Here is a 115,343-nt window from a genome sequence, read left to right as displayed (position 1 = left end):
TTGTTATAAAAATCAATTTTTCCATCAGGATGAACAAATATAAAGCGATTGTAAAAGCTATTGTTCTCTGAAATAACCAAACTACCACAAACAGCGCAATCTTTTTTTAGAGCTAATGCTTTCATCCAAGAAACAGTTTCTCCACTCATAGTTTCAGCTACATTTTCTGGATGCATAGTAAAACCTGATGAAAACATTTCTGGAAGTACAAATAAATCAAACGATTCCTCCTCACTCATAAAATATTCTTTTATGAATGTTCGATTTGATTGCGGATTTTCCCATGCTAAACTGGTTTGGAATAAAGCGATTTTCATTTTTGATAATTTGATTTAAAAATACAAAAAAACGCATCCAATAACGAATGCGTTTTTATATTTAATAAAATCTAACTTTTAGAAACTAGATTTTAAATATTCTCTGTTCATACGAGCAATGTTTTCTAATGAAATTCCTTTTGGACATTCAATTTCACATGCTCCAGTGTTTGTACAGTTTCCAAAACCTTCTTCATCCATTTGACGAACCATGTTTTGAACTCGTTGTGTTGCTTCCACTTTACCTTGAGGTAATAAAGCATATTGAGAAACTTTTGCTCCAACAAACAACATAGCTGAACCGTTTTTACAACTTGCTACACAAGCACCACATCCAATACATGCAGCTGCTTCAAACGCTTTGTCAGCATCATCCTTAGGAACTGGAATTGAATTAGCATCAATAGTATTTCCTGAAGTGTTTACTGAAACGAATCCACCAGCTTGTTGAATTCTATCAAAAGCTTCTCTATCAACTACTAAATCTTTAATTACTGGAAAAGCTTTACTTCTAAATGGTTCAATGTAAATTGTATCACCATCGTTGAACTTTCTCATGTGTAACTGACAAGTAGTTGTTCCTGTTTCTGGTCCGTGAGCTCTACCATTAATGTAAAGTGAACACATTCCACAAATTCCTTCACGACAATCGTGATCGAATGCTACAGGTTCTTTTCTTTCGTTTACTAATTGTTCATTTAATTGGTCTAACATTTCCAAAAACGAACTAGCTGTTGAAACATTATCTAATTTGTATGTTTCGATGTTACCTTTAGAACTAGCATTTTTTTGACGCCAAATTTTTAAGGTTATATTTATATTTTTAGCTGCACTCATAGTATTTTATTTATAGTTTCTAGCTGCAATTTTAATGAATTCATATTTTAATTCTTCCTTGTGAAGTACAGCTTGCGTTGTATCTTGACCTTTGTATTCCCAAGCACTTACAAAAGAGAAGTTTTCATCGTCACGAAGTGTTTCACCTTCAGCATCTTGATATTCATCTCTAAAGTGACCTCCACAAGATTCTTTTCTTTGTAAAGCATCCATTGCCATTAATTGACCTAATTCTAAGAAATCAGCTACTCTTAATGCTTTTTCTAATTCAGGATTTAATTCGTCTGCACTTCCTGGAACATAAACATCTTTATAAAATTCATCACGGATTTGACCAATTTCTTCAATTGCTTCTTTTAGTCCTTTTTCGTTACGAGCCATTCCAACTTTATTCCACATTACATGACCTAAACGCTTATGGAAATGATCCACAGATTTACTTCCGTTGTTGTTTAAGAATTTGTTGATTGTTTCTTTAACGTTGTTTTCTGCTTGTTCGAATTCAGGTGAATCAGTAGCGATTTTTCCAGTTCTAATTTCGTCTGCTAAATAATTTGAAACTGTATATGGTAATACGAAATATCCATCCGCTAAACCTTGCATTAAAGCAGAAGCTCCTAACCTATTTGCTCCGTGGTCTGAGAAGTTTGCTTCACCAGCTACGAAACACCCAGGAATTGTAGATTGTAAATTATAGTCAACCCAAACTCCACCCATAGTATAGTGAACTGCTGGATAAATTTTCATTGGAGTTTCATATGGGTTTTCGTCTGTAATTTTTTCATACATTTCGAATAAATTACCATATTTCTCTTCAATCCATTGTTTTCCTAATTTGATAATTTCTTCTTCAGAAGGGTTATGATTTCCATGTGCATAAGCTACTTCTTTTCCTTTACTCTTAACTTCTGAAGAAAAGTCTAAATAAACTCCTTCGTTGGTGTCATTAGCCTCAATTCCAAACCCTTCATCGCAACGTTCTTTTGCTGCTCTTGAAGCCACATCACGAGGTACTAAGTTTCCAAAAGCAGGATATCTTCTCTCTAAGTAATAATCTCTATCTTCTTCAGCGATTTGTGTTGGTTTTAATTTTCCTGCACGAATGGCTTCAGCATCTTCTTTCCTTTTAGGAACCCAAATACGACCAGAATTACGTAATGATTCAGACATTAACGTTAATTTAGATTGATTTGTTCCATGAACTGGAATACAAGTTGGGTGAATTTGAACATAACAAGGATTTGAAAAAGCAGCACCTTGTTTGTGTATTTTCCATGAAGCTGTAACGTTACTTCCCATTGCATTAGTTGATAAGAAATAAACATTTCCATAACCACCAGAAGCAATAACAACAGCATGAGCAGAATGTCTTTCTAATTCACCTGTTACTAAGTTACGAGCGATAATTCCTCTTGCTTTTCCATCTATTTTAACTAAATCAAGCATTTCGTGACGGTTAAACATTTTTACACGTCCTAAACCAATTTGTCTTGATAAAGCTGAATAAGCTCCTAATAATAATTGTTGTCCTGTTTGTCCAGCTGCATAAAATGTACGTTGTACTTGTACACCACCAAATGAACGGTTATCTAACATTCCACCATATTCTCTAGCAAAAGGAACGCCTTGAGCTACACATTGGTCAATAATATTTCCTGAAACTTCAGCTAAACGATGTACATTTGCTTCACGAGCACGATAATCACCTCCTTTTATAGTATCATAAAATAAACGGTAAATACTATCACCATCATTTTGATAATTTTTAGCTGCATTAATTCCTCCTTGAGCTGCAATTGAGTGAGCTCTTCTTGGTGAATCTTGAAAGCAGAAAGCTTTTACGTTATAACCCATTTCTCCAAGAGAAGCAGCTGCCGAAGCTCCTGCTAAACCAGTTCCAACAACAATAATATCAATTTTCGGTCTATTATTTGGAGCAACTAATTTTAAATGGTCTTTGTAATTGGTCCATTTGTCTGATAAAGGACCTTGTGGTATTTTAGAATCTAACTTCATAATATAGTGATGTTGATTATTTAGTAAAGTGAATGTATAAAGGAATAATAGCAAATAATAAAGGTACAAGTACCGAGAATGCTCTTCCAAAGAATTTTATTCCTGCATTAAATTTTGGATTATTTAATCCTAAAGATTGAAATGCACTTGCAAAACCATGCCATAAGTGAAAACCTAAAGCCAGCATGGCTAAAACATAAAGTAATGTATACACTAATCCATATTTTGCATCTCTAAAAAAATCTAAAGTAATTTTATACAAATCTTTGTATCCTTGAGCAAATTCAACTTTAATTGGCTTAGTGATAAAAAACTTATTTCCTTCAATAACCATGTTTTCACCATCTACTTGATTTACTGGTAAAAATTTATCTTGACCAGAACTAGAGGTGATATAAAAATCTTGTTTCATTCCAGAAGCTTCATCTGTAACTGATAAAGTTTGCAATGGCATATTTTTATCAAAATGCATTTTTGCCCAAAAAGTAATCATGTGCGTTACAATAAAAACTAAAATAACTGTCCCTAAAACTGCCATGTTTCTTGAAGCAAAACTACTATTAGCAGAAGGATCGTTTTTAGCATAAGCAATTGGTCTTGCTTTTTTGTTTTGAATTGCCAACATTATTCCATCAACAGCATGGAATATAATTGAAATGTAAGTTAGGTAAGATAATACTTTAACTGCTGGATTTGTAGTCATAAACAAAGCGTATTGATTAAACGCTGATGCATTATCAGGAACTAATAATTGTAAATTTCCTGCTAAGTGACCTGCCAAAAACAAGCATAAAAATAAACCCGTAAGAGCCATCCAGTATTTTTTTGCGATAGATGACTTTAAAAGTGCAGATTTTGCCATAATTTTATTTGATTGTATAGTATAATATTAAAAAATCAAACAAAAATAAGGCTAAAATAAATTAACTACAACCTTTTCGAGCTAATTTATAATCAATTTAAAATGAGTTTAACTAACGTTTAATAAATTATTTCGAAAATGAAGGAATGAGTCCTCTTAAACCCATATCCACAATATTTTCTCCGGCTGAAGGTTCATATTTTCCGTCAGCGTTTACTTCAGTCCATTCAATACTGTTATTGATTGATAATGAAAGTGTTACTACAACATCTTTCGTTTCACTACCATTAATAACTAAATTATTAGGAAATTTTCCAGTCACCACACAAGAACCTGCTGGAATTGGAGAAGTCGTTGCTAATGGATTTGGAACTGTTGTTGAACCAGCAGGTGCTTGACCAGAAGTTGCAAAAGGAAAATCATTTAATGCAAAAGCCCAATAACCTTGTGCACGATTTCCATTTACGGGAAATGAGTTGTTTCCAATATTGTGAGTTGATAAGTAAGTATTAAACCCTACGAAGCTTGCAAAAGTTCCAGTGTAATCATTTCCTGCATTTCTAATGGAAACATCAAAGTTTTGGTACGAAAGTGACACTCTAACCCATTCATAACTTCCTTGTGTTACTTGACTTAAAGGAATAGATAAAAAGACTTCATCTTCAGCTACAATTTTTGACTGATCAAAATCAATTGCATTGTCTCCACCAGCCATAGTTTCTGGAGCGTGATACAAAACTGTTCCTTGCCCTAATTGTGTGTAAGCATTTGGTGCTAATTCAAAATAATGAGCAGAAATAGAATTAAAATTTGGAGTTTGAGCTGCATTCCCAGAAGGAATTGTTGATGGTTGTCCTAAATTATTCAATCGAACTTGATTGGGATCAAATTTAAATTTAATGATTAAATTAGGTTCAGATGTAACATCGTCTTTTTGGCATGAGAAGAAACTCAAAGCAATTATTAAACCGAAAAATAAAAATTTTGCTCTCATCATACCAATTTAATATAAGACGATTTTAATACGTTTTTGTTACATCTTCATCTATAACGAGAATAAAGTCTGCTTTATTGTAATGTTCTTTTTCTAATTTTGTAATGTCTCTTTGTTCAATAGTTGCAATAGTAACTATTTTTACTTTAGGATTGTATTTCTTCAAATACCAATTAATTCCTTCAAAATTATCAGAGTGGTAAGTACCATTATAGTGCACAAAAACGCTGCTTTCTTTTAAATTTTTATGAATGAAATAAGCCATAGTTGCATCTTTAATGGCTTGTGCTTTTGGCATTTTATCACCAGCATGACCACCTTGCATTCCCATCATGGCTTGATAACCCGGTAAATTGACATCGAATTCAATGGGTAATGGAGCAATCCAAGACTTTTCTTCAGTTGAGAGCGAATCTAAAGCCACCAAATCTTTTCTAAAAACCATACTTGCATATCGTCTTGGAATATTTGTTGCGATAAAATCAAACTTTTTTTCTTTGGCAAGATCAACTAAAGGTTTATAGTCCGTTTTATAATTGTTCCATAATCTGGCTAATGTGTCTAATGCCTTTTGATTTATTTCTCCTTTTAAATATTGATTTAATTGGATTTGATTATCGGCTTCCAACATTTCAGCACCTAAAACTAAATCGGTTTTTTCGGCTAAATCTTTTGTCAATTCTAATTGCAACCAATGCACAACTGAATTATTGTGGTATTCTCCAAATAAAACAACATCACTATTTAAAGAAGAAGCAACCAACTTTTTATAAGTTGTTTTTTTACCATTTTTATCAAACAATTGATACGATTTTTTGTCTTGAGCGACTCCAAAGGAAGAAACAAATGCAATAAGTAGTACTATTAATTTTTTCATATTATTTTGATTCAAAGATTTCTAAAGTAGTAGATTCATTTTCTATTGAAATAGTATAATTTCCAATAGGTAAATATAATTTTTCGTTTTTTGCAGGTTTAATTTCTGCTTTCTTATCTTTTTTTGTGATTTTTTGAGATGTTTTTGCATCTATTGACAAAACGTATTCTATCTTATTCAACCCTTTTTTAAGCTGAATTTTCTCTGAATAAACATTGACTTTGTCTTTATTTACAACATTTAAAACACTTTCTTTTTCTTGATTTGAATAAATCCAAATTTCTGCTTTTGGCTCATAAGCTTCTGACCAAGAACTCCAAGAATTTCCCCATCGTCTTGATTTTTGCATTTTCTCAACAGGAAATAAATATAGGTTTTTAGCTAAGATTTCATCTGTTAAAGCTTGAACTTTTTCTAAATTAACTTTATAAATCGAACGTCCATGAGTTCCCACAATTAAATCTTTGGCTTTAGCTTGAATTTTCAAATCGTGAACAGCAACATTTGGTAAATCACTTGAAAAATCTTGCCAAGAATCTCCTTTATCCATTGAAATAAACAAACCATTGTCTGTTCCAACATATAAAATGTTTTCTTTCTCTGAATCTTCAATAATCACGTTGACTGCATTGGTTAAGCCTTTTGAAATGTTTGTCCAAGTTGCTCCAAAATCTTCTGAAACATAAACATAACTGGTAAAATCATCATTTCTGTAACCATTTAAAGTTGCATAAACTCGTTCTTTTTTGTGTTGAGAAGCTACAATTCGTGAAACCCATAAATCATCTGTTTTTGAGGCATTTTCTGGAATTTCAATTTTTGTCCAACTTGCTCCACCGTCTTTTGAAACATGCATCAAACCATCATCTGAACCAACATATATTAAACCAAACTGAAAAGGACTTTCTGAAATAGTTGTGATTGTTCCATAAGCTACATTTCCTTCTTTGAAACCTTTAGTAACATCTTCTGAAATTTTTTCCCAATCTTTTCCTTGATTCATCGAACGGTGCAAGAAATTGGAACCAAAATAAATGATATCCTGATTATGAGATGATAGTAAAATAGGTGTTTGCCAATTAAATCTTAATGGTTTTTCGTCTTTTTCTGAACTAGGTGTTATGGATTCTGATTTGTCTGTTTTTTTGTCAATTCTGTAGTAATTTCCAAATTGAAAACCTGTATAAACTATGTTTGAATTGCGATTATCTACCTGAACTTGCATGCCATCGCCACCCATAATGCTTTGGTATGGATATTTCCCTTCTTGTTGCCAAGAAACATCATGTGAATAATTATTAGGTCCAAACCAAACTCCGTTATCTTGTAAACCACCATAAACATTGTAATTCTCTTCGTTATCAACTTGAACCGCATAAAACTGACCAACCGCTTGATTGTTGCATTTTATCCAATGGGCTCCATTATCGTATGAAATATTCACACCACCATCATTTCCATTAATGATATGATTTGGATTTTTTGGATTAACCCAAGTAACATGATGATCTGCATGTACATTTTCTTTGCTTATCACTTCAAAAGTCTTTCCGCCATCTTTTGAAAACAACAAAGGAACTGCTCCAATGTAAATTCGGTTTTCATCATTTGGATCTACACTAATATTTCCAAAATAATATCCATAAGTGTAATAAAAATCATCAATGAATTTTTGATTCATTTTACTCCATGATTTTCCACCATCAATGGATTTGTAAACTTCACAACCAATGACTTCTGTTTCAAAAAGAGCTTTATTGGCATCTTGTATGACTTTGAAAGCTTCTTTAGGTTCTAATTTAGAAGATTCCACAAAATTTTTGATGTTTTCGGCTTTGTATTTTTCTTTTAAACCATACTTTTTTAAAGCATTATTCAATTCTTTATTTGGAATATTTGCAAAATCTTCACCAGGAGAACTCATCATTGTTGGTAAACTTCCTTTACTTTTTTCAGAAGAAGGTCTGTTATTTTGATTGTCTAAAACAGCGTAAATTGTATTTTCATTAAAAATCGCTAGACCAATTCGACCAACACCTTCATTGTTTGGAAAACCACTCATTTCTGTTGAAACTAAACTCCATGAATTTCCTGCATCTGTACTTTTATAAATTCCAGAAGCGGCTCCATTCCCTTTAAAATCCCAAGCTTTTCTGTCTTTTTGCCAAGCTGCTGCATATTGAATATTGAAATTTGTTGGGCTAACCACAACATCGATTATTCCAGTTTCATCATTTATAAAAAGAGTTTTCTTCCATGTTTTTCCACCATCAAGCGTTTTGTAAATTCCTCTATCTTGATTTCTTGTGTATAAATGACCTACTACTCCAACAGTGATTTCGTTTATATTTTTTGGGTTAACCAAAATTCTACTAATGTGATGACTTTCAGGTAAACCAATATTTTCCCAAGTTTTACCTTTGTCTGCCGATTTTAAAATTCCGATTCCTGCATAAGAAGAACGAGAAGCATTGACTTCACCAGTTCCCACCCAAATAGTTCCAGATTTCCAATCAACAGTTACTGAACCACAATTTAATGTTGGAGCTGAATCCATAACCGGAGAAAAACTGGTTCCATTATTATTGGTATACCACAATCCACCAGAAGCATAAGCAGCATAAAATTCGGTTGGATTTTCTGGATTTACTGCTAAATCTACAATTCTTCCACTCATGATGGTTGGACCAATGCTTTGGAATTTAACTTCTTCAAATAAGTTGGTTTGTGAAAAAGAAAAGCTTTGAACAAATAAAAATAAGAGTAGTATTTTTTTCATTTTTTTAAAATTTGACCTAAAAGTAAGTAATATGTTAAAGATAATTGAAATTTTTAATTCCTTTTAACAAGATTTGGATTTTATCTTTTTAAATTTGATGCATATTAAAACTTAAGACATGAAATACCATCAAATAGACCGCGATTTATTCATAAAAAACCGTAAAAAGTTTACTTCACAAATGAAACCTAACGGAATTGCCGTTTTTAATTCTAACGACATTTATCCTGTTTCTGCTGATTCTACTCTACCATTTGCACAACATAGAGATATTTTTTATTTAAGTGGTGTAGATCAAGAAGAAAGTATTTTGGTGCTTTTTCCTGATGCTCCTTATGAAAATCAACGTGAAATTTTATTTTTAAAAGAAACGAATGATCATATTGCTGTTTGGGAAGGTGAAAAACTGACTAAAGAGCGTGCATTTGAAGTTTCTGGAGTTAAAAATGTGATTTGGTTGCAAGATTTTGATAAGACATTAAAAGAATTAATGACTTATGCTGACACAATGTACATCAACACCAATGAACATTACAGAGCCACGATTGAAACGGAAACTCGTGAAGCAAGATTCATTAAAAAATGGAAAGAAAATTATCCAGCTCATAAAGTAGAGAAATCGAATCCTATATTGCAACGTATTCGTTCTGTAAAGGAAAGTGAAGAATTAGATTTGATTCAACAAGCTTGTGATATTACTGAAAAAGGATTCCGAAGAATTTTAAATTTTGTGAAACCTAACGTAATGGAATATGAAATTGAAGCTGAATTTGCCCATGAATTCTTAAGAAATCGTTCTAAAGGTTTTGCTTATACACCAATTATTGCTTCTGGACATAATGCCAATGTGTTACACTATATTGAAAACAACCAACAATGTAAAGCTGGTGATTTGATTTTGTTAGATGTTGGGGCAGAATATGCTAATTATTCTAGTGATATGAGTAGAACAATTCCAGTTTCAGGAAAATTTACAGAGAGACAAGCTGCCGTTTACAATGCTGTTTTAAGAGTAAAAAATGAAGCGACAAAAATGTTGGTTCCAGGAACTTTGTGGAAACAATATCATGTAGAAGTTGGAAAATTAATGACTTCTGAATTATTAGGTTTAGGTTTGTTAGACAAAGCTGATGTGCAAAATGAAAATCCAGATTGGCCAGCTTATAAGAAATATTTCATGCACGGAACAAGTCACCACATGGGATTAGACACACATGATTATGGTTTATTACACGAACCCATGCAAGCGAATATGGTTTTCACGGTTGAACCAGGAATTTACATTCCAAAAGAAGGCTTTGGCATTCGTTTAGAAGATGATGTGGTGATTCAAAATAGTGGTGAACCTTTTAATTTAATGCGAAATATTCCTATTGAGATTGATGAGATTGAATCGATTATGAATTCGTAGTTAGAAAAAAGATAATAGAATATAGATAATAGACGGTTTGCGAAAGTGAGCCGTTTTTTTTGTTTTTAATTTTGTTTAGATGAAATTGATTCAGTGTGTGTTTTTTATAAATAAAGATTTGAGAAATTTATTCTTTTTTAGATAGTTTAATTTGCGGTAAAGGTTGACAAAGCGTTTTATTTACAATTTTTTCTCTCATTAACTTTTTCTTGTTAAAATGTCTTGAAATATTTTGAACTAATTCAGTATAATTATCTCCAATAACTTTATGATTCTCATCTTTACGTTCATAGTAAAAAACTTTTATTGATCGACAATTTTCATGTTCAAATATAGTATTTAACATTGTTCTATCAGATAACCCACAAGAATGTCCAACTATAAGAACTTGATATTTTTCACTATCAATATAGCTTAATAAGTTACTATAATTAGAATTTTGTAAATATTGGAAAGATTTGAAGTTTTGTAAATATTCATTTTCGTTAATATTCTCTATTAATTTATAATCTTCATCCATTTCATCTCCAAAACCAAAATTAATTTTATTCTCTGTTTTGTTTCCAATTTCACCATGAATAAAATTAACAATTGTTTCTATCCTATCACTTTTTATAATTTTAGCATATTTTTTTACTGTAAATGTATAGTTAAAAGTCAAAAAATATAAATTGCTAATTAATTCTTCTTTTTTTTCATTTTCAAAATATTTTTTAATTTCTTCTATGTCTTCTTTTTTAGAAAACTGCTTCAAAATAGTTTCTTCATTTGAAAAAAGTGAGATTGGTAGAAGATTTTTTGACATTAAACTCCAGTCTAAGTTTTCACCTGAATAATGATTGAATTCATACCTATCATTTACTTTCTCTATTAAATATTTTTCTAATAGATTCTTAACATCTTCAAATTCATCATTAAGTTTTTGTACTGCTTTGTTTTGCTCTTTTATCCAATAATCATCACTCTTTCTTGTATCCAAACATTTTGACTTAGTAATTTTCTTTAATTCTGAATAATATAAATTCTCAACATCCACCCAATTTTCTGAATTTCTATTATTAATTAATTTAAAAAACTGATTTTTGTATATTAGAATATGATTTCTTGGATATGAACCCGATAAATTATTTCCATGTTCTGTATAAATTTCCGCATCTGAAAATTTTACTTTTTCATCTAAAGCAATTAAACTATTAGCAATATCTTGTAAATTAGAAGCTATTTCAAAATCAACACTAATTTTTAATCCTTCAAATGAAATAAAAATATCATTATGAGTTAAATCCTTTATGGACGACCAGTAATCATCAATAAAATCTTTATAACTCGTTGGTAAACCATGAGCCAAATCAAAACCGTTTCCAATAATAACTAATCTATTCATAAATCTAAAAATGCTTTTCTCAAAGATAAGTTATTTCTTTATAAAATTGAATGTATGAAAAAGAGATTCTGAAACAAGTTCAGAATGACAAGATTGAGGAAAAACTTTGTGAACCTTGCGTAAAAACTTTGCCTCTTTGCGGTTAAAAAATTATGCTTATGTTATACTGAAGGTATTGTTTCAACAAGCATTTCATTTCCTGATTTATCGTAGTATGAACAAGTCATTTTATCCATAACAACTATCCATTTTTCAACACCAGATTTGGCACAATCGTTTAAGAATGTCATGTAATCCGTTTTGCCTTGTTGATGTGTTTTTAAATCTGATTTGAATTGTTCTATATTGCTTTCATTGGCAATTGCTAGTGTATCAGAAAATCCTTCTGAGGCAATTTGATAATTATCTTTTCCGTAATAATTGGTGTGATTGTCAAAAACAAACGTTTCAAATGAAGTTACACCAAGTGCGATGATATCTTGCATATATTTTGGAAAATCAGCTCCAGTTTTTACTTTGGAATGGGCTTCTTTGATTTGATTAATTGTAAACATGATAAGTATATTATTTTATTAAATCAAATATAATTATTTTATAAAAAGATAGATTATTTCTTTATAAAATTAAATTTTAAAAACCTACTGACAAACTGTTGTCACAATGTGCTTTTACTTTTGTGTCATAATCATTAAAACATTATCATTATGAGTACAACAACATCACCTCAAGTAATTAGTCCAGCCCATCTATTGAAACATTGGCAAGGTCATCGCGCTTTAACTCGTCATGTAATTGAAGCTTTTCCTGAGAAAGATTTTTTTGAATTTTCTATTGGAGGCATGCGACCATTTGCTATGTTAACAGCCGAATTATTGTCAATAGCTGCTCCTGCTTTAAAAGGAATTGTGAATCGCGTTGAGAAACCTTATTCTGAAGAAGGTACAGAAACGCTAACCACTAAAGCGCAATTTTTACAAAAATGGGATGAAGCTACCGAAGAAATTAATACCTATTGGAATCAAATTCCTATTGAAGATTTTGAAAAAAGTTTTAATCTTTTTGGCCAATATGAATTTCCTATTATTGAGAATATTTTCTATTTTATTGATAATGAAATTCATCATCGTGGACAAGGTTATGTATATTTACGTGCTTTAGGAATTGAACCTCCTTTCTTTTGGGCTAGAGCATAAAATAAAAACTCCGAAAACATTAATTTATTTTCGGAGTTTTTATTTTGAAAGATTGACTTTGTAAGATTCTATAAGCTCAAAAACCCTATCTTTTAAACGTTGTGGTTCTATTATTTTGACATAGTCTGCAAACATCAATATCCATCTTGGTAATCCATTTTCAATATCTCTGCTCAAGAAGGTCATTTCAATTTTATCACCAATATTCTTTTGAGATACAAATCCATGATATTTTTTCTCATGTGAAAGATATTTAGAAATTTTTTTATCTATCAATAAAACTACCTTAATCGTTGCACATTCATATCCTTTATTTAAGTAAGTCGATAATTCATCATGCTTCTTTAAAAAAGGAAAATTTGTACTATTAATCCCTTGAATTCTATCAGCTCTAAATTGTCTATAATCATTTCTCAAATGACAAAATCCAAAAATATACCAATTATTATTATCATGAAAAACACCAACAGGTTCTATAATTCTTTCCAAAACTTCTTCAGCATCAAATGCTTTGTAGCATAATTTTACTTGCGTTTTATCGGCTATACTTTTAAAAAGAATACTCATTGCATCGGGCACTTTTTCGTTGAATAAATTTTCTGAAGGTTGTTGAATGATTATTTTAGATTCAATAGATGATAGCCAATCTTTATCTGTATTTTTTAAAACAGATTTAATTTTAAACATTGCAGAAGCATAATGCTTTCCTAATTCTTTATCAATAAATGTTTGCATTAATTTCTCAGAGGCAATAAAACTACTGGCTTCTTCACGAGTAAACATTACAGGTGGCAAACGATACCCATCCACTAAAGAATAACCAATTCCTGCTTCACTATAAATAGGAACTCCAGAAGCTTCGAGTGAACGTATATCACGATAAATTGTTCGTAAACTTACCTCAAAACGATCAGCTAATTCTTGTGCTTTTACAATTCGCTTAGATTGCAATTGAATAAGAATAGCCACAATTCTATCAAAACGTTTTGGTGATTCGTCAAGCATAAAAAATATCTTTTCATCAAAATTAACTATTTAAATGAAATTACTTCTTTGATTAGGCACTAAATTCTATTTTTGCATCTATGAAATTCACTTTATACAAAAACACAAAAATTGCTTATTCTGAAACTGGAAAAGGTACCACTATAGTTTTATTACATGGTTTTTTAGAAAATTCTACGATGTGGGATACTCATATTGAAGTTTTGGCTAAACGCAACCGTGTGGTTTGCATTGATTTGTTGGGTCATGGTCAAACCGATTGTTTGGGTTATGTACATTCGATGGAAGATCAAGCGGATGTTGTTTATCATGTTTTGCATGAATTAAAAATCAGGAAAGCTGTTTTAATTGGACATTCGATGGGTGGTTATGTGGCTTTGGCTTTTGCTGAATTGTACCCAGAAATGGTAAAAGGTTTGCTGTTGATGAATTCTACTTCAAGAGCTGATTCTGAAGAACGAAAAACCAATCGCGATAGAGCTATAAAAGCGGTTAAACAAAATTATACTTCATTTATTAGAATGTCTATTGCCAATTTATTTAGTGAAGAAAACAGAGAACGTTTAACTGAAGAAATTGAATTAGTCAGAAATGAAGCTCTAAAAACTCCTTTACAAGGCATTGTGGCTGCTTTAGAAGGTATGAAAGTACGAAAAGACAGAGAAGTTATTTTGCATTTTGCAACTTATCCAATGATTTTGATTTTGGGCAAAAAAGATCCTGTTTTGAATTACGAGGAAAACAAAACTCAAATTGAAAACACCAAAGTTGAATTAGTGACTTTTGAGGATGGACATATGAGTCATGTTGAGAATCGTGAAGAATTATCTACAGTATTCTTGGGATTTTTAAAAAAGACATAAAAAAACTGAAATCAATTGACTTCAGTTTTTAAATCTAATCATTCAATTCTTAAATCTTTACTCTCGAAATTTCTTGTCCAGTTGGATAAGTAATTGCTACATCATTTTCAGCAGTAATAAAAATCTCTTTAGGTTCATAAGCTGTTATAGCTGTAAAACTTCCTTTGTCAGAAGCATCTGTTTCTAATTGACCTAAATTGATAAGACCATTATCTTCCGTTTGCATCCAAACTAAGTAAAATTCTCTTTTTGGTGACAAACGTTCAGGAGATGACAAATACTTTGATTCTATATTAATTTCTCTATTCCCATTATCGTCCTTTTTGATTTTAACTGAAATTTCTGCAGCTGGAGCAACATTTGAAACTGGGAAAACTAATTTCGAAGCACATGATGACAATATCACCATTGTACATAAAAGTAACATTTTTTTCATATAGTAATTTTTTTGATTATACTCTTAATATACGAAAAAAAATCGATAAATCCTAATTATATCTTCTCCTCAAAAGGAATTTCAGGATTTAAAATCTCTAGAATCAAAGCTAACATCGATTGTTTAAAATCTATAATTGTTTCTTTAGTGATTTCATGAATGGAATTTCTTTTTCCTAATCCAAAAGGCATAAAACCTACTTTCATATTTTTGAACGAAATAATTCCAGCTTCTACTGGATAATCTTTATATTCCAAATTATTTTCAAACATCAAAGCATAACAAAGCAATTGAATAATTTTTTCGTATTTAATATCAGAGGTTAATTGGCTAAAATCATCCACTTTTAAAGTTCTGGCTTCGACTTTTCCTGTTTTGTAATCTATGATTCGGATTTTGTTGTCTCTTAATTCTATTCGGTCAACGTTTCCTGCGATTTTTATTTCATAAGGCAAACTTTTATCTGCAATTTTTCCTTCTAAAGTATGTTCCAGAAATAGAATTTTAATACCTATTCCAGCTTCAACATCTTTCTTTTCCATTTTTAGAAATTGTTCCACATTTTGTTTGGCCACTTCAAATGCTAAAAGATTTTTTCCTTTTTTAATTTCACCTTCTTTGTAAATTTCTTTGAATTGCTTAATTGTTTCTTGTTCAACCAATTGCAACATTGAATCTACATCATTTATTGATAAAAATTTATTAATATAAGGTTGATACAAATATTTTAAGGTTTCATGAATAACTGTTCCTAAAGTATTAACTGCAATATTTTCTTCAACTTCATCAATTTCTCTAATTCGCAATATTCGTTGTGTATAAAACTGAATTGGATTCCGAATATAACTCGTTAAAGAAGATGGAGAAAATCCTTTTTCGGTTGCAATTTCTTTTAATCTTTCTAAAATCGATTGCGTTTTTTTAATTTTAATAGGCTCATAAGCTAAACTTGGCAAATGAGCATTATATATTGTGTTTTTTGTAATATGTTGCGGGAAATCGATTTCTAATTGGGTTAAAAAACGACTTTTTTCTCCAGCGTCAATTCCGTCCGAGTTTTCAGAATTGTAAAGCAAGTAAATATTTTTAGCTCGATATAACAAATGATAAAAGTGATAACTATAAATCGCATCTTTTTCTCTGAAAGTTGGCAAACCTAACTCGCGTTTAATATCATAAGGAATAAATGAATTTGTACTTTTTCCTGAAGGAAATTTTCCTTCATTCACTGAAGTTATAATAACATTTTCAAAATCTAAAACACGACTTTCCAAAACTCCCATAACTTGTAAACCTGACAATGGTTTTCCTTCAAAAGAAACTTCGGCTAAATCAACTACCTGTTTATAAATAGCATACAAACTCGAAAGTGAAGTAATACTTTGGTACTTTTCAATGAAAGTCGAAATTCGATTTAAAACCTGATGAATAGAATGTAAAAAAGCTTTTGCAATGATATCTTCTTGATTCTCGTTAGTTAAATGAGATTTTATTACAAGTAGAATTTGCGATAATTTGGACATAATTTCACTAGCATCATCATTCCATTTTGAAAAAATCAATTGGAATAAAGGATTAGATTCATTAGTTTTATGTTCTTCATACAATTGAAACAATTTATCGTTTGAAAAGAAAGTAAAATTGTTGAATTTAATAACGTTCTCTACTTTTTTTGCATCAATATAAGGTTCAATTAAAGCATGATTTAAAATATCTAAAACTTCTTTATAGTAAAGCGTATATTGTTTCTCATTTCTTTGTTTTGCATTAGTATGCAGTTTAAAAATTTTAGCAATCAATAATTGTGCTGGGTTATTTTTACTTGGATAACCCATTGTGATGTTTAAGCTTTCAACGGTTTCAGGTAAATTGTATAATGTTGGAAGCAACAAATTTTCATCGCCTAAAACAACAGCTGTATTTTGTAAATCTGGATTTTCTTTTTGAATTTCTTCAATTAGATTCCCAACAATTTTAGTTTGACCAACCGTTTTTGGTGTTCCAATAATTTGGATATTTTTTGGTTTATCAAAATGAGTTTCAATCCATTTGAACGATTGATTGGCATATTGTTTCCATTCTTTTTTATATTTTCTGATGAATAATCCTGCATCATGAAATGGGTCTTGCAAAATAGTATAATCAACATCCCAATAAACTAATGCTTTTTGATGATGCATTAAATGTTGAAAAATCTTTTCTTCAGCTTGATTTAAAGCATTGAAACCTGCAAATATAATTTGGTTTAATGGTGAAATGTTTTCAGTAAATGATTCTAAATTATGGATTGATTCGCGATACAATAATCCTTGATAGCCTATTCCTTTATCTAAAAGATATTTGTAAAATAATTCATAATATAAAGGCAATTTGTCCCAAAATTCTAAAGTAGAATCGATTAATTTTGTGGTTTGATTGAGTTCTAAATTCCATCTTTTTAAAGCTTCCACATCTCTTAAGTAAGAAAAAACGTGTTTTTGATCTAGTAAATATCTGTCAATTTCGTTAAAGTCTTGAATAACAGTTTTTGCCCAATAAGAAAATGTTTCAAAGTCTTGAACATCTTTTTTATCTGTAATATCTGAATATACATAATAGAATTCAAAGAGCACTTCCATAGAGTCAATAGTTCTAAGACCAGAAATATCTTGTATGAATTCTTCAATACTTAATATATTTGGTGTAAAAATTGGTTTAGATAATTTTGATTGAATAGTATCAATTAAAAAAACTCTGGCTCTTTTACTAGGAAGAACTATAGTAATGTCAGATAAATTATCAGAATAAATACTGATTAATTCATCGGTTAGTTTACTTAGGAATGTTGGGTTACTCATAGGTATAAAAATAAAAAAACGCCTCGAATAAACGAGGCGTTTTCTTGAAATATTTTGGAATTAAATTATTTGATTAATTTAACTTCAACTCTTCTGTTGTTAGCTTTACCAGCTTTAGTTTTGTTTGTGTCAATTGGCATAGACTCACCAAAACCTTTAGAAGATAATCTTTCGAAGTTGATACCGTTTTCGATTAAATAATCTTTAACAGCAGCAGCTCTATCTTCTGATAATTTTTGGTTTAAAGCATCGCTACCATCACTATCAGTGTGACCTTCAAGACTGAATCTTGATTCTGGGTATTCTTTTAAGATTGCAGTAATAGCTTGTAAAACTGGGTAAGTTTGTTTTTGGAAAGAAGCTTTACCTGAATCAAATAAGATAGTTTTAGCATACTCATTTAATTTTTTCATAGTTTCTTCAGAAACTTCTGGACAACCATTGTTAGCAATAGTTCCTTTAACAGTAGGACATTTGTCATCTTTATCAGCTACACCGTCACCGTCAGTATCTGGCCATGGGCATCCTGCATTTTCTTTAGGACCTTTAACTTCTGGACATTTGTCAACATTGTCTGCAACACCATCTCCGTCTGTATCAGGACAACCTTTCATCATTTTTGAACCTTTAACGTCTGGACAAGCATCTTCTGAATCAATGATTCCATCTCCATCTCTATCTGGACATCCGTTTAATTCTTTTAAACCAGGAACTTCTGGACAAGCATCAGCTGAATCCATAATTCCATCTCCGTCAGTATCAGGGCATCCATTGAACTCTTTTAAACCAGGAACTTCTGGACAAGCGTCATCTTTATCATAGATTCCATCACCGTCAGTATCTTTACCTCCAAATTTGAAAGTAAGACCTGCAAAGTGTTGCATGTGAGAAGCAACATCAACATCTGGAGTTCTTGTGTCATCAAATGAATGTTTGTAAGTAGATTGTAATGATAAACCTACGTTTTCAGTAAACCAAAAGTTTAATCCTAAACCTCCGTTAACTGTACCTGCAGATGCATCACCCATCCAAGTGTAACCTCCACCAACATGTAAAACTGGCTCAATTACTTTAGATTTAATCATTTCCATGAAGCTATATTTAATAGCTAAATCTCCAGCATAATATGATAAGTCTCCAGGATTTGTAACAACATGAGAGTTAATTGTACCTGGAACTTTAGAAACGAATTTATCAATTTTGTTAACAGACCCTGTTAAACCAATAGAGAAATTGTTACCTACACTTCTAGAAACTCCAACATAAGAAACCGATGGAATAATGTTCCAGTGATCTTGTACATTGAAATATTCAGCAATTTGGTGCTCAAAAGACTCTGATGCACTGAATTTTGTGTCAACAGCGTTAGCACCAAAAGACACTGCCCATGGATTGTTGCTGTCTTGAGCTTGAGTTGCAATACCAGCAAACATTAAAGCCACAGCAAATAATTTGTTAAGATGTTTCATACTTTTTTTTAATTTTTATTTAATTACAACTGATATAATTTAGACAAATTTAACACGATTATTTATATCTGCAAATTTTATTCACAAAAAAAACTTAAAAACAAGCCTTTTTATGGGTATTATGTAACATTTTGCCGTTATTCTACAACATTCAATGCTTTACCTACTTCAGTAAATGCATTTATTGCCTTATCTAAGTGTTCTTTTGTATGTGCTGCTGAAAGTTGAACTCTAATTCTTGCTTTATCTCTTGGTACAACTGGAAAGAAAAATCCAATAACATAAATTCCTTTTTTAAGCAATTCATCTGCCATAACTTGTGATAATTTTGCGTCATATAACATAACTGGAACAATTGCAGAATCACCGTCAATGAAGTCGAAACCAGCTTTTCTCATACCTTCTTTAAAATAATTGGTATTCCACTCTAATTTATCTCTTAATGAAGTATCTTTTTCCAACAATTCAAAGACCTTTATTGAAGCTCCTACAATTGCTGGAGCTAAAGAATTTGAAAATAAATAAGGACGTGAACGCTGACGCAAAATTTCAATAATTTCTTTTTTTGCAGTTGTGTAACCACCCATTGCTCCTCCAAGTGCTTTACCAAGAGTTCCTGTAATGATATCTACTCTTCCTAAGACATTTTTTGCTTCTAGAGTTCCTATTCCTTTTGCACCAATAAATCCTGCAGCGTGACATTCATCAACCATAACCATAGCATCATATTTATCAGCTAAATCACAGATTTTATCTAAAGGAGCTACTAATCCGTCCATAGAAAAAACACCATCGGTTACAATTAATTTAAATCTTCTACCTTCTTCAGTTGCTTTTATCAATTGAGCTTCCAAATCTTGCATGTTACTATTTTCATAGCGATAACGAGCTGCTTTACACAATCTTACTCCATCTATAATAGAAGCATGATTTAAACTATCCGAAATAATACAATCTTCTTCTCCTAATAAAGGTTCGAAAACTCCACCATTGGCATCAAAAGCTGCAGCGTATAAAATAGTATCTTCAGTTCCGTAGAAATTAGCAATTTTTTGCTCTAATTCTTTGTGAATATCTTGAGTTCCACAAATAAAACGAACCGAAGACATTCCAAAGCCATGAGTATCTAAAGCATCTTTAGCAGCTTGAACTACTTCTGGATGTGAAGAAAGTCCTAAATAATTGTTAGCACAAAAATTTAAAACTGTTTCTCCAGTTGAAATGGTGATTTCCGCACCTTGTGGAGATGTAATAATTCGTTCTTTTTTAAACAACCCGTTGTCTTGAATTGTTTGTAATTCGTTTTGTAAGTGTTGTTGTATTTTGCCGTACATATTTTTATTTTTTACAAATGTATTATTTTTAAATCTTCTCCTAAATAAACCAAGACTTTTTCTTCTACTTTATAACCCATTTTTTGAAGAATAGTTTCATATTGTTCAATTTGATGTTTGTGACTTTCTTTGGGAACACCTGTTTTATAATCTAAAAGATAAGCTTTATTGTTATAAATAGCAATTCTATCTGGAATGAAAGTATTTTTGTTTTCGTCAATTATACTCGTTTCGTTATAAATTTTTGCTTCTTCTGAATAAAATTTTTCTAATTCTGAATGACATACAATTGAATTTATAACTTCTTCAATTATAATAACTTGAGAATTACTAATTAAACCTTTTTCTAAAGAAATTGAAATTGCTTTATTAACATCATCATTAGTTTTGATGTAAGATAAGATTTCATGCAAGGTGTTTCCAAATTCTATAGCTTCTGCTTGAATAGTTCCCCACATTACTGCTTCTTTTTGAGCAATTTTTATGGCACTTGTTTTTATCTTTTGTTCAACAACTTGAATCTCATCTAAATTTACAACTACTTCATCACTTTTTGACACTTTTATTGGATTTCCAAATTCATATTCCAATTGTTCTTTATTAAAGTTTTTATTTAATTGAAGATATTCAATAATATATGATGACAATGTATTAGGTAAACTTCCATCTTTATTTATTTTAATTTCAGAAATCACATAAAGTTGTTCCACAGCTCTTGTAAAAGCTACATATAAAACATTAATATTATCTAAAATTTCTTCTTGATTTTTTTCTTGATAAATTTCACTTGCATTTTCATTATAACTTAAAACATCTTTTTTATTATCAATCAATACTTTATGGAAATTTATATTTTTATTTTCTAAAGGAATCCAAAGTTTGTTTCTATTGTTTTTTGAATAATTATCATTCGCAAAAGGATAAATCACAACTGGAAATTCTAATCCTTTTGATTTATGAATAGTCATGATTTTTATAGCGTTATTTCCTTCTGGTGATGGAATGCTTTTCTTGTAACCTGTTCGTTCCCAATAGTCAATAAAATCTGCAATACTTGATTGCGCTTTGATGTCTCTTTCTAAAACCAAATCTAAAAAATATTGCACATACGAATTATTGGCTTTTTGTTTAATGAATGCTGAAACGATAATTTCAACCACTTCATAAAGCGACTTTTTTCTACAAGCATTAAAATCAATCATCACATCATATTTTTCTAATGCAATTTTTAAATTTTCTTCTGAAGTATGTAGATTTTGGTTGATTATATCATGAATTTCCTCAGCTGATTGCAAATATTTCCCCACATAATACAACATATTGAATTTAGAGTCAGCATCAAATTTATTGTTAATATACTTTAACACATTGATAATCAACTTAACTTCAGTTGCATTTTGAATTAACAAAGTTTCAGAAGACAGAATTGGAATTTCATTTTCGGTCAAAAAATTCGCTAATAAAACTCCGTTTGATTTAGTTCGAGTCAATAAAACAATGTCTTTGTATTGAAATCCGTTTTTCAGGACTTTTTCAATCGTAACTAAAGTTTGTTTTAGATATTTCGTATTTTTATCATCGTCTTCTTCATCGTCATTTACCTCAACATTTTCAGAAGTATCAATGAAAGAAATATTAACATAACCACCTGCTTTATTGGTTTTGTTTTGATGGCTGTGATTCAAATATAAATCGACATAATCTGGATTTTCTAATTTACTTGAAATATATTTGAAAAAATCGTTGTTAAAATCAATGACTTCGCTATAACTTCTATAATTAGTATCTAAACTAACTGTTTCTTTATCTTTATTTGAAAACGGATTTTCATCTTTACTTAAAGAAATAAACTGCTCAGATTTTCCTCCTCTCCAACGGTAAATAGCTTGTTTTGGATCACCTACTAACAAAAGTGAACCTTTTACACCATTTTCTTCACTAGAAAGTGCATTATCAACTAAAGGAATTAAATTCTTCCATTGTAAAACCGAAGTATCTTGAAACTCATCAATAAAAAAATGACGGTATCGGTCACCCATTTTTTCGTAGATAAAAGGAGCTGGTTGGTTTTGGATTTCGTTATTGATAATTTCATTAAATTCGGAAATTGACAAAATATTTTGATCGTCTTGAATTTTTCTGAATTCTTTATTAATTGAATTTAGTAACGATAAAGGATAAATATTTTTATTAAAGGCTTCTAACAAAAAGACATTTTGATATTCTTTGTATGCAAATTGTAATTTTTGAAGCAATTGAGGTAAAATACTTTTAATTATGTCTTTATCTTTTGCTGTTTTATTGACTTGAACTTGCTCGACTTCTAAAAATTTATGAATGTCTGAAGCAGGAAGATTTCCTTCAATAATTTTATTTAAATGAGTTGGAAATGTTTTTCTTGAAAAAGATTCGATTGCAATTCCGTTATCAATAACCAACGATAAACATTCTTGTGCTAAAACTGAAGCGTTTTTCTTGAATTTTTCAATTTCTTGAACTACAAGTTTTTTTGTTTCAACAAAATCATTGATTGTTTTGTTTTCAAAATCTTTTAATTCGTGTTTGCTGTCTTCGTTGGTTAAAAGCGAACTTGCACTTAATAAATCAAAAGTAATATCCCAGTTTTTATCATCATCCGTTTTGTTTCTGGAGAAATCTAAAAGTAATTTTGTTAATTCTTCATCTTCACCAGCTTTAGAAATAACGGTTTCAATAGCTTCTTGCATCAATAAATCGGTTTCCAAAGAAATATCAAAATCTAACGGAATATTTAATTCGTGCGAAAATGATTTGATTATTTTTAAGGTAAATCTATCAATAGTTGAAATATCAAAAGCGGTGTAATTATGAATAATACTTTTAATAATGACTTTCGATTTATCTTTAATTGTTGCAATACTCAAACCAGTTTCTTTTGCAATATCTTTTAATAAATCAGAAGCTTTTTCTGAAGTTACTTCTTTTGAAAATTCTAGTAAATAGAAAATAATTCTAGATTTCATTTCCTCTACCGCTTTGTTGGTAAAAGTAATGGCTAAAATTTTTCTATAAGCTTCATTTGAAGGAGATTTTAATAAAATTTTAATATATTCTTTTGATAAAGTATAAGTTTTACCAGAACCTGCAGACGCATTATATATTGAAAAAGATGGTGAATTTTGTGTCATATATGGAAATCTTATAAAACTATAAAGAAATTGTATTATGTAGTTAACGGCTTATTTCGTAAATTTGAATAAAAATAATACTAATCTTTTTAAAAAACTATATTATGGCTTTTGAATTACCAAAATTACCTTATGCATATGATGCTTTAGAACCACATATTGATGCTAGAACTATGGAAATACACCATACAAAACATCACAATGGATATACAACAAATTTAAACAACGCAATTTCAGGAACAGATTTAGAAGGAAAATCTATTGAAGATATTCTTAAAAATTTAGATATGAACAATAGTGCTGTTAGAAATAATGGTGGTGGATTTTTCAATCACTCTTTATTTTGGGAAGTAATGTCACCAAATGGTGGTGGAAAACCAACAGGAGATTTAGCTACAGCAATTGTTAACGATTTTGGATCTTTTGAAAAATTTAAAGAAGCTTTTGCTAAAGCTGGAGCAACACAGTTTGGTTCTGGTTGGGCTTGGCTTTGTGTTAAAGACGGAAAACTTTGTGTTTGCGGAACTCCTAACCAAGATAATACATTAATGCCAGGTGTTGGTTGTGGTGGAACTCCAATTTTAGGAATGGATGTTTGGGAACACGCTTACTATTTAAACTACCAAAACAGAAGACCAGATTATATTGAAGCTTTTTTTAATGTAATTAACTGGGATGAAGTTGCTAAAAGATACGCTGCTGCAAAATAATAATAGCATAAAAAGTAAAGGGCTGAAGTTTTAAACTTCAGCCCTTTTTTTATATAGGATTGTTTGATTGTACTAAATAAAAAAGGTGGAAATAAATCCACCCTTTTTGCCCCAAATCTACCATAAACTTAACCTACTAATGCTATGGTGAAACAAATCTATGCAAAAAAAATTTATGAACAAACTTTCTGCGAGTATTTTTTTGTCTTATTAACAATTTAATTTTTAATAAGCTCTTGCGTCATTTCCTTCATAGAAATTCAAAAAGGCTCTATTTACCACTCTATTACCACCAAATGTTGGATAATCACCCGTAAAATACCAATCTCCTAAATTTTTTGGACAAGCTTTATGTAAGTTTTCAACATTTTGAAAAATGATTTTTACTTGTGCATTGACCGATTTTGAAGTCAACATTTCTGAAATTTTATCCGAAATTTCTTCGTCAGTAAATGGAGCGTATAATTCTTTAACGTAATTCACTACTTCTTTATCTGCAAAAAGCTCTTGTTTTTTTGATTTTTCGTAAACCTCATCTACAATGTGATACATATTTCTTTCTTTTAGCAATTCTAAAGTTGCTCTAAATGCAATTAGACCTTCTAATTTTGCCATATCAATTCCGTAGCAATCTGGATAACGTATTTGTGGTGCTGATGAAACTACTACAATCTTTTTAGGATTTAATCGATCCATCATTTTAATGATACTTTTCTTTAAAGTTGTACCTCTAACGATACTATCATCTATAATTACTAAATTATCAGTTGGTTTAATCACACCATAAGTTATATCGTAAACGTGAGCTACCAAACCATCTCTACTACTATCTTCTGTTATAAAAGTTCTCAATTTAGCATCCTTAATGGCAATTTTTTCTGTTCTAATCTTAACTGAAAGAATTTCTTCTAATTTTTCTTCAGTTAACGTTTTTCTATTTTCTAAAATATATTTATTTTTTCTTTGATTTAAGAAATCTTGCGCTGCTTCAACCAACCCATAAAAAGAAGTTTCTGCAGTATTTGGAATAAAAGAGAAAACAGTATTATCTGTGTCGCTATCAATTGATTCTAAAACTGCTGGCAAAATTAATCTTCCTAATTCTTTTCTTTCTTGATAAATCTCAGCGTCACTTCCTCTAGAAAAATAAATTCTTTCAAATGAACAAGCCTTCTTTTCTGTAGCTGGAATAATTTCTTCCAAAGAAACTGATCCATTCTTCTTAACTATTATAGCATTTCCAGGTTCTAGTTCTTTTACTTTTTCGAAAGGAACATTGAAAACCGTTTGAATAACTGGTCTTTCTGAAGCGACAACAGCAATTTCATCATCTGCATAATAATAAGCTGGACGAATTCCTGCTGGATCTCTAAAAACAAATGAATCTCCATGACCTAATAATCCAGCCATTGCATAACCACCATCCCAATTTTTAGAAGCTTTTCTTAAAATTTTAGCAACATCTAATTGTTCCATGATAACTTGAGAAGCATCACGTTTAGAAAGTCCTTTTTCTTTACATTGTTGGTAAATTTCCGTAACATCTTCATCTAAGAAATGTCCGATTTTTTCCATCACAGTAACCGTATCAGCCATTTCTTTTGGATGTTGACCTAATTCTACCAAACTTTGAAACAACTCTTTTACGTTAGTCATATTAAAGTTTCCGGCAACGATAAGATTTCTATGCATCCAATTGTTTTGACGTAGAAAGGGGTGAACACTTTCAATACTATTTTTACCAAAAGTTCCATAACGAACGTGACCTAAAAATAACTCACCTATATAAGGAATATTCTTTTTTTGAAGGGCAGCTGTATTATATTCTGGATGAGCTTCTAACTCTTCGTTGATTCTTCCATTGATTTGAGCAAAAATATCTTGAATAGGTTGAGGATCATTTGAACGAATACGACTAATATAACGTTCACCTGGATCAACATCCAATTTAATACTTGCCAAACCAGCACCATCTTGTCCGCGGTTGTGTTGCTTTTCCATTAAGAGATACATTTTCTCAATTCCGTAAAAAGCTGAACCATATTTTTCTTTATAGAAATCTAATGGTTTTAATAATCTTAGTAAAGCAATTCCACATTCGTGTTTAATAGCATCGCTCATAATAGTAGTGTGTTGTGTTGTTGTATTAATGTAATAAAAAAGCCTCGAAACTTCGAGGCATATAAATTATGATAATTCAATATCAAATTGTGTTAACGCTTTAAATTGTTGCAAGCGCGAATGAACTTCTTCTTTTTCAAGAGTTTCCATTCTTTCTGTCCCAAATTTTTCTACGCAGAATGAAGCTAAATTAGAACCATATATAATTCCGTTCTTCATATTGTCAAAAGAAACATTTTCGCTTTGTGCAATATAACCAGAAAAACCACCTGCAAAAGTATCACCTGCTCCTGTTGGATCAAACACTTCTTCTAAGGGTAAAGCTGGTGCGAAGAATACGTTTTTACCTTCAAAAAGTAAAGCTCCGTGTTCTCCTTTTTTAATTACAACATATTTAGGACCCATTGTATGAATCTTTTCTGCTGCTTTTACTAATGAATATTCACCTGATAATTGACGAGCTTCTTCATCATTGATTGTAATTACATCAACTCTTTTGATAACGTCCATTAATTCAGGCAAAGCACAATCCATCCAAAAGTTCATCGTATCTAAAACAATTAATTTTGGAGTCGTTGTCATTTGATCTAAAACACTTGATTGTACTAAAGGATGTAAATTTCCTAACATTACAACTTCAGCATCTTTATAATCATTAGGTACAACTGGATTAAAATCAGCTAGTACATTTAATTGTGTATCTAAAGTATCTCTTGAATTTAAGTCGTTGTGATATTTTCCACTCCAAAAGAATGTTTTACCACCTTTAACAACTTCAATTCCTGAAATATCTATGTTTTTATTAGTTAATAAATCTAAATATTCTTGTGGAAAATCTTCTCCAACTACAGAAACAATGGCCGATTTTACCTTAAAAAAAGAAGCAGAAAGTCCAATGTAAGTTGCTGCTCCTCCAAGGATTTTGTCGGTTTTTCCGAAAGGTGTTTCAATAGCATCAAAAGCTACGGTTCCAACAATTAATAATTTATTCATCCGATATAATTTGAAATAAGGTGCAAAGATACATTTTTAGTTTAAAAGTATAAAATGCTTTTGGAGTTTAACTTTTTATTACAACAACTTTTTGTTAGATTTGGTAAATTAATTTTAGGCTTATGAATAAACTCTTTTTAATATTAATTATACTTTTTGTAAAAAACTGTAATTGTAACCATGTAGAAAAATATTCATTTGTTAATTGGAATAATGAAATAAAAAGTTTTGAAAACATTTCTGTAAATCTTGGAGAATTTCACTTCAAACCTAATGTTGAAAATTGTTTTTGTAAAGGAGAAAATATTACATTAAAAGGAAAAGTACAAACCGTTCAGATGTTACAAGACCCAAAGAAAACTTTAAATAGTAATGTTGTTATTATTAATTCAGATTTTAATACTAAAATAATTGATACACTTTTTGTAACTAAAAATGATGGGGATTTTTATTTTTCATTTGATAAAAAGAAAGTGAAAAATATAATATATAAACTTGAAGATAAAAATTTTGGTGTAAAATTTAAAATTTCTGATTTTAAATAAACAATCTACAACAACTTCCCTTCCTCCTTTTCATAAAAAACATCAATAGACAAACTCTTTTGTTGAGAAGCCATAACTGCTAATTCATCACAACGCTCGTTTTGAGGATGATTGTTGTGCCCTTTTATCCATTTAAAATCAACTTTGTGTTTTCTATAAGCTTTTAAGAATCGCATCCATAAATCAGGGTTTTTTCTGTCTTTAAACCCTTTCTTTTCCCATCCAAAAACCCATTTTTTTTCCACAGCATCAACCACATATTTAGAGTCTGAAACTACTAGGACGATCATATTATCGTTTTTTAGTTTTTCTAAACCCACAATTACAGCCAAAAGTTCCATTCTATTATTGGTAGAAAGTCTAAAACCTTCATAAAACTCTTTTTTATATGGAGTTCCTACTAATTCCATCACAACACCATAACCAGCTGGTCCAGGATTTCCTTTAGCTGCTCCATCAGTGTATATGTTTACTTGGTGTGACATATAATTAATTTAGTCCCGATTTATCGGGATAGAAGATCTGAAATAACTTCAGGAAAATATTTATGTTCCAATCGATGAACTTTTTCTGCAATCTCTTCTGGTGTTTTACAATCTGAAATTGTAACACTTTTCTGAAAAATGATTGCTCCTTCATCATAATTTGGAGTTACATAATGAATAGTTATTCCTGTTTCAGCCTCTTTATTTTCAAAAATAGCGTTGTGTACATTCATTCCATACATTCCTTTTCCTCCATAACTTGGCAACAACGCTGGGTGAATGTTTATTATTTTATTGGGATATGCTTCAATTATATGTTCTGGAAACTTTAAAAGAAAGCCTGCTAAAACAATTAAATCAGGTTTAATATTATTTAATTCATTTAAAACAAATTCTTCATTTAACTCTGTTCTATTGAATATTAGAGTAGTAACTTTATGTTTTTTTGCCTTTTCAACAACTTTGGCATTAGAATTGTTTGTTAGCACGGCAGCTACAGTTCCAAGACTGCTTTTTTTAAAATACTTAATTATCTCCTCGGCATTAGTGCCGTTCCCGGAAGCAAAGAGCACAATTTTTTTCATTGACTATTGATTTCTTCCACAAAAAAAAGAATAATTATTGGTAAAAAATAAAAAAAAGAAGTCTTTATGAATTATTTTTTTTAAATTCGTAGCACATTATAGTAACAAAAATGTTGTTTTAAAATAAAGTTTTTTATTTTTGCCAACAAATTAAATTAAAAATTAAAAGATTATGTCAGACATTGCATCAAGAGTAAAAGCGATTATCGTAGACAAATTAGGTGTTGACGAAAACGAAGTTGTAACAGAAGCTAGCTTCACAAACGATTTAGGAGCAGATTCATTAGACACTGTTGAGCTAATTATGGAGTTCGAAAAAGAATTTGATATTCAAATTCCAGACGACCAAGCAGAAAACATTGCTACTGTTGGTCAAGCAGTTTCTTACATCGAAGAGGCTAAAAAATAATATCAAAAGGCATCCACAAGGTTTTCTTTGTGGATGTTATTATTTAAGCTTTCGCTGATTTAATAAAATCTTGATTGATTTTATCGGTTTGAAAACATTGATTGTATTACAATCATTACAATAAAAACTATGTAATACCCATTGTTTCTTTTAGTTTAGTATTAAAAGCACTTTGGGTTTTTTTATATAAACCAAAAATTTTATATATGCAATTAAAGCGTGTAGTAGTTACTGGATTAGGAGCATTGACTCCAATTGGAAATAATATTCAAGAATATTGGGATGCATTAGTAAGTGGAAAAAGTGGTGCAGCTCCCATAACTTATTATGATACAGAAAAACACAAAACCAAGTTTGCCTGTGAAGTAAAAAACTTCAATGTTGAAGATTATATTGACAGAAAAGAAGCTCGTAGAATGGACAAATTTGCACAATATGCTATTGCTGCAAGTGAAGAAGCTATTAAAGATGCTGAAATTACTGATGAAAATGTAAACAAACAAAGAGTTGGTGTTATTTGGGGTGCAGGAATTGGAGGTTTAGAAACTTTTCAAGATGAAGTAATGAGTTATGCAGCTGGTGACGGAACACCACGTTTTAATCCATTCTTTATCCCAAAAATGATTGCTGATATTGCTCCTGCTCATATTTCTATGAAAAATGGGTTTATGGGTCCTAATTATACAACAGTTTCTGCATGTGCTTCTTCTGCAAATGCTATGATTGATGCCTTCAACTACATTCGTTTAGGAATGTGCGATGTAATTATCACTGGTGGATCTGAAGCAGCAGTTACAATTGCTGGAATGGGTGGATTTAACTCAATGCAAGCACTATCTACAAGAAATGAAAGTCCAGAAACTGCTTCAAGACCTTTTGATGCAACTCGTGATGGATTTGTACTTGGTGAAGGTGCTGGTGCATTAGTTTTAGAAGAATATGAACACGCAAAAGCTCGTGGAGCAAAAATATATTGTGAAGTTGGTGGTGGTGGAATGTCATCTGATGCTTACCATTTAACAGCACCTCATCCAGAAGGAATTGGAGTAATTGCTGTTATGGAAAACACACTTCGCGATGCTGGAATGAAACCAGAACAAGTAGATCATATCAATACACATGGAACGTCTACACCTTTAGGTGATGTTGCTGAATTAAAAGCGATTAAAGCAGTTTTTGGTGATCATGCTAAAAATATAAATATCAATTCTACTAAATCAATGACAGGTCACTTATTAGGAGCTGCTGGTGGAATTGAAGCGATTGCTTCTATCTTAGCTATGAAACATGGGATTGTTCCTCCTACAATTAATCATACAGTAGTGGATGAAAGAATTGACCCTGAATTAAATCTTACCTTAAATAAAGCACAAAAAAGAGAAATCAACGTTGCTATGAGTAATACGTTTGGTTTTGGAGGACATAATGCTTGTGTCTTATTTAAAAAATTAGAAGACTAATTCTACGTATGAATTTCATTAAAAAAATAGTATCAAAATCCCGTTCTCAAGAAGACGGGATTTTTTTTGAAAAAATAAGTAAAATCTTAGGTTTTAAGCCTGAAAACTTAAAATACTATAAAAAAGCATTTACACATCGTTCTGCAAATATTATTGATGAAAAAGGAAACCCTTTTAATTATGAACGATTAGAATTTTTAGGTGATGCCATTTTAGGGAGTGTAATCTCCGCTTTTTTATACAAAACAGCTCCAACAGGAGATGAGGGTTACTTAACTAAAACACGTTCAAAAATTGTAAGTCGCGAACATTTGAATGAGTTAGGTAAGGATTTTAATTTACTTCAATTTGTTGAAAGTAAAGTTGCACCTACTCACTTTGGTGAAAACATTCATGGTAATTTATTTGAAGCTTTTATTGGAGCCATTTATTTAGACAAAGGTTTTGTTACTTGTGAAAAATTTATTGAAAGAAAAATTATCAAAATATACGTTGATTTAGATCGATTAGACGGAAAAATTACCAGCTATAAAAGTTTGTTAATTGAATGGTGTCAAAAAGAAAAAAAATCTTTTCATTTTGAATTTATTGAAGATAATGGAATTGAAGGGCAAAAATTTTTCAGTGTAAAATTATCAATTGACAATAAAGTAGTTTCAAAAGCAAGGGCTACTTCCAAGAAAAAAGCTGAGGAAAAGGCATCTCAAAGAGCATATTTTGCATTTCAAGAAAAAATTGATGGAAAATAAGTGAAATTAGCAATTAACTACATCGTTTTCGTTAAAAAAATAACAATTTCTTATTTATTTTAACGTCTAATTAACTTTATTATACTGTATATTTACATCTTATTTGTAACTAAATGGCTGTTTTCAAATTACAATTAGAAGATTTCTCAACAAATGAATATGAGTTAATTGCAATTCATACTACTGTTGAAGTTTCAAAACTTGCCTTTTTATTAAACAAAAATTTAAATACTCGGTTTCATTTTTTAGACGTAATTGACAAAAAAGAAAAAAGAGAAAAAGGTTCTTTTGAAAGATATTTTTTTAGTGATGACAAAAACGAAATTTTTTGGAATTTATTAGAAAATAAATCTGTTATTAAAGGAGCAAACGAACAAGAATCTTTGTTTGATCAATTTGGACAAATCATGTATTTGATTCCTGAAGTAAAAAAAGCAGATTATATCTTAAAAATTGATTCAGAAGAAAATCATTTAGATACTCAAAAAATAATACAAAATATTTCCGAAATAAGTATCGTTTCTATGTCTTATAAAATAGACAAGAACAATATAAAAACAAAAAGTAATTTAATTTTTTAAATAATGTCAACAAACAAAAAGACAAAAATTGTCGCTACTTTAGGACCAGCTACAAGTACTAAGGCTGTATTAAAAGACATGATAGAAGCAGGTGTAAATGTGTTTAGAATTAATTTTTCTCATGCAGATTACACAGATGTAAGTGAACGTATTGCAATGATTAGAGAATTGAATAATGAAAACGGATATACTACTTCTATTTTAGCTGATTTACAAGGCCCAAAATTAAGAGTTGGTGTCATGAAAGAAGATGTTGTTGTGGCAAAAGGTGATAAAATTACTTTTACAACTGCAGAAGATATTTTAGGAACTGCTTCTAGAGTTTACATGAACTACAAAGAATTTCCAAAAGATGTAAATGCAGGAGAACGAATCTTATTAGATGATGGAAAACTTATTTTTGAAGTTGTAAAAACAGATAAAAAAACTGAAGTTGAAGCAATCGTTGTTCAAGGTGGTCCATTGAAATCTAAAAAAGGAGTAAATCTTCCTAACACTAGGGTTTCTTTACCAGCTTTGACTAAAAAAGATATTAAAGATGCCATTTTTGCCATCGAAAATAAAGTAGATTGGTTGGCTTTATCATTTGTAAGAACTCCAGAAGATTTGATGTTGTTACAAGATTTAATTTCGAAACATTCAGATCATAAAATTCCAATTATAGCTAAAATTGAAAAACCAGAAGCAGTAGAAAACATTGATAAAATTGTGGCTTATTGTGATGGTTTAATGGTTGCTCGTGGAGATTTAGGTGTTGAAATTCCTGCTCATGAAGTACCTTTAATTCAAAAGAAGTTAATTCATAGAGCAAAAACTGCTCGAATTCCAGTGATTGTGGCAACACAAATGATGGAAACCATGATTACTAGTTTAACTCCAACTCGTGCTGAAGTAAATGACGTTGCCAATTCTGTAATGGATGGAGCTGATGCAGTAATGTTGTCTGGAGAAACCTCAGTGGGAAGTTATCCTGTTCAAGTTATTGAAACAATGACCAATATTATTGAAGCTGTTGAAGATTCTCCGCTTATTCAAGTTCCCTTGAATGCTCCACATATTAGAACAAAACGCTTTATTACAAAATCAATTTGTTATCATGCTGCAACAATGGCTAATGACATTGACGCAAAAGTAATTTCTACCTTAACAAATAGTGGTTATACTGCTTTTCAAATTTCAGCTTGGAGACCAAAATCACAAATTTTAGTATTTACTTCAAACGAGAGAATTTTGACACAATTAAATTTACTTTGGGGTGTTAAAGCTTATTTCTACGACAAATTCCTAAGTACAGATGACACAGTAGAAGACATTAACAAAATTGCTTTGGAAAAAGGATATGTAAAAAAAGGTGATATGTTAATTAATTTAGCTGCGATGCCAATAGCCAATAAAGGAATGGTGAATACATTAAGAGTATCAGAAATTGAATAAATTTTATATATTTGTTTTAATTATTTAAATCAAAAAATGAAACATTTATTATTTTCAATTTTTTTTATTATTTGCATCACAAGTGAAATTAGTGCCCAAAAAGTAAATTTTAAAAAAGGTTATGTTCTTTTGGACAATGTTCAAGTTTTAAAATATGAAAAAGAGCAAGGTGGCTTTGAAACAAATATTTTTAATCTTGAAGGGGCTTTAGTTTTACAAATATTGGATAAAAAAGATTTTGACAGATATTTCTTTAATACAGAAAATAAAGTAATTATTGAATCTACTGAGTTTGATTTTTATACACATCGTCAAATTATGCAGTTGTTTTTTGATAAAAAGATTTTCAATTCAAAAGGAGAAATAAATTCTGAAAAATTAGATGAATTTAAACTTTTGTATGATGAAAAAATAACTGAAAGAACAATAAGAATAGACAATTAATAAAAATATGGAATTTAAATCTAGCAATCCGTTTTTAAAGGAAAAATCTTTTGAGAACACTAGTAGAGCAAATGATGAAGTTATTACAGTTCATCAAGAAACAATGACTGTTAGTGGAACAATAAACAAGAGTTTCACTATGTTATTTATGTTATTATCAACCGCTTTAGTAAGTTGGTGGTTAGTAGGAAATGGCTATAATCCAATTATTTTTGCAATTGGTGGTGGAGTTATCGGTTTTATTTTGGTGTTAGTTGCTTCTTTTAAACCAACTACTTCTCCTTACACAGCTCCAGCGTATGCCTTGTTTGAAGGATTATTTATTGGTGGAATATCTGCTGTTTTTGAGGCAATGTATCCTGGATTAGTCATTCAAGCAGTTAGTGCAACTTTTATTACTTTTATTGTTTGTTTTGGATTGTATAAATACAACATTGTAAAAGTTACCGAAACATTCAAATCAGTTGTGATTGGTGCTACAATGGCTATTTTTGCTTTTTATTTAATTTCTTGGATAGCTGGTTTCTTTATTGATTTTCAACCTATTCACCAAGGAAACTCTTTAATGAGTATTGGAATAAGTGTTTTCGTAATTATTATTGCTGCTTTGAACTTGTTTTTAGACTTTGATATGATCGAAAAAGGAACCCAGGCAAGAGCTCCAAAATACATGGAATGGTTCTCTGCAATGGGATTAATGATTACGCTAGTTTGGTTGTATGTAGAATTTTTAAGATTATTGGCTAAACTATCAAGTAGAGATTAATTTTATTTAAGATATAAATATTAAAAAACCATCAAGTTATCTTGGTGGTTTTTTTATTCCTTAAAATCAAATTGTAGTTGTACAGAAACGCTTTTTGGAATTTCTTTAGTTTTCTTTTGTTCGTTGTTTAAATTATTGACCGAAATACCTAATAAACGAACTGAATCTTTTAATCGTTCTTGATATAATAATTCTTTGGCCACATCAAACAATAAATGTTTATCACTTATGTAATATTGGAGTGTTTTACTTCTGGTTTGGAGTGAAAAATCAGAATATTTTATTTTTAAGGTAATTGTTCTTCCTGAAATTTTACTTTTTTGCAAACGTTTTTCTAATTCTGTAGCAATATTCATTAAGCGTTCTTCCATGTAAACTTCTGAAGAAAGATTTTCGTTGAAAGTACGTTCTGCACCAAAAGATTTTACAGTTCTATTAGGTTTTACTTGACTATTATGAATTCCTCTTGAAATGTTGAAATAATATTGAGCACTGTTTTTAAAATGTTTTTCTAAATATTCAAGTGATTTTTGTTTTAAATCAAAACCTGTAAAAATACCTAATTGATAAAATTTCTCAGCAGTTACTTTTCCAATTCCATAGAATTTTTTGATATCTAAAACTTCTAAAAAAGCTTCTACCTCATCTGGATTTACTGTTTTTTGTCCGTTTGGCTTATTATAATCTGAAGCAATTTTAGCTACAAATTTATTGACTGAAATTCCGGCTGAAGCTGTTAAACCAACCTCCTCAAAAATGCGTTTTCTAATTTCTTGAGCGATTAAAGATGCACTTGGATTGTTTTTTTTATTGATTGTTACATCAAGATAAGCCTCATCCAAAGAAAGTGGTTCTACCAAATCTGTATAATCTAGAAAAATCTTTCTAATTTTTTTGGAAATTTCTTTATACCTATCAAATCTTGGTCTGACAAAAATTAAATCAGGGCAATTTCTTTTGGCTTGGATTCCACTCATTGCACTTCTAACTCCAAATTTTCTTGCTTCATAACTGGCAGCACTTACTACTCCTCTATTTTCACTTCCACCAACAGCTAATGGTTTTCCTTTTAGTTCAGGAAAATCCATTTGTTCTACAGATGCATAAAAAGCATCCATATCTACATGTATTATTTTGCGTTGTGGAAATGACATACTACAAATTTATGCTATTTTTGAAGATATTTTGAATTATCAATTCTAATCTAAACAAATTTCCAATGATTGAAATAGAAAGAAAGTTTTTAGTGACTTCAGATGTATTTTTAAAGCAATTTAAAACCCAAAATAGAATTGTTCAAGGTTATTTATCATCTGTACCTGAAAGAACGGTTCGAGTTCGAATTAAAGGAGAAAAAGGCTATTTAACCATCAAAGGAAAAAGCAATGAAAGTGGTTTGAGTAGAATGGAATGGGAAAAAGAAATTGATGTAAAAGAAGCTGAACAATTATTGCAAATTTGCGAAAGTGGTGTGATTGATAAAACGCGTTATGAAATTGAATTTGGCAATCACATCATAGAAGTTGATGTTTTTGATGGAGAAAATAATGGCTTAGTTTTAGCAGAAATTGAATTGCAATTTGAAAACGAAACTTTTGAAAAACCAGAATGGCTTGGCAAAGAAGTTACAGGTGATGAAAAATATTATAATGCTTATATAAGTAAAAATCCTTTTAAGAATTGGTAAAAATTGAATCAGAATAAATCAAAATTTTCTTTGGTTAGAATTCCTCTTAATTTTAGAATTATAAAATAGTCTAATGCTTCTTGAATTGAATGTTTTTCAAAGACTTTGTATTTCCATAATTTTTCATCAATATCTTCAAAATTAATATAGTAGAATAACTCAATATTAATATCTTCTCGAATTAATTTTTGCTTTTTTGCATCTTCTAATAACGGTTTTACAACTTTTTCAAACATGAATAATTTGTGTTGCTCATATTCACACAAAACTTCATAATGGTATTTTTTTAAACTAATTAAAAAAATTGGATTTATGTTACTAATTCTTTGAATAGCAACTGTGTAAATCTGTATAATTTTAATTAATGGGTTTTCATTACTGCTTTTAATTGTTTCAACCTCATTTAAAAAATTATTCCAAAGTAAATTCACAGCTTCATTTAGTAGTGTTTCTTTATTTTCAAACATGGAATAAAGCGTTTTTTTAGACAATCCAAATTCGTTAGCAATATCATCCATCGTAATGATTTTACTTCCTTTTTTAAGAAAATGATCTAACGCTTTTTCTATTATTTCTACTTTTTTATCCATCTTGAAAAAATTAAAAAAATCCTGCTTTCACAGGATTTTCTTTCATTAATTTCCACCACCTAAAGCTTTGTACAATGAAATTACAGCGTTAAGTTGTTGGTATTTATTGTCTATATAATTTATTTCTGTATTCAAAGCATTATCTTTTGCCGTAAGAACTTCAAGGTAATTAACCATTCCATATTGCAATAACTCATCTGAATAATCCGCAGCATTTTTCAATGCTTCAACTTGTTTTTTTCTAATAACAAGTTTATTGGTTTCATTTTCATAATTTGCTAATGCATCTGAAACCTCTTTACCAGCAACTAACAATGATTTTTCAAATTGCAAATAGGCTTTTTGTTGATTCGCTTGAGCTACTTCTAAACGTGTTTTGTTTTGTCTTTGATTAAAAATAGGTTGTGCTAATCCTGTAATAACATTGGCAAAAATTGATTTAGCACTAAACCATTCTTTTAATTCTAAAGCTTGCAAACCTCCAGTTGCATTTATGGTTAAAGAAGGGTAAAAAGAACTTCTTGCAACATTTGTTAATTCAAATGCATTTCTAAAATTTAATTCAGCTGCTATTACATCTGGTCTTTGACTTAATAAAAAAGTTGGTAAACCTGTTTTAATTTCTGCATCAATTTTTTGATTCTCAAATAAACCTCTTTCAACTGTATTTGGAGCTTTCCCTAAAAGTTGATTAAAAGTGTTTTCTAAAACCTTGATATTGTATTTTAAATCTTCTAAAATAATTTGCGCTGCATATTGTTGTGCTTCTGTTTGTTTAACAGCAACTTCGTTCACATTTCCAGCATCTTTTAGTGCTTTAATTACTTCAACACTAGTGTTTCTATTTTCAATGGTTGAAGTAACTACATTAATTTGAGCATCTAAAGCCAATAATTGATAATAAATAGAAGCAACATTGGCCACTAATTCAGTTTGAATAGCTTGTCGAGCTACTGCAGATTGTAAATATTTTGCTGCTGTTGCTCTTTTATTACTTCTTATTTTCCCCCAAATATCAGCTTCCCAAGATAATTTTGCAGACATTTCATATTGATCTATACTACTAAAAAGTCTACCGAATTGACTGTTTTGAGAAATTTCTTGATGTGTCCAAGTTGTATTTCCGTTTAAAGTTGGAAAATAACCTGCTTTACCTTGTTTCATTGTTGCTTCTGCAGCAGCCATATTTTGCAAAGCAATTTTCATGTCCAAATTATTCTGAATAGCTTCATTAATATAGCTTTGAAGTTTTTCATCCGTAAACATTTTATCCCAAGACATAGAAGCTAAAGATGAGCTATCAGCAACTTGTTCTGTTCGATATAAGTTATCTGTATTTACTTGAGGTTTTTCATAATCCTTCGCGACGAAGCACGATTGCACTATAAACATAGTAACTAGTAGAAGACTTCCTTTGATTATATTTTGTTTTCTCATTCTCATATTCTTATAAATTTTCAGTATCTCCTTTAGTAGTTTCAATAGTTTTAGTACTTACACGTTCTTGTAACCCTTGGAAAATGATAAATAAAACAGGAATAACAAATACTCCTAAAACAGTTCCAATTAACATTCCTCCAATAGCTCCTGTTCCAATAGCGTTATTTCCTACTGCTCCTGCTCCTTTAGCTAACATTAAGGGCATTAATCCTAAAATAAATGCAAAAGATGTCATCAAAATAGGACGTAAACGCGCTGTTGCACCTTGAACAGCTGCTTGTGAAATACTCCAACCCTTTCGTCGAGCATCTGCTGCAAACTCTACAATCAAAATTGCATTTTTGGCTAATAAACCAATAAGCATAATCAATGTAATTTGAAGGTAAATATTGTCACTCACATTAAATAAATAAGCAAAAATATATGCTCCTGCTAATCCAACTGGCAATGATAATAAAACAGCAAAAGGCAACATGTAACTTTCATATTGAGCAGCTAATAAGAAATACACAAATACTAAACAAAGAAGGAAAATAAACAATGTTTGACCACCAGCACTAATTTCTTCACGAGTCATTCCTGAGAATTCATATCCATATCCAATTGGTAAACTTTGACTTGCTACTTCTTCAATTGCTTTAATGGCATCACCTGTACTATAACCTTCGTTTGGAGCACCTGTGATTTTAACTGAAGTAAATAAGTTAAAACGATCAATAGCTTGTGGTCCAAAAACTTTTTCTAAGGTTATAAATTGAGAAATTGGTGCCATTTGACCATCTTTATTTCTGACCATTATACTATTTAACGATTCGGTATCTGCTCTAAATTTTGGATCAGCTTGATAAATTACACGATATTGTTTTCCAAACTTATTAAAGTTAGAAGCATAAACACCACCATAATATCCTTGCATAGTTCCCAAAACATCAGTTACTGTTAAACCTGAGTTTTTAATAGCAGCTACATTAAGGTCAATTCTATATTGAGGATAATTTGGTGAAAATGAAGTGGCTGCATATTTAATTTCAGGACGACTATTTAAAGCTCCTAAAAACTTATTGTTTACATCACTTAATTCTTTAATCGTTCCTCCTTTTTGGTCTTGCAATTGAAATTCAAATCCGTTGGTGAATCCAAAACCTACTAATGTTGGACGTGCAAAGAACAATACTTTAGCATCTTTAACAGCAGCTGCACGTTTAAATAATTCACCAACAACAGCTGAAATTTCTTGATTAGCATCAGGTCGTTCTGCCCATGGTTTCAATTTTACAATTACCATTCCGTAGTTACTTCCTGTTCCACTAATTAAACTTCGACCAGAAATACGAAGTACTTCTTTGATTTCAGGTAAATCTTTAACTTTATTTTCAATTTGTAATAATACTTCTTCCGTTCTTTCTAAAGAAGTTCCAGGAGGAAGCGATACATCTGATAAAATAGCTCCAGTATCTTCACCTGGTACGAATGCTTTTGGTGTAATATTTAATAATAAAACAAATAGTCCAGCAAAAATTGCTATTCCTAAAAAGGCTAACCATTTTCTTTTAATAAAAAACTCTACTGATTTTCTATATTTAATTGTTGTTGCTTCAAAAGCTACATTGAAAGATGAATAAAAACGTTGCAAAAATCCTTTTTTCTTTTCTTCTTCACTATGAGGTTTCAAGAAAATAGCACATAAAGCAGGTGAAAGAGTTAGTGCATTAATTGCAGATAAAACAATCGCAACTGCTAATGTCAATCCGAATTGTTTATAGAAAACTCCAGCAGAACCGCTAATAAAAGATACAGGAATAAAAACTGCAGACATAACAAGAGTTATCGAAATAATAGCACTACTAATATCATTCATGGCACTATGAGCTGCTTTTTTAGGATCATGTTCTCCTGCTTCCATTTTGGCATGAACGGCTTCTACTACCACAATAGCATCATCCACCACGATTCCAACGGCAAGTACCAATGCAAATAGTGTTAGTAAATTAATTGTAAAGCCAAATAAACTTAAGAAAAAGAAAGTTCCAATAATAGCAACAGGTACTGATATAGCAGGAATTAATGTTGATCTCCAATCTTGTAAAAACACAAAAACCACTAAGAATACCAACAAGAAAGCTTCAATTAAGGTATGAATTACTTTTGTTATCGATTCATCTAAGAAATCATTTGCATTAATTAATGTGGCATAGTTTACTCCTTTTGGAAAACTTACTTTAGCTTTATCCAATACTTGTAAAGAGCCTTCAATAACTTCTTGAGCATTTGAACCAGCAGTTTGAGCAATGGCAATAGCAATAGATTTGTTACCGTTAGTTTGTGCACTACCAGCATAACTAATAGCACCAAGTTCAATTCTTGCAACATCTTTTAAACGAAGTACTTCACCATTATCGGTAGAACGAACAACAATTTGTTCAAATTCTTCTGTACTTTTTAATCTTCCTTTATATTTTAAAGCATATTGGAACGATTGATCACCACTTTCTCCCAATTGACCAGGAGCAGCTTCAATATTTTGTTCTGCCAATAAGGCTGTTACATCAGAAGGAACAAGACCATACGAAGCCATTACATCTGGTTTTAACCAAATACGCATCGAGTAATCTCTTTGTCCAAAAATTATAGCATCTCCAACACCTGGTACACGTTTGATTTTTGGTAAAATATTGATGTTGGCATAATTTTGAAGAAAAGTATCATCATATTCAGGGTTTTCACTATATAATGATAAAATTAAGATATTATCACTTTGTCTTTTTGAGGTTGTAACACCTGATCTTGTAACTTCTTGAGGTAATAAAGGTGTTGCACGAGAAACTCTATTTTGAACATTAACGGCAGCTAAATCAGGATTTGTACCCAATTTAAAATAAATACTTATAGATGCAGAACCATCATTATTTGAAGTAGAAGTCATATATGACATATCTTCTACACCATTTATTTGTTCTTCTAATGGAATTACCACTGAATTCATCACAACTTCAGCACTTGCTCCTTGGTAATTTGCAGAAACTGTTACTGTTGGTGGTGCTATTTCTGGGTATTGTGAAACAGGAAGTGAGGTTAATCCTAAAACTCCCAAGATAACGATGATAATAGAAATCACCGTTGACAATACAGGTCTGTCAATAAATTTTGAAAACATAATTTGTTAGTTTTTCAATCGTTAGATTGTAAATTATTTTTTAGGATTATTTAGTTCTTTTAAGTCAATAACTTCTGGTTTAATTGGTGTGCCTTCTGTTATGATTCCGACACCCTCAACTAAAAATTTGTCATTTGCATTTAATCCTTTATCAACAACAAAATATTCTCCACCTGGAACAGCACGAACTTCAATAGGAACAAATTTTACTTTGTTTTCTTGGTCAACTATTAAAGCAATTCTTTTGTCTTGTAATTCAACCGTTGCGTTTTGTGGAATTAAAACAACATCTTTCAAGTTAGTAGGAATTTGAATTGTTCCGCTTCCTCCAGAACGTAATAATCTATTTGGATTTGGGAAACTTGCTCTAACATTGAATGAACCTGTTTGTGTATTAGCTTGACCGCTAAAAGTTTCTATTTTACCTTTTTCTTGATAAACATCACCATTGCTTAAAACTAAATTTACAGGAGGCATATTGGCAATTTTATCTTGAAATGTTTTTCCTTCTGCATTCATCATAATATCTAATTGCTCTTTTTCATTTACTGAAAAATAAGCATAAACTTTACTTATGTCTGAAATTCGAGTTAAAGGTTGGGCTGTTTGACTGCTAACATAACTTCCAATTCTTAGAGGTAATGTTCCAACAATTCCATTTACTGGACTGGTGATTGTAGCGTAATTTATTCTTGCAATTATACTTTGATAAGTACTTTTTGCACTTGCTAAATTTGCTTTAGCAGTTTCTAGCTGTACATCACTAATAATTTTGCGATCTACAAGAGGTTTTAATCTGTTAACCTCAACTTGAGCAACATCTACTTTTGCTTTTGCAGCAGCTGCATCTTGATTAGCGGTTTGCGTTTCTAATTTAAAAAGCAATTGTCCTTTTTTTACTTCTTGACCTTCATCAACGTAAATTTTTTCAATGTAACCATCTACTTTTGGACGAATATCTATATCTGTGATTCCTTCTAATTTTGTTGGATATTCAGCTAATAAAGTTGTGTTGGTTTTAGAAACCTGAACTACTTTATATGGTGCTGGTTCCTTTGCTTTTGGCTCTTCTTTTTTCTGATTACAAGAGAGTATAGTTACAGCTAAAAGTAAACTACTAAAAAAATATATTTTCTTTTTCATGTGTGGATTCTTATTTTATTTGTTGGTTTTGGATTTCTATTTGTTTGAATTTATTTATAGAATGATTTAAAAGTTCTTCTACTTTTAGAATATGTTCTTTGTAAGCATAACTATTTAAGAGATTAATATTTTCTTGAGGACATGAACAATTTTTTTCTCTGAAATCGATTATTTTTTCAACTAATATCTTTTCACTATCTACTAATGATAAATATCTTTTTAGTCTTTCACTTAATGGAGCTGCTTTAAAGTATTTTTTTCTATCTCCAGAGACGGTAAAATAATTTATTAAATCCATCTTCTGCAATAAATTCAAATTTGTAGAAATTGAACTTTTACTAGCTTGCATTTTTAGTACTAAATCTTCAAAAGTTAATCCTGATTTGCAACCATCAATGATTAACGTTCCTAAAATTCTTGCTGCAAGAGGAGCAATATTGTATTGTTGTTCGAAATGAATTCCAAACATTTCTATCATTTCTTGCTTTTCTTCATTCATTATATAAATATTTTGGGCAAAGGTAATTTATGGTTCGATAAATACCGAACCAACCGAACATAAATTTTTGTTAAACTTTTTAGGCAAAAAAAAATCAGCAATTGCTGATTAATTTTCTTTTATGATTTCGATATTGACTCGAATATGTCCTCCATATCTATCAGGAGCAATAAGCATGAAAGCTTTTTTTGATAAATCAATATCTCTCCCTTTTACAAAAGGACCTCTATCTGTTACAGTAACGTCAACAGATTTATTAGTTTTAACAGAAGTTACTCTTAATTTAGTTCCAAAAGGAAGTTTTGGGTGAGCACAAGTTAGCTCTTTATTATTGAAAATTGCCCCACTTGCAGTTCTTCTTCCTGTAAACCTATCATGGTAATAAGAAGCATGAGCCTCTTTTTGATACATTTCTAAATTAAAATTTAAAGTATCAATGATAATTGTATCTTTTACTTTAACAGTGTCCTTTGAGGTAATACTATCTTTAAATTTTCTATGATTTTGGTTTGCATTTGTAATACTTAACAAAGCAATAAAAGACACAAAAACGCTAATTAATACACTATTTTTCATACCGTAATATTTTTGACATCAAAACTGATATCTTTAAGTGTAGGTTATTATTGTCTTTGGGTTTTAAAAAATTATGCCATCCAACTAGACCATGGAATTCTTGATAATATTAATATAAGCCCTAAAGTGTAAAAAACAGCAATTTTTTTGAATTTTCCGTTTTGGCTTTCTTGTTTTTTATGTTTTGACCATCCCATAGTAATTAATACAATAGCAATAATATTAATTAAAGGATGTTCAACAGCTGTTAACCTTAATGCGGAATTACTCATTTGATTAATTGCTTCTAAACCTTTTGGGGAAACGAAATACAAAATCAAACCAATCACTAATTGTATATGGCAAAAGATTAAAGCAAAAAGAGATAATCTTAAATCTTTTGTTGCAAATAATTTTTTATTTGATAAACCATAAATAGCATTTATAACTGCTAATAATAAAACTCCAAGAGCTACATAAGCTAAGGTAGAGTGTAATGATTGAATAGTTTGATACATAATTTGTTTGTTTTTAGGTTAAAACAAATATAGTAAAAAAATAAAACCCTTTAACATTTCTGAAAAAAGGGCTATATGAAGTTATGTAAATTATTAACTATTTTAAAAATTGATTCAATAAAAAAGTAGTTGAACTATCGTGCTGATTTATTGATTTGGCATTTATCTCATCTAAAATTGAATTTGCTAATTGCTTACCTAATTCAACACCCCATTGGTCATAACTAAAGATATTCCAAATAATTCCTTGCACAAATATTTTATGCTCATACAGTGCAATTAATGAACCTAAAGATTCTGGAGTAAGTTTATCTATTAAAAGTGTATTAGTTGGTTTATCACCTCTAAAAACCTTAAATGGTAGTAAAAATTCTGCTTTTACTTTAGAAATTCCTTGTTTATCGAATTCTGCTTTTACTTGACTTTCAGATTTACCCATTAAAAGAGCTTCTGTTTGAGCAAAAAAGTTAGACATCAATTTATCGTGATGGTCTTTATTTCCATACAATGATTCTTTATATCCAATGAAATCTGTTGGAATTAATTTTGTTCCTTGATGTATCAGTTGAAAAAAAGCATGTTGTGAGTTTGTTCCTGGTTCACCCCAAATAATAGTTCCTGTTTGATAATTTACTGGGTTTCCATCTCTACCAACACTTTTACCATTACTTTCCATTATTCCTTGCTGTAAATAAGGAGCTAATTTTTGTAAATATTGAGTATATGGAATTAAAGCTTCTGTTTCAGCACCAAAAAAGTTATTATACCAAACACTTATTAGAGCTAAAACAACTGGAATATTTTTATCAAATGAAGTTTCTTTAAAATGAGTATCCATTTTATTGGCTCCTTTTAATAAAGCATTGAAATTGTCAAAACCAACTGCTAAACTAATTGATAAACCGACTGCTGACCATAGTGAAAATCGTCCACCAACCCAATCCCACATTGGAAAAATGTTTTCTGAATTGATTCCAAAAGAAGTCACTTTTTCAATATTAGTAGAAACAGCCACAAAATGTTTTGCTACATCTTCTTGTTTTGCTGATTTTAAAAACCATTCTCTAATAGTTTCTGCATTAGAAAGTGTTTCTTGTGTTGTAAAAGTTTTAGATACAATTACAAACAATGTTGTTTCAGGATTTAATTTTTTGATGGTTTCCATAACATGATCACCGTCAACATTTGAAACAAAATGAACATTTAAGTGATTACTATAAAACTGTAAAGCTTCTGTAACCATTGCAGGACCAAGATCAGAACCACCAATACCAATATTTACAATATCTGTAAATGCTTTATTTGTGAATCCTCTTTTATTACCTGAAATAACTTGATTTGAAAATTCTTTAATTTTCGCTTTTACTTGAAAAACTTCTGGAATTACATTTTTACCTTCAAATAAAACCTCATCATTTTCATTAGCTCTTAAAGCTGTATGAAGTACTGCTCTATCTTCTGTTTGATTGATATTTTCACCTGAAAAATAAGATTCAATTGCTTTTTTCAACTCCACTTCATTAGCTAATTCAACTAATAAGTCCATTGTTTGCTCAGTAATGTTATTTTTTGAAAAATCTACTAAAAAATCTTCCCATTTAATATTAAATTTTTCTACTCTTTGAGAATCATTGGCAAACATTTCTTTTATAGAATTTGCTTGCATATCATAAAAATGATTTCTAAGCTTTTGCCAAGCTTCGGTTGTTGAAGGGTTGATGTTTTGTAAAGACATGATTCTTATTCTTCTTTAAATTTTAATGCAGTAACACTATCCAATTCTTTTTTTAAAGGTTCAATTTTTTCTAAAAATTTTGCCTTATTTGCTTTATCCATTGGTTCAGCATTTGGTAAATTTTGTCTAAATGGGTCTACTTGAACACCATTTTTCCAAAATCGATAACAAACATGTGGACCAGTTGCTAAACCTGTACTTCCAACTTTACCAATAACTTGACCTTGAGTTACACGTTGTCCTCTTTTTACTAAAATTTTAGACATATGTAAATATTGAGTTGAATAAGTTGGAGTGTGTTTTACTTTAACATAATTTCCATTTCCAGCTGTGTAACCTGTTCTTTCTACTACTCCAGATGCAGTTGTTTTTATTGGAGTTCCTTGTGGTGCTGCATAATCTGTTCCATTATGAGCTTTCCATCTTTGTTGTACTGGGTGAAAACGTCTGCCTGAGAATTTTGAGGAAATCCTAAAGAAGTCTAAAGGTGCTTTTAAAAACATACTTTTTAACCCTTTACCATTTTCATCATAGTAATCGGCAAATTTTTGATTTTCAGACATTTTATATGGAAAAGCATAGATTTTTTTTCCTTTATATTCAAAATATGAACCTTCTATATCCACAACTCCATCATAAATAGAATCTTGAATATATCTTTCTTTTAATATAACTGCAAACTTATCTCCTTTTTGGATTTTGAAGAAGTCAATTGAATACTCAAATATTTTTGCCAGTTTTGAAGCAACTCCAGCACTAACACCTTCTTTACTTAAAGTTTCAGATAATGAGCCTTCAATTTCTGTGGCCACAGTTCTTCTTTTTATGGTTGAAGGTCTAGCCTTTTCTTGAACAACTAACGTTGAATCTCTAAAATCAACAACCAAATAATTAGTTCTGTCTTTTACATATACAAAATACTTTAAATCTTTATTGTTTTTTTTATCCAAGAAAAGATAATAAGGCTTACCTGCTCTAATAGAACGAAGATTAAAAGAGTCTTTAATTTTTTCGGTTACTTGAAAAGTAGAATAATTGTTCAATTCATAACCATCTAAAATTGTACTAAACGTGTCACCAGATTTTAATGTATCAATTTTAACCTTATAATCATTAAAAATGATATCAAAGTCTTTTACAATGGGCTCTGTTTTTTCAATTGGTTTCTTTACTTTAGAATTTTCTTCTTCCTTTTTACAAGAAAATAATGTTATAGTTAAGAATATATATAATAAATATTTCAAATCGTTTGTGTTGTTAGGCTATTCACCCCATGTTGCTAATTCATCTTCAGTCCATAGTTCTGGGAAAAATATCCTTCGTTGGTATTTTGGGTGCATATATTTTTGCCAATTACTACCACCTGTAGCATCACCACTTCCAATATACTTTTTAGCGGCATTTAAATGTCCCATCACCCAAGTAATATTTACTGTTTTATCTAAATGACGCATAGCTTTTACCAATTCAGGATTTTTTTGATCTTTCTCTGGTATTTGTTTGAACTTTTGCCAAATATTGATGGTATTATATTCTTCCATATGACGAAGAAATTCCGCTTTATATTTACGCTCAAATTCTAAAATAAGAAATGATTTTTTTCCTGTTGTGTGGTCTTTTCCAGCTGCTTGCCAGTATAAATGTTCGAAAGCATGTTCAAAAGGAGTGTTTCTGTCAATTGTTGCTCTAAAACGGTGATCAATTAGGTTAATTAAATCTGTGCAAGCAAATTCAATCAATCTATATTGAGCACTTTGAAAACCACTCGCAGGTGTTAAAGTATTTCTAAATTTCATATATTGATCTACTTCCATTCCATCACCCATAATATCGAATGATGTAGTAAGCATATCAAAATAGCGAGAAATTCGCATTAATTTTTCAGTAAAAAAATCAGTTTGAGGTTTTTCTGTATGACACAATTGTTGAATTTCCCAAAGTATCATTTTAAATAACAACTCATTTACCTGATGATACATGATAAAAACCATTTCATCAGGCAAAGTTGTTCTTTGTGTTTGAAGATTTAGAAGTGCATCTGTTTGAATATAATCCCAATAAGTTATGGGTTTAGACCATAGAAGACCTTCTAAATGTGTTTCAGTTTTTTGATCTATTTTTTGAAATTTTTCATCTAAAAGTTGAATTTTTTTTTCAATTTCTGGATTTATTTCCATCGATATTATTTTTTGACTTTAAACGTATGTTTTAGTCCTTTGTATTCGTAAAGATCTGCCTTCAATGAACCGACAGCTAAACTTGCTTTTATTCTAACAGGAATTTTATTGTCATCATCTGAAACCCAGACAGTTAAACTCTCCTCTTCTTTAAAAACTCTACCTGCTTGAACGTAAGGTCTAAACACCATACAAGAAACTTTTCCAAATTTAGTACTTATATCTTCTTTTCCAATATATTTTAGCTTAAACTTTGTAGTTTCATCATCAAAAAACATATCTATAGAAATTGATTCTCCTTCTTTAACTTTATCAATATCTGGATGATTTCTTAAATAATAGAACGCAGAAACAATATCTTGAACATTTTCTGGAACTGTAAATGTTTTTTCAGTATTATTTTTATAATCTTTTACAAATACTGAATTATTTGATTGATTAAAAAAACCTTCTTGGTATTTTGTATAGCCTCCTTCATCTATTTTTCTTAAAAATTGATAAGGTCTACCTGTTTCTTTATCAAAAAAACTTTGATAATTATCACTTACTTTAAAAAATGCTTTTGTAATTCCGGTTGTATAACCCGTTCCTATTACATGATGTACTTTTTTATTGTTTCTAACGGCTTCCTTAATTTCCAAAGTTGCATAACCTGCCGTAACTAAACCGTAATGGATTCTTAATTTAAAATATTCACCCGTTGTAAAAGAATCTTCTTTTTGGGTAAATGAGTTTGTAAAAATGAACACTAAGGTTAATAAAATAAATTTTTTCATAACTGTTTAATTTTTCTTTTACTATAGAAAATGCAATTTCTGTACCAAATTTACAAAACAAAAAAACCCAGTCCAAAAAAGGACTGAGTTTTTATGCTATTAACCAACCAAAAAACTATAAATTATGAAAAACTTATATAAAAACTTCGGAGAAACCACCCTCCTCATTTTTGCGAGTGCAAAGGTAAGTGTGGTTTTGAATTATTCTTACTAATTTTTCAACTTTAACTTTTTTAACTGATTATTATCTAACAAAAGTGCTTATTTTTTGATAATGTGAAAAAATAAGCGTTTTTTATAATGTACCTCTCAATGCTTGTTCACGTTCAATTGACTCAAAAAGAGCTTTAAAATTACCTGCACCAAATCCACGAGCACCCATTCTTTGAATTATTTCAAAAAATAACGTTGGTCTGTCTTCAATTGGTTTTGTAAAAATTTGCAATAAGTAACCTTCCTCATCAGCATCAATCATAATTCCTAGACTCATTAATTTATCAATATCTTCTTGAAGTTTATGATTGTGTGCTTCTAATCTCAATGGAACTGCATCATAATATGCTTGTGGTGGTGTACTCAAGAACTCAATTCCTCTAGAACGCATATCTGCAACAGTTGTTAAAATATCATCTGTTGCTACAGCAATGTGTTGAACTCCTGCTCCTTCATAGAAATCCAAATATTCTTCAATTTGTGATTTTTTCTTTCCTTCAGCTGGTTCGTTGATAGGAAATTTGATTCTTCCATTACCATTTGACATTACTTTTGACATCAAAGCTGAGTATTCTGTAGTAATTTGTTTGTCATCAAAAGAAAGGAAATTTACAAATCCCATTACGTCTTCATACCATTTTACCCAAGTATTCATTTCGTTCCAACCTACATTTCCAACCATATGGTCTATATATTTTAGACCTGTTGGTTTTGGATTATAATCTGAAACCCATTTTTGGTATCCTGGTAAAAATTCTCCTTTATAGTTTTTTCGTTCTACAAACATGTGAACTGTTTCTCCATAGGTATAAATTCCAGCACGAACTACTTCACCATCTTCGTCTTTTTCAACAGTTGGTTCCATGTATGATTTCGCACCTCTTTTCATTGTTTCTTCGTAAGCAGAACGAGCATCTTCTACCCAAAGAGCTACAATTTTAACACCATCACCATGTTTCTTTACATGCTCTCCAATTGCAGAATCGCTTTTTAAAGCAGTTGTTAAAACTATACGTATTTTGTCTTGTTTCAATACATATGAAGCTCTATCCTTTACTCCAGTTTCCAGTCCTGCGTAAGCATGTGATTGAAATCCAAAAGCCGTTTTGTAGAAATGGGCTGCTTGTTTAGCATTTCCTACATAAAACTCTACATAATCTGTTCCTAACAAAGGAAGAAAGTCTTGTGCTCCTTCAAATATTTTTTCTAAACCGTAGTTTACTGATTTTATTTCTTTACTCATTTTTATTATTTTTATATAACCCTTTAGGGTTTTGAACCCTAAAAGGGTCGTTTATGTTTTTATTTTTATTTATCTAACCAAGATTGGAAATAAGTTCCATCGGCAATTTTCAAAGCTTCTTCTGTTACCTTCAATGGTTTGAAAGTATCTACCATAACAGCTAATTCTTTAGTTTCTGTTTTTCCAATGCTTCTCTCTGTTGCTCCTGGATGTGGTCCATGAGGAATACCAGCTGGGTGCAAAGAAATATTTCCTGGCTCAACATCATTTCTACTCATAAAATCTCCATCAACATAATACAAAACCTCATCTGAATCAATATTACTATGATTATATGGAGCAGGAATTGAATCTGGATGATAATCGTATAAACGAGGAACAAACGAACACACCACAAAAGCATCTGTTTCAAAGGTTTGGTGCACTGGTGGTGGTTGATGAATTCGACCAGTTATCGGTTCAAAATCATGAATTGAAAATGCATATGGAAAATTGTAACCATCATATCCTACAACATCAAAAGGATGTGAAGCATAGACCATTTCAAAAATTTCATCTTTCTTTTTTACTTTGATTACAAAATCTCCTGACTCGTCATTGGTTTCTAATTCATAAGGACGACGAATATCTCTTTCACAAAATGGAGAATGCTCTAATAATTGTCCGAACCAATTGCGATAACGTTTTGGAGTGAAAATTGGACGATGTGATTCAACAATAAACAAACGATTATCTTCGGTATCAAAATCCATTTTATAGATAATTCCTCTTGGAATAATCAAATAATCACCATACTTGAAGTCTATGTTTCCAAGCATTGTTCTTAATTTACCTGACCCTTTGTGAATGAAAATCATTTCATCCGAATCGGTATTCTTATAAAAATATTCGGTTGTTTTATTTTTTGGTGCCGAAAGAACAATATGACAATCCGAATTTGTTAAAACAATTTTTCTGCTTTCTAGAAAATCATTTTCTGGACTAACTTGAAATCCTTTTAACTTATACGATTGAATGTTGTTTTCTTTAGCAATTTTAGGAGCAACACTATATTGCTTTCTAATTTCTTTTACTTGAGTTGGTCTTTGTTCGTGATAAGAATTTGTATACATTCCATCAAAACCAACTGTTCCAAACAATTGCTCATAATACAATTCACCATTTGATTTGCGAAATTGTGTATGACGTTTAGGTGGAATTTTTCCTAATGTGTGATATAGTGGCATTTTCTTTTTGTTTAAAGATTAAAGTTTAAAAGTATGACTTGCATAACTTTCGTTAACAATCAAAAAGAATATAGACTCATTCAGGATTTCTCTTGATGAGGAATTTTAAGTGAGCTAATAAATTATCCCATTTTTTCATTAGTACAAATATCGTAAAAATATTTTAATTTATTAAAACCAGTATCCAATACTAAACCAAGTGTAGTGTTCTTTTGTATCTGGAGACCAAGAATGCTTGATTTCTAAAGGACCAATTAAAGAATCAAATCCATACCCAAAAGCATATCCTGAAAATTTTGGATGAGAAAACCAGTCTGTAGATTCAAAAATCCTACTTCCAACATTGGCATAATTAGCTGTAAAATTCAAGTAATTCTTTTTAAACACCTCATACTCAAGCATTGCAGAGCCTTTAATATAACTACTCCCTGATATACTCAAAAAATCATATCCTAAAAAATGCTGAAAATTATTTATTTTGTTATATCCATAACCTCCTAAAACAAAATCAAAATAGGGAATTGTTCTTTCTCCAATTATTGAACCTAATTCAGATTGAAGCTTGACAGATACTTTTTTATAAAAAGTTTTTACAATACCTATATCTCCTTTAATAGTTGAAAAACGTTCAAAATTATTATTGAAATTTGAAGAAAACAAATAAGATTTCAGCTCTCCATTGATGTACCAACCTGATTTGGGAAAATATTTTTTATCAAAAGAATCATATTTTAAATTTCCAAAAACAGAAAAATAATCACTCTTATCAAATACTGGAGTTACATTTTGCAATGTAGGAGATTGAATTTTTAAATGTTTCAATTCTACACCTGTTCCAATTAAAAACAATTTACTAAAGATAGTTTCAACAAAAATTCGATTTGAGAAATCTGAATAATCAATATTAATTGAATTTATATCTAAATTGGTTAATGTTGTTCCATCATTAAAGTCATTTTGAATGTTTTTATTGAATGTATTTAATCTAGAGTTAACTCCAAAACTCCAATAAAAACCATTGTCAATATAGTAATCAAAATTATATCTAAAATTATCTCCTAAAATTACATCTAAAGAAGCTACATCATTTTTTGATAATAATTTTTTTTGTGTAAGATTAAGTAACAAAGAGCTTTTATATAAATCATCATAATGCAATCCAAATTTAATAAAAGTGTTTATCTGATTCTCTTTTAGGTTAAATGTCAAATTATTTTTATCATCAAAACTATAGAGAATTGATCCATAATTATCTGTTGCATTTAAGCTATTTATTCCTTTTTCAAATTTATGAAACGGAATTTTTTTATTTTGTTTAAAATTTAGTTTACCAATAACATAAGATCTTGTGTAATTCTTAAGATGATTTAAGGTAATGTTTTTTATTGTAATTGAATCACAGACTTTCACTTTCTCTTTAACAATCTTATCCTTTGATTTTAGTGCAACTAACTTTTCTAATTGATTGATCGATGCTTCTTCTCCTTTTTTAATAATAGTATTACTTTTATCAAAAGATAGAACCGACATTCCTTTTACATCAGGTTTAATGTAAACATCCGTTAAGAGAATTTTGTCTTTCATTTTTTCAATGGTATTGAAATTAGAAATTTGCATCAAAACACTTGTTACACTTTGTAGTTCAAGTCTGTCTTTCAAACCTTCTTGCACATCAACACCAATAATAATATCTGCACCTAATCTTTTTAATTCTTCAACAGGATAATTATTTTTAACTCCACCATCAACTAAAAGTTTTCCATCTATTTCAATGGGATTGTATAATGTAGGTAATGCTCCACTGGCTATCATAGCTTCTGCTAATGTTCCTTTTTTTAGCAAAACTTCTTCACCTGTTTCTATATTTGTAGCAACACAGAAAAAAGGAATAGGTAACTTACTAAAATCTTTAATATCTCTAACATGGTAAGTTAATCTTGATAATGTATTAAAATTATACATTCCTTTAGAAAGTCCTCTTGGAGAAGATATTTTTAAATTCTTAAACGGTAAGGTTAAAAAATATAATTCATCATTTCGTTTTTGATTAAAACCTTTTGAACTTCTAGGAACGTAATCTTGAATTAATTTATCTACATCCATTTGAGCAAAAGCATATTCAATTTCTTTACCTGAATAACCAGAAGCATATAAACCTCCAACTATTGCACCCATACTGGTTCCTCCGATATAATCGATTTTGATATTAAGTGAATCAATTACTTTTAAAACTCCAATATGCGCTAATCCTTTTGCTCCACCACCAGAAAGTACTAAGCCTATTTTTGGTTTTTTAATTGAATCTTGAGCATTTGAAGATGTAGAAAACAGAAAGCAGAAAGCAGAAAGCAGAAAATAAACTACAAAAGATTTTGAGAGAAGCCTATTCTCTTTTTTCTTTTCTCTTTTCTCTTTTCTCTTAATTATCAAAATATTAATTTTCGTTTTCTTTGTAAAATTCGGTTATTTTTTTGGCTTTTGAAAGTCCTACAACATCAGAAATTTCTTTTTCTGAAGCTAATTGCAATCTTTTAACACTTTTGAAATGTTTTAGTAACGTTATCATGGTTTTTTCTCCAATCCCAGGAATAGATTCTAAGGAATTCGTTAAAGCTGCTTTACTTCTTTTATCTCTATGATGTGTAATTCCAAATCTATGGGCTTCGTTTCTTAAAAACTGAATAACTTTTAAAGTTTCAGATTTTTTATCCAAATACAAAGGAGCAGAATCACCCGGATAAAACAATTCTTCTAATCGTTTTGCAATTCCGACAATGGCTATTTTTCCTCTTAAACCTAAAGCATCAATACTTTTTAAGGCTGAAGATAATTGTCCTTTTCCACCATCAATAATTATAAGTTGAGGCAACGGTTCATTTTCATCTATCAAGCGTTTGTATCTTCTAAAAACCACTTCTTCCATGGAAGCAAAATCATCTGGTCCTTCAACAGTTTTGATATTAAAATGACGGTAATCTTTTTTACTTGGTTTACCGTCTTTAAAAACCACACAAGCTGCTACTGGATTTGTTCCTTGAATATTAGAATTATCAAAACACTCAATATGTCTTGGTTCAACGGAAAGTCGTAAATCTTTCTTCATTTGAGCCATGATTCTATTGGTATGTCTGTCTGGATCCACAATTTTGATTTGTTTTAATTGATCCATTCGATAATATTTGGCATTTCGGATGGATAAATCTAAAATTTGTCTTTTATCTCCTAATTGTGGCACAGTGATTTTTAAATTTTCACCTAAAGACAATGGAAATGGTAGAATGATTTCTTTGGAATTTAATCTGAATCTTTCTCGGATTTCTACTACAGCTAATTCAAGTAATTCCTCATCGGTTTCTTCTAATTTCTTCTTAATTTCCATCGTATGTGAACGCACAATGGCTCCATGAGAAATTTGTAAGAAGTTGACATAAGCCATCGTTTCATCTGAAACAATTGAAAACACATCAATATTGGATAGTTTTGGATTTAAAACGGTAGATTTTGCTTGATAATTTTCTAAGACTTCTATTTTCTCTTTTACTTTTTGAGCCGCTTCAAATTGCATATCTTCAGCCAATTCCTTCATTTGAATTTTGAATTCTTTTAAACTGTCTTTAAAATTTCCTTTCAAAATTTGACGAATTGCTTCTACTTGTTTTTGGTAATTTTCTAAAGATTCTAAACCTTCACAAGGTCCTTTGCAATTGCCAATATGATATTCCAAACAAACTTTATATTTTCCTGATTTGATATTGGCTTGCGATAAATCATAATTACAAGTTCTTAAAGGATATAATTCTTTTATCATTTCTAAAATCGTATTGACAATTTTAAAATTGGTATAAGGACCATAATATTCAGAACCGTCTTTAACCATTCTTCGCGTTGGAAAAATTCTTGAAAAAGGTTCGTTTTTGATGCAAATCCAAGGATATGATTTATCGTCTTTTAATAGAATATTGTATCTAGGTTGTAGTTTTTTAATCAAATTGTTTTCAAGTAATAAAGCATCTGATTCTGTAGCAACCACAATATGTTTTATCGAAACAATTTTTTTTACTAAAACACTTGTCTTGTAATTATCATGACTTTTCGTAAAATAACTCGAAACTCTCTTTTTTAAGTTTTTGGCTTTCCCAACATACAAAATCTTATCATCTTTATCATAATATTGATAGACTCCAGGATTATCGGGTAACGATTGTATTTGAAGTTCGAGATTGGGAGTAGCCATTGCAATTGTTTATATCACAAATTTACACAGATTTTTATAGTACTACTATTTTCTAAATAGGAATTTCTTACTTTTAACACTAATTATCATTTTATGAAGAATAATAAAATAATTAAACTTTTAGGAGAAACTATTTTACCTGGAGAAAGTAAAACTATTGATGTGGAAATTGCCAAATTACACTCAATGACAAAACTCAAAATTCCAGTAATTATTGAACGTTCTAAAGTTGATGGCCCAACGGTTCTATTCAGTGCTTGTTTGCATGGTGATGAAATAAATGGAACTGAAATTGTACGACAAATAATTAGAAAGAAAATTAACAAACCCAAAAGAGGTACTATTATTTGTATTCCAATCATCAATATTTTTGGATTCATTAACCAAACTAGAGAATTTCCAGATAAACGCGATTTGAACAGAGTTTTTCCGGGAAGCAAAAACGGTTCATTGGCTAGTAGATTTGCTCATTTTTTAGTAACAGAAATTATCCCAAAAGTTGATTATGCAATTGATTTTCATGCTGGTGGAGCAAGCCGTTTCAATGCACCACAAATTAGAATTGTACCAAACAATCTTGAATTAAAAGAATTGGCTACTATTTTCAATGCACCTTTTACGTTATATTCTAAAAATATTTCAGGTTCCTTTAGAAATGCTTGTACTAAAACAGGTGTAAAAATGTTGTTGTTTGAAGGTGGAAAATCCTTAGATTTAAATGAAATGGTTACTCAAGAAGGTGTTGAAGGAACGATGCGTTTCTTGAAACATTTGGATATGCTAAATCCAAAAAAAGAACTAACGGTTTTTGGTGAAAAGACTATTTTTATCGAAAAATCCAATTGGATAAGAGCTAATTTTTCAGGAATGTTTCACGGATTAGTAAAAATTGGAGGTTTTGTAAATAAAGGAGATGTTTTAGCTATGATTTCTGACCCTTATGGAAAAGTAGAACATAAAGTAAAAGCACCCAATGATGGTTATATCATCAATGTAAATGATGCACCTATTGTTTATCAGGGTGATGCTGTTTTTCATATTTCAACACAACTTGAAATCTAAACCTAACATTTATCATGTTTTATCTTTTTCAATACCCTTAGTTTTGTACTCAAAACTATCAAAATGCAATATTGGAAAAAACTTTCGCAAGAAGAACGAAAAAACAGAATTGAACAAGTACTTCATAACAATATTAATTTTACTAAAGATATTTCGCTTGGTTATCCTGCTTCAAAATTAGATGGACAAGTGTTTTATGACGATGCTCCATTTTTAAAAGATGCACCTACTTTGCAAACTTTTGTTGCTAATCCAAATAATATTGGTTGTCATACTTTTGGAAATTCTGAAAGTGTTTTTGGAGGCACACAAGATATTGAAAGAGAAGTTTTAAATGTTATTGCAGTTGATATTTTTAAAGCCAAACCAAACGAATTTGACGGTTACATTGCTCCTGGTGGAACTGAAGCTAATATTCAAGCCATTTGGATTTATCGCAATTATTTCATGAATAAATTCAATGCAAAATTGGATGAAATTGTATTAATTGCTTCAGAAGACACACATTATTCAATTCCAAAAGCATCCAACTTGCTTCAAATAGATAGAATTAGTGTATCTGTTGACTTTGAAACTAGAGTTATTGATGAAATTCAATTAGAAGAATCGTTACATTTAGCCAAAAGAATTGGGAAAAAATACTTTATAATTGTAGCCAATTTGGGAACAACTATGTTTGGTTCAGTTGATAATCCTGAAATCTATACTTCCCTTTTAGAAAAAAATCAATTGCAGTATAAATTGCATATTGATGGTGCTTATGGTGGATTTGTTTATCCGTTTAGTAATGAAAAGTCTGTTATAAATTTCGATAATCCAAAGATTAGTTCAATCACAATTGATGCCCATAAAATGTTACAAGCTCCATATGGAACAGGAATTTTTATTTGCAGAAAAAATTTAATTGAAAATGTCATCACAAAAGAAGCCAAATATGTGGAAGGAATGGACTTAACCCTTTGTGGAAGTCGGTCTGGAGCCAATGCTGTTGCTGTTTGGATGATTTTATTTACTTATGGCCCTTTTGGTTGGTTTGAAAAGACAAGTGTTTTGCAAATGCGAACACAATTTTTATGTAATGAATTGGATAAACTAAATGTAAAATATTTTAGAGAACCCTTTATGAATATTGTTACCATTCATGAAGAATTTATTCCAAAAATGCTAGCTCAAAAATTTCATTTGGTACCTCAAGAGCATCAAGGCAATAATAAATGGTATAAAATTGTGGTGATGAATCATGTAGAAGTCGAACATTTGACTATTTTTATAGACGAATTAAAAGCGACTCTATATGTTGAAGAAAGAAGCTAGAAAAAAGTTTAAAGAAGCCAGAAACCAACTTTCCCTGAATGAAATTGATGAAAAAAGTTTAGCTATAGCTAATCAATTGTTATCATTAGACATTTGGGACAACACTTATTTTCATATTTTCTTACCTATTGAAGAACAAAAAGAAGTCAATACAGAATTCATTTTAAATATTTTACAAGCAAAGGACAAAGAAATTGTGATTTCGAAATCAGATTTTGAAACAAGGGATATGTCTCATTTTTTATTGACTGATAATACTAAAATAAAGAAAAACGAGTATAATATTCCTGAACCTATAAATGGTTTACCAGTTCCAGTAGAAATGATTGATGTGGTTTTTGTGCCTCTTTTAGCTTATGACAAGCAGGGAAATCGTGTGGGCTATGGAAAAGGTTTCTATGATAAATTTCTTTCAGAGTGCAAGCCTAATGTTGTTAAAATAGGCTTATCATTCTTTGAACCAGAAGAAGTAATTGAAGATGTCTTTGAAAACGATGTTAAATTGGATTTTTGTGTGAATACAAATACAATAATCAAATTTTAAAACTATTTAGCCAATAAATGATTTTCTCCAAAAGCTTTCTTATTGAAAACGATTAAAATTCCAACTCCAACCGAAATAGCAAAATCAGCTACGTTGAAAATGGCATTAAAAAAAGTGAATGGTTTTCCCCCAATAAAAGGAACCCATTCTGGCATAGGATAATCTACAATAAAAGGAAAATAGAACATATCCACAACTTCACCGTGGAACCATGTTCCGTAAGGTTCTTCTGCAAAAATTGTTGCTACTTGATGATAACTATCGTCGAAAATAACACCATAAAAAACAGAATCTATAATATTACCTAATGCTCCAGCAAAAATTAAAACAATTGCAACCAATAAATATTTAGAACTATTCTTTTTAATAGAATCCTGTAACCACCAAGCTATCCCAAAAACAGCAAAAATTCTGAATACTGTCAATATTATTTTTCCATAATCTCCAGGTATTTCTGCACCCCAAGCCATTCCTTCATTTTCAATAAAATGAATTCTGAACCATTCAAAAACTTTAACTTCTTCATTTAAGAAAAAATTAGTTTTGATATAGACTTTAGAAATTTGATCAATTAATAAAACAATGAAAATATAGAGATAGGCTTTTTTAAGAGACATTTTTGAAAATTTAATTCACAAAAGTAATGGATTTTATTGTATAAAAAAACGCCCTTTTATACAAGAGCGTTTTTTTATTACTATTTTAGGATTTAATGTTAATTAGTTGATAACTATATCATCTAATTGCATTGTTGTAGTTGGTCCAGAAGCACCATTTCCTAAATATTGGAATACAAAAAATCCATTTCCAGTAATTGAAGCTGGAATATTATATACACCACTATTTGTAAACGAAGCACCATACCCACTAGTATTTCCAGAAGAAATAGTAAAGTTTGATGTAATATCTACTAAAGTAGCAGTTGTTATTTGAGTACCTGGAACATAATTAGTTGTGTAGAAAACTTTAAAAGTTGCTCCATTGTTGTATCCATCATTAGTTTTGAATGATAACGTACTAGCTGCTGTCATATCAACTGGAACAATAAATAACGATTGATTTGTATCTGTATTTCCACCTCCAAAAGAAGTTATTTGAATGTAGGTATTACCTCCAAAGGTCTTTCTTTGCCAATATCTACCTCCTTGTGCTGCATCATTAATGTACTTAGGAAAGTTTTCTTGATTTGTAGTAGTATATGATGTAAACGGTTCGTTTAATGTTGCATTATAGACAATATTATTTCCAACTATAGGAGGATAAAAATCCAATTCTAGACGATCATTTGATAAATTAACATCATTAATGGTTCTAATCATAAATTGAAAATCACTATTATATTTTGTTAGAACACCTCTTATTTTTCCACTTCCACTAGGAATAGCGTTTGCTGCAAAATTCGCAAATTCGCTAATTCTAACTATAATAGTTTGTCCAAACTCATCAGTTATCAAATGGTTTGTTGCTCCACCAATACTGTTAAGAGAAGGATCGTAAAAAGTTTTTCCTAGAGAAGCATCTGTAAACTGAACATTATTAAACTCAACCAACATATTTAAATATTGATTGTTTTTTGCATTAGAAACTGTTAGGTTTTTAAGAATCTCATTTTCATCTACGCTTGTGCATCCTCTTTTTAAAACATCTTTATATTCTACACCACTTATTCTTCCTACATTTCCATTGTATAAACTACCAATAATTGTGGAGCTTTGTGAAGTTGATACATAAAGGTTTTTCATGTTAATATAAACCAATCTTCCTGGCTCAAATTCATTGAATAAGTTGTATGTATCAACTGGCATACTAAATCCCTTAGTTCCATCAACTGATTGAAAAGAAATTGATTTGTAAAAATTCCCACCTTCATCACTTGAAGTTACATACGCTTCGATAATATCATCATTGGTATATTGAGTTGCTGTAGAAGTTGCAGCATTTGTAATATCCTCAACATTTTTTGTTGCCGTTAAATTAACACACTCAGAAGATAAGTCTGGTGTGTTATACTCATCACTGTTTACACAACCCGTAAAGATTGCCAAAAGTGATATTAGTGTTAAATTTTTAATTGTTTTCATAGCTATTTAATTTTCGTAAATTTTAATATCGTCTAATTGAAAAGTAGTTGTAGGATTAGATGATTTACTTCCTTGATATCTGAAAGCAATTCTCACATTAGTTCCCATAAAGCTACTGATATCCATTGGTCCACTTGAAACTCTATCATCATCTTGTGCACTACTTGTTGGAAGAATTGGATTTAATTCTGTCCAATTAGCTGTTGAAATCCCAGGTATTGTCCCATCATAATCTTCAGAGATATAAACTTTTAAAACACTTCCATTATAGAAACGATTAACAGAAGTAAAAGATAATACTTTATTATTTGAAGTTGATAAATCTATTGCTTTTGTTATTAACCAAGCATCATCAGTTGTTCCAGATGCAGAATAAAATGAAGAAAACTCAGCAAATTTATTACTACTAAATGTTTTTCCAGACCATACTCTTGTATTAGATGTATTTGTATTTATCCATCCTTCAAGGTTAATTGCTACTTCATTTGAACCACTACCTGTTGTGATATCTTCAAAATTTTCAGTAAATAAAACTGGTTTAAGCGTAGGTATTGCAAAATCATCTTCTTTTACACAGCTTGTAAAAACTGCTAAACTTAATGTCATTAAGACAATCGGTTTTATAAATATATTTTTCATAGTTCTTTTTTATTTTAGATATTAAGGTAGAAGTTTAAGAAATAAGTTCTTCCATAACCATAGAAATATTTAGGCCCGAAAGTTCTTGTTCCACTTACTAAATCTTGTTGTAAATCTGGGAATGTTGCTTTTCTAGATTGTTCAAAACCTCCTGTTTTGTATTCGATATCAAATAAATTATTTATTGAAGCAAAGAAACCAACTGTGTTTCTATTCTTCTTACTAATTCTCCAAGATTTTCCTCCAATAAGGTTTACTAAAGTGAAAGAGTCAAATTTTTCTTGTTTTAATAATCTTCTAACTGTTGCTTCATCAGCACCGTCAAAAGAAATGCCAGAATTGTCAAGTGTAAAATTATCTGTTCTTAAAACATTAGAAACATCAATATAACTATCTGCTAAATAATTTACGTTTGCTCCAACCCACCAAAATTTAGGAGATCTATATTCTAAGCCAAGAGAATAAGCTTGCTGAGGCATACCCGCTTGTTTGTAGTCTTTTAGGTAAGATTTACCATAAGAAGTTAGAGGATTAGTATTTGTTGCACTTGCTTGAGCGTCATCATTAATATACAAGTTTGGATTGTTATCATAAATATATTGTCCATAAGAAGCAGCACCTGTTACTTTTAATGTAGAAGTAATTTGATATTCAATTCCTAACTCTGCACCAATATTCTTTTTATTGATTCCTGTTACTATTTCACTAATAAAGGCATCTTCATCACCAACAACATCAGAAATATTTTCAGCATAATAGAATGAAATTTCTCTAGTATTTTGAATTTTTGTCATAAAACCAGTAAGTCTAGCTTTTAATTTTGGAGCTCTAATAATATAATTAGCATCCAAACTCATTATATTTTCACTTTCCAAATCTGGAGTATAATTGTTATTTAAACGAGCATTTGAAAAAGTATTTCTCAAATTAGGAGCTTTAGTTAAATATCCAGCATTAAAGCTTAATAAATGACGACCAGTGATTTTATAAGTTAATCCTCCTTTGAAACCAAAATTTTCAAATTTTACTTTTTCACTGTCACCATAAGAGTTGTTAGCATAAATTCCATTTCTATATAAACCTTCTCTTTGATATTCTGTTCTTGAAAAAGATTGTGCTAAATAGAAATCTACTTTATTATAAGTGAATTTAAATTGTGTAAAAGCATCAGCAACATTAGCATGTAAGTTATAATTATAGCCATAAGTATCTCCTTCTCCAACTTGTCTATTTGGGTTATTTAAATCTGATTGTGAAGCATCTCCAACATAAAATTGATCAATATCTAAATAATAATTTCCTCCTAACAGATCAACTAAATTTTGGAAATTATGTGACTTTAATTTTTTAAATGAAACTCCTGCATTTAAGCTTACATTATCCGACAAACTTGAAGTCAAGATTGAATTAGCGTTAAATTGATCATCATCTGTTCTATCTTCATATAGAGCGTAAATACTTCTTCCACCAAATGAGCTATTTTGATTAGCTATATACATAGCATTCCAATTAATTTGACTGTTGTTCAAAAAGAAATTTCTTGCGTTATCAGCACCTACTTGATTTGGAGTATAATTACCGTCATTGTCAAATGTATTTAAAAAATAACTTGGTAAATTTCTATAGTATGTTGGGTCTGGATTATTTCCATTAGTAAAGTCAATTCTTGAATTTCCAATAGAACCTGATTGATATGAGATATTAGTGTTTAATCTATTATTCTCATTCATTTTCCAATAGTGAGATAAAATTAACATTGGCTCTTGGATATCCTTATCTCTGGAGTTTCTTTTTTTACCGTTTTGGTATCCCCAATAAGAATTATACTTATATCCCATTAAGTCAGTAACCTCTTGAGTGTTTGGAGAACTTTTACCTCTACTGTTTTGAGCAAAAATAGATGTTAAATTTAAACTATGTTTATCATTGATTTTTTTCTCAACACTAGCAAAAAAAGAGTTTGCACTATAATCTGTTCCTTCAAAATGGCCTTCTTGTGCCCATCTTCTTGAAGCAGAAAGGGTATAAGCCCAACCTTTACTATTGAAACCTGAAGCGTGAGTAGCCATAGCTCTCCAACTATAGTTTGTATTTGTTCCTGAAAAAGTAACTCTGTTTCCTGGACGATAAAAAGAAGCTCTAGTATTTATTTCTTGTGTTCCTAATATATTTCCAAATGTATAATCTGAAGGTGTTGTACCCATAGAAAATTCTTGATTTCTTGTAGCATCATTTAATCCACCCCAGTTACTCCATTGTGGTCTTCCGTCATATAATTTATTCATGGTTAAACCATTAATCATAGTTACTCCATATTCATTATCTAAACCTCTTATTCTAAATCTAGCAAGACCCCAGTTAAATGCTGCTGCTTGTTGAAATACATCTCTTGAAGCCTGTAATAACCCAGAGGTACTTTCTGAACCACTATTATCATCACCTAAGTCATTTTCAGTAATCGTAACAAGACTTAATTGTCTTTCTGTAGTAATGTCCTCTTCTATTACAACTGTTCCTAAGTCTAATAATTCACCTTCTGTTAATTCCAACTGAAACACTTGAGTGGTGTATCCTGTGTAAGTAACAATTAAAGAATGATTTCCTGAAGGTACTTTGTCAAATTTAAAAACTCCATTAGAGTTTGATACTTTAGATTGATTAGTACTTTCAATAGTTAATACTACATTTTGAAGTGGTTTTAATGTTTTAGAATCAATAACCTTACCTTGTAAACTAGCCTCTTGACTAAAAACAACCATTGTTTGTATTAAAAATAAAATACTTAATAATAGTCTTTTCATAAAAAAATTAAATTAATTTTGAATATTAAAATTGTGTTAAGAATATAACTTAACAGTCTGCAAATGTACAATTTTTAACAATATTATATACCTTTGGCCCAAAGTTTGAAGAAAATTGATATTAAAATAACATTAGACAAATGAAAATTAAACAAGTAATTATTGCGCTTTTACTTATAACGTCAGTAAACAAAGGGTTTTCACAAGAAAAAAAATTTGAATTACACACCATTGCTTTCTATAATTTAGAAAATTTATTTGATACTATTAATGACCCAACAATTAATGATGAAGAATATTTACCTGCTAGAGGGTGGACTTATAAGAACTATAAAAAGAAATTAGATAATTTAAGTAGAGTATTAATTGAAATAGGTACTAATGAGCAACAAAGAAGTAGCCCAACAATAATTGGTGTTTGTGAAATAGAAAACAGAAGAGTTCTTGAAGACTTGGTTAAACAACCTAGACTAATCAACAAAAACTATAAAATTGTACATTTTGATTCTCCAGATCATAGAGGAATTGACACAGGCTTTCTATACGACCCTTTGCATTTTAAACCAACAAGTTATATTAATGTACCTTTATATATTTATGAGGATGCATCAAAAAACAACAAAAAAGAAAAAGAAGAGGAAACAGATGATACTGAAGTTGTAGATACTAAATCAAAAAGAATATACACAAGAGATCAATTATTAGTTACTGGATTACTTGATGGTGAAGAAGTTAGTTTTATTGTGAATCACTGGCCATCTCGTTCTGGTGGTGAGAAAAAAAGTAGTCCTTCTCGTGAGGCAGCAGGTGCTTTAAATAGAAAAATTATTGATTCATTATTTAAAATAAATCCAAATGCGAAAATTATTACAATGGGAGATTTAAATGATGGACCATACAATAAAAGTGTAAAAAAAGGAATTGGAGCAGTTGCTAGAAAAGAAGATGTGAAAAAATTTGGCATTTTTAATCCAATGGAAGAGATGTCTAACAATGGAATTGGTTCTTTAGCTTACAGAGATTCTTGGGATTTATTTGACCAAATAATGCTTTCTGAACCTTACATAAATAAAGACTATTCTTCTTGGACCTATTGGAAAGCTGGAGTATATAACAAAGATTTCTTAATTCAAAAAGAAGGGCAATATAAAGGTTATCCTTTACGAAATTCTAATGGTGTTCCTGGTTTTAGTGATCACTTTCCTGTCTATGTTTATATAATAAGAGAGCAAAAACCAAATAGACAGATAGTAACAAAAGCCATTTCATCAAAAAAAGAAATTTCTTTCACAAAAAACAAAGAAGGTCAAATAGAAATTCCATGTTCAGTTAATGGAGCTTCATCAAGTTTTGTATATGATGCTGATGTCGAAGATATTTTAATTTCAGGAAAAGATGCTTTATTTTTATTAAAAACAGGAAAAGTGAAGCCTGAAAACTATTCTGGTGAACAAGCTTATTCTCTTTCTGATGGAAGAATCCCTGAAGGATCTACCTTATCAATTGACAGTATTGAATTTAATGGTTTTAGCCTAACAAATGTAACAGCAGTAATTACAAATAGTATTTCATCACCATTAGTTATTGGAGAGAATTCGTTAAGAACTTTAGGTAAAGTTGAAGTAAACTATAAAGAAAGTACACTTACAATCACAAAATAAATTTTACAATTATATCATAAATTAAAGGTTAGTTCACGCTAACCTTTTTTATTTTTAGTAACTTCGTAAGACAAAATACATTACTATGGCAATTCAAAAACCATTCAACCTCAATCAATGGGTTGAAGAAAATAGAGATTTACTAAAACCACCTGTTGGCAATAAAAACTTGTATGTAAGTTCAGGTGATTATATCGTAATGATTGTTGCAGGACCAAATGCCAGAAAAGATTATCATTACAACGAAACCGAAGAATTATTCTATCAATTAGAAGGAAATATCACTGTTTATGTTCAAGATAATGGCAAAAAGAAAGCTATGAAATTAGGACCTGGAGATATGTTTCTTCTTCCCGCAAAAGTACCACATTCACCTGTTAGAGAAGAAAATTCTATTGGTTTAGTCGTAGAAAGAAAACGTGCCGGACAAGATATTCCTGATGGACTACTTTGGTTTTGTGACAACTGTAACCATAAATTATATGAAGTTTATTTTGAATTAAAAGATATCGAAGTAGATTTCTTGGCTCATTTCAAACATTTTTATGGTTCAGAAAAATTGAGAACTTGTGATAAATGTGGAACAGTTATGGAAACTGACAAACGATTTGTAAAATAATTTTTTGGAGCTTTTTCCAGCTATTCATTCTATCTTTTTATTTTTTTATGCAAAAAAGATAAAAAGGATGCCATTACTATCTGGGCTATTATGAATATCATAAAAAAACCACTATTTTTGCTAAAAATATAACAAAAACATTAAAAAAAGTTACAATGTCAACAATAGCACAACAATTCGGAATGGTTGAAGCACTAGAAAAACTAGGAGTGAAAGCCATTAACGAAGGAACCTCAACAGGAAACGAATGGTTTTCAAATGGAGAAATCATTGAAAGTTATTCTCCTGTCGATGGTCAATTAATAGGAAAAGTAAAAGCTACAACAAAAGAAGATTACGAAAAAGTAATGCAAGCTGCAACTTCGGCTTTCAAAACATTTAGAGCTATGCCAGCTCCACAAAGAGGAGAAATTGTTCGTCAATTTGGAAACAAATTAAGAGAATTAAAAGAACCTCTTGGGAAATTAGTTTCTTACGAAATGGGGAAATCTTTACAAGAAGGTTACGGTGAAGTTCAAGAAATGATTGATATCTGTGATTTTGCTGTAGGTTTATCTCGTCAATTAAACGGACAGACAATTCCATCAGAACGACCAGGTCACGTAATGAGAGAACAATGGCATTCAATTGGTGTGGTTGGTATCATTTCTGCGTTTAACTTTCCAGTAGCCGTTTGGTCTTGGAACACAGCTTTAGCATGGATTTGTGGTGATGTTTGCGTTTGGAAAGCTTCAGAAAAAGCTCCTTTATGTTCTATTGCTTGTCAAAACATCATTGCTGGAATTTTAAAAGAAAACAATTTACCAGAAGGAATTTCATGCATCATCAACGGTGATTATAAAGTGGGTGAAATGATGACTACTGATACTAGAATTCCATTAATTTCTGCAACAGGTTCAACTCGTATGGGAAGAATTGTTGGTGCGAAAGTAGCGGAACGTTTTGGAAAATCTTTATTAGAATTAGGTGGTAACAATGCTATCATTATTACTCCAACTGCAGATTTAAAAGTAGTTGTTCCTGGAGCTGTTTTTGGTGCAGTTGGAACAGCTGGACAAAGATGTACTTCAACTAGAAGACTAATCATCCATGAATCGGTTTATGATAAAGTTAGAGATGCAATTGTAGGAGCTTACAAACAATTAACAATTGGAAATCCATTAGATCAAAAAAATCATATTGGACCACTAATCGATAAAGATGCTGTAAATACTTACTTAGCTGCGATTGAAAAAGCCAAAGCTGAAGGTGGAAAAGTATTAGTTGATGGTGGTGTTTTAGAAGGAGAAGGATACGAATCTGGCTGTTATGTGAAACCAGCAATTATAGAAGCTGAAAATCATTTTGAAATCGTTCAACATGAAACTTTTGCTCCAGTTTTATACTTAATGAAATATTCAGGTGAAGTTGAAAATGCGATTGAATTACAAAACGGTGTAGCTCAAGGTTTATCATCAGCCATTATGACCAATGAAATGAAAGAAGCAGAAAAATTCTTGTCATTTGCAGGTTCAGATTGTGGAATTGCAAATGTAAACATCGGAACTTCTGGTGCTGAAATTGGTGGTGCTTTTGGTGGTGAAAAAGAAACTGGTGGTGGAAGAGAATCAGGTTCTGATGCTTGGAAAGTATATATGAGAAGACAAACCAATACAGTAAACTATTCAGATCAGTTGCCTTTAGCACAAGGAATTAAGTTTGATTTATAATAGAAAGTATTAAAATTATAGAATTAAGTATTAAGACTTAAAAAAAACAAACCCTTCTAAACTTAATTATTTAGAAGGGTTTGTTTTTTATTTTTGGTATTGTAACACAAACTTTGTGAGTCAAAGTCTCCTATTATTTCCCACAAGTTTCATCATAAACCTCTCCAATTCTTCCAAAACCATTTTCTTTTATATCATATTTCAATAATAATCCTTCAATTTGTGGACAATCATCTTCCAAATATTTTTTTATTGCTTTTTTGATATAATTAAATTTTCCAGCTGAAAAACCTTTCATATTTGTAAAAACAAATTGAGGATATTGCTTATTTTTACTCTTCATGTAATAATTATCATCATTTCCAATACCTTTATTATCATTTAAAAATGATGAATTAGTGTTTTCACAATAAATTTTCATGATTCCATCATAAACTAAAATCAGTAAATGTTTATTTTTAGAAGGTTCTTTTGAATACTTTAATCCTTTGATTTCATGATATAAGTAGCTTCATAAGTAACTGAAGTGTTATTATCATAGGTAAAAACTATAGATTCTAAAGAATTGGTTTCAAACTCTTGTTTTTCACCTTTTTCAGTTGCTTTAAAATTAATTTTTGAATCTTTCATCTTTGGCGTTTCAACAAAACCATTTAATGATTTTCCGTCAGAGAAAGTAACTGTTGCTTTATAGTATTTAGCAAACGTAAAAAAGGAATTAATAATAAAATAAGTAGTTTAAACTTCATAATGTAATGTATTAAAAAAGCACTCTTAAAAGAGTGCTTTGTGTTATTTTAAAAATTATCGTTGCAAATTCTTAGCTTCAATACTCATAGTTGCATGAGGAACTAATTTTAAACGCTCCTTGTTAATTAATTTTCCAGTTACTTTACAAACACCATAAGTTTTGTTTTCTACACGGAAAAGCGCGTTCTTTAAGTCGCGAATAAATTTTTCTTGACGAATTGCCAAAGCAGAATTGGCTTCTTTAGACATGGTTTCACTTCCTTCTTCAAATGCTTTAAATGTAGGTGATGTGTCATCAGTTCCATTATTCAAATCATTCATATAAGCACTTTTTATCAAATCTAAATCGGCTTGAGCTTTTTCAATCTTTTGTAAAATCAATTCTTTAAACTCAGCTAAATCTGCGTCTGAAAATCTCGTTTTTTCTTCTGTCATCATAGGGGTATTATTTTGAGATTAATATTGTTGTTTTTATGTCATCAAATTCAATTTCTGTGCCATTTATTATTTCATCCACAAAAACTAAACTTTCGGTTAATGTTTCAGATTTGATATAGTCTTCATTACTCATTATTGCATCTTCTAAAATACCATTGTTTTGTAACTGAACTTTTATCTTATCTGTAACTTCTAATCCACTATCCTTTCTAATGTTTTGAATTCTATTCACTAACTCTCTTGCAATTCCTTCTTTTCTTAAATCTTCGGTGATTGTTATGTCTAAAGCTACTGTGATACCATTAGCGCTAGCAACCAACCAACCCGGAATATCTTGCGAAGAAATCTCAACATCTTCTAATGTTAAATTTATACTTTTTTCTCCAATATTGATGCTAAGCTGACCTTGTCTTTCAATTTCATCGATGTTTTCTGCAGTGAAATTTTGTATCTCCTTAGCAATCAATCCCATATCTTTTCCAAAACGTGGTCCAAGAGCTTTAAAATTAGGCTTAATTTGCTTTACTAAAACCCCTGAAGCATCATCTAAAAGTAAGATTTCTTTCACATTTACTTCTGCTTTTATTAGGTCAGAAACTGCTTCGATTTCTGCCTTCTGAGAAGCATCAAGTATTGGAATCATTACCTTTTGCAACGGTTGACGTACCTTAATCATTTCCTTTTTACGCAGCGATAATACTAAAGAAGAGACCGTTTGTGCTTTCAACATTTTGCTCTCCAACGATTTATCAACATATTTTTCAACAAATTCTGGAAATTTTGCCAAATGTACACTGTCAAAATTTTCTGAATGTGTAGTCTGTGTTAAATCTCTGTAAAGCTTGTCCATAAAGAATGGAGCTATTGGAGCCGAAAGTTTAGCCACATTCAACAAACAAGTATACAAGGTTTGATAAGCTGCAATTTTATCAGTTCCATATTCACCTTTCCAGAAACGTCTTCTACACAAACGAACGTACCAGTTACTCAAATTTTCTTGAACGAAATCAGAAATTGCTCTTGCTGCTTTAGTTGGTTCGTACTCCGCATAGAAAGTATCTACATCTTTAATCAAAGAATTTAACTCTGATAAAATCCAACGGTCAATTTCTGGTCTTTCTTCTAATGGAATCTCGGCTTCAGCAAAAGTGAAATTATCAATATTTGCATATAAACTGAAAAACGAATACGTATTGTATAATGTGCCAAAGAATTTTCTACGAACTTCTGCAACACCTTCAATATCAAATTTTAAATTGTCCCAAGGATTTGCATTAGCAATCATGTACCAACGTGTAGCATCTGGACCATATTCAGCTAAAGTAGTGAATGGATCTACTGCGTTTCCTAGACGTTTAGACATTTTTTGTCCTTCTTTATCTAAAACCAATCCGTTTGAAACTACATTTTTATAAGCTATTTTATCGAATACTAATGTTCCAATAGCATGTAAAGTATAAAACCAACCTCTTGTTTGGTCAACTCCTTCTGCAATAAAATCAGCTGGAAAATCTTGATTTCCGTCAATTTTTTCTTTGTTTTCAAATGGATAATGCCATTGAGCATAAGGCATTGAACCAGAATCGAACCAAACGTCAATTAAATCACTTTCGCGTTTCATAGGTTTACCTGATGGAGAAACTAATACAATATCATCAACCACATTTTTGTGTAAATCCACTAAATCGTAATTAGATTCGTCCATATTTCCGATTTGAAATCCTTTGTATGGATTTTCAGTCATGAAACCTGCTGCGATTGATTTTTCTATTTCGTTGTATAATTCTTCAACAGAACCAATTAATATTTCTTCTGTTCCTTCATCATTTCTCCAAATTGGTAAAGGAATTCCCCAATATCTTGAACGAGATAAGTTCCAGTCATTTGCATTTTTTAACCAATTTCCAAAACGACCTTCACCAGTTGCTTTTGGTTTCCAGTTGATGGTTTCGTTTAAATCGAACATACGTTCTTTAACTTCGGTAACTTTAATAAACCAAGAATCTAATGGATAATATAGAATAGGTTTATCAGTTCTCCAACAATGTGGGTAACTGTGTACGTATTTTTCAACCTTAAAGGCTTTGTTTTCTTCTTTTAATTGGATAGCTATCTCAACATCAGCAGAACGTTCTGGAGCTTCACCATCGTTATAATATTCGTTTTTAACATATTTTCCAGAATAGTCACCTAAACCTTCAATGAATTTTCCTTGTAAATCTACTAAAGGCACTAAATTATCATTAGCATCTTTGACCAACATTGGAGGAACTTCTGGAGAAGCTTCTTTGGCCACTTTAGCATCATCTGCTCCAAAAGTTGGTGCTGTGTGAACAATTCCTGTTCCATCTTCTGTTGTAACGAAATCTCCTGAAATTACTCTAAAAGCATTTTCTGGATTGTCGTTTGGCAAAGCCAATTTCATTAGTTGTTCGTAGCGAATTCCGACTAAATCTGCACCTTTGAATTCTTTTAAAACTTGAAAAGGAATTTTTTTGTCTCCTTCTTTGAAATTTTCGAAATCAGTTGCATCAGTACTCTCAAAAAAACCTTTAGTAAATTGTTTTGCAATTAAATTCTTAGCTAAAATTACTTTTATAGGTCTAAATGTATATTGATTAAAAGTTTCCACCAAAACATAATCAATTTTTGGCCCAACAGTTAATGCAGTGTTTGAAGGTAAAGTCCAAGGAGTTGTCGTCCAAGCTAAAAAATGAATATCTCCAAATCCTTTTAAGAAATCTGGTAATGATTCATTAATTGCCTTAAATTGAGCAACTACAGTTGTATCAGTTACATCTCTATAACTTCCTGGTTGATTCACTTCATGTGAAGACAAACCTGTTCCTGCTTTTGGTGAATACGGTTGGATAGTATAACCTTTGTACAACAAATCTTTGTTGTAGATTTGCTTTAACAACCACCAAACGGTTTCCATGTACTTTGATTTGTAGGTCACATAAGGATCATTCATATCTACCCAGTAACCCATTTTTTCGGTAAGGTCATTCCAAACATCAGTGTAACGCATAACGGTTTTTTTACACGCTTCGTTATATTCTGATACTGAAATAGTTTTTCCGATATCTTCTTTGGTGATTCCTAGTTCTTTTTCGGTTCCAAGTTCTACTGGTAAACCGTGTGTATCCCAACCAGCTTTACGTTTAACTTGAAATCCTTTTTGAGTTTTATAGCGACAAAAAATATCTTTAATAGCACGAGCCATCACGTGGTGAATTCCAGGTAAACCGTTTGCAGAAGGAGGTCCTTCAAAAAAAACATAAGGTTGGTTTCCTTCACGAGAAGTAACTGATTGTTCAAATATGTTGTTTTCTTTCCAAAATTTAAGGGTTTCTGATGCTACAGTTGGCAAGTCAAGTCCTTTATATTCAGTAAATTTTGTGCTCATTTTATCGTTTTCTTAAATCAATTTGCGAAAGTAATGAATTTTGAGAAAAGATAATAAAAAATAAAGGTCATAAAATAGTTATATTAGATATATTTGCGGAAAAAAAATTAATTATATGCGAAATACTTTATTTGTTTTTTTATTTTATTTCTTTTTAACTTCAAGTTTTGCACAAAAAACCACGCTTGTAGATACTTCTGATTATAAAGAAAGAACCCTATTTATATCAGATTTTAAAAAATCTAATGAGATCTTAATAAAAAGTATTAAAGAAAATAATTCTGGTAAAGTATCTAAATCATTAATTAACACTTATAAAAATTTTGAATCTGAATTTATTGAAGAAATTAAAGATAAAAATTTCACTTTTAAATCAGGTTTAGAAACATATGTTCAAGATATTATTAGTGATTTAAGAAAAGATAATCCAAACATCCCTCATAACATAAAGGTATTAATTGAAAAGAGTAATTATCCAAATGCATACTGTTTAGCTAACAACACTTTTGTAGTAAATATGGGTTTATTTAATTGGCTTGATAATAGAGATCAATTGATGGCTGTAATTTCTCATGAGTTAGGACATAACATTTTAAACCATGTATTAAATAGTCAAATTAAAAACATTACTGAAAACCTTAATGAGTCGAACATTGTTAAGGGTTTACGTGAAGAGAAAAACAATCGCACTACAAAAGCTTTTGATTATGTAAAAAGTAGAATATATGCAGAAAAAGCACTAAGAAGAAAACATGAAACTGAGGCCGATTCTTTAGGTTATGTTTTGTATAAAAGAACTAACAAAAATCAATTTGAATATATAAATGCTCTTAAAAATTTATTAGATTTTGATACAATTTCTCCTAATAAAGTGTCAAAAAAAATCTATTTAAATCTATTTGATTTACCACATCAAAAATTTAATGAGAATTGGTTAGAAAATGATGACTTTACTTCTTATAACTATGAGGGTTATAAACAAAAATTTGATAAAGATTCTATAGCTTCTCATCCTGAAACAATAGAAAGAGTTTCTAATTTAAAATCTTATTTTAATGAATTAGAAAAAGAACAGAAATCATTATTAGCTGATTCATCATATAATTTATTAAGAGATTTAACCAAAACAGAAATATTACCTAATTTTTACTACAATGAAAAATATGGATTAGGTATTTATGTTGCAATGCAGTTTTTTGAAGAGGATGAAGAATTAGAAAACCAAACTTTCTACAAAGATTGGCTAGGTAAATGCTTTAAAAAAATATATGATGCAAGAAAAGATTATAAACTCAATCGATATTTAGACACAGTTGATCCAAAAAATCATAGTGAAAGCTATCAGCAATTTTTAAATTTTATGTGGAATTTAAAGATTGAAGAAATAAAAAATATTGCAGATTTTTATAATAAAACTCCCTAATAATTCAATCGTTCTAATCTCACATTATTGTATTTTTCTTTTTGATTAAATTCTTGTAATAAAATAAAGCCTTCTTTAGCAACATATGGAAAAATTATGTTTTCTTTTGAAGAAATTGGAACAACTTCTTGTTTGAAATTACCATTAATCAATGTATTAATAAACAAATTCCAATTTTTCTCTTTAGTCTCATTATCTTTTTGACGGTCTTTAAAAAAGAAAACAACATCCTTACCATCATTTAAATATTGTGAAAAAAGATAATCAGAGTGAAACCATTTTGTTTTTTCTTTTTCAAAAATCTGAACTCCATTGACACTAAAATCTTTATTGGTATATATATAAACTAAATCTGTTGTTTTAGAAGCAGAATATTGCCCTTGTGGCTTGTATTTTTCCATTAGAATTCCAACACTGCCGTTTTTTAAAAAAAACACATCTTTTGGTATTAATAAATAACCACCTTCTACACCTCCATAATTGTCTAATTTAGGTATATGCTTTTTTAAATGTAATTCATAGTTTAGGTATTTAGTTTCAATACTAAAATTTTTTTTATCAATAATTAAACGAACGAAACCTGTAGTTTGTGTTAAATTACCTTTTTTATAATCTCTTCCTAATAGAACAATAGAATCATCAAAATTTTTACAATTATCTATTCTTCCTAAATATAAAATATTATCTAAAACATCTGAATTTGGCTGAGATAAGTTTTCGTTGTGAACTTCTTTCCCTGTTTTTATATCTAATACTAATAAATTAAAAGACTTGTCTTTATTTTTATTTGTTTCTAAAAAAGCATAAATAAAGTTTTCATCTTTTTCAATTACATTTAAAATTTCCTTGCTTTTCTTATCACCAGATATATTGTATTTGTATTTCCATATTTCTTGCTTGTTGTCGTCAAATCTACTAATACTGTTATTGTTTATATATGTTCCATAATTATTAAATTCTGTAACTAAAAACCCACCTTCTTTAATTTCATAAACACGAGAAACATAATTATAACCTTTTTCTTTTTTTTCTGCCTTATCCTCTTTTTTGTTTTCTTTCCAATTTTTAGGCTGATCAATTTCTATGAAATTTTTACCATCATAATCATAATGTATTTTCTTATGTATTTCATTTTTATCTACATCAATTACCATTGATGATGGTGAAAACATTTCTTTTAATTTTAAACTATAGTCTAATGAAGAAGGTTGCAAAATAATTTGCCCTTTAAAATCCATGTAAGCATAATAATCTGCAACAGTAATGTCTCCCTCAAATTCTTTGTTTGCAACTGGGTTTAAATTTTTATCTAAAATTACGTATTCAAATTTTTTTGTTTTTTCACCAGATTTACCATATCCATAAATAGAAACATATCCAAATAGGTTTTCTTTACTATCGAATATTGCATTCATTCCTAAAAAATCTCCTTTTGCTAATTTTAATAAATCTTTTGATTGTGCATTAGTAATACTGTAAATCAAAATAGTAAAAAGAATTATTATATTTTTTTTCATTTGTAAATTTTTCTCAAAAATAGCAATGTTTATGAAATAAAAAAATTAATTAAAAACTTCCTTTAAAACCTCTAGTGATTTAGGTTTTTTGAATCCGTCAAGATGAATTGCATAATAATCTAATAGGATTTTTAAAAGTAATTGCCTTTCAACCGAAGCAAAATTTAATTGCAAATCATCAAATTTCACATCAATTAAACGGTTAAATAAACTCGTTTCATGCTTTGACAAGCAACTTGTACCTTGAAAAAGGGAAAAAACTCCCTCAATAGTTTCAAAATAAGGTAATTCTCTTTGAGAAATATCTGGATAAAAGCCTAAATATTTTGTCATTTGTAATAATAAAATAAGATGAAAATTTGATATTTCTTCATGTGTATCTAACCATTGTAAAGCAGTTTCTAAAAAAGAGAATAAGTTTTCGTTTTTTTCTTCTTCTTTGATGCTGTGATGTAAAACTTCTGATAGAAAAATTACTATGGTACTTTTAAAAATATTGGTATTTATACTTTGATAAGGAAATGCTAATTTAATTTCTTTGAAGTGTTCTAAATTTCCTTTATTTTTATGATTAGCTTCAATTTCAAGAATATTTAAAGGTTGAAAGTAAGCAATTTTTTGATTGTTTTTTTGCGAAGAAAATGCATTTCTAACAAAATAAGATTTCAAACCATCAGATTGTGTAAAACATTTTACAATAAGACTTTTTTCTTGAAATTTTAAAATTGAAAGAACAATTGCTTTGGTTTTAACTTGCATTTATACATTGTTTTTTGTACCTATCTAAAAATCTTCTTTCAACACAAAACCATGAAAAAATTGCAAAAATAAAAGTCATTATAATTATGCAGAAAGCCATCAAAAATGGATTGTATTTGTCAAATAAATTATATTGCTTGAAAATTTGAATTATAGGAAAGTGATAGATATACAATCCATAAGTAAAATCTCCATATTTTCCAAAATTATTAAATATTGGAATTGTATATGCTGCTACAATTATTATTGTTCCAAGAGCCATTGGGTAAAAGACATTTATAGCTACGTTAATTTTATACGTTGCTAAAATTACTAATATAGCTAAACCTAAATAAAGCCATTTTTTTTTGAATAATTTTTGGTGATAAATAAATAAAAAAATACCTGTACAAAAATATGACAAATACCCTGGTAATTGTTTTGCAAATAATGGCTTGCGAAAATGAAAATCTAAAACATACCAATACAAGAAAGATAATAAATATATTACACAGAGTACTAATGCAGTTTTCTTAATTTTAAAAATTAAAAAAAAAAGCAAAGGCAAGACCAAATAAAAACCTTCTTCTACCTTTAAAGTCCATAATGATCCATTTACCACACACATGAAGTTATTATAAAAAACTCCTGGCAAACATGGATGAACAAAATTCATAAACATAGAATTCCAAACAATATATTTATATAAATCTGCATTACAATAGTATTCACTATAACTCAAATTACTCACAAAAAAGAGAACTAAAGCGGCTAAAAAAACAACAAAAAAATAGGCTGGTAATATTCTTTTTACTCTTTTAATAAAATACATTTTCAATGTAGTTGTGTTAAGATAGCTTTTTGCAACTAAAAAACCACTTATAATGAAAAAGCCTTTAACTGCTAGATTAGCATTAGAAAACACAGTCAAAATAGTTAGCTTTTCATTTTGAGAAAGAACGGCTAAATGGTATAATAAAATTTGAAAAGCAAAAAAAAATCTTAAAAAATCAAAGCAATTTGCTTGTTGAATTTGAATACTTTTTAAACTCTTAATCATCGTATTATCATAACTTTTTTAACTTTAGTTTCAATTCCGTCTTCAGCTGAAATAAAAATCATATAAACTCCTGATGCTACTCTATATTTTCCAAAAGCCATTGTATCCCATTCAATCGTTCCACCTTCTGAAGTTGTTTCATACACTAAATTACCCTCAATATCAGTAATTTTAATATTAGCTTTATCAATTAATCCACTAATTTTCACTGTTCCGTTAAAATCTGGCCTTACAGGATTTGGGTAAACATATACATTGGATAAATCGTCACTTGGTTTTGTATTTACTCCTAAAAAAGAAATTAATCCTTTTTCTGTAGCAAAAAAAACTTCACCTGTAACGTTATCAATTTCAATATCTAAAATACTATTACTGGGAAGAGGAGAATTTTCTTTAGTAAAACGATAAAGAGTGTTTTGACCATTAGGTGAAACAAGAAAAACCCCAGCTCCCTCAATTGAAATCCACTTATTATTGGCACCATCAACTTCTATATCTGCTATTGATTGTTGATAAAATAACTCTTGCGCTAAACCATCTTCTTCTATAATTATTGAATTTGCGGTTAATTCTGTTTCATTTATAAATTTGTCTACAGAAGACAAAACACGTAAACCTCTAAAAGTTCCAATCCATAATTGATTTCTATTATCGACTGCAACACATTTTACAGCTAAACTAGGTAAATTCCCTTCATCATCTCCTTTTAGCAATATTGTTTTATTATTGTAATTTTCATTAAAACCAATTAACCCGTTTGCTCTATACGACGGTATCCATTTCGTATTATTTTTGTCAATTGCGATTCTAGAATATCTTTCGTAAAATGGCTCTGTCAATGTATTAGTAAAATCATAAGATTGCCATTGTCCATTTGCTTTTAATTCTTTTAATCCTTTATAGGTTAAAGAATTAGTCATCCATAAATTACCTTTGTTATCAAATGCAGGTCCATTTATCGCTACCAAAATAAAATTTGGTATAACAGGTTGCCATTGTTGACTTTCAAGTCCATTTGGGGCAGTATTTATATGATCATAAAGTATTATATTTTCATCATTTATTTTTAAAAGTCCTTTGTGAAAAGAACTTATATAAACTTCTTTTTCATTATTTGGATTAGCAACAATATCTGTTAGAGCTCCAGCTCCAAATAACAAATCAGAATCTATTTCACTCCAACCAACTTCTTTGGAATATTTACTAATGCTCTCTAATAAATAATTAGTTTGGTATGTACTGTCATATCCTCCATAAGTTGCCCATAAATCATTTGCAATTTTTTTTATTCTAAAAATGTAATTTTGAACAGGTCCGTTTGGTGAAAGCAATTCAAAAGTTAATGGATTTGATAGTTTAGTTTGAAAAAGACCTTCTTTTTTGGTGCCAATAAATAAATCGTCACCAATAGTTATGGCACAAGTGAATAAATTTATATTATCTGGAATTTGGGTTATATGTGCTATTGTAGAAAATAAAATATCTAACACATAAACATGGTTATTACAGGTAATAATTAAATTATCTTCTGTTGAGATAAATTTTATTCCTGGTTGAGGAAGAGAAACAACATTTTGAAAAAAAGTCCCATTATGTCTGTATACATTATTATCTGCATTTAAGGCAACTAATTGATTATTAAAATTAGTTATACCTTTCCAAATACCTGTATCAAAACTTATCCATTGATTATAATCAATAAGATTTGGGTTTGTTATTGATGCTCTCTTTATTCCACTTGGACTTGTAACAGCATATATATTACCATTAAAAACAGTTGTTTGAAGAATTGGTATGTCTTGTCCACCATTACCAATGTAATATGTGTCTTCAAATTCTAAATTGTTTAACTTTAAAACTGTTATACCATAATCTGTTGAAATATATACTTTATTTTCATATTCATAAAAATGATTAATCTTCTTTGTGTTTGGTGGCACAGGTACTTCGTTAATGATATCAACTTTATTAATTATTGTACCATCATCTTTAGTGATAATTAATAAACCATTATCATTTCCTGTTAAAGTTAAATTATAATTTTGGCTGTAATAAACTGCTGTGATTGTCTCTGGTTTAAAACCATCAATAGAGTTTTTTATACTTAAATCTCCAGAAATTATATTTTTAGAAAACAAAGCGTTTTCAGTAGCTGCAACTACTTTTGTGTTTCCATAGCTTATATCAATAATCTCATTATACGAATAATACCCTTTCCAAAGTTGGTTAGTTTGAGAATAAGAAATAACGGTAAACAAAAGAAATATAAAAAGTTTTTTCATAGCAGGAAATGTTCCTTTTTTTAGCAAATATACTTATAAACGTTAAAACTACGTTTTTATGATAAAAAAAAGCCCTTCAAATTGAAGAGCTTTTATAAATTTATTTAGAATTGTATCTTAAACTACACCTTGAGCAAGCATAGCATCAGCAACTTTAACAAATCCTGCAATATTAGCTCCTCTTACATAGTCAACATAACCAGTAGAATCTGCACCATATTTTACACAAGCTTCGTGAATATTTGCCATAATACTTTTTAATTTTTCATCAACTTCTTCACTTGTCCAGCTTAAACGGATAGAGTTTTGAGACATCTCTAAACCTGAAGTAGCTACACCACCAGCATTAGATGCTTTTCCAGGAGCAAATAAAATTTTAGCTTTGTGGAATACTTCAATAGCTTCTGGAGTTGAAGGCATATTTGCTCCTTCAGCCACACAGATACATCCATTAGAAACTAAAGCTTTTGCTTCCTCTTCATTTAATTCATTTTGAGTAGCACATGGTAAAGCAACATCACATTTCACTTCCCATGGACGTTTTCCTTCTACAAATTTTGCGTTTGGATATTTCTTTACATATTCAGAAATTCTTGCAAAATCAACATTTTTGATTTGCATGATATGAGCTAATCTTTCAGCATCAATTCCGTCTGCATCATAAATATATCCAGATGAATCAGAAGCTGTAACAACTTTTCCTCCTAGTTCAGTTGCTTTTTCAATTGCATACTGAGCAACGTTTCCTGAACCAGAAACTACAACAGTTTTTCCTTTAAAACTATCACCTTTAGTTGCCAACATACTTTGAGCAAAATAAACATCTCCATAACCTGTAGCTTCAGGACGAATTAATGATCCACCAAAAGAAATTCCTTTACCTGTTAATACTCCTGTAAATTCGTTTCTTAATCTTTTATATTGACCAAACATATAACCAACTTCTCTTCCACCAACACCAATATCTCCAGCAGGAACGTCAGTATTACCACCAATATGTTTAGATAATTCAGTCATGAAAGCTTGACAAAAACGCATGATTTCATTGTCAGATTTTCCTTTTGGATCAAAATCAGCTCCTCCTTTTCCACCACCCATTGGCAATGTTGTCAAACTATTTTTGAAAGTTTGCTCAAAAGCTAAAAACTTTAAAATACTTAAATTAACCGATGGATGAAAACGAATTCCTCCTTTATATGGTCCAATAGCTGAATTCATTTGAATTCTATATCCTCTATTAACTTGAGTTTTACCAGAATCATCTGTCCAAACCACTCTAAACATAATAACTCTTTCTGGTTCAACCATTCTTTCTAAGAGCATTTTGTTTTGATATTTTTTATTTTCTTCAATAAAAGGGATAACAGTTTCTGCTACCTCTTTGACTGCCTGCATAAACTCAGGCTCATTTGGGTTTCTTTTAGCAACCGCATCAATAAATGATGAAATACTTGCACTCATAATAGTGTAATTTATATTAGAAAAAACGTTTTCGTAACCGTTGGCAAATATACATTTTATTGTAATAATTCTATCGAAGTTTTAGTAATTCTACATAAAATTTAACTGATTTTTAGTAATTTGACTTAAATTTTAATTTCTTAGATTATCAAATGTTTAAAATTCTATTCTTTTTAGGTCTTTTTTAGATTAAATTTTCAAATGTGAATATTGTTTTTATATATTTGTGGTTCAAAGTAATAAAACCCAAATGTTGAAAAAATTTATTATTCCGTCTTTATTCGTTCTGTTTTTTGGTGCTGAATCGCATGCACAATTTGGAAGAACTTATCAAGAAGTTGGAATTATGGCTGGTCCTGTTTTTTTTAAATCTGATTATGGTGAACGTGGTGATTTTGAAAATTTTTCAAAAAACATGGGGTTTTCTGTAGGTGGATTTTATTATTTCTCATTTATTGAAAACTATAGAAGTTTAAGAGAAAATTTTAAATTAAGACTAGATGTTTCATACATGAAAACTGATTTAGAGCACTTTGGTAAATATGTTGATCCAGCCAAAACAAGTGTTTTTGCTAATCAACTTAGAGCTATGCATGGATCTACAAGTACTATAAATCTTGGACTTCAAATGGAGTTTTATCCTTGGAAAACTGATGATTATAATAGAGGTGAAACATTTTCTCCTTATGTCAGTTTAGGAGGCCAAATTGGCTATTATACTTCAAAAGTTGAATCTGACTTAGGACCAATAGGAACTCCTTTAACTACACCTGAAAAATATTCTAGCGGAACAAGAAACGATAGTAGTCCTGTTGCTTCATTAACTTCTAGTGTTGGTGTTAGGTATAGATTAGATGATTATAACTCATTAATATTTGATTCAAGATTACAATATTATACTTCTGACTGGGTTGATGGTATAAATCCTAATAGAAATGATTATCCTGAAAATAAAACAAATGATTATTCGTTGACTTTTAATTTTGGATACGTTTACTACTTCAACTAAAATATAAAAAAAGAAGCACTGATGTTTAATGCTTCTTCTTTTACTTGAGCTATTGGTATTATTCCTTGCTGTATTTCTCAAACAATTTATAATTTAAAAGACATTTTGTAGTCTTTTTTTTTTGTTTAGTTAAATAGCGGTTTTCTTTATGTATTACGAATAAGACACTTTTGTGTATCACTATTTCAATACAAAATAAAGTTGAGTGAGGTTGAATACTATAATTTTTTTCTTGAATAATTTTTAATTTGTTAGGTTTTATATATTGAACAATTTGTAATCTAAAGACATAAAGTTTAGTCTTTTAGGGTAAGTTTCACATTGCGAATATCTTCATGTTTTCCATTAAGATATTTTTTGCAAATAGCAATTTCAGGAGAAGACTTAAAAAAACAGCACCCAAATAAAGTGCTGTTTTTTTTTATTATTGATAATTTCTTTTAGTTTATTATTAACTTTTTAGTGTATGATAAATCATCCCCATCAAGTTTTAATAAATATATTCCTGATTGAATTGACTGAAGATTAATAGTTTTTTCTGCATTAAAGTCATTCATATTTTGACTAAATACTTTTCTTCCATTAATGTCATATAATTCAATATTTAATTTTCCATTATATTTCGCAATAGCAATATTTAATAACCCGTTTGATGGATTAGGGAAAACTTTAATCATATCATCATTATCAAAATAACTTGCCTGTAACACACAGTTTGGTCCTGGAGAAGGCTCAGTAAAATCTTGTATTTGATCGTTTGGATTATTGTTGCTTCCAGATGAAGCGTTTACTCCAACACCTCTTCTTGCAAAAACCTCCCATATTAAACAATAATCTTGTCCACCAGTTGTTGCTTGATCAGCTGCAATTAATGCATTCCTACCTGCAACAATTCCTGGATTACATGGTTGCAGTTTTAAGCCATCTAAAACCAATTGCATCACTTTATTATTTCCTCCTGTTCCATTATAAATATTAGGATCAAATCCATATTTATTAATATATGCCCATGTTAAATCCCAAAGTGTTGTTGCCCAAAATTCTCCAATCACATACCTATAACCAGTATTTGAAGGGTCAGTTGGGATTGGTTCATTTGAATCAATAAATGTTAAGGGATTTATGGCCATATCCGTACTATATGGATATTGTCTTATTCCTCCACCGTTTACTGACTGACCAGCTACAAAAGTACCGATAGTTTTTGGATCCGTTCCTACATCTCCAGCTTTTAATTGCATCATTAGACCATACCAATCAGACCATCCTTCTCCCATAGCTTCATAGTTACTTAAGCAACTTGAATTTGAAGGTCCACCTGCTAATCTAGTAGAAATTCCATGACCATACTCGTGTGCTATAACAACATTGTCAAAATCTCCATCAGTATTAACAAATGATACAACATCATTTTTAATTGTACCATTTACAGTTCCAGAACTCATTTGAGCTAAAATAGCTTGACCTTGATTGTACGTTGCAAAAATAGCAGGAATTGTAATTGTAGCATCAGATCCTGACATACCTACTAAGGTATTTGGATTAGCAGTATCATTATTTAACATAATTACTGCAACCGCACCAGCTAATTGTGCATTTTTTACTTTTAAGACAAAATCACAATTCCCTCTTTTGATAACTGCAATTTTACCATTTAACTGCGCTGCATTAGTTGCAGCAGTACAAGCCTCATTTACACCAGTTGCATCTTGATAAAGAACAAAATCACTAGTTAAGCCTGGTGCAGCAGGTAAAGGTACATTACCTGGTGAAAATGTATTATTTGCCACCGTATAATCACCTGCAATGGCAGATGGTGAGTTAATCGTTAAGTATTTAGGTGTTGGTCCATAAGTCCACAGAAACATCTGCATTCTTGGGTTTGCTCCATCAACAGGTGTTGAAAAATTTGCATTATTAGTTGATGAACCATCTTGACTGTCTGCAAAAACAGCATCTCCTAAAAATGAAGTTATTCCTCCTTTTCCATAATTATTTTTTTGAAAATTTCCATTAATTTCATTAAAACCATATTGGTACCATACATCATGCATGATATTATTCATATAAAATAGGTTTGTTGTAGCTGCATCTAGATAAGTAGCTGGTTGAACACCAGTTCCTCCATATGGAAAATCAAACAATAAACCTGCTCCACCAGAAGGACTTGCACCAGTTCCGTTGTTCCCATCTGCATCTTCTTGAGCATAAACATTATTTCCTCTTGTGTCTGTAAATTCATTTCCAGCCACACCGTTTACATCATGCCATCCATATGGAGAAGCAGTTGTATTATGCGGATTTGCGATTAACTGTCTTGTAATGTGATTTGGACTCTCATAGTTATATGGTATAACTCTATAAGATCCTGATTGTGGATTCAATATAGTGTTGTTAAACTCATTAAATCCTAATTTAGAAAAGAAAAACTCTTTTTGATGATTATGATTTTTGTGATTTGCATCACCAAATGTACAAGAAATGACCCAGTCATGTTTTTCTAATAATTGATTTGTTATTGCATCAATTCTAATACTCCATAAATGATTTGAATCTTGAGAATAAAAATTTAAATCCCATGCCAAACGAACGGTTTTATCTTCTTCATTGAATTGATAAACTAACTCTGCAAGTACAGGGCTATCTATTTGATTACCATTAGATAATTTAAATTCATTTGCTGAGATTGTCTCAATAATTTGAGAATTAACAGAGTTGTCATTTACTAATTGTCTAGCATTTGATAATGCATCTAATACTGTAACAGAAGGCGAAATTGCATTTACCTTTTGAGAAAGATTAGGAACAAATGCCAAAAGTGCATTAATAACTTCTCCATTTTTTATCCAAACATTTGAGTTTGATTGAAAAACTTCAATACCTTGATGTCTTTGTTTAATGAAATAGTTGTCAATTTTTGTTGCGTCAGAATTTGTTTTACTTTCGATTGTCCAATCAGATATATCTTGATTAGTCAATTCAAATTTTGTTTTGTTTTTAGTTAAATATTCTTGAATTTTTGCAATTGGTTCTTGCGAAAATCCTAAACTAATTGTAAATAAAAACAATAATAGTAACGATTTTTTCATGGTTTCTTAATAGTTTAATGGCAACAAATGTAAGCTTTTAGAAAATAACTTAAAATATTTTTTTGTGATAAAAAAACATTTTAACTTTTATTAGACTCAATCGTATTATAAAGCTGTAAAGCTTTTCCGTCAGTTAGCATAGAAACAAAATGACATATATGCAATATCCTGTTATAAACATCCTCTTTTTGAAATTGATACCTTTCAGGCAATAACTTTAAAATTAAATTATCATAATTTGAAGCGTTTCCTTCAATTTTATTGTTATAAGCTGTGCAAAACTTATCTAATAATGTATTAATTACCTTATAACCAACTAATTCTTTCTCTATAACTTCCCTACTTTGATATACGTTTTTAATGCTGATTTGGATTATATCGTTCATTTGAGCTGCATATTGACTTTTATCCATCAAAGCAAAAGGAAATTCTCCTTTTAAAATATCCTCTTCGTTTTCGATAAAAATTTTAACAGCATCTTGAATTAAACTTCCAATGGCTAAAGCTCTTAAATAACTTATTCTATCTTCTTTCGTTGTTAAGGAATTGTATTTTTTTGAATCAATTCCGTTTTTGACCAATTTTATTAAATATTCTAAAGCAAACTCTTCTTGAATTAGTCCCAAATTTATTCCGTCTTCAAAATCTATTATGGTGTAACAAATATCATCAGCAGCTTCTACTAAATAAGCTAAAGGATGACGTTCAAAACCAATATCATTTCCTGATTTGTTATTTATTAATCCTAATTCTTTTGCAACATCACTAAAAAATGCTTTGTCTTGTTGGAAAAAACCATACTTTTTATCACATATTTTTGTTGTTGGTTTTTTGGGTAAACTTTCTTTTGGGTATTTCATGAAAGCTCCAAGAGTTGCATATGAAATTCGAATAGAGCCTTCAACACCTTCACGAGAAGTAGTTAAGACTGAAAATCCGTTAGCATTACCTTCAAAATCAATTAAATCTTGCCATTCTTTAGCAGTAACTTTATCTTTGAAATGTTGACCTTTTCCGGTTTTAAAATATTCTCCAATGGCTTTTTCACCTGAATGTCCAAATGGTGGATTTCCTATATCATGAGCTAATGAAGCTGCTGCAACTATTGCTCCAAAATCATTCATTTGATACCCATGAATTTCTGATAAATAAGGGTATTTTTCAATGATTTTTTTTCCAACTAGTCTTCCTAATGAACGGCCAACAACAGAAACTTCTAAACTATGAGTTAATCTGTTGTGCACAAAATCGGTTTTTGATAATGGAATTACTTGAGTTTTATCTTGCAAACTTCTAAAAGCTGAAGAGAATATGATTCTATCATAATCGACTTCAAAACCCAAACGTGTATCATCTTCTTCTTTTCTTATTCTTTTGCTTATATCACCATGTCTCTTTAGCGACAATAGTTGCTCCCATTTCATCATTGGATAGTAATTTAAAATATTTTCTTCATGCAAATGCTACTTTCAACTCCTATATATTGTCCGTAATTTGGTATTTCTTGATATCCAAATTTTCTATATAAAGCAATGGCATTTTCTAGTTTTTGAGAAGTTTCAAGGACACAAGAATTATAATGCAATTCTTTTGTCCAATTTTCTAATTCATTTAAAATTTTTGTTGCAATTCCTTTACCTCTAGCTTCTGGTAAAACAAACATTCTTTTTATTTCTGCAATATTTGATTCCATTTTTTTGAAAGCACCACAGCCTAATGGTTTTTCATTTTCATAGCAAACCACTACATTATCAATATAAATTTGGTTGTATTGTGCAAAGAAATCTTTTTCATCACCATCAATTTCAACTAAAAACACATCAAATAATTGAGTCAATTCTTGAAAATCTTTGTTCTTTGAATTTGTTCGGTACAATTGAGTCATCGAAAAATCTCTTTTATTTGCTATTCTGAAAAAAAATTAAATTTCTACTCCAATTTCAGAAATAGAATTTCTACTATTTTTTATTTCTTCGTATTTTTTTATGTCCACAACCACAGTATCAGTCCAGGTATCATGCCATCCTTTGTCATCATTTCCTAAAAAAGATAAAAATTCAAATGGAACAATTCTGCTTAAAGTTCTCATTAAAACTTTATCACTGCTAGCTTTTGAACCATCAATCATCAAAACTTTTGTATTAGTTATATATTTACCTATTGTTCTACCATTAATACTCTCAAAAATCAAATAATAGATAAATAAAAACAGAAAACCAATAAGATATTCTGTTATAGTATTCATGTTTTCCATTGCATAAAGAATATCTTCATCTCCAACAGAATGTGCATAAATTGCCACAACTATGCCGAAACCAAATACTAATACGATTCTTATAAAGTAATCAATAACAAAATTAGCAAGTCTTTTACCTTTTGAAGCTAACATATCGTTTGTTATGCGAACTTTTTGCGATTGTGATGTTGTATACATAAATTATTCTTTATCGTTTGCTAAGAAAAACACTCTCGATTTTTTTGGATATTTGTCATAACTAATATCACTTGGGTTTTCAATTACGGTTTTCAAGTTTACCTCATCACCTATTTTGAAATTTGAAATTGTGTATTTGTAATCTAACAAATATGGACCACAGAAGAAATTTCCGTCTGCATCTTGTTCGATTTTTCCTGTATAAACTCCTTTTTTTTCTTTTGACATTTTTAATAAATTTTATTTGATTCAAATATACTTTAAAAAACTAAAACAGCCATCAAATTAATGATGGCTGTTATTTGTTCTTTTATCTTTATTCTATTTTTAGTTAAGAACCACACATTTCGCAATCATCTGGACCAGCATTTTTAGCTAATTCAATCATTGCTCTGTATTCTTCTGCTGTCATTTCAACGGGTTCATTGACTACTGCAATAGTTTCCAATTGTGGTTTTACCATTGGTTTTTCAGCTACTTGAACTGGTTCTGCTTTTTTATCATTATTTAAAGTAAACTTGATAGCATCAACTGCAGATTTAGTTCTTAAATAATACATTCCAGTTTTTAAGCCGCTTTTCCAAGCATAAAAGTGCATTGAAGTCAACTTAGAATAATTAGCATCTTGCATAAACAAGTTCAACGATTGTGATTGATCAATAAAATATCCTCTTTGACGAGACATATCAATAATATCTTTCATAGAAAGTTCCCAAACTGTTTTGTATAATTCTTTCAAGTCTTGAGGAATATCTAGGTTTTGAACAGAACCGTTGTTACGCATTAACTCTTGTTTTAAAGTTTCATTCCATAGACCTAAATCTACTAAATCGTGTAATAAATGTTTGTTTACCACGATAAATTCACCAGATAAAACTCTTCTTGTATAAATGTTTGAAGTATAAGGTTCGAAAGCCTCGTTGTTACCCAAAATTTGAGAAGTTGAAGCGGTTGGCATAGGTGCAACTAAAAGAGAGTTTCTAACACCGTTTTTCATCACTTCTTTTCTCAAGCTTGCCCAATCCCATCTTCCAGAAAGTTCTTCGTCATTGATGTTCCAAAGATTGTGTTGGAATTCTCCTTTAGATATTGGAGAACCTTCAAAGGTAGAATATGGTCCTTCTTCTATTGCCATTTCCATTGAAGCTGTTACTGCTGCAAAGTATAATGTTTCAAAGATTTCTTGGTTTAATTTTTTTGCTTCATCACTTGTAAATGGCATACGAAGTAAAATGAAAGCATCTGCTAAACCTTGAACTCCTAATCCAACTGGACGGTGACGTATATTTGAATTTTCAGCTTCTGGAACTGGATAATAGTTTCTATCAATTACTTTATTTAAGTTTCTTGTAACTCTTTTAGTAACTGTGTATAGTAAATCATGATTGAACTCTCCATTTTCCACAAACATTGGTAATGAAATAGAAGCTAAATTACAAACTGCAATTTCATCTGGAGCAGTATATTCCATAATCTCTGTACAAAGATTTGAAGAACGAATGGTTCCTAAATTCTTTTGATTTGATTTACGGTTTGCTGCATCTTTGTACAACATATATGGAGTTCCTGTTTCAATTTGCGATTCAAGAATTTTTTCCCAAAGTTCACGAGCTTTTATGGTTTTTCTACCTTTTCCTGCTGCTTCATATGAAGTATAAAGAGCTTCGAATTCGTCTCCATACACATCACACAAATCTGGGCATTCATTTGGACACATTAATGTCCAAGTTGAATCTGCTTCAACACGTTTCATGAATAAATCTGAAGTCCACATAGCAAAGAATAAATCTCTTGCACGCATTTCTTCTTTACCTGTATTCTTTTTCAAATCTAAGAATTCGAAAATATCAGCATGCCAAGTTTCTAAATAGATAGCAAAACTTCCTTTTCTTTTTCCTCCACCTTGATCAACGTAACGTGCTGTGTCATTGAAAACACGTAACATTGGAACAATTCCGTTTGAAGTTCCGTTTGTTCCTCTAATATAAGAACCTGTTGCTCTAACATTGTGAATAGACAATCCAATTCCTCCAGCTGATTGAGAAATTTTTGCTGTTTGTTTTAACGTATCGTAAATTCCATCAATACTATCATCTTTCATGGTTAAAAGAAAACATGATGACATTTGAGGTTTTGGAGTTCCTGCGTTGAATAATGTTGGGGTTGCGTGTGTAAAGAACTTTTTAGACATTAAGTCGTATGTTTCTAAAACTGCATCAATATCATTAAGGTGAATTCCAACTGAAACACGCATTAACATGTGTTGTGGTCTTTCTACAATTTTCCCGTTGATTTTTAATAAATACGAACGTTCTAATGTTTTGAAGCCGAAGTAATCATAATTAAAATCTCTGTTGTAGATGATATAAGAATCTAAAACAGCAGCATTTTCTCGAATTACATTATATACTTCCTCTGATAAAAGAGGTGCTTTTTTTCCTGTTCTTGGATTTACATAATGAAACATTTCAGTAGCCGTATCAGAAAACGACTTTGTTGTATTTTTATGTAAATTTGAAACCGCTATACGTGCAGCCAATTGAGCATAATCTGGGTGAGCAATTGTCATTGAAGCAGCTGTTTCTGCGGCCAAGTTATCCAATTCTGAAGTAGTTACTCCATCATAAAGACCTTCAATTACTCGCATTGCAACTTTTACTGCATCTACTAAATCATTTAAACCATAGCATAGTTTTTTAATTCTATCTGTGATTTTGTCAAAACTAACTGGCTCTTTGTGACCATCTCTTTTTACTACGTACATAGGCTTTTGTTTTTTGAAAATAGAAAATCCCTTCTCTACTTTCGGGTTATTTGTAATTTGGTTTTTGGTACTATTTTTACTTCCAAGCCCAAATGGAAGGGAATTATTTTATAGGGTGTAGCTTAAAAATCAGCGTCAAAACTAATTTTTTGGGCATCGCTATCGTTATTCATTACACCTGCTTTTTGGTATTCTCCAACACGTTTTTCAAAGAAATTTGTTTTTCCTTGAAGCGAAATCATATCCATGAAGTCAAATGGATTTGATGAGTTGTATACTCTTTCACAACCAAGTTCCACTAACAATCTGTCTGTTACAAATTCTAGATATTGTGTCATTAGTGTTGCGTTCATTCCAATTAAACTTACCGGTAATGACTCTGTAATAAATTGACGTTCAATGTCTAAAGCATCAACGATAATTTCTTTGATACGCTCTTTTGGCACTTTATTTACTAAATGATGGTTGTGTAAATGCACAGCAAAATCACAATGCATTCCTTCATCACGAGAGATTAATTCGTTAGAAAATGTTAAACCTGGCATTAAACCACGTTTTTTTAACCAATAAATAGAACAAAATGATCCTGAAAAGAAAATTCCTTCTACAGCAGCAAAAGCAATTAATCTTTCTGCAAAAGAATCAGATTCAATCCATTTTAAAGCCCATTGTGCTTTTTCTTTGATGGCAGGAAAAGTTTCAATTGCATGAAATAGTTTGTTTTTTTCAGCTTCATCTTTTACGTAAGTATCAATCAAAAGTGAATAGGTTTCACTGTGAATATTTTCCATCATGATTTGAAAACCATAGAAAAATTTAGCTTCTGGATATTGTACTTCATTTACAAAGTTTTCCGCTAAATTTTCATTTACAATTCCATCTGAAGCAGCAAAAAAGGCTAAAACGTGTTTAATGAAATATTTCTCATCATCGTTTAATTTATTATTCCAGTCCGATAAATCTTGGTGTAAATCAATTTCTTCAGCTGTCCAAATACACGCTTCTTGTTTTTTATACCATTCCCAAATATCTTGGTGCTTGATTGGAAAAATTACAAATCGGTCTTTGTTTTCTTTTAGGATAGGTTCTATAAATGACATTTGATTAAATTTTTGTAGATTTAGTTACATTTTAACTGTTTACAAAGTTGGCAATTTATTGTTTGAAATGAAAGTCAAACTTATCCACAATCAAGGGAAGTTTTTAACAAAGAGTAAAAAAAGTCTTGCCAAAAAAATATTTATAAAAACTTGTTATTCAGTATTTTACAAAAGTAAAAATTAAGTATCAAAACCTTGTAATCAGCAGTAAATGCATTTGTTACGAGCGTTTTTAACTGTGAAAAAAATGTTAAAAATATTTTGAGAAAAGGTGAATTTTAAATTTTAAAAAACAAGAAACTATTTTTTCATTTCTTGAGCTACTTTTTCTAATTCATCATACCATTGTTGCCCAAATTTTCGAATTAAAGATTCTTTTAAAAATTTGTAAACAGGAACTTCTAATTCTTTTCCTAAGGAACAAGCATCATCGCAAATATGCCATTTGTGATAATTTACAGCAGCAAAATCAGCATATTCTTTTACTCGAATTGGATATAAATGACAAGAAACAGGTTTTTTCCAATCAATAATTCCTTGGTTGTAGGCTTGTTCGATTCCACAAAGAGCGGTGTCTTTGTCAAAAATCACATAAGCACAATCTTTACCTTCAATTAATGTAGTTTCTGGTTCACCATCAAGCCCAACCACAGAAGTTCCTTGTTTTTCAATAGCTTTTATTCCTTCTTTTCTTAAAAAAGGTTTTACTTTTGGATAAATTTCTTTCAATTTTTCAACTTCAGATGCATCTAAAGGTGCACCAGCATCACCATCTACGCAACAAGCTCCTTTACAAGCTGAAAGATTACACACAAATTCCTTTTCAAGAATTTCCTCAGATATGATGGTTTTGTTTAATTGAAACATTTTTGATTGGGATTATTGATTTTCTGAAATTAGATTTTCAGAAAAACTTTATTTGCTGCAAAGATAAGTAGATTTTCGGATTATAAATTTTCAAGTTTTATTTTTTATAATGTATCGTTAAATAGAAATGTAGCATCTAACAATATTGCTATATTTGCACCAAATTTTACACAAATGTTTGATTGGAAAGAAATATTCACCATTAGCATGATTCTTTTTGCTGTGATTGACATTATCGGTAGTATTCCTATAATTGTTGGATTACGAAGTAAAATAGGTCATATTCAATCTGAAAAAGCCACTATTGTTGCAGCTGTTATTATGATTGCTTTTTTGTTTGTAGGGGAAGAAATTTTAAAACTCATTGGAATTGATGCTAATTCGTTTGCGGTTGCTGGTTCGTTTGTTTTGTTCTTTTTGGCTTTAGAAATGATTTTGGGTATCAATTTATACAAAGAAGATAACCCTACAACAGCTTCTATAGTTCCAATTGCATTTCCATTAATTGCTGGAGCTGGAACCATGACAACTATTTTATCGTTGAGAGCAGTTTATGATAAAATAAACATTATTATTGCCATACTCATTAATGTAGTTGTGGTTTATGGGGTTTTAAAATCTTCGGGTAAAATTGAACGTTTATTGGGTGTAAACGGAATTGGAATTATAAGAAAAATATTTGGTGTAATTTTGTTGGCTATAGCCGTAAAGCTTTTTGCAGCCAATATAAAAGGATTGTTTGAATAAAATAAAAATTTAAAATGAAAATATTTAGCTACGTTATAATTGTGATATCATTAGCCTTAATCATTTTTAACTTTACAAAAGTTGACTTTGATAATCCGTTTGAAGGAAATAGCACAGTTGCTTTAATTGGAATTGTTTGTGGTTTTTGTGCCATTTTTTTGATGTTGATTTACAGAATGTCGAAAATGGTGGACGAAAAAACAAAAGATAAATAGAATTTATGTTTGATGTACTAATTATTGGTGGAGGAGTTTCTGGAGTTTCATGTGCTTTAATCTTTGGTTCTGCGAAACAAAAACCATTTGCTACAGATAGAAAAATTGGAATTATTTCACATCAAAAAGCCTCTTCTTTACAAAACGCTGTTTTTAATAATGCTTATGGAATTGCTCCTGGAAAATTAGGTTCAGAATTACTAGACGAAAGTTTGGAACATTTGCAAAAATTGTATCCTCATGTTGAACAAATTGGAGGAGAAAAAGTATTAAAAATTGAAGGAGAAATTGGTAATTTTACTATAACTACAAACAAGAACACTTACAAAACTAAGTTAGTTGCTATTGGAATTGGTGCTTCAAATCCGTTTTTAATTGAAGGTTTGGAAGAATTTGTAATTCCTCATAAAAAAGCAGCTCCAGAAAAAAATAGATTGCAATTAAAAAATGATGATCATCTTGTAAAAGAAGGTGTTTATGTTATGGGAACTTTAGCTGGACACAGAAGTCAACTAACAATTGCAGCTGGAAGTGGAGCAAGTGTTGCAACTGATATTCTAACTTTATGGAACGATGGAAAACCTGTTCAGGTTCATGATGCTTTGGGGAAATAGATTATTTTTTTTCCATCACTTTTTTAATCATTGCATCTTGAGAAAGAATAATTTGGTAGTATGAATCTTCATCAAATAATTGACGTACGAATTCAGCGTACAAATAAGTTTTTACTTTATCTTTTTGGTTTGTAAAGTTCAACATATATCCATTTTGAGCTATATAATCTTTAAAAATGGTTAAATATTTGTCTTTACTTGTGATTTCTTTTTTCAATTCTTCTTTAGTCATTTTATTGAAAAAGTTTCTGTCTTTGTCTAATTGTTCAAACACAAAATAACTCACAATTCCAGATTTCATAATCATTAGTGTTCCTTCTTCACCATGTTTGGCTTCATAGGGCACAAAAACATCTGGAGTAATTCCACCGCCACCATAAACGATTCTTCCCTTTTTAGTCCTAAATTTTAAGCTATCAGCAACTTTTATACTATCAGCTTCATAAAGTTCACCACTAATGAAACGTTTTTCAAATTCATTAAAATAAGCATCTGCTTTATCTTCATAAGGTTTTTGAATGGAACGTCCAGATGGAGTATAATATCTAGCTACAGTTAATCGAATCATTGAACCATCTCCAAGAGGCATTTCTCTTTGAACTAATCCTTTTCCAAAAGAACGTCTTCCTACAATAATTCCTCTATCATTATCTTGAATAGCACCGGCTAAAACTTCACTTGCAGAAGCACTGTTTTCATTGATTAAAATAGTTAGTTGACCTGTTTCAAAATCACCTTTTTTAGTTGCAAACGTTTTTTCTTCAGTTCCTTTTTTATTGATAGTTTTTACGATAAGTTCTTTATCTTTTAGAAATTCATCCACCATTTCAGCAGCAATTTCTAAATAACCACCACCATTATCGCGTAAATCAATAATAAGTTCGGTTGCACCAATACTTTTTAAATTTACAATTGCTTTATGAAACTCATCTTCAGTGGTTTCAGCAAATCGATTTACTTTGATATAACCTGTTTTATCATCAATTAGTGTAGCGATATCCACACTTTTAATTGGCACAACATCTCTGGTGACATTTACTTTGAATTTTTTATTGGTTGATTTTCTAAAAACAGTTAATTCAACTTCAGAACCTTCTTCTCCTTTTAGTTTTGAAAACAAGGTTTCGTTTGTTATTTTTTTTCCAAAAAGTTGAAATTTATCAGCAAACAAGATTCTGTCTCCTGATTTAATTCCGGCTTTATCAGAAGGACCATTTTTGATAGGTTTTATAACAACGACAGTATCTTTGTGCAAATAGAAGTTAATTCCAATTCCTACGAAATCACCTTTCATACTTTGATTAACTTCTTCTACTTCGTTTTTAGCAATGTAAACAGAATGTGGATCTAATTTTTCAAGAATTCCGTTAACGGTTAAATCAACAATTGAATCTGTGTTAATATCATCCACATATTCATTATCAATAAAATTAATGAGTTTGTTTAGTTTTTCAGATTTAGGGTTTTTAGTTAAAACAGCACCTGGTAAAAAATTGGTAATAAAATTTCCCAACAATAAACCAATAGCTATTGACAAACAAATTATTATGGGAAGATATATTTTATTAACTTTCATTCTTATTTATTGTGCTAAATCCTCAATTAAATCAACCTCAACACCAGCTTTTCTTAGAAAATCTAATCCTGAGCAATCTTTATATTCTTGATGATAAACAACTCTTTTAATTCCGGATTGGTGAATTAATTTACTGCAATCTTTACATGGAGAAAGAGTAATATATAATGTTGCTCCTTCACAAGATTGAGTGGAACGTGCTACTTTTGAAATTGCATTTGCTTCTGCATGAAGCACATACCATTTTGTGTTATTGTCTTCATCTTCACAACAATTTTCAAATCCAGAAGGTGTTCCATTGTATCCATCAGAAATAATCATTTTATCTCTAACAATTATCGCACCAACTTTTTTTCTTTGGCAATAAGACAATTGTCCCCATTCTTTTGCTATTCTAAGATAAGCTTTATCGTACTTTGATTTTTTTGCTGACATATTTTATTGATTCCAAATTTCGCTTTCAATTATCATTGGCAAAACTACTCCAATTACAAAAGCTGACATAACTAAAGCCCAATCTTTTTTTGAAAACCTAAAGAAAGTTTGAACCACATAAGCTAAAATTAAAACCGCAAAAACAACAATTAATTGAGCTGCTTCAATTCCGAGTGCAAATTCTAAAGAAGGTATTAATTTATCGGATGCGTTTCCTGGCAAGATAGATTTGAAGTAATTTGAAAATCCCAATCCATGAATAACACCAAAAAACAATGTGGTTACTCCCATAAAAGATAAATTTCCGTTCCCTTTTGCGTTTTTACCTGCTGTAAAAAGAGTATAAAAAGCTGTTACGATAATTGTTATTGGAATTAAAAATTCAATCACTGATGGATTTACATAGATTACACTATAAACAGACAAAATTAAAGACAAAGTATGTCCTATTGTAAAAAGAGACACTAAAAGCAACACTCTTTTCCAATCTTTAAAAGTATAAGGAATCATTAATGCAATCAAAAACAACACGTGATCGTAAGCATTAATATCTAGTACGTGATTGATTCCTACTTTAAAATACAACCAAAATTCAGACATCAGCAATTTTTTAATAATATCAAAACTACAACTTATTTTCAAATTTTCAGAAAGATTAAGAAAAGCTTATAAATAATTTTATTTAAATTCTAAATAAAAGTATATTTGCAGAATTAAAATTAATACTATGTCATTTTCAGATTTATTTGATAACGAATTTAAAAACAGAAATAAAGGTCACTTTTCAGCAATTGTAAGAGTAGCTTTGTCAGACGGTGATTTAACAACAGAAGAAAGAGCGTTTTTGGATAAATTAGCTATTCGTTTAGAAATATCTTCAGCAGAATATGAAGAAATTTTAGAAAACCCTTCAAAATACCCTATTAATCCTCCACATTTACATGTTCAAAGATTAGAGCGTTTATACGATTTATCTAGAATGGTTTATGCTGATCACGTTTTAGGTCCAAAACAAAAAGCAATTTTAACTCGTTTTGCATTGGCATTAGGGTTTACACCAAGTAATGTTTCTTACATTGTTGATAAAGCTTTGTCTTTATTAGTATTGAATGTAGATTTAGACACTTTTGTTTATGAAATGCAACATATGAATAAATAAAATTTATTTAACATATAAAAAAAGGAGCAATTTAATTATTGCTCCTTTTTTATTTTTAATACTTTATAGATTGAAGTAAAAAGTTCTTCCGAAGAAAATGGTTTCATGATGTAGTCATTTACCTTAAGAGTTTTTCCCATTTCTTTGTCTTTTTTAATATCGTAAGCACTTAAAGCAATGATTTTTGTGGTACTCAAATTAGAGTTGTTTGTAATAAATTCTATCGCTTCAAAGCCATTCATTTTTGGCATATGAAGATCCATAAAAATTAAATGATAGTTTTCTTTATTACACATTTCAATAGCTTGTTCTCCATTGTTTGCTATATCCATATAAAAACCTCCATGATTTACTAACAGTTTCATCAGTACTAATTGATTGATTTCATTGTCATCAACAATAAGAACATTGAATTTCTTTTTAATATCAATTTTAGTAAATTTTTTAACTACCGTTTTTGTTTTTTTAGATTCAATATTAGCTTCAAAAGGAAGTGTAATTTCAAAGACAGAACCTTCACCAATTTTTGAATCAAAAGAAAATGAGCCGTTCATTAGTTCAATTAGTTTAATTACAATTGCTAATCCTAAACCAGAACCTTCAATGTTTTCATTATGCAACTTCTTAAAACTTTCAAACTGATTTTTACTTGTTTTTTCAAATCCAATTCCTGTGTCTTTTATACTAAATTTTAATCTAACTTTTTTGGCTCTTCTATAATCAGTAGAGATTTCAAAAACAACTTTACCTTCAGAAGTATATTTATAAGCATTATCAATCAGGTTTGTAATAATTTGAACAACTCTATTGTAATCTCCAATTAATTTATTTGGAACATTGCTTGATTTAATAACCTCAAATTCAATGTTTTTTAAAATGAATTTTTCTAAATAAACGCGTTCTATGTTTTTTATTATTTCGTCTAAATCAAAAGAATTATTCTCAATTTTAAATTCTCCATATTCAATTTTCGACAAATCAAAAACATCTCCAACTAACCTATCCATATGAGTTACAGATGAAGTTATTGTTGTCAACAGTTCTTTTTGTTCATAAGAAAGATTTTCTTTTTTAAACAATTCTAACAAACCTAAAACCCCAGTAATTGGTGTTCTTAAATCATGACTTATTGATGCTAAAAATTTATTCTTAACGCTTTTTTCTTCGTTAAGTTTTTTGTTATTTTCATTCTGCTGGAAATTTGAAATAAATAACTCATTCTTGTCTTGAGTTACTTGTTGAATTTCTTTATAGTATTCTGATCTATCAAAAATTAGTAAAAAAGGATTCTGTTTTTTTGAACCAGAATATACTATTATATCAACTATGATAGTTTTTTTGTCTAATTCAAGTAATATTATTTTAAAATTTTCTTCTTTATTTTTTTCTTGAATAATTTGGTCAATAATTTCAAAAAAAGGATGAATTTCATAAATTGAATTTGCCTTTTTGGTAGAAAATAAAACATCATCTGAAAGAATTATTTTTCCTTGTAAGTCAAATTCAATTTTTTGAACCTTAATACTTAAATACTTGTCAATGGTTTTTTGGATCATTCGTTATTTAAAAAATTTAATCCTAATTGGTTAAAGATTGCTTCAACATTTTCATTTGTTTTAGCACTTGTAAAGAAATCTATTGGAAAATTGATTTCGTTTATAAAATCTTCTTTTTCAATTAAATCTACTTTATTTGCAATAGTTAATAATTGTGCTGTTGGATAATTTGATTTTAAATATCCAACTTCGCTTTCAATATTAATATATGTAGTGTTTCTTGTAGGATCAATAACATACATAAAGCCCGAAGTTCCTATAAGATGAGACTTTCTTACTTTTTCAACATCATCTTTTCCTTCTAAATCCCAAATTACAAAGGTTAGTTTTTCACCTTTTACTTCAATTTCTTTTTTAAATATGTGAACTCCGATGGTTACTTTATAATCATCAGTAAAAATATTGTCTACAAAACGTCTTATGATTGAGGTCTTACCAACACCAAAATGGCCTACCAATACTACTTTTTTTGAACTAATCATTAAATAACGATTCTATTAATTTATTTGTGGCTTTTGAATCTTCCACTAATTTCTCCTTTTTGTGCTTTGAGGCAAAATCTAAAATTTTATCCTCTAATCTTTCTTTAAAATCTGAATTAAATGAACCTGAAATTACTGCTGCAACATAATAAGATGCTAAATTTTGAATATAAATATTATAAAATTCATATTGAATTAACTCCAAACTCTGTTCTTCTTTGGCAAAAGCGTCTTCCACAAAATTTTTAATTGCGGTCAACATTCCAGCAATCATGTCTTTGTCTATATTATCATCTTCTTTTGATACGTTTGCAATTAACAAACCAGAACCTTTTTCAATAATAAAAATTTGATCCACTTTTGGTTTAGCCATTTCTGAAAGAATAATGCTTTGCTCCGAAACTCCCGTAAAAACAGATTTAATTTTACGCTGCCATTTTTTGATAGAGAATGTGTTTTGAACTTGATTATTAATACTTTCTGTCAAGTTTTTCATTTCTTGTTGAATGTATTTTTTTACCATTTTACCAATAATTGGAAACAACGCTTCAACAACTTGATCTTGAGAGTCTCTAATTTGAATTTTTAAGGCTTTAGTAATTGTAGGACCAAGCTTTGAAGGGATTTCTTCAGCAAAAGTTTCTATTTTTTTTTCTATTATTGGGCTAACCTTTTCAGAAAGTAATTCTTCTTTGTTTAAAGTAGTTTCAACTGATTCTATCTTTTGAAGTATTTTTAACGCAAAATCTCTATCCTCATTAAGAAGAAGTTCTTTAAGTTTTACTAATTTTTCTGAATCGGTCATTTTAGAAAGAATTAATCTTTCATTATTTTTTCACCCATGGAAACCAATAATGAACCTATTAAATTTCTGTCTACTTTCTTATGATTTAATTCGTCAGTCTTTTCGTTTACTTTATCTTCTAATTCAGTAATTCGAATATTTAAATCCGTTGACAAATTATCAATAGTTGTTGAAAGTTCTTTGTGAGTGTCTTCAATTAAAGCCTCAATTTCTTCTTTTCTTTTTTCTATATGATTTTTAATCGAATCAAATTCAGCATCAATTTGCTGAATATTTTCACCAAAAATCAGATTTTTTATAGCTTCTAATCGTTGAGCTGATTCATTAATGGCAGTAGAATTTCCATCAACCTCTTTGTTTTGATTTTTAGACATTTAAATATATATTTTCATTTGTTTCGGATTTACAAATTTAGGAAAAAATCAAGAATCAATTTTTTTGTGCAAAAAAAAGAATTGATTTATAAAAAAAATCGACCAAACAACTAATTTATAAGATTAAATGCAATTTAATAGGCGATTTACTTCATAAATTCTTCAGCTTTTGCAACCATATTATAACTACCACAGAAAAAAGGAACTCTTTGATGTAATTCTGTAGGCTCAATTTCCATAATTCTGTTGTAACCGTCTGAGGCTTTTCCACCCGCTTGTTCGGCTAAAAATGCCATAGGATTACATTCATAAAGTAAGCGTAATTTCCCTTTTGGAGCTTTAGAACTAGTTGGATAAATGTAAATACCTCCTTTAATCATATTTCTATGAAAATCAGACACTAAACTTCCAATATACCTTGAAGTGTAAGGTCTATCTCCTTCTTCTGCTTGACAGTATTTTAGGTAATCTTTTACTCCTTGTGGAAAATGGATGTAGTTCCCTTCATTGATAGAGTAAATATTTCCATCTTTAGAAAATTGCATATTTGGATGAGAAAGATAAAAAGTTCCAATTGCAGGATTTAAAGTAAAACCATTTACTCCATGACCTGTTGTATAAACTAGCATAGTTGAAGTACCATAAATAACATAACCTGCTGCTACTTGATGAATTCCTTTTTGCAGAAAATCCTCATTAGTAACTGGAGTTCCAACTGGAGTTACTCTTCTAAAAACAGAAAAAATAGTTCCAACAGAAACGTTTACATCAATGTTTGAAGAACCATCTAATGGATCCATTAAAACTACATATTTGTTGTTGTGTCCTTTATCACTTCCTGCTACAGTTATAAAATCATCATTTTCTTCAGAAGCAATACCACAAACAATTTCTCTATTAATTAAAGTTTGAATAAAAGTTTCATTGGCAAAAACATCTAATTTTTGTTGATCCTCACCTTGTATATTTTGTTCACCAGCAGCACCAACTATGTCAACTAGACCTGCTTTATTAACTTTATAATTTACAACTTTAGCAGCTAATCTAATAGAATTTATAATTCTAGATAATTCTCCTGTTGAATATTGAAAAGCATTTTGATTTTCAATAATATATTCTCCTAAAGTTTTGTTTCTTTCTTCCATTATGAAATCGTTGTAGTTGAGTTGTCGGCACAAATATCGTGTTTTTTGTGAAAAGAAATAAGATTTTTAGGTAGATGTTTCACATAATGTTATTTTTGTCTAAAATTCCAAATCATGATTATAAGAAAAGGAACAAAAGATGACATGAAAGCTATACTCGATTTAATTATTGAGTTAGCCGTTTTTGAAAAAGAACCTGATGCTGTTGTCATTACTGAAGAAGATTTAATTAGAGACGGATTTTCATCAAACCCATTATTTCATACATTTGTAGCTGAAAAAAACGGAGATATTGTCGGTGTTGCTTTATACTATTACAGATATTCTACTTGGAAAGGAAAAACTATTCATTTAGAAGATTTAGTGGTTAAAGAAAGTCAACGTGGAACTGGAGCTGGTTTTGCCTTATACAGTGAAATTATAAAACAAGGTAAAAAAGACAATGTCAGAAGAATTGAGTGGAATGTTTTGGATTGGAATGAAAATGCTATAAAATTCTACGAAAAATCTGGAGCAAAAATCCTTAAAGATTGGTGTGTTGTCCAAATGGATGAAATTGGAATCAATAATTTTCTAAATCTTAATACTTAATACTCTTATCTTAATACTTACATAAGAATGAAAATATTTAAATTTGGTGGTGCTTCAGTAAAAGATGCTGATGGTGTAAAAAACGTTTTAAATGTGCTTAAGACTGTTGGACATGATGATGTTTTAATCGTTATTTCTGCAATGGGAAAAATGACCAATGCTTTAGAATTAGTTATTAAAAATTACTTTGAAAAGTCAACAGAGTTTAATGCTTCATTGCAAGAAGTGAAAAAATACCACAACCAAATTTTAATGGATTTGTTTGATGATGAAGACAATGATGTGTTTTTTGCTGTAAATAGTCATTTAGCTGATTTAGAATACTTTTTAAGAAGCAACAAATCTCCAAATTACAGTTTTGTTTATGATCAAGTAATTAGTTATGGAGAAATCATTTCAACCACAATTGTAAGTCATTATTTTAATGATCAAGGTCTAAAAAACAATTGGATAGATGTTCGAAATTACATCAAAACAGACAACAATTACCGTGATGGAAATGTAGATTGGGAACAAACACAACAATTAATTTCAAAAGGAGTTAAAAAGAAAAATTTAAACATCACACAAGGATTTTTAGGTTCAGATGAAAACAACTTTACTACAACTTTAGGAAGAGAAGGTTCTGATTACACAGCAGCTATTTTTGCTTATTGTTTAGGTGCAGAAAGTGTAACAATTTGGAAAGATGTTCCTGGTGTTATGAATGCTGATCCAAGGTATTTTGAAAATGCTATTTTGTTAAACCAAATTTCCTATCGTGAAGCTATTGAGTTAGCGTTTTATGGAGCAAGTGTTATTCACCCAAAAACATTGCAACCACTTCAAAGAAAAGAAATTCCTTTGTTTGTGAAATCATTTATAAATCCACTTTTACCAGGAACTTCGGTTTCAAAAGGAGCTGATTTAGATCCTCATACTCCATGTTTTATCATTAAGAAAAATCAATTATTACTTTCATTGTCATCATTAGATTTTTCATTTATGATGGAAGATCACATGAGTGAAATTTTTGCTTTGTTTGCTGAATATAAAATTAAAGTCAACTTAATTCAGAATTCAGCGATTAGTTTTTCAGTTTGTATTGAAGATAAATATGGAAATTTTGACGCTTTGAGAAATAGTTTGGCAAAAAAATTCAAGATTTCTTATAATGAAAATGTTTCGCTTTACACTGTTAGACATTTTGACCAAGAAGCTTCAGAAATCATTGAAAAAAACAAAAAAATCTTATTGAAACAAATTTCAAGAGGAACTTTACAAGTTGTGACCAAAGAGTAGTTTGATTTGCCAAAGTTTTGTAGGTTTAAACTAATCCAAAATTCACGAATTTTTGACTAAACTCATTTGAGACAAAACCCAAAAAATATACTACTTTTGAAAATTGTGAGTTATAGTATTTATGGGCAAGAAGTGGTTTTTATGGTTTTGTTTGTTTTTTGTTTCGGTCATTTTGGCTCAAGAAACACAAACACCTTATAAATCAAAAAAAATTGTTGCTACAAAAGACACTATTTCTTTAGAAAAAGTCAGCATTAACAAAGCTTTCTTTAAAGTTTTAGATAAAAATGGAATTGAAATTGATTCATCTACTTATAAAGTTGATTTTAAAACTGGAAAATTACTTTTCAAAGAAAATTTCACTTCAAAAGATACTTTGGAAGTCAAATATTTAACTTTTCCTGAATTTTTGACCAAAACCTATTCCATTTATGATGAAAATAAAGTAGTTTCAAATGAAGCTGGACAACTTTTCACCATAAAAAACCCAAGCAAAAGTACATTTAGACCATTTGATGGTTTAAATACAAACGGAAGTATCACCAGAGGAGTTACTGTTGGAAACAATCAAAATACGGTTGTGAATTCCAATCTTGATCTTCAAATTACAGGGAAATTATCAGATAAAGTTAGTTTACGAGCTTCCATTCAAGATAGTAATATTCCTTTGCAAGATGGAGGTTATTCGCAAAAATTAGATGAATTTGACCAAATTTTCATTGAATTATTTTCAGACAAATGGAACATTAGAGCTGGAGATTTATTTTTAGAAAACCGAAAAGCTTCCTTCTTGAATTTCAATAAAAAAGTACAAGGAATTTCTTCGCATTTCACATTTGGTTCAGACGAAAACAAAACAGATATTTTCGCTTCAGCAGCTTTGGTTCGTGGACAATATGCACGAAGTACTTTTACAGGTCAAGAAGGGAATCAAGGTCCTTATAAATTACGAGGGAATAATGGTGAGTTGTATGTTTTAGTAATTTCAGGTTCTGAGCGAGTTTTTGTAAACGGAATTTTACTTACTCGCGGAGAAAACAATGATTATATCATAGATTATAATGCTGGTGAAATAATTTTTACTTCTTTATTTCCTATTACTTCTGAAATGCGAATCAATGTAGAATATCAATATACTGATAGAAATTATACGCGATTTGTAACTTATGCTGGTGCAACACACGAAACCGAAAAATGGAATATTGGTGGGTTTTTATATTCCGAAAACGACGTGAAAAATCAACCTTTACAGCAAAATTTATCGGAAGATCAAATTGCAGTTTTACAAAATGCTGGTGATGATTTAAGTTTAATGAACGCTCCTTCAGCTTATGAAGATAGTTATTCCGAAAATAAAGTTTTGTACAAAAAGGTTATTATTTCAGGTATTGAAGCATTTGAATATTCTAATAATCCTGATGATGAATTGTATAATGTTCGATTTAGTTTGGTTGGAACTAATCAAGGTAATTACATTTTGGTAAACAATCAAGCCATTGGAAAAATTTATGAATATATTGAACCCATAGCAGGAATTCCTCAAGGAAATTATGAACCGATTGTCAGATTAATTGCTCCTACAAAAATTCAGATTGCAACAATTTTAGGAGGTTATAATCCTTCAGAAAAAACTAAAGTTGATTTTGAAATTGGTGTGAGTAACAATGATTTGAATTTATATTCCAATTTAGATGATGAAAACAATAATGGAATTGCGGGAAAAATAACTGCAAAACAACGTTTATCATCAAAAAAAACTACCATTGATGGTTTTGCTGATTTTCAGTTTATCCAACAAGATTTTAAAACCATTGAAAGACTTTTTACTATTGAATTTAATCGTGATTGGAATTTAACAACACCTTTAGGTAATCAAAGTTTATTACTTTCAGGTTTAGATTTTAATTTTAACAAAAATGGTTCTGCCAAATATCAATTGGAGAAATTAGATTTTTCTGAAAATTTTTCGGGAACAAGACATAGTCTTTTTGGAAATTATAATCACAAAAACATCTCGATTTTCAATCAAAGCAGTGCCATGAAAAGTGATGGAAGTTATTCTGAAACTAAGTTCATTCGAAATCAAACCAAAGCAAAATACAATTTCAAGAAAAACTGGATTGGAGGAAGTTTCAATTATGAAGACAATGTTGAGAAATTAGTTGAAACCAATGAGTTTTCGGCTTTAAGCCAAAAATTTGCAGAGTACGGAGCATTTGTTGGTCGTGGAGATTCTACAAAGGTTTTTTTGGAATTAGGCTATTTACAACGTAAAAACGACAGTTTACAAAATGGAATTATTCAACGTGTAAATCATTCTGATTCGTATTATGTAAACTCTCAATTAGTAAAGACAGAAAAAAGTAATTTAAGCTTTTTTGTAAAATACAGAACATTAAAGTTTGAAGATTCGACTAAAAAAGATGAACCTTCATTAAACTCTAGAATTATTTATAACGATAGATTTTTTGATCAATTAATGCAATTATCTACTATTTATGAAAACTCTTCAGGAACAATTGCTCAACAAGAATTTACGTATTTAGAAGTTGAACCAGGACAAGGTGTCTATACATGGAATGATTATAACAACAATGGAATTCAGGAATTACAAGAGTTTGAAATTGCTCCTTTTCCTGATTTGGCTAAATATGTTCGAGTGTTTTTACCAAATCAAATTTTTTTACGAACACATCAAAATAAATTTTCCCAATCGTTGACTTTCAACTTAAATCAATGGCAAAATAAAACTGGTTTTTTAAAATTTATGTCAAAATTTTATAACCAAACTTCTTTTTTGATTGACAGAAAAATTTCTAGAGATGGAAATAATTTTGACTTAAACCCTTTTTCAACTTCTGATGAAAATCTTATTGGGTTGAATAATAGTTTTAGAAATAGTTTATTCTTCAATAGAGGAAAACAACGAAATTCAATTACCTACAATTTCTTGACTAATGATTCAAAAAATTTACTTTCTGTTGGTTCGGTTAAAAATAAAGCCAAATCACATCAGTTACAATACCAACATTTAGTTCAAAAAACTTGGCTGTTTACTTTATCAGGAAAAACTATTTTTAGTGAAGCTTTTTCTGAAAATTATCCAAGTAGAAATTTTCAAATTGAAGGTTATCAAGCTTTTCCAAAGGTTTCCTATTTGTTTTCAAAAAATGCGAGTTGGGATGTTTTTTATGAATTTCAAAATAAAGAAAACCAAATTGGAAATGGTGAAAGTTTACAACAAAATCGTTTTGGAACTTCATTCACTTTCAACAGCGAAAAAGGATTTAGTGTGAATGGAGAATTTTCGCATTACGATAATTCATTTGATGGAAATGCTTTGTCAGCTGTAGGTTTTCAATTATTAGAAGGTTTACAAGTTGGAAAAAATCAGACTTGGCGTTTATTGTTGCAAAAAAATCTAACTAGTTATTTAGATATAAATGTAAACTATCAAGGTCGAAAAAGTGAAACTTCAAAAACAATCCACACTGGAAATGTACAGTTGAGAGCTTTTTTCTAATGGCTTAAACTTATGTTAAAATACTATAAACAAAGGGTTTTATAAAATTATATTGCTTTTTTTAACTACTTTTACCTTCTTAAAAAAATTACGATGCGTTTAAGTTTAATAATTACTATATTATTTACTTCTTTTGTTTTTGGACAACTAAGTAATAAACACTGGTTGCCACCACTACATTCAAGAGATGGTTCTGTTGTGAATGACCACTATTTATATCTTTCTACTCCTAACCCTACACCTTTTGCTGTATCTGTAAAGAGTGGAAACGGAACACCTATTCCTGGTTCTCCTTTCACTATTTCTCAAGGTAATCCACAAACTATAAATATTGGAAATGGTCAGCCTTCATTAATGTTTTTAAATCAAACTGATGTCAATGTTGTAAAAAGTGACAAAGGATTAATTTTAGAAGCTTCAAAAGATTTTTACGCTACTTTTAAAGTTCGTTCTGGTAACCATGCTGAGGTATTAGTGGCCAAAGGAATACCTGGTATTGGTACTCAATTTAGAGTGGGAAGTGTTCCTCAAGGAGGTGATGGAACAATTAGGAATTTTGTTTCTAGCTTTATGGCAACAGAAGACAATACAACAGTTGATGTTTCTGATTACAATACTAATGTAGTTTTTACTTCGGGTTCTGGTGACATTACACTAAATGCGCAAAATTTTGTGCTCAATAAAGGAGAGTCAGTTGTATTATCTGGTTATACTGATTTCAGTGCAAATTATGATGGTTTTATTGGAGCATTAATTTCTTCTGACAAGCCAATTGCTGTGAGTACAGGAAATGCTTTAGGAGGCACTTTAGGTTCGGCTGACGGACAAGATTTTAATTTAGATCAAATTGTGTCATACGATCAAGTTGGTTCAGAATACATTGTAGTTAGAGGTAATGGTGGAGATGATTCCGAATTTCCAATAGTAATTGCAACTGAAGATAATACTCAAGTTTTTGTGAATGGAAGTGCAACCCCTTTTGCTACCATAAACACAGGTGGTTATTTAATTATCCCTCCATCATTTTATCAAGGTATAAACCATAAAAACATGTATATAACTTCCAGTAAACCGATATATTTATATCAAGTTTTAGCTGGAGCTAACTATTCTGCAACAACAGGAATGAACTTTATTCCACCTTTAAGTTGTTTTTTTCAAAAAAGCGTTGATTTAATTCCAAGTATAAATTCAATAGGAAACACACAATATACTAGCGATATTATTGCTCTAACTTATTCAACTGCAACTATAACTGTTAATGGTAATCCAACAACCGTTACTTCAGAAGCTGTTTTAGGAACCACAGATTGGGTTACATACAGAATTCCTGGTTTTACTGGAAATGTTGTAGTTGAATCTACTGGTCCTTTGGCCGTTGGTGTCTTTGGTGCTAGTGGTGCTGCTGGCTATGGTGGTTATTACTCAGGCTTTGGTAGTGAACCAAGAGATACAAATGTTACAATATGTTCTATTGGAACAACAGATTTATTAGAAGCTATTGATGGTAATCCTGAAACTGGTGGTACATGGACTCCAGCTTTAGCAAGTGGAGGTGATATTTTTGATCCTAACACAGATTTACCCGGAACTTATAATTACTCCTATGTTGCAACATGTGCAAATATCAGTGTTGATATAACCGTAGCTATACAACAAGCTCCTGATGCAGGAACAAATAATACTATTGATGTTTGTTCAACTGACCCACAAATTGATTTATTCTCTTTATTAGGAAACAATGCTACTGTTGGTGGAGTTTGGTCACCAGCGATGGCTAGTGGTTCTGGCATATATGATCCAAGTATAGATGCAGATGGTATCTATACATATACTATAGAAAGTGATGGAATTTGTGATGAAATTTCATCAACTATAACAGTGACAAAGAATACTTCTCCAACAATAAATCCAATTTCGGATTTTAAGATATGCGATGATGCACTTGATGGAGATGATACTAATGGTTTTGCAACATTTAATCTTTCAACAAAAAATTCAGAAGTTTTAGGTGGACAAGCAGCTATAACCGTTACTTATCATGCCAGTCAAATGGATGCAGAAAACAACATTAGTCCTTTAAACAATTATTATTCAAATACTCAACCGGTATTTGTAAGATTAACAGACAATACAACAAATTGTTTTTCTATAACATCTTTTAATTTAGTAGTTAATTCATTACCGGTTGTGACAAACAATGTAGATTTAAAACAGTGTGATACTGACACTGATGCTATTACTGATTTTAATTTAACTTTTGCTAACTCACTAATATCTACTGACAATACTTTAGTTTTTACCTATTTTACTAGTCAAGCAAACGCTCAAAATAATATAAATTCTATAACAAATATTACAAATTACACCTCTCCAAATAATGGTGTTGTTTGGACAAGAGTTGAAAATCAAAACAATTGTTTTAGAATAGTAAAAGTAAATTTAATAGTATCAACAACAACTCCTATAAATAATATAGTTTTAAGCCAGTGTGACGACTATATTGATTTAAATGACCCTTCTAATGATGGATTTGATTATTTTGATTTAAATGATGCTACAATGAATATCTTAAATCAATTTCCACCTAATCAAAATTTACAAGTTTCTTATTATATAAATGAGGTTGATGCAACTGCTGGATTAAATTCAATTGATACTTCAATGGATTTTAGAAATACAATTGCCAACAATCAACTTATATGGGTCAGAATAGATAGTGTAATTAATAATGAATGTTTTGGATTAGGTCAATATGTTCAACTTGTAGTTAATCCTATTCCTAATTTTGACTTAGGTAATGATTTTAGAGTTTGTTTAGATCCAATTACTGGTGCTGGTTCACAAACTATAAATGCTACACCTATAACTGCTGGAAATTATAGTTACAATTGGACTCCTGCAAACCCTACAACAAATTCTTCAGGAAATCAATCTGCAATTTACACAGTAACACAACCTGGAACTTATAGTGTTATTGTTACAAACACAAATACTCAATGTGAAAACTTTGACAGTATTGAAGTTACATTTTCTTCAGAACCTGAAAGTGTGAGTGCTATTTTAATAACACCTTTATTCTCACCTGGAACTGCTACAATTGAAGCTCTACCTGTTGGTGGTTTTGGAATCTATGAATACAGTATTGATAATGGAATTAATTGGCAGTCTAGTCCTGTTTTTGGTGGTTTAACTAATGGCAACTATACAGTACTTGTTAGAGATGTAGATCAATGTGGTATAATTTCTTCTCAATCAATACAAACTGTGACTTATCCTGCTTATTTTACTCCAAATGGAGATGGTTTTAATGAATATTGGAACATAAATGGATTGTTACAATCTTACCAAGGAAAAATCTTTATTTTTGACCGTTATGGTAAGTTTTTAAAAGAAATTAAACCTAATGGAAATGGTTGGGATGGAACTTACAATGGACAGCCTTTACCTTCAACAGATTATTGGTTTAAAATTGAATATACTGAAAATGGGAATCGAAAAGAATTTAGGTCACATTTTACTTTAAAAAGATAAAAAAAAAGGATAGTTTAAAACTATCCTTTTTTATTTACAAGTAAGTTTAATTTTTTTAAAAAGATGTGCTCAAAGAAATTGAAAGTCCCTTACTTTCTGGAACAAATCTACAAACTCCTCCTACACATACTAATCCTCCTCTTTGTCTTCCATAATTTAATGCAACACGTGAAGCTCCTTTTCTATAGCTTCCTCCTAAATTATAGTAATGTACTTTACCTTCTCCAACTTTATTATTACCATAATTATACATATCCCAAACATAAAAAGAGAGTTTTGGATTATAATAAAATTCAAGAGTTGCTCCAGCCCAATTTTTTTTATCAGCATCTGCCCACATGTGTTCTCCTTGTAACCTTACAGATTGCGTCTTATTAATTTTGTAAGTTGCATCAGCAGCAACAATATTTGTTTTAACTAATGAACCACCTTGTAGAAATTTTTGATTCACATATTGATTCACGTATACAAAGTTTCCTTGTAGTTTATCGTTTATTTTTTTAGTTATCTCAATATTATAATCAGAAAAATATTTTTTACCAGAACCAAAAAATTCCGTATTGTAACTTGGTGGAAAATAAGTATAATTCCCTTTTAAGTTATACCAATTTGCAATATTTACAGTAACTTTTGTACCGTATTTTCCACCTAGTGCTGATTCTTTCTCAAAATTATAGAAAATATCAAATTGTCCTCCAATTTCACCTATTTTTCCAATAGCTGGGTCTGGAATGTCTATTTTTTGAACTTGATAAACATAGATATTAGCTAAATTATAATGATGTTGCTTAGTCAATGCTGGTAAATAATTAACAATTTTGTCGTTAAAATTATAGCTTGTTGAACCACCCGAAAAATTGTTATCAATATAAAGTTCAGGTTCTCTTTCTGAGTAAAAACTCATGTTTTCCATTCTTCTTAATGTTGCATCAATTCCTAAGTTTTTTTGTGAATAGCCAAAATTTACTAAAATAGCATTTCCTGGTTTAATGAAGTTATTATCTATAGAATTGTTTATAATAACAGGTTCTTCTGATTTATATGCATATTCTGTTGACGCATAAAATGAATTATGAGAAAAATTTAATCTTCCAGAAAAAGCATTTGTTAAACTTTCAAATTTAGGTTTTTCAACATCCGTTTTTTCGTCTCTTCCAACATAACTTAAACCTAACGACAAATCAGAAGCTTCAAAGTTCAACAAACTACTAGCATTAAATTCAGTATTAAAACCAAAAATATCACTATTCGCTACATCAAAACCTGTTCTTTGTTTTCCATACAAAGCAATAAAAGTTAAATCATCTATAGGACTATACTTGATTCTTCCACCTCTTAATGCATTATTAATTCCTAATGCTCTATCCTCCCATGTTCTTAATATTAATCCACTACCAAACTGTTCGTAAAAATAACCTGCTGTAGCGTCAATTTTATTTGATTTATAATTAAGAAAATAAGTTCCTACGTTAGTTTCGTCATATTTTGGATTATAATTTAGTAAAGCATTTGGAGCATATGATTCTAATTGTAAACCAGCAGTCCATTTATTGTAATTATAATTTAATTGTAAATAATTGTTTGATCTAAAAGGATCTTCAGGATGTTTGATTTCTCTTCCATTGATTTCATCATTTATGTACCATTGCGAATTAGATTCAAAACTACCATATAAAAGACCGGATTTTTTTTCTTGAGCTATTATGTTAAATGAACTTATTACTAAAAGTGATAAAATAATTTTTTTCATTATAATGATTGTAATTTAATATATAACTCTTCCTCAGAACCTGGTGTAAATCCATTTTGGATATGAAGAATTTCTCCATTTTTTACCACTATAGTATAAGGGATATTTATAATTCCTAATGCTCTTTTTAAGTCTTGATTTGTGTCTAGTAAAACATCAAAAGCCCATCCTTTTCCATTTAATAAAGGTTTAACTCGTTTTTGTGTTCTAGAATCATCTGTTGAAACTGCAATTATTTCAATATTTAAATCTTTTTTCCAATCATCGTAAACTTCATTTAGAGCATTTAATTCTTCAATACATGGTGCACACCAAGTAGCCCAAAAAGAGAAAACGTAAATTTTATCATCCTCTCTATAAGTTTCATTTAAATTAATTTTTTGATTGCTTAAATTATTAATGGATAAATTAGGTAATTTACTTTGGCCAATTGCAAAGTTTATAAATAACAGGAAAATAATTGAGTAATATTTCATAATATGTTTAAAATTTGATGCAATTAAATAAAAAAAAGTGATATATATAAAAAAAATTTATTTATTTGCAATATTAAACAACTAATTTATATAATATTATGAAACTTTTTAAATTTTTATTGCTGTTTTTATCATTAGGAACTCTTCTTTCATGTAGTTCGAATGATGAAGGAGAAGTTACAATTACTTTAGCAAGTAATTTTACTTCTAGGTATGTGAATGAAGCAGCAGTTTTCTCTGTCACCACAAGTGATGGAAATGATGTAAGTTCTAACTCAACTTTTAAAGTTGATGGAGTTGCAATTACCGGAAATTCTTTTTCTTCACCAATAGAAGGAACTTTTACAGTGGTAGCAGAGTATGATGGTAAAACAAGTAATCAAATTACTGTTACAGTATTACCAAGTCCTATACCCGTAAGTTCTGTTACTTTAACTGCAAATAAATCAACTGTTGGAAATGGTGATAAAATAATTTTCACAACAATGGGTAATAATGGTGCAAATTTATCCCCTCAAGCAACTGTTTATTTTAATGGAGTGGCTCAAACAGGATTCAATATCACTATGAACACTGTTGGTACTATTGATGTTTACTCTACTTACACTAATGCAAACAATGAAACATTTACTTCAAATACTATTCAAGTTACTGTTGTTTCTATTATTAATTTTAATAAAAGAGTATTAATTGAAGATTTTACAGGAACATGGTGTGGCTGGTGTCCTAGAGTTTCTTATGGGATAGAACAAGTAAATTTGCAAACTAACGATGCAGATGTTGTAGCACTTCATAAAAGCGGAAATGATCCTTATATTATTAACACTTCTCCTTATAATGTTTCATCTTATCCAACTGCTCATTTAAATAGAACAACTGAATGGTCTTATCCTGAATCTGAAAATGTTGAACAAGTTGTTGCTTTAACTTCTGGAACTAACCCTCGTTTAGGTTTAGCTTTAGCTCCTTCTTTAAGCGGAAGTACTATAAATGTTGATGTAAACGTAAAATTTGGTTATAATTTTAATAATTTAAAACTTGTGGTATATGTTTTAGAAAGTGGACTTGTTTATCCACAAACTAATTATACTTCTTATTATGGTGGTAGTAGTACTATCCAAAACTTTGTTCATAATCATGTTTTAAGGTCTGTATTAACAAATATTTCAGGAGATAATATAAATGGAGCAACAAACTCTGGAGATGTTTATACTAGAAACTTTTCTGTAGCTCTACCGAGTAATATTACTAATTCTAATAATGTTTCAATTGTTGCTTTTGTTGTTGATGGCTCTGGTAGAGCCTTGAATGTTAGAACTGCTCATTTTGGAGACAATCAAACATTCGAAGTAGAATAAATTAAATTATTTTGAAAAAAAAAATCAAAGGCTGTCATTAACTTGATAGCCTTTTCTATCTTTACAGCATATTTATGTTTAACACATAATTTTTAGAACTGTATCTATTAAAAAAGAATTTATAAAAACAATTCAATGAGCAATATTAGAATCACAAAACAGTTTAGCTTTGAAACAGGTCATGCTTTATATGGCTATGATGGTAAATGTAAAAATGTTCATGGACATAGTTATAAACTTTCTGTAACCGTTTTTGGAAAACCTATAACTGATTCAAATAATGTTAAATATGGTATGGTTATTGACTTTACTGATTTAAAAAAAATTGTTAGAGAAGAAATTGTTGATGTGTTTGATCATGCAACAGTCTTTAATAAAAATACTCCTCATATTGAATTAGCTAAGGAATTAAAAGAAAGAGACCATCATGTAATTTTAGTTGATTATCAACCTACAAGCGAAAATATGGTTATTGATTTTGCTTCTAAAATTCAAAATAGATTACCTGAAAATATTAAATTACATTCTTTAAGGTTGCAAGAAACCGAATCTTCCTTTGCGGAATGGTTTGCTTCTGATAATTAAAATTATATACAAACTTATCACATAAAAAAATCCCTAACTCTTTTTGAATTAGGGATTTTTTATTGGTTGGTTGGGTTGGTTAATTTTTGTTTGTTTATTTCTTATTTCTTAACG

Annotated in this window: 96 protein-coding genes and 1 pseudogene (1 of these 97 running past the window's edge); 31 read left to right on the top strand and 66 right to left on the bottom strand. The window is 29.9% G+C overall.

Translation table 11 applies throughout. The features are described from left to right. From ACFO3U_RS14005 to ACFO3U_RS13975, 7 genes are all read right to left on the bottom strand, one after another. On the bottom strand, positions 1 to 317 hold the beginning of the coding sequence (locus ACFO3U_RS14005; RefSeq protein WP_379743813.1) for an amidohydrolase. It extends 451 nt beyond the left edge of the window; 317 of the gene's 768 nt are visible here — the first part of the coding sequence; the start codon lies at positions 315 to 317; its stop codon lies off the left edge, out of view. Between the two features lie 78 nt (positions 318 to 395). Continuing rightward, positions 396 to 1,154 (bottom strand): succinate dehydrogenase/fumarate reductase iron-sulfur subunit, encoded by a 759-nt coding sequence (locus tag ACFO3U_RS14000; RefSeq protein ID WP_379743810.1) that lies wholly within the window; start codon positions 1,152 to 1,154, stop codon positions 396 to 398. A gap of 6 nt (positions 1,155 to 1,160) precedes the next feature. Beyond that, positions 1,161 to 3,170, bottom strand: coding sequence for a fumarate reductase/succinate dehydrogenase flavoprotein subunit (locus ACFO3U_RS13995; protein ID WP_379743806.1), 2,010 nt, complete (start codon positions 3,168 to 3,170; stop codon positions 1,161 to 1,163). A gap of 16 nt (positions 3,171 to 3,186) precedes the next feature. Further along, positions 3,187 to 4,032, bottom strand: coding sequence for a succinate dehydrogenase cytochrome b subunit (locus ACFO3U_RS13990; RefSeq protein ID WP_379743802.1), 846 nt, complete (start codon positions 4,030 to 4,032; stop codon positions 3,187 to 3,189). 127 nt (positions 4,033 to 4,159) lie between these two features. Then, the gene (locus tag ACFO3U_RS13985; protein WP_379743799.1) at positions 4,160 to 5,026 is read right to left on the bottom strand and encodes a hypothetical protein; all 867 of its coding nucleotides are present in this window, start codon (positions 5,024 to 5,026) and stop codon (positions 4,160 to 4,162) included. Between the two features lie 25 nt (positions 5,027 to 5,051). Further along, the gene (locus ACFO3U_RS13980; RefSeq protein ID WP_379743796.1) at positions 5,052 to 5,903 is read right to left on the bottom strand and encodes a ChaN family lipoprotein; all 852 of its coding nucleotides are present in this window, start codon (positions 5,901 to 5,903) and stop codon (positions 5,052 to 5,054) included. 1 nt (position 5,904) lies between these two features. Continuing rightward, positions 5,905 to 8,682, bottom strand: coding sequence for a VPS10 domain-containing protein (locus tag ACFO3U_RS13975; RefSeq protein ID WP_379743793.1), 2,778 nt, complete (start codon positions 8,680 to 8,682; stop codon positions 5,905 to 5,907). 118 nt (positions 8,683 to 8,800) lie between these two features. On the opposite strand from ACFO3U_RS13975, the gene ACFO3U_RS13970 reads away from it, so the two are divergent. Beyond that, positions 8,801 to 10,093: an aminopeptidase P family protein gene (locus tag ACFO3U_RS13970; RefSeq protein WP_379743790.1), complete on the top strand. Its 1,293-nt coding sequence runs from the start codon at positions 8,801 to 8,803 to the stop codon at positions 10,091 to 10,093. Between the two features lie 127 nt (positions 10,094 to 10,220). Here ACFO3U_RS13970 and ACFO3U_RS13965 read toward each other — a convergent pair whose 3' ends face one another. Both ACFO3U_RS13965 and ACFO3U_RS13960 read right to left on the bottom strand, forming a co-directional pair. Continuing rightward, on the bottom strand, positions 10,221 to 11,477 hold the full coding sequence (locus ACFO3U_RS13965) for an AbiH family protein (protein ID WP_379743787.1): 1,257 nt from the start codon (positions 11,475 to 11,477) through the stop codon (positions 10,221 to 10,223). A gap of 161 nt (positions 11,478 to 11,638) precedes the next feature. Then, positions 11,639 to 12,031: a DUF1398 domain-containing protein gene (locus ACFO3U_RS13960; protein WP_379743785.1), complete on the bottom strand. Its 393-nt coding sequence runs from the start codon at positions 12,029 to 12,031 to the stop codon at positions 11,639 to 11,641. A 150-nt stretch (positions 12,032 to 12,181) separates the two neighbouring features. On the opposite strand from ACFO3U_RS13960, the gene ACFO3U_RS13955 reads away from it, so the two are divergent. Then, positions 12,182 to 12,670: a DinB family protein gene (locus ACFO3U_RS13955; protein ID WP_379743782.1), complete on the top strand. Its 489-nt coding sequence runs from the start codon at positions 12,182 to 12,184 to the stop codon at positions 12,668 to 12,670. A 39-nt stretch (positions 12,671 to 12,709) separates the two neighbouring features. On the opposite strand, the gene ACFO3U_RS13950 is transcribed toward ACFO3U_RS13955, so the two are convergent. Next, positions 12,710 to 13,675: a helix-turn-helix transcriptional regulator gene (locus ACFO3U_RS13950; protein ID WP_379743779.1), complete on the bottom strand. Its 966-nt coding sequence runs from the start codon at positions 13,673 to 13,675 to the stop codon at positions 12,710 to 12,712. Between the two features lie 80 nt (positions 13,676 to 13,755). On the opposite strand from ACFO3U_RS13950, the gene ACFO3U_RS13945 reads away from it, so the two are divergent. Next, on the top strand, positions 13,756 to 14,538 hold the full coding sequence (locus ACFO3U_RS13945; RefSeq protein ID WP_379743776.1) for an alpha/beta fold hydrolase: 783 nt from the start codon (positions 13,756 to 13,758) through the stop codon (positions 14,536 to 14,538). 49 nt (positions 14,539 to 14,587) lie between these two features. On the opposite strand, the gene ACFO3U_RS13940 is transcribed toward ACFO3U_RS13945, so the two are convergent. The 5 genes from ACFO3U_RS13940 to ACFO3U_RS13920 form a co-directional block, all read right to left on the bottom strand. Further along, positions 14,588 to 14,974 (bottom strand): hypothetical protein, encoded by a 387-nt coding sequence (locus ACFO3U_RS13940; protein ID WP_379743773.1) that lies wholly within the window; start codon positions 14,972 to 14,974, stop codon positions 14,588 to 14,590. A gap of 56 nt (positions 14,975 to 15,030) precedes the next feature. After that, a complete protein-coding gene (locus tag ACFO3U_RS13935; RefSeq protein ID WP_379743770.1) occupies positions 15,031 to 17,811 on the bottom strand; it encodes a PD-(D/E)XK nuclease family protein in 2,781 nt (926 codons plus the stop codon). 65 nt (positions 17,812 to 17,876) lie between these two features. Next, entirely contained in the window at positions 17,877 to 19,280 is a 1,404-nt protein-coding gene (locus tag ACFO3U_RS13930; protein ID WP_379743767.1) for an OmpA family protein, read from the bottom strand. A gap of 137 nt (positions 19,281 to 19,417) precedes the next feature. Next, on the bottom strand, positions 19,418 to 20,614 hold the full coding sequence (gene kbl, locus ACFO3U_RS13925; RefSeq protein ID WP_379743764.1) for a glycine C-acetyltransferase: 1,197 nt from the start codon (positions 20,612 to 20,614) through the stop codon (positions 19,418 to 19,420). A gap of 11 nt (positions 20,615 to 20,625) precedes the next feature. After that, positions 20,626 to 23,781, bottom strand: coding sequence for a UvrD-helicase domain-containing protein (locus ACFO3U_RS13920; RefSeq protein ID WP_379743761.1), 3,156 nt, complete (start codon positions 23,779 to 23,781; stop codon positions 20,626 to 20,628). 104 nt (positions 23,782 to 23,885) lie between these two features. Here ACFO3U_RS13920 and ACFO3U_RS13915 point away from each other — a divergent pair, with 104 nt between their 5' ends. Continuing rightward, the gene (locus ACFO3U_RS13915; protein ID WP_379743758.1) at positions 23,886 to 24,491 is read left to right on the top strand and encodes a superoxide dismutase; all 606 of its coding nucleotides are present in this window, start codon (positions 23,886 to 23,888) and stop codon (positions 24,489 to 24,491) included. A 225-nt stretch (positions 24,492 to 24,716) separates the two neighbouring features. On the opposite strand, the gene ACFO3U_RS13910 is transcribed toward ACFO3U_RS13915, so the two are convergent. Then, entirely contained in the window at positions 24,717 to 26,612 is a 1,896-nt protein-coding gene (locus ACFO3U_RS13910; protein WP_379743756.1) for an amidophosphoribosyltransferase, read from the bottom strand. Between the two features lie 66 nt (positions 26,613 to 26,678). After that, complete coding sequence (locus ACFO3U_RS13905; RefSeq protein ID WP_379743753.1) at positions 26,679 to 27,605, bottom strand: PfkB family carbohydrate kinase; 927 nt, start codon at positions 27,603 to 27,605, stop codon at positions 26,679 to 26,681. A gap of 122 nt (positions 27,606 to 27,727) precedes the next feature. On the opposite strand from ACFO3U_RS13905, the gene ACFO3U_RS13900 reads away from it, so the two are divergent. Further along, entirely contained in the window at positions 27,728 to 28,150 is a 423-nt protein-coding gene (locus ACFO3U_RS13900; protein WP_379743751.1) for a hypothetical protein, read from the top strand. A 5-nt stretch (positions 28,151 to 28,155) separates the two neighbouring features. On the opposite strand, the gene rnhA is transcribed toward ACFO3U_RS13900, so the two are convergent. Both rnhA and purN read right to left on the bottom strand, forming a co-directional pair. Beyond that, positions 28,156 to 28,635, bottom strand: a complete 480-nt coding sequence (gene rnhA / locus ACFO3U_RS13895; RefSeq protein ID WP_379743748.1) for a ribonuclease HI — start codon at positions 28,633 to 28,635, stop codon at positions 28,156 to 28,158. 20 nt (positions 28,636 to 28,655) lie between these two features. Beyond that, complete coding sequence (purN, locus tag ACFO3U_RS13890; RefSeq protein WP_379743745.1) at positions 28,656 to 29,219, bottom strand: phosphoribosylglycinamide formyltransferase; 564 nt, start codon at positions 29,217 to 29,219, stop codon at positions 28,656 to 28,658. A 172-nt stretch (positions 29,220 to 29,391) separates the two neighbouring features. Here purN and ACFO3U_RS13885 point away from each other — a divergent pair, with 172 nt between their 5' ends. From ACFO3U_RS13885 to ACFO3U_RS13855, 7 genes are all read left to right on the top strand, one after another. Further along, positions 29,392 to 29,628 (top strand): acyl carrier protein, encoded by a 237-nt coding sequence (locus tag ACFO3U_RS13885; protein ID WP_026716658.1) that lies wholly within the window; start codon positions 29,392 to 29,394, stop codon positions 29,626 to 29,628. A 206-nt stretch (positions 29,629 to 29,834) separates the two neighbouring features. Continuing rightward, positions 29,835 to 31,088, top strand: a complete 1,254-nt coding sequence (gene fabF, locus ACFO3U_RS13880) for a beta-ketoacyl-ACP synthase II (protein WP_379743741.1) — start codon at positions 29,835 to 29,837, stop codon at positions 31,086 to 31,088. Between the two features lie 8 nt (positions 31,089 to 31,096). Next, positions 31,097 to 31,837 (top strand): ribonuclease III, encoded by a 741-nt coding sequence (rnc, locus tag ACFO3U_RS13875; RefSeq protein WP_379743738.1) that lies wholly within the window; start codon positions 31,097 to 31,099, stop codon positions 31,835 to 31,837. A gap of 113 nt (positions 31,838 to 31,950) precedes the next feature. Continuing rightward, positions 31,951 to 32,418: an IPExxxVDY family protein gene (locus tag ACFO3U_RS13870; protein WP_379743735.1), complete on the top strand. Its 468-nt coding sequence runs from the start codon at positions 31,951 to 31,953 to the stop codon at positions 32,416 to 32,418. 3 nt (positions 32,419 to 32,421) lie between these two features. Next, positions 32,422 to 33,852, top strand: coding sequence for a pyruvate kinase (gene pyk, locus ACFO3U_RS13865; protein ID WP_379743732.1), 1,431 nt, complete (start codon positions 32,422 to 32,424; stop codon positions 33,850 to 33,852). Positions 33,853 to 33,888: 36 nt separating this feature from the next. Beyond that, entirely contained in the window at positions 33,889 to 34,296 is a 408-nt protein-coding gene (locus ACFO3U_RS13860; RefSeq protein WP_379743729.1) for a hypothetical protein, read from the top strand. A 7-nt stretch (positions 34,297 to 34,303) separates the two neighbouring features. Beyond that, a complete protein-coding gene (locus ACFO3U_RS13855; RefSeq protein ID WP_379743726.1) occupies positions 34,304 to 35,062 on the top strand; it encodes a Bax inhibitor-1/YccA family protein in 759 nt (252 codons plus the stop codon). A 53-nt stretch (positions 35,063 to 35,115) separates the two neighbouring features. Here the strand turns inward: ACFO3U_RS13855 and dinB are convergent, their stop codons facing one another. Then, positions 35,116 to 36,216, bottom strand: a complete 1,101-nt coding sequence (gene dinB / locus ACFO3U_RS13850; protein WP_379743723.1) for a DNA polymerase IV — start codon at positions 36,214 to 36,216, stop codon at positions 35,116 to 35,118. Between the two features lie 65 nt (positions 36,217 to 36,281). Here dinB and ACFO3U_RS13845 point away from each other — a divergent pair, with 65 nt between their 5' ends. Then, positions 36,282 to 36,749, top strand: coding sequence for a CYTH domain-containing protein (locus ACFO3U_RS13845; protein ID WP_379743720.1), 468 nt, complete (start codon positions 36,282 to 36,284; stop codon positions 36,747 to 36,749). Between the two features lie 8 nt (positions 36,750 to 36,757). Here ACFO3U_RS13845 and ACFO3U_RS13840 read toward each other — a convergent pair whose 3' ends face one another. From ACFO3U_RS13840 to uvrC, 15 genes are all read right to left on the bottom strand, one after another. Then, positions 36,758 to 37,339 carry a TetR/AcrR family transcriptional regulator gene (locus ACFO3U_RS13840; protein ID WP_379743717.1) on the bottom strand — a complete coding sequence of 194 codons (582 nt, stop codon included), beginning with the start codon at positions 37,337 to 37,339 and terminating at the stop codon, positions 36,758 to 36,760. A 45-nt stretch (positions 37,340 to 37,384) separates the two neighbouring features. Beyond that, the gene (locus ACFO3U_RS13835; protein ID WP_379743714.1) at positions 37,385 to 38,776 is read right to left on the bottom strand and encodes an efflux transporter outer membrane subunit; all 1,392 of its coding nucleotides are present in this window, start codon (positions 38,774 to 38,776) and stop codon (positions 37,385 to 37,387) included. A 10-nt stretch (positions 38,777 to 38,786) separates the two neighbouring features. Further along, positions 38,787 to 41,933: an efflux RND transporter permease subunit gene (locus tag ACFO3U_RS13830; RefSeq protein ID WP_379743711.1), complete on the bottom strand. Its 3,147-nt coding sequence runs from the start codon at positions 41,931 to 41,933 to the stop codon at positions 38,787 to 38,789. 33 nt (positions 41,934 to 41,966) lie between these two features. Then, a complete protein-coding gene (locus tag ACFO3U_RS13825; RefSeq protein ID WP_379743708.1) occupies positions 41,967 to 43,076 on the bottom strand; it encodes an efflux RND transporter periplasmic adaptor subunit in 1,110 nt (369 codons plus the stop codon). Positions 43,077 to 43,086: 10 nt separating this feature from the next. Beyond that, the gene (locus tag ACFO3U_RS13820; RefSeq protein WP_379743705.1) at positions 43,087 to 43,575 is read right to left on the bottom strand and encodes a GbsR/MarR family transcriptional regulator; all 489 of its coding nucleotides are present in this window, start codon (positions 43,573 to 43,575) and stop codon (positions 43,087 to 43,089) included. Between the two features lie 108 nt (positions 43,576 to 43,683). Further along, entirely contained in the window at positions 43,684 to 44,151 is a 468-nt protein-coding gene (locus ACFO3U_RS13815) for a septal ring lytic transglycosylase RlpA family protein (protein WP_379743702.1), read from the bottom strand. A 71-nt stretch (positions 44,152 to 44,222) separates the two neighbouring features. Then, entirely contained in the window at positions 44,223 to 44,648 is a 426-nt protein-coding gene (locus ACFO3U_RS13810) for a hypothetical protein (protein WP_379743699.1), read from the bottom strand. Between the two features lie 97 nt (positions 44,649 to 44,745). Then, entirely contained in the window at positions 44,746 to 46,383 is a 1,638-nt protein-coding gene (gene pgi, locus ACFO3U_RS13805; RefSeq protein ID WP_379743696.1) for a glucose-6-phosphate isomerase, read from the bottom strand. A 5-nt stretch (positions 46,384 to 46,388) separates the two neighbouring features. Further along, positions 46,389 to 47,627 (bottom strand): M23 family metallopeptidase, encoded by a 1,239-nt coding sequence (locus tag ACFO3U_RS13800; protein ID WP_379743693.1) that lies wholly within the window; start codon positions 47,625 to 47,627, stop codon positions 46,389 to 46,391. An 18-nt stretch (positions 47,628 to 47,645) separates the two neighbouring features. After that, a complete protein-coding gene (locus ACFO3U_RS13795; RefSeq protein ID WP_379743690.1) occupies positions 47,646 to 48,560 on the bottom strand; it encodes a tryptophan 2,3-dioxygenase family protein in 915 nt (304 codons plus the stop codon). 5 nt (positions 48,561 to 48,565) lie between these two features. Further along, positions 48,566 to 49,336 (bottom strand): DUF3108 domain-containing protein, encoded by a 771-nt coding sequence (locus tag ACFO3U_RS13790; RefSeq protein ID WP_379743687.1) that lies wholly within the window; start codon positions 49,334 to 49,336, stop codon positions 48,566 to 48,568. A gap of 295 nt (positions 49,337 to 49,631) precedes the next feature. Further along, positions 49,632 to 50,792, bottom strand: coding sequence for a 4-hydroxyphenylpyruvate dioxygenase (hppD, locus tag ACFO3U_RS13785; protein ID WP_379743684.1), 1,161 nt, complete (start codon positions 50,790 to 50,792; stop codon positions 49,632 to 49,634). 65 nt (positions 50,793 to 50,857) lie between these two features. After that, on the bottom strand, positions 50,858 to 52,018 hold the full coding sequence (locus tag ACFO3U_RS13780) for a homogentisate 1,2-dioxygenase (RefSeq protein WP_379743681.1): 1,161 nt from the start codon (positions 52,016 to 52,018) through the stop codon (positions 50,858 to 50,860). A 171-nt stretch (positions 52,019 to 52,189) separates the two neighbouring features. After that, the gene (locus ACFO3U_RS13775) at positions 52,190 to 54,448 is read right to left on the bottom strand and encodes a patatin-like phospholipase family protein (RefSeq protein WP_379743678.1); all 2,259 of its coding nucleotides are present in this window, start codon (positions 54,446 to 54,448) and stop codon (positions 52,190 to 52,192) included. 4 nt (positions 54,449 to 54,452) lie between these two features. Then, positions 54,453 to 56,252: an excinuclease ABC subunit UvrC gene (gene uvrC, locus ACFO3U_RS13770; protein WP_379743675.1), complete on the bottom strand. Its 1,800-nt coding sequence runs from the start codon at positions 56,250 to 56,252 to the stop codon at positions 54,453 to 54,455. 93 nt (positions 56,253 to 56,345) lie between these two features. Here uvrC and ACFO3U_RS13765 point away from each other — a divergent pair, with 93 nt between their 5' ends. The 3 genes from ACFO3U_RS13765 to ACFO3U_RS13755 all read left to right on the top strand — a co-directional run bounded on the left by ACFO3U_RS13765 (position 56,346) and on the right by ACFO3U_RS13755 (position 59,172). Further along, positions 56,346 to 57,314 carry a succinylglutamate desuccinylase/aspartoacylase family protein gene (locus ACFO3U_RS13765; RefSeq protein ID WP_379743672.1) on the top strand — a complete coding sequence of 323 codons (969 nt, stop codon included), beginning with the start codon at positions 56,346 to 56,348 and terminating at the stop codon, positions 57,312 to 57,314. Between the two features lie 63 nt (positions 57,315 to 57,377). Beyond that, positions 57,378 to 58,628: a pyridoxal-dependent decarboxylase gene (locus ACFO3U_RS13760; RefSeq protein WP_379743669.1), complete on the top strand. Its 1,251-nt coding sequence runs from the start codon at positions 57,378 to 57,380 to the stop codon at positions 58,626 to 58,628. Further along, on the top strand, positions 58,609 to 59,172 hold the full coding sequence (locus ACFO3U_RS13755) for a 5-formyltetrahydrofolate cyclo-ligase (RefSeq protein WP_379743666.1): 564 nt from the start codon (positions 58,609 to 58,611) through the stop codon (positions 59,170 to 59,172). Before ACFO3U_RS13760 ends, ACFO3U_RS13755 begins: the two co-directional genes overlap by 20 nt. A gap of 2 nt (positions 59,173 to 59,174) precedes the next feature. Here ACFO3U_RS13755 and ACFO3U_RS13750 read toward each other — a convergent pair whose 3' ends face one another. The 4 genes from ACFO3U_RS13750 to ACFO3U_RS13735 form a co-directional block, all read right to left on the bottom strand. Then, positions 59,175 to 59,789, bottom strand: a complete 615-nt coding sequence (locus ACFO3U_RS13750; protein WP_379743663.1) for a lipoprotein signal peptidase — start codon at positions 59,787 to 59,789, stop codon at positions 59,175 to 59,177. 102 nt (positions 59,790 to 59,891) lie between these two features. Then, positions 59,892 to 61,253, bottom strand: coding sequence for a DUF5689 domain-containing protein (locus ACFO3U_RS13745; protein ID WP_379743660.1), 1,362 nt, complete (start codon positions 61,251 to 61,253; stop codon positions 59,892 to 59,894). Positions 61,254 to 61,259: 6 nt separating this feature from the next. Then, positions 61,260 to 61,892: a choice-of-anchor J domain-containing protein gene (locus ACFO3U_RS13740; RefSeq protein WP_379743657.1), complete on the bottom strand. Its 633-nt coding sequence runs from the start codon at positions 61,890 to 61,892 to the stop codon at positions 61,260 to 61,262. 14 nt (positions 61,893 to 61,906) lie between these two features. Beyond that, the gene (locus ACFO3U_RS13735; protein WP_379743653.1) at positions 61,907 to 64,693 is read right to left on the bottom strand and encodes a TonB-dependent receptor domain-containing protein; all 2,787 of its coding nucleotides are present in this window, start codon (positions 64,691 to 64,693) and stop codon (positions 61,907 to 61,909) included. A 140-nt stretch (positions 64,694 to 64,833) separates the two neighbouring features. On the opposite strand from ACFO3U_RS13735, the pseudogene ACFO3U_RS13730 reads away from it, so the two are divergent. The 3 genes and pseudogenes from ACFO3U_RS13730 to amaB form a co-directional block, all read left to right on the top strand. Beyond that, positions 64,834 to 65,928, top strand: a pseudogene (locus ACFO3U_RS13730) (endonuclease/exonuclease/phosphatase family protein); the annotation flags it as partial. A 511-nt stretch (positions 65,929 to 66,439) separates the two neighbouring features. Next, positions 66,440 to 66,973 (top strand): 3-hydroxyanthranilate 3,4-dioxygenase, encoded by a 534-nt coding sequence (locus ACFO3U_RS13725; protein ID WP_379743650.1) that lies wholly within the window; start codon positions 66,440 to 66,442, stop codon positions 66,971 to 66,973. Positions 66,974 to 67,128: 155 nt separating this feature from the next. Continuing rightward, positions 67,129 to 68,682 (top strand): L-piperidine-6-carboxylate dehydrogenase, encoded by a 1,554-nt coding sequence (amaB, locus tag ACFO3U_RS13720; protein ID WP_379743647.1) that lies wholly within the window; start codon positions 67,129 to 67,131, stop codon positions 68,680 to 68,682. Between the two features lie 133 nt (positions 68,683 to 68,815). On the opposite strand, the gene ACFO3U_RS13715 is transcribed toward amaB, so the two are convergent. From ACFO3U_RS13715 to ileS, 4 genes are all read right to left on the bottom strand, one after another. Further along, entirely contained in the window at positions 68,816 to 69,103 is a 288-nt protein-coding gene (locus ACFO3U_RS13715; RefSeq protein WP_379743644.1) for a hypothetical protein, read from the bottom strand. A 59-nt stretch (positions 69,104 to 69,162) separates the two neighbouring features. After that, complete coding sequence (locus ACFO3U_RS13710) at positions 69,163 to 69,312, bottom strand: hypothetical protein (RefSeq protein ID WP_379743641.1); 150 nt, start codon at positions 69,310 to 69,312, stop codon at positions 69,163 to 69,165. A 174-nt stretch (positions 69,313 to 69,486) separates the two neighbouring features. After that, positions 69,487 to 69,867: a TraR/DksA family transcriptional regulator gene (locus ACFO3U_RS13705; protein ID WP_379743840.1), complete on the bottom strand. Its 381-nt coding sequence runs from the start codon at positions 69,865 to 69,867 to the stop codon at positions 69,487 to 69,489. A gap of 10 nt (positions 69,868 to 69,877) precedes the next feature. Next, the gene (gene ileS, locus ACFO3U_RS13700; RefSeq protein WP_379743638.1) at positions 69,878 to 73,279 is read right to left on the bottom strand and encodes an isoleucine--tRNA ligase; all 3,402 of its coding nucleotides are present in this window, start codon (positions 73,277 to 73,279) and stop codon (positions 69,878 to 69,880) included. Positions 73,280 to 73,394: 115 nt separating this feature from the next. Here ileS and ACFO3U_RS13695 point away from each other — a divergent pair, with 115 nt between their 5' ends. Continuing rightward, complete coding sequence (locus tag ACFO3U_RS13695) at positions 73,395 to 74,702, top strand: M48 family metalloprotease (protein ID WP_379743635.1); 1,308 nt, start codon at positions 73,395 to 73,397, stop codon at positions 74,700 to 74,702. Here the strand turns inward: ACFO3U_RS13695 and ACFO3U_RS13690 are convergent. The 5 genes from ACFO3U_RS13690 to gdhA form a co-directional block, all read right to left on the bottom strand. After that, positions 74,699 to 76,219, bottom strand: a complete 1,521-nt coding sequence (locus ACFO3U_RS13690; protein WP_379743632.1) for a hypothetical protein — start codon at positions 76,217 to 76,219, stop codon at positions 74,699 to 74,701. The two genes, ACFO3U_RS13695 and ACFO3U_RS13690, sit on opposite strands and share 4 nt — an antisense overlap. A gap of 45 nt (positions 76,220 to 76,264) precedes the next feature. Further along, positions 76,265 to 76,978: a DNA repair protein RecO gene (gene recO / locus ACFO3U_RS13685; RefSeq protein WP_379743629.1), complete on the bottom strand. Its 714-nt coding sequence runs from the start codon at positions 76,976 to 76,978 to the stop codon at positions 76,265 to 76,267. Beyond that, entirely contained in the window at positions 76,968 to 78,017 is a 1,050-nt protein-coding gene (locus ACFO3U_RS13680; RefSeq protein WP_379743626.1) for an acyltransferase family protein, read from the bottom strand. Before ACFO3U_RS13680 ends, recO begins: the two co-directional genes overlap by 11 nt. Continuing rightward, positions 78,014 to 80,299 carry a type IX secretion system anionic LPS delivery protein PorZ gene (gene porZ / locus ACFO3U_RS13675; RefSeq protein WP_379743623.1) on the bottom strand — a complete coding sequence of 762 codons (2,286 nt, stop codon included), beginning with the start codon at positions 80,297 to 80,299 and terminating at the stop codon, positions 78,014 to 78,016. Before porZ ends, ACFO3U_RS13680 begins: the two co-directional genes overlap by 4 nt. Positions 80,300 to 80,416: 117 nt before the next feature. Next, positions 80,417 to 81,760: an NADP-specific glutamate dehydrogenase gene (gdhA, locus tag ACFO3U_RS13670; RefSeq protein WP_379743620.1), complete on the bottom strand. Its 1,344-nt coding sequence runs from the start codon at positions 81,758 to 81,760 to the stop codon at positions 80,417 to 80,419. A gap of 250 nt (positions 81,761 to 82,010) precedes the next feature. On the opposite strand from gdhA, the gene ACFO3U_RS13665 reads away from it, so the two are divergent. Continuing rightward, on the top strand, positions 82,011 to 82,769 hold the full coding sequence (locus ACFO3U_RS13665; protein WP_379743617.1) for a THC0290_0291 family protein: 759 nt from the start codon (positions 82,011 to 82,013) through the stop codon (positions 82,767 to 82,769). Between the two features lie 440 nt (positions 82,770 to 83,209). Here ACFO3U_RS13665 and ACFO3U_RS13660 read toward each other — a convergent pair whose 3' ends face one another. The 8 genes from ACFO3U_RS13660 to ACFO3U_RS13625 form a co-directional block, all read right to left on the bottom strand. Beyond that, complete coding sequence (locus ACFO3U_RS13660) at positions 83,210 to 85,858, bottom strand: T9SS-dependent M36 family metallopeptidase (RefSeq protein WP_379743614.1); 2,649 nt, start codon at positions 85,856 to 85,858, stop codon at positions 83,210 to 83,212. Positions 85,859 to 85,938: 80 nt separating this feature from the next. After that, positions 85,939 to 87,282, bottom strand: coding sequence for a dGTP triphosphohydrolase (dgt, locus tag ACFO3U_RS13655; protein ID WP_379743837.1), 1,344 nt, complete (start codon positions 87,280 to 87,282; stop codon positions 85,939 to 85,941). Between the two features lie 14 nt (positions 87,283 to 87,296). Next, positions 87,297 to 87,743, bottom strand: coding sequence for a GNAT family N-acetyltransferase (locus tag ACFO3U_RS13650; RefSeq protein WP_379743611.1), 447 nt, complete (start codon positions 87,741 to 87,743; stop codon positions 87,297 to 87,299). A gap of 36 nt (positions 87,744 to 87,779) precedes the next feature. After that, positions 87,780 to 88,292, bottom strand: a complete 513-nt coding sequence (locus tag ACFO3U_RS13645) for an RDD family protein (RefSeq protein ID WP_379743608.1) — start codon at positions 88,290 to 88,292, stop codon at positions 87,780 to 87,782. Between the two features lie 3 nt (positions 88,293 to 88,295). Then, the gene (locus ACFO3U_RS13640) at positions 88,296 to 88,520 is read right to left on the bottom strand and encodes a hypothetical protein (RefSeq protein ID WP_338377596.1); all 225 of its coding nucleotides are present in this window, start codon (positions 88,518 to 88,520) and stop codon (positions 88,296 to 88,298) included. Positions 88,521 to 88,623: 103 nt separating this feature from the next. Next, positions 88,624 to 91,056, bottom strand: coding sequence for a ribonucleoside-diphosphate reductase subunit alpha (locus ACFO3U_RS13635; RefSeq protein ID WP_379743605.1), 2,433 nt, complete (start codon positions 91,054 to 91,056; stop codon positions 88,624 to 88,626). Positions 91,057 to 91,178: 122 nt separating this feature from the next. Next, complete coding sequence (locus ACFO3U_RS13630; protein WP_379743602.1) at positions 91,179 to 92,156, bottom strand: ribonucleotide-diphosphate reductase subunit beta; 978 nt, start codon at positions 92,154 to 92,156, stop codon at positions 91,179 to 91,181. Positions 92,157 to 92,456: 300 nt separating this feature from the next. Beyond that, the gene (locus tag ACFO3U_RS13625) at positions 92,457 to 93,023 is read right to left on the bottom strand and encodes a DUF3109 family protein (RefSeq protein WP_379743599.1); all 567 of its coding nucleotides are present in this window, start codon (positions 93,021 to 93,023) and stop codon (positions 92,457 to 92,459) included. A gap of 174 nt (positions 93,024 to 93,197) precedes the next feature. Here ACFO3U_RS13625 and ACFO3U_RS13620 point away from each other — a divergent pair, with 174 nt between their 5' ends. Genes ACFO3U_RS13620 through ACFO3U_RS13610 form a run of 3 tightly spaced genes read left to right on the top strand, consistent with a single transcriptional unit; the run spans position 93,198 to position 94,599 of the window. Continuing rightward, entirely contained in the window at positions 93,198 to 93,770 is a 573-nt protein-coding gene (locus ACFO3U_RS13620; RefSeq protein ID WP_379743596.1) for a MarC family protein, read from the top strand. A 14-nt stretch (positions 93,771 to 93,784) separates the two neighbouring features. Next, a complete protein-coding gene (locus ACFO3U_RS13615; protein WP_379743593.1) occupies positions 93,785 to 93,985 on the top strand; it encodes a hypothetical protein in 201 nt (66 codons plus the stop codon). A gap of 5 nt (positions 93,986 to 93,990) precedes the next feature. Then, positions 93,991 to 94,599, top strand: coding sequence for an FAD-dependent oxidoreductase (locus ACFO3U_RS13610; protein WP_379743590.1), 609 nt, complete (start codon positions 93,991 to 93,993; stop codon positions 94,597 to 94,599). Position 94,600: 1 nt separating this feature from the next. Here the strand turns inward: ACFO3U_RS13610 and ACFO3U_RS13605 are convergent, their stop codons facing one another. Genes ACFO3U_RS13605 through ACFO3U_RS13595 form a run of 3 tightly spaced genes read right to left on the bottom strand, consistent with a single transcriptional unit; the run spans position 94,601 to position 97,210 of the window. After that, positions 94,601 to 96,175, bottom strand: a complete 1,575-nt coding sequence (locus tag ACFO3U_RS13605; protein WP_379743587.1) for a S41 family peptidase — start codon at positions 96,173 to 96,175, stop codon at positions 94,601 to 94,603. A gap of 6 nt (positions 96,176 to 96,181) precedes the next feature. Further along, positions 96,182 to 96,610, bottom strand: coding sequence for a deoxycytidylate deaminase (locus tag ACFO3U_RS13600; RefSeq protein WP_379743584.1), 429 nt, complete (start codon positions 96,608 to 96,610; stop codon positions 96,182 to 96,184). 3 nt (positions 96,611 to 96,613) lie between these two features. After that, entirely contained in the window at positions 96,614 to 97,210 is a 597-nt protein-coding gene (locus tag ACFO3U_RS13595; RefSeq protein WP_379743581.1) for a HupE/UreJ family protein, read from the bottom strand. Between the two features lie 127 nt (positions 97,211 to 97,337). Here ACFO3U_RS13595 and ACFO3U_RS13590 point away from each other — a divergent pair, with 127 nt between their 5' ends. Next, entirely contained in the window at positions 97,338 to 97,769 is a 432-nt protein-coding gene (locus ACFO3U_RS13590) for a tellurite resistance TerB family protein (protein ID WP_379743578.1), read from the top strand. 35 nt (positions 97,770 to 97,804) lie between these two features. On the opposite strand, the gene ACFO3U_RS13585 is transcribed toward ACFO3U_RS13590, so the two are convergent. From ACFO3U_RS13585 to fbp, 5 genes are all read right to left on the bottom strand, one after another. Next, a complete protein-coding gene (locus tag ACFO3U_RS13585; RefSeq protein ID WP_379743575.1) occupies positions 97,805 to 99,325 on the bottom strand; it encodes an ATP-binding response regulator in 1,521 nt (506 codons plus the stop codon). Further along, positions 99,322 to 99,807 carry a Rab family GTPase gene (locus tag ACFO3U_RS13580; protein WP_379743572.1) on the bottom strand — a complete coding sequence of 162 codons (486 nt, stop codon included), beginning with the start codon at positions 99,805 to 99,807 and terminating at the stop codon, positions 99,322 to 99,324. Before ACFO3U_RS13580 ends, ACFO3U_RS13585 begins: the two co-directional genes overlap by 4 nt. After that, on the bottom strand, positions 99,800 to 100,612 hold the full coding sequence (locus tag ACFO3U_RS13575) for a cell envelope biogenesis protein OmpA (RefSeq protein WP_379743569.1): 813 nt from the start codon (positions 100,610 to 100,612) through the stop codon (positions 99,800 to 99,802). Before ACFO3U_RS13575 ends, ACFO3U_RS13580 begins: the two co-directional genes overlap by 8 nt. An 11-nt stretch (positions 100,613 to 100,623) precedes the next feature. Beyond that, complete coding sequence (locus tag ACFO3U_RS13570) at positions 100,624 to 100,986, bottom strand: fructose 1,6-bisphosphatase (RefSeq protein WP_379743566.1); 363 nt, start codon at positions 100,984 to 100,986, stop codon at positions 100,624 to 100,626. A 146-nt stretch (positions 100,987 to 101,132) separates the two neighbouring features. Further along, the gene (gene fbp, locus ACFO3U_RS13565) at positions 101,133 to 102,131 is read right to left on the bottom strand and encodes a class 1 fructose-bisphosphatase (protein WP_379743563.1); all 999 of its coding nucleotides are present in this window, start codon (positions 102,129 to 102,131) and stop codon (positions 101,133 to 101,135) included. A gap of 114 nt (positions 102,132 to 102,245) precedes the next feature. On the opposite strand from fbp, the gene ACFO3U_RS13560 reads away from it, so the two are divergent. The 4 genes from ACFO3U_RS13560 to ACFO3U_RS13545 all read left to right on the top strand — a co-directional run bounded on the left by ACFO3U_RS13560 (position 102,246) and on the right by ACFO3U_RS13545 (position 111,060). Further along, positions 102,246 to 102,722, top strand: a complete 477-nt coding sequence (locus ACFO3U_RS13560) for a GNAT family N-acetyltransferase (RefSeq protein WP_379743560.1) — start codon at positions 102,246 to 102,248, stop codon at positions 102,720 to 102,722. A 27-nt stretch (positions 102,723 to 102,749) separates the two neighbouring features. Next, the gene (locus tag ACFO3U_RS13555) at positions 102,750 to 104,003 is read left to right on the top strand and encodes an aspartate kinase (protein WP_379743557.1); all 1,254 of its coding nucleotides are present in this window, start codon (positions 102,750 to 102,752) and stop codon (positions 104,001 to 104,003) included. 121 nt (positions 104,004 to 104,124) lie between these two features. Then, on the top strand, positions 104,125 to 107,526 hold the full coding sequence (locus ACFO3U_RS13550; protein ID WP_379743554.1) for a hypothetical protein: 3,402 nt from the start codon (positions 104,125 to 104,127) through the stop codon (positions 107,524 to 107,526). A 93-nt stretch (positions 107,527 to 107,619) separates the two neighbouring features. Continuing rightward, the gene (locus tag ACFO3U_RS13545) at positions 107,620 to 111,060 is read left to right on the top strand and encodes a T9SS type B sorting domain-containing protein (RefSeq protein WP_379743551.1); all 3,441 of its coding nucleotides are present in this window, start codon (positions 107,620 to 107,622) and stop codon (positions 111,058 to 111,060) included. A 55-nt stretch (positions 111,061 to 111,115) separates the two neighbouring features. Here the strand turns inward: ACFO3U_RS13545 and ACFO3U_RS13540 are convergent, their stop codons facing one another. Further along, positions 111,116 to 112,810 (bottom strand): DUF6029 family protein, encoded by a 1,695-nt coding sequence (locus tag ACFO3U_RS13540; RefSeq protein ID WP_379743548.1) that lies wholly within the window; start codon positions 112,808 to 112,810, stop codon positions 111,116 to 111,118. Beyond that, positions 112,810 to 113,286 carry a TlpA family protein disulfide reductase gene (locus ACFO3U_RS13535; RefSeq protein ID WP_379743545.1) on the bottom strand — a complete coding sequence of 159 codons (477 nt, stop codon included), beginning with the start codon at positions 113,284 to 113,286 and terminating at the stop codon, positions 112,810 to 112,812. Before ACFO3U_RS13535 ends, ACFO3U_RS13540 begins: the two co-directional genes overlap by 1 nt. A gap of 98 nt (positions 113,287 to 113,384) precedes the next feature. Here ACFO3U_RS13535 and ACFO3U_RS13530 point away from each other — a divergent pair, with 98 nt between their 5' ends. Then, the gene (locus tag ACFO3U_RS13530) at positions 113,385 to 114,644 is read left to right on the top strand and encodes an Omp28-related outer membrane protein (protein ID WP_379743542.1); all 1,260 of its coding nucleotides are present in this window, start codon (positions 113,385 to 113,387) and stop codon (positions 114,642 to 114,644) included. A gap of 135 nt (positions 114,645 to 114,779) precedes the next feature. Beyond that, positions 114,780 to 115,229 (top strand): 6-pyruvoyl trahydropterin synthase family protein, encoded by a 450-nt coding sequence (locus ACFO3U_RS13525; protein ID WP_379743539.1) that lies wholly within the window; start codon positions 114,780 to 114,782, stop codon positions 115,227 to 115,229. Positions 115,230 to 115,343 lie beyond the last annotated feature (114 nt).

This window comes from Flavobacterium ponti, assembly GCF_042652765.1.
In the GTDB taxonomy this organism is placed as follows: Bacteria; Bacteroidota; Bacteroidia; order Flavobacteriales; family Flavobacteriaceae; genus Flavobacterium; species Flavobacterium ponti.
This window is presented reverse-complemented; position numbering and strand designations above follow the sequence as displayed.

Excerpts from the sequence above, each read along its gene's own strand:
- ACFO3U_RS13600 (WP_379743584.1), bottom strand. The coding sequence starts at position 96,610 with ATGTCAGCAAAAAAATCAAAGTACGATAAAGCTTATCTTAGAATAGCA.
- ACFO3U_RS13920 (WP_379743761.1), bottom strand. The coding sequence starts at position 23,781 with ATGACACAAAATTCACCATCTTTTTCAATATATAATGCGTCTGCAGGT.
- ACFO3U_RS13530 (WP_379743542.1), top strand. The coding sequence starts at position 113,385 with ATGAAACTTTTTAAATTTTTATTGCTGTTTTTATCATTAGGAACTCTT.
- ACFO3U_RS13810 (WP_379743699.1), bottom strand. The coding sequence starts at position 44,648 with ATGTATCAAACTATTCAATCATTACACTCTACCTTAGCTTATGTAGCT.
- ACFO3U_RS13615 (WP_379743593.1), top strand. The coding sequence starts at position 93,785 with ATGAAAATATTTAGCTACGTTATAATTGTGATATCATTAGCCTTAATC.
- ACFO3U_RS13780 (WP_379743681.1), bottom strand. The coding sequence starts at position 52,018 with ATGCCACTATATCACACATTAGGAAAAATTCCACCTAAACGTCATACA.
- ileS (WP_379743638.1), bottom strand. The coding sequence starts at position 73,279 with ATGAGCACAAAATTTACTGAATATAAAGGACTTGACTTGCCAACTGTA.
- ACFO3U_RS13750 (WP_379743663.1), bottom strand. The coding sequence starts at position 59,789 with ATGTCTCTTAAAAAAGCCTATCTCTATATTTTCATTGTTTTATTAATT.
- ACFO3U_RS13840 (WP_379743717.1), bottom strand. The coding sequence starts at position 37,339 with ATGGATAAAAAAGTAGAAATAATAGAAAAAGCGTTAGATCATTTTCTT.
- ACFO3U_RS13635 (WP_379743605.1), bottom strand. The coding sequence starts at position 91,056 with ATGTACGTAGTAAAAAGAGATGGTCACAAAGAGCCAGTTAGTTTTGAC.
- uvrC (WP_379743675.1), bottom strand. The coding sequence starts at position 56,252 with ATGGCTACTCCCAATCTCGAACTTCAAATACAATCGTTACCCGATAAT.
- ACFO3U_RS13550 (WP_379743554.1), top strand. The coding sequence starts at position 104,125 with ATGGGCAAGAAGTGGTTTTTATGGTTTTGTTTGTTTTTTGTTTCGGTC.
- ACFO3U_RS13755 (WP_379743666.1), top strand. The coding sequence starts at position 58,609 with ATGTTGAAGAAAGAAGCTAGAAAAAAGTTTAAAGAAGCCAGAAACCAA.
- ACFO3U_RS14000 (WP_379743810.1), bottom strand. The coding sequence starts at position 1,154 with ATGAGTGCAGCTAAAAATATAAATATAACCTTAAAAATTTGGCGTCAA.
- pyk (WP_379743732.1), top strand. The coding sequence starts at position 32,422 with ATGTCAACAAACAAAAAGACAAAAATTGTCGCTACTTTAGGACCAGCT.
- ACFO3U_RS13790 (WP_379743687.1), bottom strand. The coding sequence starts at position 49,336 with ATGAAAAAATTTATTTTATTAACCTTAGTGTTCATTTTTACAAACTCA.
- ACFO3U_RS13525 (WP_379743539.1), top strand. The coding sequence starts at position 114,780 with ATGAGCAATATTAGAATCACAAAACAGTTTAGCTTTGAAACAGGTCAT.
- ACFO3U_RS13950 (WP_379743779.1), bottom strand. The coding sequence starts at position 13,675 with ATGCTTGACGAATCACCAAAACGTTTTGATAGAATTGTGGCTATTCTT.
- ACFO3U_RS13765 (WP_379743672.1), top strand. The coding sequence starts at position 56,346 with ATGAAGAATAATAAAATAATTAAACTTTTAGGAGAAACTATTTTACCT.
- ACFO3U_RS13870 (WP_379743735.1), top strand. The coding sequence starts at position 31,951 with ATGGCTGTTTTCAAATTACAATTAGAAGATTTCTCAACAAATGAATAT.
- ACFO3U_RS13815 (WP_379743702.1), bottom strand. The coding sequence starts at position 44,151 with ATGAAAAATAGTGTATTAATTAGCGTTTTTGTGTCTTTTATTGCTTTG.
- ACFO3U_RS13900 (WP_379743751.1), top strand. The coding sequence starts at position 27,728 with ATGAATAAACTCTTTTTAATATTAATTATACTTTTTGTAAAAAACTGT.
- ACFO3U_RS13955 (WP_379743782.1), top strand. The coding sequence starts at position 12,182 with ATGAGTACAACAACATCACCTCAAGTAATTAGTCCAGCCCATCTATTG.
- ACFO3U_RS13735 (WP_379743653.1), bottom strand. The coding sequence starts at position 64,693 with ATGAAAAGACTATTATTAAGTATTTTATTTTTAATACAAACAATGGTT.
- ACFO3U_RS13555 (WP_379743557.1), top strand. The coding sequence starts at position 102,750 with ATGAAAATATTTAAATTTGGTGGTGCTTCAGTAAAAGATGCTGATGGT.
- ACFO3U_RS13965 (WP_379743787.1), bottom strand. The coding sequence starts at position 11,477 with ATGAATAGATTAGTTATTATTGGAAACGGTTTTGATTTGGCTCATGGT.
- ACFO3U_RS13910 (WP_379743756.1), bottom strand. The coding sequence starts at position 26,612 with ATGAGCGATGCTATTAAACACGAATGTGGAATTGCTTTACTAAGATTA.
- ACFO3U_RS13665 (WP_379743617.1), top strand. The coding sequence starts at position 82,011 with ATGTTGAAAAAATTTATTATTCCGTCTTTATTCGTTCTGTTTTTTGGT.
- ACFO3U_RS13845 (WP_379743720.1), top strand. The coding sequence starts at position 36,282 with ATGATTGAAATAGAAAGAAAGTTTTTAGTGACTTCAGATGTATTTTTA.
- ACFO3U_RS13545 (WP_379743551.1), top strand. The coding sequence starts at position 107,620 with ATGCGTTTAAGTTTAATAATTACTATATTATTTACTTCTTTTGTTTTT.
- ACFO3U_RS13860 (WP_379743729.1), top strand. The coding sequence starts at position 33,889 with ATGAAACATTTATTATTTTCAATTTTTTTTATTATTTGCATCACAAGT.
- ACFO3U_RS13540 (WP_379743548.1), bottom strand. The coding sequence starts at position 112,810 with ATGAAAAAAATTATTTTATCACTTTTAGTAATAAGTTCATTTAACATA.
- ACFO3U_RS13660 (WP_379743614.1), bottom strand. The coding sequence starts at position 85,858 with ATGAAAAAATCGTTACTATTATTGTTTTTATTTACAATTAGTTTAGGA.
- ACFO3U_RS13695 (WP_379743635.1), top strand. The coding sequence starts at position 73,395 with ATGCGAAATACTTTATTTGTTTTTTTATTTTATTTCTTTTTAACTTCA.
- ACFO3U_RS13885 (WP_026716658.1), top strand. The coding sequence starts at position 29,392 with ATGTCAGACATTGCATCAAGAGTAAAAGCGATTATCGTAGACAAATTA.
- fabF (WP_379743741.1), top strand. The coding sequence starts at position 29,835 with ATGCAATTAAAGCGTGTAGTAGTTACTGGATTAGGAGCATTGACTCCA.
- ACFO3U_RS13930 (WP_379743767.1), bottom strand. The coding sequence starts at position 19,280 with ATGAAACATCTTAACAAATTATTTGCTGTGGCTTTAATGTTTGCTGGT.
- recO (WP_379743629.1), bottom strand. The coding sequence starts at position 76,978 with ATGCAAGTTAAAACCAAAGCAATTGTTCTTTCAATTTTAAAATTTCAA.
- ACFO3U_RS13705 (WP_379743840.1), bottom strand. The coding sequence starts at position 69,867 with ATGACAGAAGAAAAAACGAGATTTTCAGACGCAGATTTAGCTGAGTTT.
- ACFO3U_RS13830 (WP_379743711.1), bottom strand. The coding sequence starts at position 41,933 with ATGTTTTCAAAATTTATTGACAGACCTGTATTGTCAACGGTGATTTCT.
- amaB (WP_379743647.1), top strand. The coding sequence starts at position 67,129 with ATGTCAACAATAGCACAACAATTCGGAATGGTTGAAGCACTAGAAAAA.
- ACFO3U_RS13970 (WP_379743790.1), top strand. The coding sequence starts at position 8,801 with ATGAAATACCATCAAATAGACCGCGATTTATTCATAAAAAACCGTAAA.
- ACFO3U_RS13640 (WP_338377596.1), bottom strand. The coding sequence starts at position 88,520 with ATGTCAAAAGAAAAAAAAGGAGTTTATACAGGAAAAATCGAACAAGAT.
- ACFO3U_RS13535 (WP_379743545.1), bottom strand. The coding sequence starts at position 113,286 with ATGAAATATTACTCAATTATTTTCCTGTTATTTATAAACTTTGCAATT.
- ACFO3U_RS13710 (WP_379743641.1), bottom strand. The coding sequence starts at position 69,312 with ATGAAAGATTCAAAAATTAATTTTAAAGCAACTGAAAAAGGTGAAAAA.
- ACFO3U_RS13985 (WP_379743799.1), bottom strand. The coding sequence starts at position 5,026 with ATGAGAGCAAAATTTTTATTTTTCGGTTTAATAATTGCTTTGAGTTTC.
- ACFO3U_RS13560 (WP_379743560.1), top strand. The coding sequence starts at position 102,246 with ATGATTATAAGAAAAGGAACAAAAGATGACATGAAAGCTATACTCGAT.
- ACFO3U_RS13935 (WP_379743770.1), bottom strand. The coding sequence starts at position 17,811 with ATGAGTAACCCAACATTCCTAAGTAAACTAACCGATGAATTAATCAGT.
- porZ (WP_379743623.1), bottom strand. The coding sequence starts at position 80,299 with ATGAAAAAACTTTTTATATTTCTTTTGTTTACCGTTATTTCTTATTCT.
- dgt (WP_379743837.1), bottom strand. The coding sequence starts at position 87,282 with ATGAAATGGGAGCAACTATTGTCGCTAAAGAGACATGGTGATATAAGC.
- purN (WP_379743745.1), bottom strand. The coding sequence starts at position 29,219 with ATGAAAAAAATTGTGCTCTTTGCTTCCGGGAACGGCACTAATGCCGAG.
- ACFO3U_RS13990 (WP_379743802.1), bottom strand. The coding sequence starts at position 4,032 with ATGGCAAAATCTGCACTTTTAAAGTCATCTATCGCAAAAAAATACTGG.
- ACFO3U_RS13945 (WP_379743776.1), top strand. The coding sequence starts at position 13,756 with ATGAAATTCACTTTATACAAAAACACAAAAATTGCTTATTCTGAAACT.
- ACFO3U_RS13975 (WP_379743793.1), bottom strand. The coding sequence starts at position 8,682 with ATGAAAAAAATACTACTCTTATTTTTATTTGTTCAAAGCTTTTCTTTT.
- kbl (WP_379743764.1), bottom strand. The coding sequence starts at position 20,614 with ATGTACGGCAAAATACAACAACACTTACAAAACGAATTACAAACAATT.
- ACFO3U_RS13820 (WP_379743705.1), bottom strand. The coding sequence starts at position 43,575 with ATGAATGAAGAAAAGCAAGAAATGATAGAAATGTTTGGAATTCATTTC.
- ACFO3U_RS13725 (WP_379743650.1), top strand. The coding sequence starts at position 66,440 with ATGGCAATTCAAAAACCATTCAACCTCAATCAATGGGTTGAAGAAAAT.
- ACFO3U_RS13825 (WP_379743708.1), bottom strand. The coding sequence starts at position 43,076 with ATGAAAAAGAAAATATATTTTTTTAGTAGTTTACTTTTAGCTGTAACT.
- ACFO3U_RS13960 (WP_379743785.1), bottom strand. The coding sequence starts at position 12,031 with ATGTTTACAATTAATCAAATCAAAGAAGCCCATTCCAAAGTAAAAACT.
- ACFO3U_RS13760 (WP_379743669.1), top strand. The coding sequence starts at position 57,378 with ATGCAATATTGGAAAAAACTTTCGCAAGAAGAACGAAAAAACAGAATT.
- ACFO3U_RS13570 (WP_379743566.1), bottom strand. The coding sequence starts at position 100,986 with ATGTCTAAAAATCAAAACAAAGAGGTTGATGGAAATTCTACTGCCATT.
- ACFO3U_RS13980 (WP_379743796.1), bottom strand. The coding sequence starts at position 5,903 with ATGAAAAAATTAATAGTACTACTTATTGCATTTGTTTCTTCCTTTGGA.
- ACFO3U_RS13835 (WP_379743714.1), bottom strand. The coding sequence starts at position 38,776 with ATGAGAAAACAAAATATAATCAAAGGAAGTCTTCTACTAGTTACTATG.
- ACFO3U_RS13690 (WP_379743632.1), bottom strand. The coding sequence starts at position 76,219 with ATGAAAAAAAATATAATAATTCTTTTTACTATTTTGATTTACAGTATT.
- ACFO3U_RS13715 (WP_379743644.1), bottom strand. The coding sequence starts at position 69,103 with ATGAAAATTTATTGTGAAAACACTAATTCATCATTTTTAAATGATAAT.
- pgi (WP_379743696.1), bottom strand. The coding sequence starts at position 46,383 with ATGTCTTTACAAAACATCAACCCTTCAACAACCGAAGCTTGGCAAAAG.
- ACFO3U_RS13590 (WP_379743578.1), top strand. The coding sequence starts at position 97,338 with ATGTCATTTTCAGATTTATTTGATAACGAATTTAAAAACAGAAATAAA.
- ACFO3U_RS13650 (WP_379743611.1), bottom strand. The coding sequence starts at position 87,743 with ATGACTCAATTGTACCGAACAAATTCAAAGAACAAAGATTTTCAAGAA.
- dinB (WP_379743723.1), bottom strand. The coding sequence starts at position 36,216 with ATGTCATTTCCACAACGCAAAATAATACATGTAGATATGGATGCTTTT.
- ACFO3U_RS13680 (WP_379743626.1), bottom strand. The coding sequence starts at position 78,017 with ATGATTAAGAGTTTAAAAAGTATTCAAATTCAACAAGCAAATTGCTTT.
- ACFO3U_RS13625 (WP_379743599.1), bottom strand. The coding sequence starts at position 93,023 with ATGTTTCAATTAAACAAAACCATCATATCTGAGGAAATTCTTGAAAAG.
- ACFO3U_RS13630 (WP_379743602.1), bottom strand. The coding sequence starts at position 92,156 with ATGTCATTTATAGAACCTATCCTAAAAGAAAACAAAGACCGATTTGTA.
- gdhA (WP_379743620.1), bottom strand. The coding sequence starts at position 81,760 with ATGAGTGCAAGTATTTCATCATTTATTGATGCGGTTGCTAAAAGAAAC.
- ACFO3U_RS13745 (WP_379743660.1), bottom strand. The coding sequence starts at position 61,253 with ATGAAAACAATTAAAAATTTAACACTAATATCACTTTTGGCAATCTTT.
- ACFO3U_RS13915 (WP_379743758.1), top strand. The coding sequence starts at position 23,886 with ATGGCTTTTGAATTACCAAAATTACCTTATGCATATGATGCTTTAGAA.
- ACFO3U_RS13585 (WP_379743575.1), bottom strand. The coding sequence starts at position 99,325 with ATGATCCAAAAAACCATTGACAAGTATTTAAGTATTAAGGTTCAAAAA.
- ACFO3U_RS13645 (WP_379743608.1), bottom strand. The coding sequence starts at position 88,292 with ATGTATACAACATCACAATCGCAAAAAGTTCGCATAACAAACGATATG.
- ACFO3U_RS13595 (WP_379743581.1), bottom strand. The coding sequence starts at position 97,210 with ATGTCTGAATTTTGGTTGTATTTTAAAGTAGGAATCAATCACGTACTA.
- ACFO3U_RS13740 (WP_379743657.1), bottom strand. The coding sequence starts at position 61,892 with ATGAAAAATATATTTATAAAACCGATTGTCTTAATGACATTAAGTTTA.
- ACFO3U_RS13580 (WP_379743572.1), bottom strand. The coding sequence starts at position 99,807 with ATGATTAGTTCAAAAAAAGTAGTATTGGTAGGCCATTTTGGTGTTGGT.
- rnhA (WP_379743748.1), bottom strand. The coding sequence starts at position 28,635 with ATGTCACACCAAGTAAACATATACACTGATGGAGCAGCTAAAGGAAAT.
- fbp (WP_379743563.1), bottom strand. The coding sequence starts at position 102,131 with ATGGAAGAAAGAAACAAAACTTTAGGAGAATATATTATTGAAAATCAA.
- ACFO3U_RS13940 (WP_379743773.1), bottom strand. The coding sequence starts at position 14,974 with ATGAAAAAAATGTTACTTTTATGTACAATGGTGATATTGTCATCATGT.
- ACFO3U_RS13995 (WP_379743806.1), bottom strand. The coding sequence starts at position 3,170 with ATGAAGTTAGATTCTAAAATACCACAAGGTCCTTTATCAGACAAATGG.
- ACFO3U_RS13795 (WP_379743690.1), bottom strand. The coding sequence starts at position 48,560 with ATGGAAATAAATCCAGAAATTGAAAAAAAAATTCAACTTTTAGATGAA.
- ACFO3U_RS13905 (WP_379743753.1), bottom strand. The coding sequence starts at position 27,605 with ATGAATAAATTATTAATTGTTGGAACCGTAGCTTTTGATGCTATTGAA.
- ACFO3U_RS13855 (WP_379743726.1), top strand. The coding sequence starts at position 34,304 with ATGGAATTTAAATCTAGCAATCCGTTTTTAAAGGAAAAATCTTTTGAG.
- ACFO3U_RS13575 (WP_379743569.1), bottom strand. The coding sequence starts at position 100,612 with ATGACCGATTCAGAAAAATTAGTAAAACTTAAAGAACTTCTTCTTAAT.
- hppD (WP_379743684.1), bottom strand. The coding sequence starts at position 50,792 with ATGAGTAAAGAAATAAAATCAGTAAACTACGGTTTAGAAAAAATATTT.
- ACFO3U_RS13620 (WP_379743596.1), top strand. The coding sequence starts at position 93,198 with ATGTTTGATTGGAAAGAAATATTCACCATTAGCATGATTCTTTTTGCT.
- ACFO3U_RS13605 (WP_379743587.1), bottom strand. The coding sequence starts at position 96,175 with ATGAAAGTTAATAAAATATATCTTCCCATAATAATTTGTTTGTCAATA.
- rnc (WP_379743738.1), top strand. The coding sequence starts at position 31,097 with ATGAATTTCATTAAAAAAATAGTATCAAAATCCCGTTCTCAAGAAGAC.
- ACFO3U_RS13610 (WP_379743590.1), top strand. The coding sequence starts at position 93,991 with ATGTTTGATGTACTAATTATTGGTGGAGGAGTTTCTGGAGTTTCATGT.